Source organism: Pseudoalteromonas sp. M58 (genome assembly GCF_042604605.1).
In the GTDB taxonomy this organism is placed as follows: domain Bacteria; phylum Pseudomonadota; class Gammaproteobacteria; order Enterobacterales; family Alteromonadaceae; genus Pseudoalteromonas; species Pseudoalteromonas tetraodonis.
The window spans coordinates 2,997,911-3,080,000 of the sequence record NZ_CP152390.1 but is presented as its reverse complement, the minus strand read 5'-3'; the positions used below and the strand labels follow the sequence as shown (position 1 = coordinate 3,080,000).

The 82,090-nt window shown below is 41.6% G+C and carries 69 protein-coding genes, 3 tRNA genes and 8 rRNA genes (2 of these 80 cut by a window edge); 57 read left to right on the top strand and 23 right to left on the bottom strand.

What is annotated here, in order from left to right; translation table 11 throughout:
* Both AAGD16_RS14155 and rrf (AAGD16_RS14150) read left to right on the top strand, forming a co-directional pair.
* Positions 1-991: ribosomal RNA gene (locus AAGD16_RS14155) — 23S ribosomal RNA — on the top strand (it extends 1,900 nt beyond the left edge of the window).
* Between the two features lie 134 nt (positions 992-1,125).
* Positions 1,126-1,240 (top strand): 5S ribosomal RNA (rrf, locus tag AAGD16_RS14150).
* Positions 1,241-2,138: 898 nt separating this feature from the next.
* Here rrf (AAGD16_RS14150) and AAGD16_RS14145 read toward each other — a convergent pair.
* Complete coding sequence (locus AAGD16_RS14145) at positions 2,139-3,677, bottom strand: phosphoenolpyruvate carboxykinase (RefSeq protein WP_377112537.1); 1,539 nt, start codon at positions 3,675-3,677, stop codon at positions 2,139-2,141.
* A 138-nt stretch (positions 3,678-3,815) separates the two neighbouring features.
* On the opposite strand from AAGD16_RS14145, the gene AAGD16_RS14140 reads away from it, so the two are divergent.
* Positions 3,816-3,944: a hypothetical protein gene (locus AAGD16_RS14140; protein WP_013464244.1), complete on the top strand. Its 129-nt coding sequence runs from the start codon at positions 3,816-3,818 to the stop codon at positions 3,942-3,944.
* On the opposite strand, the gene hslO is transcribed toward AAGD16_RS14140, so the two are convergent.
* Together hslO and hslR are read right to left on the bottom strand one after the other, a co-directional pair.
* Positions 3,941-4,786, bottom strand: a complete 846-nt coding sequence (gene hslO / locus AAGD16_RS14135; RefSeq protein WP_013464245.1) for an Hsp33 family molecular chaperone HslO — start codon at positions 4,784-4,786, stop codon at positions 3,941-3,943. The genes AAGD16_RS14140 and hslO overlap by 4 nt on opposite strands.
* Positions 4,787-4,798: 12 nt before the next feature.
* Positions 4,799-5,221 carry a ribosome-associated heat shock protein Hsp15 gene (hslR, locus tag AAGD16_RS14130; RefSeq protein WP_013464246.1) on the bottom strand — a complete coding sequence of 141 codons (423 nt, stop codon included), beginning with the start codon at positions 5,219-5,221 and terminating at the stop codon, positions 4,799-4,801.
* Positions 5,222-5,422: 201 nt separating this feature from the next.
* Between hslR and gspC the strand changes: the two genes are divergently transcribed.
* From gspC to AAGD16_RS14065, 13 genes are all read left to right on the top strand, one after another.
* Positions 5,423-6,367 (top strand): type II secretion system protein GspC, encoded by a 945-nt coding sequence (gspC, locus tag AAGD16_RS14125; RefSeq protein ID WP_013464247.1) that lies wholly within the window; start codon positions 5,423-5,425, stop codon positions 6,365-6,367.
* A 23-nt stretch (positions 6,368-6,390) separates the two neighbouring features.
* Positions 6,391-8,457, top strand: a complete 2,067-nt coding sequence (gene gspD, locus AAGD16_RS14120) for a type II secretion system secretin GspD (protein WP_377112531.1) — start codon at positions 6,391-6,393, stop codon at positions 8,455-8,457.
* Entirely contained in the window at positions 8,450-10,015 is a 1,566-nt protein-coding gene (gene gspE / locus AAGD16_RS14115; RefSeq protein ID WP_024601513.1) for a type II secretion system ATPase GspE, read from the top strand. The genes gspD and gspE overlap by 8 nt, the downstream gene beginning before the upstream one ends.
* 2 nt (positions 10,016-10,017) lie before the next feature.
* On the top strand, positions 10,018-11,253 hold the full coding sequence (gene gspF / locus AAGD16_RS14110) for a type II secretion system inner membrane protein GspF (protein ID WP_024601512.1): 1,236 nt from the start codon (positions 10,018-10,020) through the stop codon (positions 11,251-11,253).
* A 69-nt stretch (positions 11,254-11,322) separates the two neighbouring features.
* Entirely contained in the window at positions 11,323-11,745 is a 423-nt protein-coding gene (gene gspG / locus AAGD16_RS14105) for a type II secretion system major pseudopilin GspG (RefSeq protein WP_016900325.1), read from the top strand.
* Between the two features lie 49 nt (positions 11,746-11,794).
* Entirely contained in the window at positions 11,795-12,382 is a 588-nt protein-coding gene (locus AAGD16_RS14100; protein ID WP_377112526.1) for a prepilin-type N-terminal cleavage/methylation domain-containing protein, read from the top strand.
* The gene (gene gspI / locus AAGD16_RS14095) at positions 12,382-12,756 is read left to right on the top strand and encodes a type II secretion system minor pseudopilin GspI (RefSeq protein ID WP_013464253.1); all 375 of its coding nucleotides are present in this window, start codon (positions 12,382-12,384) and stop codon (positions 12,754-12,756) included. The genes AAGD16_RS14100 and gspI overlap by 1 nt, the downstream gene beginning before the upstream one ends.
* Positions 12,757-13,422 (top strand): type II secretion system minor pseudopilin GspJ, encoded by a 666-nt coding sequence (gene gspJ, locus AAGD16_RS14090; RefSeq protein WP_013464254.1) that lies wholly within the window; start codon positions 12,757-12,759, stop codon positions 13,420-13,422.
* Positions 13,422-14,408 (top strand): type II secretion system minor pseudopilin GspK, encoded by a 987-nt coding sequence (gene gspK / locus AAGD16_RS14085; protein ID WP_028834991.1) that lies wholly within the window; start codon positions 13,422-13,424, stop codon positions 14,406-14,408. The genes gspJ and gspK overlap by 1 nt, the downstream gene beginning before the upstream one ends.
* The gene (gene gspL, locus AAGD16_RS14080) at positions 14,405-15,613 is read left to right on the top strand and encodes a type II secretion system protein GspL (RefSeq protein ID WP_013464256.1); all 1,209 of its coding nucleotides are present in this window, start codon (positions 14,405-14,407) and stop codon (positions 15,611-15,613) included. Before gspK ends, gspL begins: the two co-directional genes overlap by 4 nt.
* Positions 15,610-16,083: a type II secretion system protein GspM gene (gene gspM / locus AAGD16_RS14075; protein ID WP_090495475.1), complete on the top strand. Its 474-nt coding sequence runs from the start codon at positions 15,610-15,612 to the stop codon at positions 16,081-16,083. Before gspL ends, gspM begins: the two co-directional genes overlap by 4 nt.
* Before the next feature lie 3 nt (positions 16,084-16,086).
* On the top strand, positions 16,087-16,845 hold the full coding sequence (locus tag AAGD16_RS14070; RefSeq protein WP_024601510.1) for a type II secretion system protein N: 759 nt from the start codon (positions 16,087-16,089) through the stop codon (positions 16,843-16,845).
* 22 nt (positions 16,846-16,867) lie between these two features.
* Positions 16,868-17,455, top strand: a complete 588-nt coding sequence (locus tag AAGD16_RS14065; protein ID WP_028834989.1) for a UPF0149 family protein — start codon at positions 16,868-16,870, stop codon at positions 17,453-17,455.
* Between the two features lie 12 nt (positions 17,456-17,467).
* On the opposite strand, the gene AAGD16_RS14060 is transcribed toward AAGD16_RS14065, so the two are convergent.
* Together AAGD16_RS14060 and AAGD16_RS14055 are read right to left on the bottom strand one after the other, a co-directional pair.
* Positions 17,468-17,674: a hypothetical protein gene (locus tag AAGD16_RS14060; RefSeq protein WP_377112518.1), complete on the bottom strand. Its 207-nt coding sequence runs from the start codon at positions 17,672-17,674 to the stop codon at positions 17,468-17,470.
* Positions 17,674-18,033 carry a hypothetical protein gene (locus AAGD16_RS14055; protein WP_377112515.1) on the bottom strand — a complete coding sequence of 120 codons (360 nt, stop codon included), beginning with the start codon at positions 18,031-18,033 and terminating at the stop codon, positions 17,674-17,676. The genes AAGD16_RS14060 and AAGD16_RS14055 overlap by 1 nt, the downstream gene beginning before the upstream one ends.
* Positions 18,034-18,315: 282 nt before the next feature.
* On the opposite strand from AAGD16_RS14055, the gene ccoG reads away from it, so the two are divergent.
* The 5 genes from ccoG to AAGD16_RS14030 all read left to right on the top strand — a co-directional run bounded on the left by ccoG (position 18,316) and on the right by AAGD16_RS14030 (position 22,633).
* Positions 18,316-19,746, top strand: a complete 1,431-nt coding sequence (gene ccoG / locus AAGD16_RS14050; protein WP_377112512.1) for a cytochrome c oxidase accessory protein CcoG — start codon at positions 18,316-18,318, stop codon at positions 19,744-19,746.
* An 80-nt stretch (positions 19,747-19,826) separates the two neighbouring features.
* A complete protein-coding gene (locus AAGD16_RS14045; RefSeq protein WP_013464263.1) occupies positions 19,827-20,801 on the top strand; it encodes a serine/threonine protein kinase in 975 nt (324 codons plus the stop codon).
* Positions 20,802-20,836: 35 nt separating this feature from the next.
* Positions 20,837-21,460: a thiol:disulfide interchange protein DsbA/DsbL gene (locus AAGD16_RS14040; protein ID WP_013464264.1), complete on the top strand. Its 624-nt coding sequence runs from the start codon at positions 20,837-20,839 to the stop codon at positions 21,458-21,460.
* 19 nt (positions 21,461-21,479) lie between these two features.
* Positions 21,480-22,118 (top strand): thiol:disulfide interchange protein DsbA/DsbL, encoded by a 639-nt coding sequence (locus AAGD16_RS14035; protein WP_008113400.1) that lies wholly within the window; start codon positions 21,480-21,482, stop codon positions 22,116-22,118.
* Positions 22,119-22,180: 62 nt separating this feature from the next.
* Positions 22,181-22,633 carry a DUF523 domain-containing protein gene (locus tag AAGD16_RS14030; protein ID WP_109875875.1) on the top strand — a complete coding sequence of 151 codons (453 nt, stop codon included), beginning with the start codon at positions 22,181-22,183 and terminating at the stop codon, positions 22,631-22,633.
* A gap of 9 nt (positions 22,634-22,642) precedes the next feature.
* Here AAGD16_RS14030 and trmA read toward each other — a convergent pair whose 3' ends face one another.
* Positions 22,643-23,740, bottom strand: a complete 1,098-nt coding sequence (trmA, locus tag AAGD16_RS14025) for a tRNA (uridine(54)-C5)-methyltransferase TrmA (RefSeq protein WP_377112506.1) — start codon at positions 23,738-23,740, stop codon at positions 22,643-22,645.
* A 164-nt stretch (positions 23,741-23,904) separates the two neighbouring features.
* On the opposite strand from trmA, the gene AAGD16_RS14020 reads away from it, so the two are divergent.
* Entirely contained in the window at positions 23,905-25,029 is a 1,125-nt protein-coding gene (locus AAGD16_RS14020; RefSeq protein WP_377112503.1) for a DUF5610 domain-containing protein, read from the top strand.
* A gap of 66 nt (positions 25,030-25,095) precedes the next feature.
* Positions 25,096-25,884 (top strand): glutamate racemase, encoded by a 789-nt coding sequence (gene murI, locus AAGD16_RS14015; protein ID WP_377112500.1) that lies wholly within the window; start codon positions 25,096-25,098, stop codon positions 25,882-25,884.
* Here murI and AAGD16_RS14010 read toward each other — a convergent pair.
* On the bottom strand, positions 25,847-26,326 hold the full coding sequence (locus AAGD16_RS14010; RefSeq protein ID WP_013464268.1) for an RNA-binding protein: 480 nt from the start codon (positions 26,324-26,326) through the stop codon (positions 25,847-25,849). The genes murI and AAGD16_RS14010 overlap by 38 nt on opposite strands.
* Positions 26,327-26,946: 620 nt before the next feature.
* On the opposite strand from AAGD16_RS14010, the gene AAGD16_RS14005 reads away from it, so the two are divergent.
* From AAGD16_RS14005 to rrf (AAGD16_RS13985), 5 genes are all read left to right on the top strand, one after another.
* Positions 26,947-28,487, top strand: a 16S ribosomal RNA gene (locus tag AAGD16_RS14005).
* A gap of 76 nt (positions 28,488-28,563) precedes the next feature.
* Positions 28,564-28,640: transfer RNA gene (locus AAGD16_RS14000), tRNA-Ile, on the top strand.
* 111 nt (positions 28,641-28,751) lie between these two features.
* Positions 28,752-28,827 (top strand) — tRNA-Ala (locus AAGD16_RS13995).
* A 302-nt stretch (positions 28,828-29,129) separates the two neighbouring features.
* A 23S ribosomal RNA gene (locus AAGD16_RS13990) occupies positions 29,130-32,023 on the top strand.
* 132 nt (positions 32,024-32,155) lie between these two features.
* A 5S ribosomal RNA gene (rrf, locus tag AAGD16_RS13985) occupies positions 32,156-32,270 on the top strand.
* Together the 16S, 23S and 5S rRNA genes with 2 tRNA genes alongside form the textbook arrangement of a ribosomal RNA operon.
* A gap of 247 nt (positions 32,271-32,517) precedes the next feature.
* Here rrf (AAGD16_RS13985) and recG read toward each other — a convergent pair.
* Genes recG through asnC form a run of 3 tightly spaced genes read right to left on the bottom strand, consistent with a single transcriptional unit; the run spans position 32,518 to position 35,843 of the window.
* A complete protein-coding gene (gene recG, locus AAGD16_RS13980) occupies positions 32,518-34,599 on the bottom strand; it encodes an ATP-dependent DNA helicase RecG (RefSeq protein WP_024601821.1) in 2,082 nt (693 codons plus the stop codon).
* Positions 34,600-34,656: 57 nt separating this feature from the next.
* Positions 34,657-35,343 carry a tRNA (guanosine(18)-2'-O)-methyltransferase TrmH gene (gene trmH / locus AAGD16_RS13975; protein ID WP_058155326.1) on the bottom strand — a complete coding sequence of 229 codons (687 nt, stop codon included), beginning with the start codon at positions 35,341-35,343 and terminating at the stop codon, positions 34,657-34,659.
* A gap of 41 nt (positions 35,344-35,384) precedes the next feature.
* Positions 35,385-35,843, bottom strand: coding sequence for a transcriptional regulator AsnC (asnC, locus tag AAGD16_RS13970; RefSeq protein ID WP_024601823.1), 459 nt, complete (start codon positions 35,841-35,843; stop codon positions 35,385-35,387).
* A gap of 185 nt (positions 35,844-36,028) precedes the next feature.
* Here asnC and asnA point away from each other — a divergent pair, with 185 nt between their 5' ends.
* A complete protein-coding gene (asnA, locus tag AAGD16_RS13965; RefSeq protein WP_013466066.1) occupies positions 36,029-37,024 on the top strand; it encodes an aspartate--ammonia ligase in 996 nt (331 codons plus the stop codon).
* A 34-nt stretch (positions 37,025-37,058) separates the two neighbouring features.
* On the opposite strand, the gene AAGD16_RS13960 is transcribed toward asnA, so the two are convergent.
* The 6 genes from AAGD16_RS13960 to AAGD16_RS13935 all read right to left on the bottom strand — a co-directional run bounded on the left by AAGD16_RS13960 (position 37,059) and on the right by AAGD16_RS13935 (position 43,447).
* Positions 37,059-38,663 carry a DUF342 domain-containing protein gene (locus tag AAGD16_RS13960; RefSeq protein WP_013466065.1) on the bottom strand — a complete coding sequence of 535 codons (1,605 nt, stop codon included), beginning with the start codon at positions 38,661-38,663 and terminating at the stop codon, positions 37,059-37,061.
* A gap of 147 nt (positions 38,664-38,810) precedes the next feature.
* Positions 38,811-39,203: a RidA family protein gene (locus AAGD16_RS13955; protein WP_013466064.1), complete on the bottom strand. Its 393-nt coding sequence runs from the start codon at positions 39,201-39,203 to the stop codon at positions 38,811-38,813.
* A 12-nt stretch (positions 39,204-39,215) separates the two neighbouring features.
* Positions 39,216-41,321, bottom strand: coding sequence for a bifunctional GTP diphosphokinase/guanosine-3',5'-bis pyrophosphate 3'-pyrophosphohydrolase (gene spoT / locus AAGD16_RS13950; RefSeq protein ID WP_013466063.1), 2,106 nt, complete (start codon positions 41,319-41,321; stop codon positions 39,216-39,218).
* A gap of 127 nt (positions 41,322-41,448) precedes the next feature.
* Positions 41,449-41,724, bottom strand: a complete 276-nt coding sequence (rpoZ, locus tag AAGD16_RS13945; protein ID WP_008108220.1) for a DNA-directed RNA polymerase subunit omega — start codon at positions 41,722-41,724, stop codon at positions 41,449-41,451.
* A 125-nt stretch (positions 41,725-41,849) separates the two neighbouring features.
* The gene (gene gmk, locus AAGD16_RS13940; protein ID WP_028834995.1) at positions 41,850-42,470 is read right to left on the bottom strand and encodes a guanylate kinase; all 621 of its coding nucleotides are present in this window, start codon (positions 42,468-42,470) and stop codon (positions 41,850-41,852) included.
* Between the two features lie 116 nt (positions 42,471-42,586).
* Positions 42,587-43,447 (bottom strand): YicC/YloC family endoribonuclease, encoded by an 861-nt coding sequence (locus AAGD16_RS13935; protein WP_013466042.1) that lies wholly within the window; start codon positions 43,445-43,447, stop codon positions 42,587-42,589.
* A 179-nt stretch (positions 43,448-43,626) separates the two neighbouring features.
* Between AAGD16_RS13935 and rph the strand changes: the two genes are divergently transcribed.
* The 8 genes from rph (at position 43,627) to AAGD16_RS13895 (ending at position 55,156) form a co-directional block, all read left to right on the top strand.
* Positions 43,627-44,340: a ribonuclease PH gene (gene rph, locus AAGD16_RS13930; RefSeq protein ID WP_008111261.1), complete on the top strand. Its 714-nt coding sequence runs from the start codon at positions 43,627-43,629 to the stop codon at positions 44,338-44,340.
* A 14-nt stretch (positions 44,341-44,354) separates the two neighbouring features.
* Positions 44,355-44,999, top strand: a complete 645-nt coding sequence (pyrE, locus tag AAGD16_RS13925; RefSeq protein ID WP_377112489.1) for an orotate phosphoribosyltransferase — start codon at positions 44,355-44,357, stop codon at positions 44,997-44,999.
* Between the two features lie 106 nt (positions 45,000-45,105).
* Positions 45,106-45,309: a diacylglycerol kinase gene (locus AAGD16_RS13920; RefSeq protein ID WP_377114828.1), complete on the top strand. Its 204-nt coding sequence runs from the start codon at positions 45,106-45,108 to the stop codon at positions 45,307-45,309.
* Positions 45,310-45,797: 488 nt separating this feature from the next.
* Positions 45,798-47,334, top strand: a 16S ribosomal RNA gene (locus tag AAGD16_RS13915).
* A gap of 294 nt (positions 47,335-47,628) precedes the next feature.
* Positions 47,629-50,527: ribosomal RNA gene (locus AAGD16_RS13910) — 23S ribosomal RNA — on the top strand.
* A 131-nt stretch (positions 50,528-50,658) separates the two neighbouring features.
* Positions 50,659-50,773: ribosomal RNA gene (gene rrf / locus AAGD16_RS13905) — 5S ribosomal RNA — on the top strand.
* Between the two features lie 816 nt (positions 50,774-51,589).
* Positions 51,590-53,092, top strand: coding sequence for an NAD(P)H-hydrate dehydratase (locus tag AAGD16_RS13900; RefSeq protein WP_377112487.1), 1,503 nt, complete (start codon positions 51,590-51,592; stop codon positions 53,090-53,092).
* A gap of 96 nt (positions 53,093-53,188) precedes the next feature.
* Positions 53,189-55,156: a methyl-accepting chemotaxis protein gene (locus AAGD16_RS13895; RefSeq protein ID WP_377112485.1), complete on the top strand. Its 1,968-nt coding sequence runs from the start codon at positions 53,189-53,191 to the stop codon at positions 55,154-55,156.
* Positions 55,157-55,236: 80 nt separating this feature from the next.
* On the opposite strand, the gene rnk is transcribed toward AAGD16_RS13895, so the two are convergent.
* From rnk to AAGD16_RS13875, 4 genes are all read right to left on the bottom strand, one after another.
* Complete coding sequence (rnk, locus tag AAGD16_RS13890) at positions 55,237-55,650, bottom strand: nucleoside diphosphate kinase regulator (protein ID WP_024601929.1); 414 nt, start codon at positions 55,648-55,650, stop codon at positions 55,237-55,239.
* A gap of 178 nt (positions 55,651-55,828) precedes the next feature.
* Positions 55,829-57,475: a chaperonin GroEL gene (gene groL / locus AAGD16_RS13885; protein ID WP_013466037.1), complete on the bottom strand. Its 1,647-nt coding sequence runs from the start codon at positions 57,473-57,475 to the stop codon at positions 55,829-55,831.
* A gap of 49 nt (positions 57,476-57,524) precedes the next feature.
* Entirely contained in the window at positions 57,525-57,812 is a 288-nt protein-coding gene (locus AAGD16_RS13880) for a co-chaperone GroES (RefSeq protein ID WP_008113511.1), read from the bottom strand.
* Between the two features lie 109 nt (positions 57,813-57,921).
* Complete coding sequence (locus AAGD16_RS13875) at positions 57,922-58,401, bottom strand: FxsA family protein (protein WP_013466036.1); 480 nt, start codon at positions 58,399-58,401, stop codon at positions 57,922-57,924.
* 240 nt (positions 58,402-58,641) lie between these two features.
* Here AAGD16_RS13875 and cutA point away from each other — a divergent pair, with 240 nt between their 5' ends.
* The 15 genes from cutA (at position 58,642) to AAGD16_RS13800 (ending at position 74,152) form a co-directional block, all read left to right on the top strand.
* Positions 58,642-58,962 (top strand): divalent-cation tolerance protein CutA, encoded by a 321-nt coding sequence (gene cutA, locus AAGD16_RS13870; protein WP_013466035.1) that lies wholly within the window; start codon positions 58,642-58,644, stop codon positions 58,960-58,962.
* Entirely contained in the window at positions 58,962-60,767 is a 1,806-nt protein-coding gene (locus AAGD16_RS13865; RefSeq protein ID WP_377112482.1) for a protein-disulfide reductase DsbD, read from the top strand. The genes cutA and AAGD16_RS13865 overlap by 1 nt, the downstream gene beginning before the upstream one ends.
* 229 nt (positions 60,768-60,996) lie before the next feature.
* The gene (gene aroQ, locus AAGD16_RS13860; RefSeq protein WP_013466033.1) at positions 60,997-61,449 is read left to right on the top strand and encodes a type II 3-dehydroquinate dehydratase; all 453 of its coding nucleotides are present in this window, start codon (positions 60,997-60,999) and stop codon (positions 61,447-61,449) included.
* 33 nt (positions 61,450-61,482) lie between these two features.
* Positions 61,483-61,944: an acetyl-CoA carboxylase biotin carboxyl carrier protein gene (gene accB, locus AAGD16_RS13855; protein WP_024601932.1), complete on the top strand. Its 462-nt coding sequence runs from the start codon at positions 61,483-61,485 to the stop codon at positions 61,942-61,944.
* Positions 61,945-61,970: 26 nt separating this feature from the next.
* Entirely contained in the window at positions 61,971-63,311 is a 1,341-nt protein-coding gene (gene accC / locus AAGD16_RS13850) for an acetyl-CoA carboxylase biotin carboxylase subunit (protein WP_013466031.1), read from the top strand.
* A gap of 126 nt (positions 63,312-63,437) precedes the next feature.
* Positions 63,438-63,905 carry a tRNA (adenosine(37)-N6)-threonylcarbamoyltransferase complex ATPase subunit type 1 TsaE gene (gene tsaE, locus AAGD16_RS13845; protein ID WP_013466030.1) on the top strand — a complete coding sequence of 156 codons (468 nt, stop codon included), beginning with the start codon at positions 63,438-63,440 and terminating at the stop codon, positions 63,903-63,905.
* Between the two features lie 28 nt (positions 63,906-63,933).
* Positions 63,934-65,277 (top strand): N-acetylmuramoyl-L-alanine amidase, encoded by a 1,344-nt coding sequence (locus AAGD16_RS13840; RefSeq protein WP_024601933.1) that lies wholly within the window; start codon positions 63,934-63,936, stop codon positions 65,275-65,277.
* Positions 65,278-65,306: 29 nt separating this feature from the next.
* On the top strand, positions 65,307-67,133 hold the full coding sequence (mutL, locus tag AAGD16_RS13835; protein WP_368485108.1) for a DNA mismatch repair endonuclease MutL: 1,827 nt from the start codon (positions 65,307-65,309) through the stop codon (positions 67,131-67,133).
* A 10-nt stretch (positions 67,134-67,143) separates the two neighbouring features.
* The gene (miaA, locus tag AAGD16_RS13830) at positions 67,144-68,061 is read left to right on the top strand and encodes a tRNA (adenosine(37)-N6)-dimethylallyltransferase MiaA (protein WP_028835550.1); all 918 of its coding nucleotides are present in this window, start codon (positions 67,144-67,146) and stop codon (positions 68,059-68,061) included.
* 81 nt (positions 68,062-68,142) lie between these two features.
* The gene (gene hfq, locus AAGD16_RS13825; protein ID WP_013466026.1) at positions 68,143-68,406 is read left to right on the top strand and encodes an RNA chaperone Hfq; all 264 of its coding nucleotides are present in this window, start codon (positions 68,143-68,145) and stop codon (positions 68,404-68,406) included.
* A gap of 16 nt (positions 68,407-68,422) precedes the next feature.
* Complete coding sequence (gene hflX, locus AAGD16_RS13820; protein WP_013466025.1) at positions 68,423-69,712, top strand: ribosome rescue GTPase HflX; 1,290 nt, start codon at positions 68,423-68,425, stop codon at positions 69,710-69,712.
* 100 nt (positions 69,713-69,812) lie between these two features.
* The gene (gene hflK, locus AAGD16_RS13815; RefSeq protein ID WP_013466024.1) at positions 69,813-70,982 is read left to right on the top strand and encodes an FtsH protease activity modulator HflK; all 1,170 of its coding nucleotides are present in this window, start codon (positions 69,813-69,815) and stop codon (positions 70,980-70,982) included.
* Between the two features lie 5 nt (positions 70,983-70,987).
* Complete coding sequence (gene hflC, locus AAGD16_RS13810) at positions 70,988-71,866, top strand: protease modulator HflC (protein ID WP_013466023.1); 879 nt, start codon at positions 70,988-70,990, stop codon at positions 71,864-71,866.
* Between the two features lie 209 nt (positions 71,867-72,075).
* On the top strand, positions 72,076-73,389 hold the full coding sequence (locus AAGD16_RS13805) for an adenylosuccinate synthase (RefSeq protein ID WP_013466022.1): 1,314 nt from the start codon (positions 72,076-72,078) through the stop codon (positions 73,387-73,389).
* A gap of 124 nt (positions 73,390-73,513) precedes the next feature.
* A complete protein-coding gene (locus AAGD16_RS13800; protein ID WP_013466021.1) occupies positions 73,514-74,152 on the top strand; it encodes a tetratricopeptide repeat protein in 639 nt (212 codons plus the stop codon).
* Between the two features lie 133 nt (positions 74,153-74,285).
* Here AAGD16_RS13800 and AAGD16_RS13795 read toward each other — a convergent pair whose 3' ends face one another.
* Complete coding sequence (locus AAGD16_RS13795) at positions 74,286-76,145, bottom strand: sodium:proton antiporter (protein WP_013466020.1); 1,860 nt, start codon at positions 76,143-76,145, stop codon at positions 74,286-74,288.
* A gap of 862 nt (positions 76,146-77,007) precedes the next feature.
* On the opposite strand from AAGD16_RS13795, the gene proB reads away from it, so the two are divergent.
* Positions 77,008-78,114 (top strand): glutamate 5-kinase, encoded by a 1,107-nt coding sequence (gene proB, locus AAGD16_RS13790; protein WP_013466019.1) that lies wholly within the window; start codon positions 77,008-77,010, stop codon positions 78,112-78,114.
* Positions 78,111-79,358 carry a glutamate-5-semialdehyde dehydrogenase gene (locus AAGD16_RS13785; RefSeq protein ID WP_024601938.1) on the top strand — a complete coding sequence of 416 codons (1,248 nt, stop codon included), beginning with the start codon at positions 78,111-78,113 and terminating at the stop codon, positions 79,356-79,358. Before proB ends, AAGD16_RS13785 begins: the two co-directional genes overlap by 4 nt.
* A 179-nt stretch (positions 79,359-79,537) precedes the next feature.
* Here the strand turns inward: AAGD16_RS13785 and AAGD16_RS13780 are convergent.
* Positions 79,538-79,613, bottom strand: a tRNA-Ala gene (locus tag AAGD16_RS13780).
* 165 nt (positions 79,614-79,778) lie between these two features.
* Between AAGD16_RS13780 and AAGD16_RS13775 the strand changes: the two genes are divergently transcribed.
* Both AAGD16_RS13775 and AAGD16_RS13770 read left to right on the top strand, forming a co-directional pair.
* Positions 79,779-80,165, top strand: coding sequence for a hypothetical protein (locus tag AAGD16_RS13775; protein WP_013466017.1), 387 nt, complete (start codon positions 79,779-79,781; stop codon positions 80,163-80,165).
* Between the two features lies 1 nt (position 80,166).
* The gene (locus AAGD16_RS13770; RefSeq protein ID WP_377112469.1) at positions 80,167-80,667 is read left to right on the top strand and encodes a prolyl-tRNA synthetase associated domain-containing protein; all 501 of its coding nucleotides are present in this window, start codon (positions 80,167-80,169) and stop codon (positions 80,665-80,667) included.
* Here the strand turns inward: AAGD16_RS13770 and AAGD16_RS13765 are convergent.
* Positions 80,634-81,782 (bottom strand): MFS transporter, encoded by a 1,149-nt coding sequence (locus AAGD16_RS13765; protein WP_013466015.1) that lies wholly within the window; start codon positions 81,780-81,782, stop codon positions 80,634-80,636. The genes AAGD16_RS13770 and AAGD16_RS13765 overlap by 34 nt on opposite strands.
* 194 nt (positions 81,783-81,976) lie before the next feature.
* Between AAGD16_RS13765 and AAGD16_RS13760 the strand changes: the two genes are divergently transcribed.
* On the top strand, positions 81,977-82,090 hold the start of the coding sequence (locus AAGD16_RS13760; protein WP_010391699.1) for a DUF2058 domain-containing protein. Its footprint extends 426 nt past the window's final position; the window shows 114 of its 540 coding nt (coding positions 1-114); it begins with the start codon at positions 81,977-81,979; its stop codon lies beyond the right edge, outside the window.

Genomic DNA, 82,090 nt, shown 5'->3' with positions numbered 1-82,090 from the left:
TAACGGTCCTAAGGTAGCGAAATTCCTTGTCGGGTAAGTTCCGACCTGCACGAATGGTGTAACCATGGCCACGCTGTCTCCACCCGAGACTCAGTGAAATTGAAATCGCAGTGAAGATGCTGTGTACCCGCGGCTAGACGGAAAGACCCCGTGAACCTTTACTACAGCTTGGCACTGAACATTGAACCTACATGTGTAGGATAGGTGGGAGACTTAGAAGCAGAGACGCTAGTTTTTTGTGAGTCGTCCTTGAAATACCACCCTTGTAGTTTTGATGTTCTAACGTTGGCCCCTGAATCGGGGTTACGGACAGTGCCTGGTGGGTAGTTTGACTGGGGCGGTCTCCTCCCAAAGAGTAACGGAGGAGCACGAAGGTTGGCTAAGTACGGTCGGACATCGTACGGTTAGTGTAATGGTAGAAGCCAGCTTAACTGCGAGACAGACACGTCGAGCAGGTACGAAAGTAGGTCATAGTGATCCGGTGGTTCTGAATGGAAGGGCCATCGCTCAACGGATAAAAGGTACTCCGGGGATAACAGGCTGATACCGCCCAAGAGTTCATATCGACGGCGGTGTTTGGCACCTCGATGTCGGCTCATCACATCCTGGGGCTGAAGTCGGTCCCAAGGGTATGGCTGTTCGCCATTTAAAGTGGTACGCGAGCTGGGTTTAGAACGTCGTGAGACAGTTCGGTCCCCCTATCTGCCGTGGGCGTTTGAGAATTGAGAGGGGTTGCTCCTAGTACGAGAGGACCGGAGTGAACGAACCGCTGGTGTTCGGGTTGTCATGCCAATGGCATTGCCCGGTAGCTACGTTCGGAACTGATAAGCGCTGAAAGCATCTAAGCGCGAAGCAGGCCTCGAGATGAGTTCTCACTAGACTTTTAAAGTCTCTGAAGGGCCGTTGAAGACTACAACGTTGATAGGCAAGATGTGGAAGTGGTGTGAGCCATTAAGCTAACTTGTACTAATTACCCGTGAGGCTTAACCATACAACGCCAAACGCGTTTTATGTGATAGTTTAAGCGCAGAAGTTAATATAACTAAAGTAGATACTTGAAGACTTTTATTATCAGAAATTCCAAATTTTAGTAAGCTCGATTAAATCGACCTTACACCAAATTTGCTTGGTGACAATAGCGTTTTGGACCCACCTGACCCCATGCCGAACTCAGTAGTGAAACGAAACAGCGCCGATGATAGTGTAGCATTTGCTATGTGAAAGTAGGACATTACCAGGCTCCAAATAAGAGAAACCCGTTACAGCGATGTGACGGGTTTTTTGTTGTCTGCAGGAAAGTAAAAATATTAGCTATCAGCCGTCAGCCGTCAGCCGTCAGCCGTCAGCTATCAGCTATCAGTTGCACAGTGTCAACCTGTACTTTGTAGCGTGGGTTGAGTATCTCGAAAGCTATGGGTAAAAGAATGCGACGAGCACCTTAGAGCCTAATACATACTCTACCGCTGTGGGCACTACGACATTACCAGGCTCCAAATTGAGAAAGCCCGTCTAGCAATCGTCGGGCTTTTTTACGTCTGTAGGAAAGTGAAAATGCAGGTCAAGGTAAAAGGTAATAGGCTAAAGGAAGAGAGTTGATCAGAGCTGACACCACGATATTCTATTGTGTTGTTGCTACGAAGTAGCGCACCATGGCTCCAAATTTAGAAAGCCCGATTAGCAATCGTCGGGCTTTTTACGTACGCAGGAATGACACACTAAAGGCCTGTGGTGAGTAAAATGCTAAGGGAGTTCAGCGATTAAGCCCAACGTGATTACTTAGGACTGTGTACAATACTAATCTACTTTGTTGGTGAAGTCATAGTCGTGTGTGACCTTGAATATAGAAGGGGAAGCGTGTACTTCACATCGCTATCAAGTCTAATGTACGCATATATTGCTAGCCTAAATATATAATGTTTAAACGAATCAGCTACAGCTTTTTTAAGGCCTTATAAGATCGCTGTATGCATATAGAAAAACTCATTTAAGTTGGGCTGAAAAGTGACTATGGTCTTTATTTTAGCTATTAGATGATTTTGCAGAATATATTAAAGAAATGATATTTGTGGAATAAACCAAGTAGGATCAAAAACGCCAACTCAAGGTTGGCGTTTCAATTATGAGGTTAAAGGTAATTATTAAACCTTAGGGCCTGCATTTTTAATTTCTTCAGATACGTCGTATTTTGCGAAGTTTTCTGTGAAATCAGCGGCTAGTTTAGCTGCATATTCAGCATACTTTGCTTTGTCTTCCCATGTGTTAATTGGGTTAAGCAGCTTGCTATCAACGCCTGGTACTGCAACTGGTACGTCTAGATTTAGCACGTCAATGTGTTGAGTTTCAACACCAGCTAATTTTCCAGATACGATTGCGTCAACAACAGCACGTGTTGTTGGAATATCGAAACGCTTACCAATACCGTACGGACCCCCTGTCCAGCCTGTATTAACTAGGTAAACTTTAGCGCCAAACTCGCGTACACGCTTCATTAGAAGTTCTGCGTAGACACCTGCAGGACGTGGGAAGAAAGGTGCGCCAAAACAGGTTGAAAATGTAGATTCGATATCACTGGTAGAGCCAATTTCTGTAGAGCCTACTTTTGCAGTGTAACCACTTAAGAAGTGGAATGCTGCAGCTTCTTCGGTTAGTACAGATACTGGAGGAAGGACACCACTTACATCACATGTTAAGAATACAACCGCTTTAGGCTCGCCTGCACGGTTTTCAACTTTGCGTTTTTCAACATGCTCCAGTGGATAAGCTGCACGGCTATTTTGAGTTAGGCTGGTATCATTAAAATCAGGAACGCGATTTTCATCAAGTACGACATTTTCTAAAATTGTACCGAATCGAATAGCGTCCCAGATAACAGGTTCGTTTTTCTGAGAAAGGTCGATACATTTAGCGTAACAACCACCTTCGATATTAAATACACTACCTTGTGCCCAGCCGTGCTCGTCATCACCGATTAAGAAGCGAGTTGGATCGGCTGATAACGTTGTTTTACCTGTACCAGATAAACCAAAGAATAACGCAGTATCGCCTGCTTCGCCTACGTTAGCAGAACAGTGCATTGGTAATACACCTTTCGCTGGTAGTAGGAAGTTTTGCACAGAGAACATCGATTTTTTCATTTCACCCGCGTAGCGCATGCCAGCAAGTAACACCTTACGTTGTGCAAAGTTAATAATAACTGTGCCATCGCTATTGGTACCATCGCGTTCTGGATCACATACAAACGAAGGTACATTCATTACTTGCCACTGAGGGAAGTCTGCTTTGTTGTATGATTCTGGTTGGATGAACATGTTTTTAGCGAAGATATGGTGCCAAGCAGTTTCTGTTGTTACAACCACTGGAAGATAGTGCTCTGGATCAGCGCCAACTTCAAGGTGAGAGATAAAGTGGTCATTGCTTTGCACATGTGCTTCTACACGTGCCCATAACGCGTCAAACTTATCTGCATCGAATGGGCGATTTACATTACCCCATTGGATTTCATTTTCAGTACTTGATTCTTGAACAATAAAACGATCTTTTGGAGAACGACCGGTACGACGACCAGTGTTAGCTACAAAAGCACCATTGGCGGCTAAAGTCCCTTCGCCACGGCTGATAGCGTGTTCGACAAGTTCAGCTGCAGTTAGATCGACAAAACGGGTAGCGCTTGAAGTCATGTTTATACCTAAATTGTGTGAGATTGAACGGGATAGCTCTGGGTCTTAGTAACCTTTAAGCTGCAATTATAGTAACAGATGGATTAAGGATATTCGAGCTTATAAACGCCGTAAAAACATATAAATTAAGGAAAAAACATGAATAATTTCAATGATACCGGTGTCATGAAAAATGCTCAGCTTGTGATACCGGTGTCATTTTTTAGGCACAAAAAAGCCATAAAAAATTATGGCTATTTTGTGCTGTGTTTTATAAAAGTAGATTAGTTAAATATACTTTTTATATCTTGCTCGTTAAACACATAATCTTTTAAACAGTAATGGCAGCTAATTTTAATCTCACCATTTTTTTCAACATCGTCCAAAAGCGCTTGTTGGCCAACATTAACTAAAGCCGTCATCGTTTTTTCGCGGTTACAGCCACATTTAAATTGAATTGGTTGAGGATCAAATACTCGCGGATTATCTTCATGATAAAGACGCGTTAAAATAGTATTGGCATCGAGCTCTAATAGCTCTTCATCTTTAATGGTATTGCTGAGTGCTTCTAAGTGAGCAAAATCTTCAATCGACTTTTGTTTATCAACAGGTAGCACTTGTAAAAATAGCCCACATGCTTTGGCGCTTCCCTCTGTGGTGTCGGTTGCAAACCAAAGGCGCGTTTTTAATTGTTCAGATTGCTCAAAATAGCTTTCTATACATTCACTTAAGGTATCATGCTCTAAAGGCACTATACCTTGGTAACGCTCCCCTTGCGTCGGAGTAATAGTGATAACCATGTAACCTTGGCCTATAAGCTCTCTAACTGTTGACCCTGTCACTTCACTTTGAAGTCGTGCTATGCCACGCATATTTTGTTGGTCGTCACCGTTAATAACGGCATATTTTACCGGCCCATCACCTTGTAGTTGAACGGCAATTTCGCCTTCAAACTTTAATGTTGCTGTTAATAAACAGGTTGCAACAAGCAGCTCACCTAGTAATGCTTTAACGGGCTCTGGGTAATTGTGTTTAGCAATCATTTCATTGTAAGCGTTGTCTATTTGTACGAGTTCGCCACGAACATCGAGATTGTCGAATAAATAGCGATGAAGTAAATCTTGTTGCATGAGCGGCTATACCTAACTTGATTTCATTTTTAAAAGTTCGCGTCTTTGCTTTTTATCAGGCTTTTTAACCGGATGAGGTGCAAAGAAGCTGTTATTTTTGCGTGCGATAGTATTTTCTTCACGCTTAGCAATACTTGCATCAGATTCTTGATACAAGGTCTGTGCAATGGGGGCGCTTTGGCGCTTTTCAAGTATATTTAATACTGTGACAGTTTTTTCATCAACGCCTTGGGCTAGCTTTATAACTGCGCCAATTTCTACAATTTTGCTGGCCTTACTACGTTGACCATTATAATGTACTTTGCCGCCTTGTACCATTTCGCGTGCTATTGCTCGCGTCTTATAAAATCGAGCAGCCCATAACCATTTATCTAACCTGACTTTAAGTTCGCTCGAGTTTTCTGAGTTGTCGTTGAGTTTAGCTTTCTTTGTCATGGAACATCTCTAGTAAATTCGGTTATTAGCTAAATTACCATGAAATAGGTATGCCATGAAGTTATAGCTTGATTCTGTAACTAATGAGGAAGATAAATTAATCTGTTTACAAAGTTTAATATTAGCGTGCTTGTTGAATGAAAAATGAAAAGGTACTATGGCTGGGTGATTTCGCTATAAATTAAAATAAGAACACTACTTATGGAACAGCACGTTCAACAATTTAAACTGCTATTAAACCGTTTGCCACACGCTAAATTAAGCGTGTTAGTTATGGTTTTAGTTATTGTTTATATTGCATTTTTGTCATCAAAGCTCGTTTGGCTTTTATGGCCGCACCCAGTAACAACTCCTCTTGCTCCCAGTAGCTACTCTAGTCAAGTCACGGGCGGCAATAACCAGTCTGTCGATTCGATTATTGGGCAATTTTTATTTGGTAAAGTAAATGTAACAAAAAACACCAATACTGCCCCCCAAGCCAAAGTTATTAATAATGCCCCTGAAACGCGCTTAAGTATAAATTTAACCGGTATTGTTGCTGTGAGTAATGATGATAAAGCGGGGATGGCCATTATTGAATCGCAAGGTCGCCAGGCGAGTTACTTAGTTGAAGATGTTATTCAAGGTACACGTGCAAAGGTATCGCAAATACTCCCAGACCGTGTCATTTTAGATGTAAGCGGCCGCTTTGAAACCTTAATGCTTGATGGGCTCGACTTTACCAAAACGGTGTCTATGCCGGTACTAGCCGCGCGAGATGAGCCTGAGATGGGGCCGTTAGCACCTTCATCGCAAAGTGAAGAGCAGATAGATGCGACTGCCAACCTTGAAGTAAAAGAAGCATTAATAGAAACCCGCGAAGAGCTTTTAGAAGAGCCTGGTAAATTATTTGATTACATACGTGTTGCCCAAGCTATGAATGATGGGGAACTTATAGGTTACCGTTTGAGTCCAGGTAAAGAGCCTGAATTATTTAAACAAATGGGATTACAAAATAACGATTTGGCCGTGGCAATTAACGGCTATCAATTAACTGATTTAAAACAGGCTATGGCAGCAATGAATGAGCTGCGAAATAGTACCGATGCAACTATCACCATAGAGCGTGATGGTGAGCAAATCGATGTGCTTTTTAGTCTGCAATAACTTAGCTTTGGAGTTTTAACATAATGGTTCAGGTGCTACACCTCAAAAAAATTAAAAAAGGGTTAGCTAAGTATGCGGCACTTTTTTTAGCGGCAAGTCTTTCTATGTCGGTTGCTGCTGTTGAATATGCTGCTAACTTTAAGGGCACAGATATTAATGAGTTTATTAATATTGTGGGCAAAAACCTTAATAAAACCATCATTATTGATCCTAACGTGCGTGGCAAAGTTAATGTGCGCAGTTATGAGTTAATGGATGAGGCACTTTATTATCAATTCTTTTTAAATGTATTAGAAGTTTACGGCTATTCAGCTGTTGAAATGGATAACAACATTATAAAAATAGAAAAAAGTTCAGATGCTAAAAAATCCAATGTACCGTTAATTACAACGGACAGCGATGCAGCTGGCGATATGATGATCACTCGGGTTGTACGAGTTAAAAATGTCAGCGTACAAGAGTTAGGCCCTTTGGTTCGCCAGTTTAGTGACCAAAAAGATGGCGGTCATGTTGCTAACTTTAATGCCGCTAACGTGATGATGCTAACAGGACACGCAGCCTCTGTTAATCGTTTGGTAGAAATTATTCGCTCTGTTGACCAAGCGGGTGATAAGCGCGTTGATATTGTAAAACTTAAATATGCAACAGCTGATGATGTGGTATCGGTAGTTGATAATATTTATAAAGACAGTGGCAAGGGCAGCGTTCCTGAGTTTTTAATTCCTAAAGTTGTGGCTGATGGCCGAACTAATAGCGTGATTGTGAGTGGTGAAGGTCAAGCTCGTACCCGCGCCATTGAGCTTATTAAACGTCTCGACGGCGAACTTGAAAGCCAAGGTAATACCAAAGTATTTTACCTAAACTACGCAAAGGCAGAAGATTTAGTCAAAGTACTTCAAGGTGTGAGTAAATCGCTGGCAGAGGATTCAAAAGGCGGAGCAACCAACAATGCGCGTAGTAGTAATAGAAACGACACGAGTATTGAAGCACATCCTGATTCTAACTCACTCGTCATTACCGCTCAGCCAGATACGATGCGTTCACTTGAATCGGTTATTGAGCGTTTAGATATTCGCCGCGCACAAGTATTAGTAGAAGCCATTATTATTGAAGTCATGGAAGGTGATGGCGTTAACTTTGGCCTGCAATGGATTTCAGAGCAAGGTGGGATGCTACAATTTAATAATGGTACAACAGTACCTGTTGGTTCGTTAGCCGTAGCGGCAGAACAAGCCCGTGATAAAACGGTAACTAAAAATATCATTGGTACTGAATCAGGTACTGTCACCAAATATGATGAAACAACTGAAGGTGACTACGGCCCACTAGCATCATTACTCGGTGGTATTAATGGCTTAGCCATGGGGGTAATTAAAAATGACTGGGGCGCAATTGTTCAAGCTGTTTCAACCGACACTAATTCGAATATTCTAGCGACTCCATCTATTACTACAATGGATAACGAAGAAGCATCTATTTTAGTTGGTCAAGAAGTGCCAATCATTACTGGTTCGCAAACAGGTAGTAACAACGAAAATCCATTTCAAACGGTTGAGCGTCAAGAGGTGGGTATTAAACTTAAAGTAACCCCTCAAATTAATGATGGTTCAGCGGTGCAGTTGACCATAGAGCAAGAAGTTTCAAGTGTTAGTGGCGCAACAGCAGTCGATATTTCGGTGAACAAGCGCGCAATTAAAACTACTGTAATGGCCGATGATGGCGGTATGGTGGTATTGGGTGGCTTGATTGATGAAGATGTACAAGAGAGCGTTTCAAAAGTGCCACTATTAGGCGACATTCCTATTTTAGGCCACTTGTTTAAGTCAACTAATACAACAAAGCGAAAACGTAATCTAATCGTGTTTATTAGACCGACCATTATTCGCGATGGCATTAGTATGAATAAGCTCAGCTTTAGTAAATATAACTTTATTCGCGGTGAGCAATTTAAAAAGCGTGAAGATGGCATTAACTTAATGCCAATGTCTGATACGCCTATTTTACCTGAGTGGAATGACGAATTAGTGTTACCACCTACGTACGAAGAGCATTTACGCAAACAAAATGCACAAGAGCGTAACAATGACTAATGCGATAGAAGATATTAATCAAGACGTTGTTCATCCAGCTGCACATAACAACGATGAAATGCTTGAACAAGAGGATTTAATTGAGCTGCCTGCAAAGCGTTTGCCGTTTTCATATGCAAGGCGGGTGGGTGCGTTACTTAGTAAACATAAGGATAACCGAGTTGTTTACTACCGTGGCGAGTTGGATATTGATGTATTGCTAGAAGTGCGCCGCATTGCAGGACATGGCTTCACACTAGAGCAACTAGAAGATGATAAATTTGAGTTATTACTAGAAGCATCGTATCAACGTGACAGCTCAGAAACTCAGCAAATGATGGAAGACATTGGTAACGAGGTTGATTTATTCTCGCTGGCTGATGAGCTTCCTCAAACTGAAGATTTACTTGCTGGTGATGACGACGCGCCTATTATCAAACTCATTAATGCCATGTTGAGTGAGGCGATTAAGGAAGGCGCATCTGATATCCACATTGAAACGTTTGAACAAGAACTGGTTATTCGTTTTCGAGTGGATGGTGTACTCAAAGAAGTTTTAAAACCTAATCGTAAATTAGCCTCTTTGCTGGTATCGCGTATTAAAGTAATGGCCAAACTCGATATTGCAGAAAAACGTATACCGCAAGATGGCCGTATTAGTTTACGTATTGCAGGGCGTGCAGTAGATGTGCGTGTATCGACTATGCCATCGAGCTTTGGTGAGCGAGTCGTATTGCGTTTGCTTGATAAAAACAATGCGCGTTTAAACCTTGAAGATTTAGGCATGACCGCGAAAAACCGAGAGCTATTTGCTGATTTAATTAGTAAGCCTCACGGTATAATCTTAGTTACAGGCCCTACAGGCTCTGGTAAAAGTACCACGCTTTATGCAGGTATGAGCCAAATTAACTCGCGGGATCGCAATATTTTAACGGTTGAAGATCCAATCGAGTACGAAATTCCTGGCATTGGCCAAACACAGGTTAATACCAAGGTTGATATGACTTTTGCCCGTGGCCTACGCGCTATTTTACGTCAAGATCCTGATGTAGTTATGGTCGGTGAAATACGAGATTTAGAAACAGCCCAAATTGGTGTGCAAGCATCGCTGACTGGTCACTTAGTTATGTCTACATTGCATACTAATACCGCCTCAGGTGCAATTACCCGTATGGAAGATATGGGTGTTGAGCCATTCTTATTATCGTCATCATTACTCGGCGTATTGTCACAGCGCTTAGTACGTACCTTATGCAATAGCTGTAAAGAAGGGCATATTGCAGATGAGCGTGAATGTGAATTACTCGGCGTACCGTTTGATAATGCTCCGACGATTTACCGCGCGGTAGGGTGTGAAGAGTGTAACTTTAACGGTTATCGTGGTCGTACAGGTATTCACGAATTATTAGTCGTTGATGAAACTATTCGTGAAATGATCCACAGCGGTAAAGGTGAGCAAAGCGTAGAGAAATATATTCGTAAACGCAGCCCAAGTATTCGTCAAGATGGCTGCAGCCGCGTACTTGCGGGTAAAACAACGCTTGAAGAAGTATTACGCGTAACCCGTGAGGAAGGCTAACAATGGCGGCGTTTGAATACCGTGCATTAGATGGCCGGGGAAAAGAAAAAAAAGGAATTTTAGAAGCGGATACAGCAAAGCAAGTTCGCCAACTTTTACGCGATCAAAAGCTAACCCCCCTCGAGGTCGTGCCAGCTGCTCAAGATGATAAACAAGTTCGAGGTCAAAAAGCGCCATTATTAGGCTCTTTATTTAAGCCGACAATATCAACGTCAGATCTTGCTTTGATTACACGTCAACTTGCGACCCTAATTCAGTCAGCCTTACCCGTTGAGGGTGCCGTGATGGCGGTTGCTGAGCAGTGTGAAAAACCACGGCTAAAACGTATGTTAATGTCTGTGCGCTCTAAAGTGGTGGAAGGGTATACGCTTGCTGATGGGATGAGTGAATTTCCGCATGTATTTGACGATTTATACCGTGCAATGGTGGCCGCAGGTGAAAAGTCAGGTCACTTAGATCAAGTACTTAACAGATTGGCTGATTACACCGAGCAACGCCAACATATGCGTAGCCAAATTACGCAAGCGATGGTGTATCCCATTATTTTGGTCGTGTTCGCTATTGGTATTGTTTCAGTATTATTAGGTACTGTGGTGCCTAAAATACTAAAAACGTTTGAAAAAACCAAACAAGTATTACCTTGGACAACCGAATGGGTCATGGCGGGTAGTCATTTTGTACAAAATTATTGGTTTGTTAGTTTATTAGCGATCACGGCGATTGCTATTGGAATTAAATACGCACTTAAAAAACCTAAAGTACGGTTTTGGTGGGATGCAAAAGTATTAAATATGCCAGGCATAGGTAAGGTTGCCAGAGGGATTAACACGGCGCGCTTTGCCCGTACATTAAGTATTTTATCGTCAAGCTCAGTGCCGCTACTTGAAGGAATGCGTATTTCAGGCGGGGTGTTGGTTAACGAAAAAATAAAGCAAGCAGTGGCTGATGCCGCAGAAAGAGTCAGTGAAGGGGCGAGTCTTCGTGCTTCACTACAGCAAACTAAGTTGTTTCCACCAATGATGCTACATATGATAGCCAGTGGTGAAAAGTCCGGTGAACTTGAGCAAATGTTAGAGCGTGCTGCTAACAATCAAGATCGCGAGTTTGAAAGTATGGTTAATGTGTCATTAAAATTATTGGAACCGGCAATGATTGCCTCTATGGCAGTGATTGTGCTTTTCATAGTAATGGCAATTTTGCAGCCAATTATGGCAATGAACAAGGCCGTAGGTCTTTAAGTATTTTTTATATTAATGATTTAAACAAATCATTTTTGCTTAGTGTTTTTAGAATAACGAGGTAATAACGTGAATAAACAATCAGGTTTTTCTTTATTAGAAGTCATGGTGGTACTGGTTATCATCGGGATGATCATGTCGATTGTGGCACCTAATATTATGGGCCAGCAAGAAGAAGCGGCTATTGATAAAGCGCATTTAGATATTCAGCAGTTAGAAGATGCTATGAGTTTGTACAAGCTTAAAAATAAAAGCTACCCAAGTACAGAGCAAGGTTTAGAGGCGTTGGTAACTAAAACCAGTATTGAGCCCATTCCAAAGCGTTTTCCTGATGGTGGTTTTATTAGCAAGTTACCAGAAGATCCATGGGGTAATAATTACCAATTAATCAGCCCTGGAGAAATAGGTAAATTTGATATCTTTTCGATGGGTCCAGATGGCGAACCAGCCACCGAAGATGACATTGGTAATTGGGATGAAGATAAGCAGTAATGACCAATAACTTTACCATGCACTTAAACATAATACATTGGGGCTTGCCATGCAGGTAAGCCCTAAGCACCTGAGTGCAAAGCATTATGGTTTTAGTTTAATAGAAATTTTAGTGGTATTGGTGATCATCGCCTTTGCCACCAAAATGGTGGTATACAGCTTAGATGGCGGCGCTGAAGAAGCGTTAGACAAGCAAGCAAATAGGCTGCATACCACCATTAATGCCGCATCGGAATTTGCGGTGCTTAATCAAATAGAATTAGGCCTTTTAGTTGAGCAAAATACGCTTGAATTTTTAGTTTTTGATGGCGAAAAATGGATTAGCTTTGATCGTGAAGCTTTATTTAAGCCAATTGAGATCGAACCTCAATTTAAATTAACACTTAATCTTGAAGACCTACCTTGGGCACAAGATAACTTACTAGAGCAGTCAAATTGGCGTGAGCTAATGAGTGGTAATAATGAAGACAGTTTATTAGAGCTTAAAAAGTTAAAAGTACCGCAAGTACTTATTTTATCCTCTGCCGATGTAAGTGTGTTTCAGCTCATGCTTGAATTAAAAGATCAGCCAGAGCCGGTGTACTTTATTGAAGGTAAATTTGCAGCCCCAGTCGATTTTCGTCGAGAGCCCCAATAATGAAAAAATACCACGGGTTTACATTATTAGAAGTCTTAGTTGCACTGAGTATTTGTGCCATGGCGGGTATTGCGGCAATGCAAGCAACCGGTGAGCATATTCATCACTTATCAAGTATTGAAGAACAAACGTATGGCTCATGGGTCGCTGAGAATGTATTGGTAGAACAACGAACGAAAGGCGAAAAATGGCAAGGTAAAAATGGTACCCGCGGCAGTGAGATGATGGCGGGTATTGAATGGTTTTGGCGCCAAGATGTTGTGCCCACTGCCGACAAGAGCTTTGTAAAAGTCACTATTAATGTGTTTACGGATGATAAGTACGAAAATTCAATTTATGAGTTAAGCACTTACTTAAATAAAGGTAAGCTTTAAGTGAAGCAGCGCGGTTTTACATTATTAGAAGTGATGGTGGCACTAGGTGTGTTGGCGTTTGTGATTATGGCCACCCACCAAATACTTGATACCACAACGCGAGCTAAACAAGCATCAGATGAAAAAATTGCTGAACTAAATGGGTTACAAACAGCCTTCAGGCTAATGGATCAAGACTTTAGCCAAATGACTAAACGCCAAGTGCGTAATGAAGCTGGAGATTTTCAAGAGGGATACTTACTTGCTGGACGCTACATTTTAGAAAGCCAGCTTGATGGTATTGCCTTTGTACGTGATGGTTGGATGAATCCCATTAACTTACTCCCTCGCTCAGAGTTACAAGCTGTTGGTTATCGCGTCATTGATGACAAGTTAGAACGCGTATATCGCATTTATGTCGATCAACTCGATAATATGGAGCCTCGTAGCCAAGTTATTTTAGCCGCAGTCGAAGAGCTTAAATTTGAGTTTTTAGATGGTAGCGGTAAGTGGCAAGAAGACTGGCAAATTAAGGCATTACCTAAAGCCGTTGCGGTAACTATAAAGCAAATGGATGCGGAGCCTATCAGGCGTGTGTTTTTAGTGCCAGGACTCGGTAAAGAGCTACCTAAACCAGTAACTGAGGGGACTAACCCGTCGCAACCTAATGGCCGGGGTACGCCTTGATGAACCAACAATCTTCGCGCGGCGCGGCTTTGGTTATTGTGTTATTTATTGTAGCGCTTGCAGCTATTTTAGCCGTTGAAATGAGTGCTAATTTAATGGTGCAAGTACAAAGAAGTACCAATTTACAAAGTCAGCAACAAGCGAAATGGTATGCCTATGGTGCTGAAGAGCTAGCAATTAAAGGTTTAATTCAAAGTAAAAAAGACGATCCTGAAAAAACCACATTAGCGCAGCCCTGGGCAAAGCAAGGCGATGTAAAGTACCCTGTTGAGAACGGCACTTTAAGCGGCCAGTTGACTGATTTACAAGCGTGTTTAAATTTAAACGCGCTTGGGGTTGAGCCAGACCCAAATAGCGGTAATAAAACTAACCCAGCACATAAAGCGTTGTTTGCTATTTTAGAAAATATAGATGATTTACCCAGTGATGAATCAGAAGAAGGGATGGCCGACAGTGTGTTTGATTGGCTTGATGAGAACAGTATAACCTATCGCTCTGGTGCCGAAGAGGGGGAGTATTTATCTCGTCAGTTTCCATATATGACGGCTAATAGCTTATTTGCATCGGTGTCTGAACTGCGTTTAATTAAAGGGTTTAATCCTTTGGTTATGGAAAAAGTGTTGCCTTTTGTCTGTGTGATCCCAGGCAGCACATTACTTTCAATCAATGTTAATACAATCACTGAAGAGCAAGCATTATTACTCAGTGGCTTAATAGATGAACTTAGTGTTTCAGGCGCTCAAGCGGTAATTGCAGCGCGTCCTGAAAATGGTTTTGATAATATTGAAGAGTTTTTTGAATCTGTATTACAACAAGGTGGTAAAAACATCAAAGCAGTAGAAAAACTTTTTAGTGTGAAAAGTGAATATTTTAAATTACAAACGCAGGCAAAATTTGTTGATTTGCGTTTTTCGATGACCACATTACTGTATGCCAGCAATGGCGAGGTAACGATACTGGCGCGAAAATTTGGAGGCGTACAGTGACAGAGATACTGTTGATCCGCACGGGTCAAACCGAACAAGACTTACTTAACTGGCTAATATACTCACCACAAGAACAAGAAATAATAGCCAGTGGCGAGTTACAAAATGCCAGCCAGTTAAGTGAGTTAACTGAAAAAGCATCAACCCGAGAGCTCGTGGTACTTTTACCATGCGACCAAGTGCAATTAAAAACGGTGATACTGCCAACTAAATGGAACCGTAAGCTAGAGCAAGCACTGCCTTATATGCTCGAAGAGGATATTGCCTGTGATATAGACGATATCTATATAGCGCTAGGGGAGCCGACAATGGTTGAAGCGCAGCATGCAATTAGGGTTGCGCTAATGAATCGCGATTGGTTTGAGCACTGGTTAGAGGTGTTTGAGCAACACCAGCTCACTGCTCATAAAATAGTGCCGGATGGCTTGTTATTGCCCAGTGCAGAAGAGCCTTGTGTAGCGGCAATTGAGCTCAACAAGCAATGGCTATTTAAAAAAGGTGACTGGCATATCGGTGCGGTTGAAAGCAGCTGGTTAAAGGAATATCTAACGGCTTTAGGTAACCCTGATATAAAACATTACAGCCCTGCAGAGCAATTTCCCGAAACGCTTACCTTGCATCCGCAAACCAGTGACTATGAGCTGCCGTTAGCATTATTTGCTAAGCAGTTAGATCAGCTTAAATTTAATTTGCGTCAAGGGCCTTACACCATTAAAAAGAAAACGGCTTTATGGTGGGGTTACTGGAAAAGTGCCACCATAATTAGTGTTATTGCTTTGCTATCGAGTGTGGCTATTAAAGCGGTTGAATTACATCAGCTTAATTCGCAGCTTGAGGTAGCTAAATCACAAGTAGTAGAGCGATTTCAAAAAGCCTTTCCAGGCACGCGGGTGCGCCCTCACTTAATTAAAAATCAAATACAGGGAGCACTGGATAAAGTACAAGGTACGAGCGATGCTGGCTTTTTAGATTTAACCAGCAAGCTGGTGAGTGTATTTTCACAAGTGAGCGAATTTACACCGCAAACCTTACGTTTTGATAAGCGCCGTAATGAATTACGTATTCGTGCTCGTGCAAAAGACTTTCAAACCTTTGGTAAGGTTAAAGCCATTCTTGAGCAGCAAGGTGTAACTGTTGAGCAGGGGTCGTTAAATAATGATGGTGATTATATCGTCGGCGAAATTAGACTGCGAGGTGCACAATGAAACAGCAGTTCATGAAATATTGGGGTTCATTAAAAGAACAAGAGCAGCACTTAATAATGGTTGCGGGTGGTGTATTTATTATTTTTGTTTTGGTAATGGGTATATTTAGACCCTTAAATACGGCAATAGAAAATGCGCAACAATCACAAATAAAACAACAAGAATTGCTAGCATGGGTAGACGACAGTATCGTTAAACTTAAAGCAGCAGGTAAAGCGCAAACGGTGAGCAATCAAAATCTCAGCCAAATAGTGAATAATACGCGCGGTCGTTACAGCATTAATATTAGTAAAATGCAGCCAAATGATAATTCACTTCGTTTAACACTCGACTCAGTGGAGTTTAATCAATTAATCCAATGGATTGACGAGCTGGTTAATCAGCATGGTTTAAGCGTAGAAAATTTAGATTTAAGCCAAGATGATAAATCCGGTTATGTACGCGTTAGTCGTTTAGTATTAGAGAAGTAGTTAATGAAAAAAATAATAATTTTATCCATCGTTTTTGTAATTAGCTTTCTTGTTTTTAGCGTTATTAAATTGCCCGCTGCAGTGGCTTTAAATTTTGCTAAACCTTACTTACCTGCGCAGTTAGAGGTAGGGCAAACCTTTGGTACGCTATGGCAAGGTCAAATAATGCAGCTTCGCTTTCAAGGTGAACAGTTGAACAATGTACGTTGGGATATCTCAGGCTGGTCAATCTTTAAAGCTCAAGTAAATACTAACTTACGTTTTGGTAATCCTCGCGAACGTGATGACATTTCTGGGTATGCAGATATTAGCTATTCTCTCACAAATGACGAACTTAAAATAACCGACACAGTAGTCCGATCAACGGTTGAGCGTGCTATGCAGCGCATTGATTTACCGTTACCGGTTACTGCTAAAGGGCGCGTTATTTTAGAGCTCGATGAGTACGTTTCAGGCGCTCCTTATTGCCAATCATTACAAGGTGAAATAGCCAGCCCTGATATTGATGTGCAAGGGCTAACTGGCTGGTTTAATATAGGCGATTTAAGCGGTAAGTTAAGTTGTAAGTCGGGCGATGTAGCCATACTTATCGAGCCAAATAATAGATTAGGGTTAGAGGCTGATGCTACACTAAAAGCCAATTTTGATTTTAAAGTAGCGGGATATGTTAAACCTGATCTCACTTTACCGAAAGAAGTTCATGACGCGGTGAAGTTTTTAGGTAGACCAGATAACCAAGGTCGGTATCCACTTAAATTTTAATATTTTATAAAAAAGAGTTTTAATGCAAATACCTCAGTTTACTGAGCAGCACGCCAAACTGCTCAGCGAGTTTTTAACTACCCAGCCCGGCGCTATGAGCCTTATTCAAAGCCAAGGTTATTTATTTGGCACTATTTGTTCACCTGAGCCATTAGAAGTACATCAATGGTTAGAGCAAATTCTACCTAATACCGCGAATGACCTTGATGAAGACATGTTGTTTTTGTTTATGGCATTACATCATCAAGTAAGTGAACAAGTATTTGAACTTGGTTATAAGTTACCCGCTGAGTTTGACCGTGAGTTTTGTCAGCAGTGGTCTGCAGGTTTTTTAACTGCAAGCCAAACGTATACTCATAAGTTACTCCAGAGTGAGCAACTAGATATTCAATACAAGCAAGCGCTTGAAAGTGCACAGGCGACTCTTAGCTTTTTTGCATTAGATAAACCAACGATTGCACAGATTGCACAGCAAAATAATATCGATGAATTACATTTGTGTGCGCAGCAGTATGAATTAATGGGCGACTTTGCGTTAGGTTTTGCTGAACTTATAGAAATTGTCGCGCTTAATAGTGGTTTGTATACCGATGAAGGGTGGGATGAATAAGTAGGTAAAGCCTTAAGCGCCAATCTCTAATTCAATATCAGTGCAACCTTGTTTGCACTGTATTACTCCCTTACCAGCTTCGCTGGTGGCTAAATTTAACGTTAATACACCCTGGCAATGCTCACATTTAAGTGTTTTACCTTGTGCCAACTGCTTAAGCATAGTGCGGTGTTTGTGAAATGAGTTACTTGCTTTTTTATTTAATCCAGAAAAATCCATTATTTCACTCTCGCTTGCGCTAATGACTCTTTGATAATGTGACATACCGTTGTTAAACGTTCTGAATAAAAGTAGAGGTTTAGATCGCCTTGACGACAATAACGTAGTTCAAACAACTTTACTGACTCATCATTGGTAAACGTTTTATCAATATAGTCTTCTTCGGATCTTGAAAGTGCTAACTGTTTATTGATTTTGTTTCTTGTCATGGTTGCGACAGGAAAACGATCGACTTTAGTTGTGCTGCTTAACAAGCCTATACCATCACCGAGTAAGCGCTCACGAGGCTCTTTTACCAAGGGGTGATCAATGGTAAAAAATGCTAGGATCACAACCACTAGTATAAAAAATTTCTTCATAAATACACAAACCTTGATCCAAACAACACGTTAGTAGCCGGCAAGTGTAATAAAATACACCTTAAAAGCAAGTCACAAGTTGAATAAATTATTAGCAATCTAGTCAGTAATTTTAGCCAATATGCGTATAATAAGAGGAGTAATTAGATATTTCTGAAATATCTGAAAGTATACAAGTGCGACCTAAAGCGTATTATGTTTAGCATGTAAGTTGCTACACTTAGGCGAAAAGTACAAAAAGATTGCTGAATTTTTATTTCCTAGCGGCGTTGAGGAACTTCAATGGATAAGCAAATTAAAGTAAAAAACATACCAACAGAGGTTAAGATCCAAAAACCCGATCTGAGCCGTCAAGAAGATAGATTTAACCCACGCAACCGTATTTATGTGCGTGCTGTTTCAGGACTCCATCAATTACTAAGACAACGTATTGGCTTTTTAGGCATGCTGGCGTTTATGTTATTGCCATGGATCAACTTTAACGGTCAACAAGCTGTTTTATTTGAGCTAATGGAGCAAAAATTTAATATTTTTGGCTTAACCCTGTGGCCACAAGATTTCACCATTCTTGCATTTATATTTATGCTAGCAGCGTTTGCCTTATTTCTGGTTACCACTTTTTATGGTCGAGTGTGGTGTGGCTATACATGTCCGCAAACAGTATGGACCTTCATTTTTATTTGGTTTGAAGAAAAGTTTGAGGGCAGCGCTAACCAACGTAAAAAGTTAGATCAACGGCCGATGGATTTTGACAAGTTCTGGCGTAAAACAGCTAAGCACACTAGTTGGGTATTATTTTCTTTATATACTGCGTTAACGTTTGTTGGTTACTTCACGCCTATTCGCGAACTACTGCCTGAATTTATTACCTTTAATGTGGGCGGTTATGCCTTAGTTAGTATCATTGTATTTACTATTTGTACTTATGGTAACGCTGGGTGGATGCGAGAAATTATGTGTTTACATATATGTCCGTATTCACGTTTTCAGTCAGCAATGTTTGATAAAGACACTTTTACTGTAAGCTATGATGAAACTCGTGGTGAAAACCGAGGGCCACGTTCTCGTAAACAAGACCCTAAAGAGTTAGGTTTAGGTGACTGTATTGACTGTAACTTGTGTGTGCAGGTTTGCCCAACCGGGATCGATATTCGTAATGGTTTGCAATATGAGTGCATAAACTGTGGCGCTTGTATTGATGCCTGTGACGGCGTAATGGATAAAATGAATTACCCTCGGGGCCTTATCTCTTACACCACCGAGCGTAATTTAGAAACACCGGAGAATAAAACCCATCCGCTGCGCCCAAAGCTGATTGGTTACAGTGTTATTTTAATCTTACTTACCGGTGCGCTAGTTGCTAATATCGCCATGCGTAAAACCATGGACTTTGATATTATTCGCGACCGCAATCAGTTGTACCGTGTCGATTTTAATGGTTTAGTTGAAAACACCTATACCTTAAAAGTAATTAACAAAGCACAATACGAGCAAACATTCTCTATTGATGTAACAGGGTTAGATAATTATAAATACTTAGGTGATACTACCTTTACAGTAAACGCTGGTGAATCGCATAATGTACCGCTATCACTGGTAATGGATCCTTATGATTTAAAAGCGCCAATGACCGAGTTTAACTTTGTGTTGTCGCCAATAAACGAGCCCGATAATAAAATATCGCAGCCAAGCAACTTTTTTAAGGCACGATAAGTCGCTTTATTAAAGGCAAACGAGCACTGTTATTAACAAAAAAGCGGGATATTCCCGCTTTTCTTTTATATAAGAAGTATATGAGTAAATTTAGCTTTATTGACTTAACTCCAGATCTTATTTTGGATGCCATAGAAAGCGTGGATATTTATGCTGAGTCAGGGTTGTTAGCGCTAAATAGCTACGAGAATCGGGTATATCAATTTGTAGCCGAGGGTGCAAAGCGTTACGTCGTTAAGTTTTATCGCCCTGAGCGCTGGAGCAAAGCGCAAATTCAAGAAGAGCATGACTTTGCTTTTGAACTAGCCGCCGCTGAAGTACCGGTGGTGGCGCCAATAAAACACAATGGGCAAAGCTTGTTTGAACATCAAGGGTATTTGTTTACTTTGTTCCCAAGTGTAGGCGGGCGTTTATTTGAGGTGGACAATTTAGATCAACTCGATGTGCTCGGGCGTTTAATCGGTCGTATGCATCAAGTAGCCAAAACGAAACCCTTTACCCAAAGACCGACCGTTACCTGTGATGAATATTTAGATACAGCTAAAGTTCATTTACAAAAAAGTAAGTTAGTCCCTATGGGATTAGAGACTTCCTTTTACACTATTTTAGATTTAGTCATTGCTCAAACTCAACAGCAATATAAAAATGTAGAAGGCATTCGCTTACATGGTGACTGCCATGCTGGTAATATCCTATGGGCAGGAGATGCATTAATGTTTGTTGATTTAGACGATAGCCGTCAAGGTCCTGCAATTCAAGATTTATGGATGATGCTCAGTGGCGATCGACAAACACAGCTGTTACAGTTAGACACTTTAGTGAATGCATATGAAGAGTTTTGCGATTTTGATCACTCACAACTTAAGCTGATCGAACCGCTTCGGGCTATGCGTATGATTCATTACATGGGGTGGGTTGCAAAACGTTGGAGTGATCCTGCTTTTGTACGGAACTTTTCATGGTTTGCAGATGACAAATACTGGGAGCAACAAATTTTAGCGCTTAAAGAGCAGTTTGCAGCTTTGCAAGAAGCCCCGTTAAAATTATTGCCATAATATTTTTATTTAAAAAGAAGTATAACGAGATATTCATGCTTAAAAAATTAAAACTAAGTTTACTGATCCTATGTTTACCTTTTGCAGCATTAGCTGCTAACTTTGAAGCGGGTAATCAATACACTGTAATTGATGTTGAAAAAAGTAAAACCCCGAATGTAACCGAGTTTTTCTCTTTCTATTGCCCACATTGTTTTAAATTTGAGCCGGTAGCCAAAGGGATTGCAGAAAACTTACCTGAAGGGGCTGAATTTGTAAAAAATCATGTCAACTTTTTGGGAGGCGTTTCACCACAAGCTCAAAGTAATTTAAGCTTTGCTTACTTAATCGCAAAGAAACACGGTCAAGCTGAAGCGGTAACAGCGCAAATTTTTAAAAGCATTCATATACAACGTGCGCCATTAACTGAAATTAAAGACGTTAAAAAGTTATTAGAGCTTAATGCAATTGATAACACGACATTTGATAACGACATCGCCAGTTTGCCTATCATAGCAGCTGAACGTGCCATGCAAGATAAACAGAATAAATATTCTGAACTTGGTGCATTAACTGGCGTGCCTACATTTATCGTAAATGACAAATACAAAATCAATATTAATACAATCAAGAGCCAACAAGAACTTGATGAGTTAATTAGCTTTTTACTAAAACTATAATTTTTGGAGCACCACAATAATGATCAAATTAGTTAAAGCAGGGTTACTTGCTGTATTACTCCCTTTAGCTGCAACCAGTTTTGCTGCCACTTACGAAGAGGGCGTGCATTACGATGTCGTCTCTGATCGTGCAACCAGAAAACCAGAAGTAAAAGAGTTTTTCTCTTTTTACTGTCCTGCATGTAATAACATGGAACCACTGCTGGCCGAGATCAAACCTAAGCTAGACAAAAACGTAAAGTTTAAGAAAAGCCATGTGGATTTCGTGGGCGTTCGTGACCCAGAACATCAAACCATGATCAGCCAAGCACTAGCTACTGCTGAAGTACTACCGCAAAAAGATAAAATTATTTCAGCGATGTTTGACCACATTCACGCAAAGCGTGCTCGTTTTAATGAGCTTGCAGATGTAAAAGATGTATTTTTAGCGCAAGGTGTAGATGGCGACAAATTTGATAAATTATTTGAAAGCTTCTCGGTACGTACACTTAGCTCTAAAATGAAACGTGACCAAGATTACTTTAAAGGCAAAGGGGCACTTCGTGGCGTTCCTACGTTTATCGTTAATGGTAAATACAAGCTTAACTTAGGTGGTGAGTCAGGCATTTCATCGCCAGAAGATGTAAGCGCACTCATTAATTACTTAGCAAATAAATAAGTAGTTTGGTTAAATAAAAAAGCTCCGAAAGGAGCTTTTTTATTTGGAGAAGAAAATTCATTATGGAAAAAATTTTAATCTCAAGTTGTTTGTTAGGTTTGCCAGTTCGTTATGATGGTAAAGGCCAAACAATATTGCACCCTCAACTTAATTTGTGGCAAAAGCAAAATAGATTAATCGTATTTTGTCCTGAGATTGCTGGTGGCTTACTCGTGCCTAGAGCGCCCGCTGAGATAAAGCAAAATCGAGTTATTACAAATACTGCCGAGGATGTAACAAGTGCATTTGAAGCTGGCGCTAATAAAGCATTAGCCCTTTGTAATAAGCATAATATTCGCTTTGCTTTACTAAAAGAGTCTAGTCCTTCGTGTGGCCGTAATACAATTTATGATGGAAGCCATAGTGGGGTGAAAGTAAAAGGCATGGGGCTGACCGCTAAGTTATTGGTAAAGCATCAAGTTAAAGTATTTAGTGAAGAGCAAATACCAGCACTTATCAAGGCGCTGGCATTATAGTATTGGATTTTATTTTTTCTGTAAAAATACACCAGATTCAATATGGTGTGTGTATGGGAATTGATCAAATATTGCAAAGCGCTTAACCTCATGGGTTTGGCATAAGTGATCAAGGTCACGCTCTAACGTATCTGGGTTACATGAGATATAAATAATATTCTCATAGTTAGCCACTAAATCACACGTTAGGGTATCCATGCCGGCACGAGGTGGGTCGACTAGAATGGTTTGGCAGTTGTAACTACTAAGGTCAATACCATCTAAGCGAGAGAAAGTACGCTCGCCTTTCATTGCCTGAGTAAACTCTTCGCTCGACATGCGAATAATATCTAAGTTAGTTACTTTGTTTTGAGCAATATTATATTGCGCTGAATGCACAGACGATTTTGATATTTCTGTTGCCAGCACTTTATTAAATGAGCCCGCAAGTGCAATTGAAAAGTTTCCGTTACCACAATACAGCTCTAGTAAATCATTGTTTAGTGGTTTACATAACTCTTGTGCCCACTCTAACATCTTAATATTTACCTTCGCATTAGGCTGAGTAAAGCTATTTTCTACCTGCTGATAGATTAGCTCTTGGCCATTCACCATTAAGCGCTCAGTAACAAAGTCATCGCCCAATTTTTCTTTTTGCTTACGTGCACGGCCAATAAAGTCAATTTTGTATTGGCTGCTTAGCTTTTCCTTTAAGGCATTGATCTCAGTTAACCAGTGTTCATCAAGTGGCTTGTGATAAAGCAAGCTCACTAAAATTTCACCACTGAGGGTTGATAAATAATCTATTTGAAATAGCTTACGACGTAGTACTTCGCAGTCTTTTAAATTATCAATCATCACCTGCATAATTTCACCTACTAAAGGAGCTGCAGGGTCAAAGGTATCAACACGTATTTTATCTTTTGTTTGTTGATCAAACATAATATGAAACAGATCGTCACCATCGTGCCATACTCTAAATTCTGCACGTTGGCGGTAGTTAATGGGCTCAGAGCTAAATACTTCTAACTGTTTTACACCAAAACGTTGAAATTGCTCTGTAATACGCTGCTCTTTTTCATTTAATTGTGCATCGTACTGCGTGGTATCTATATTTATAACTGCCATTAACGGTATAACCTTATCGTTGAGATCTGTTTATCGGCGCTATTGTAGGGAGCGAAGCGTATTTGTCTAGTTTTGATCAAATATAGTGAGCTTTTTTTGAGCATTTTACTACAGTATAGGCTTACTTGGCCGATATTAGGGTAAGTCTAAATAGGAGTCTTCTCATGAAAATAGGTAACTTTAGTTTTGTTCCAAACAGTAATGCTAATAAATACAATACTAAACAAGCAATGCCACAGCCTAAAATAGACTCGCCACCAACCAGTTATCAGCAACGAGGAAAAGAGCTGGCTGCTGCCGTATTAGGTGACAAAATGGCAAAAGAATTAGGTTTGCCGGTCGCTGAAACCAAAAAAGACAAACCACTGTTTGATTTTAATGAAGTCGTAAAAAATGTTTTAGACTTTGTTACAAGCTCGGTAAAAAAAGCCAAAGCCAATGGTGCCGATAACGACAAACTACAAGATATGCTAAATCAGGCACGTAAAGGAGTGCAGACGGGTGTTGATGAGGCTGTGGATGAATTAAAAGGCATGGGCGTATTTAATCAAGAACTTGAAGAGGGTATTGATAAATCTAAAGAGGGTATCTTTAGTGGTCTCGACAAATTTGAGCAGAACTTATTTAACCCACAACCTGCAAGCGTAACTGTTAGTCAGGCGCAATATGTAAGTTTAAGCAATAGTGCTGATTACACATTCACCACAGCAGAAGGTGATGAGGTGAGTATTAGCTTTGCAGATGCTTATCAATCGCAATCATCTAGTCGCTATCAAAAAACAGATGATTCACAATCATTTAGTTCGCAATTTTCTGAATCCCGTGAGCTCTCTTTCTCGATGTCAGTAAACGGTGAGCTTAATGAAGACGAGCAGCAAGCCATAAATGATTTAATGGCAGAGTTACAAGATGTCAGTAAAACCTTTTTCAGTGGCGATTTAGACAAAGCATTTGAACAAGCCCAAGAACTCAGTTTAGGGAATGAACAGCTGGTGGCATTCTCAATGGACTTACGTCAAAGCAAAACCGTTGCTGCCATTAAAGAGTATGAACAAATTAAGCCAACATCAGAAAAAGCCATTGCCGAAACTGTTGCCCCTTTTAATGATGATCTAAAATCGGCTTACTCTAAAGCGCAAGCCCTAGGATTAGAAAGTCAGCTATCAGGTATCATTCAATGGCTAAATCAAGATCAACAAGAAATAGATAAACTGGTTGATTACACTAACACCATGTTTGAAAACTTAGATAAACTAAACGCCGATACTGCGATGCTAGGCACTGAGTAAAACTACTTTCTTTTATAAAAGCCACATGGCAAACTGCCGTTCTTAGTAAAGAGTAGGAATGGTAGTTTGTCAGCGCACATCATGGTATTTGATTCAGGTATAGGTGGAACCACCGTGCTTGAGCATATTCAGCAAAGCATTCCTCATGCTCAATACAGCTACTTTATGGATAACGCATTATTGCCATATGGTGCGCAATCGCAACAAACCATCATTCATCGCCTATGTGGATTGATTCAATTTATTAAAGATGAGTCACTAAATGTCGACTTAATTGTTATAGCCTGCAATACCGCCTCAACATCAGCGTTAAGTTCGGTACGTCAAATTACCGATATTCCTATTGTTGGGGTAGTACCTGCAATTAAACCTGCAGCGCAATTAACGCAATCAAAGCATATAGGTTTATTGGCAACTCCCGCAACGGTATCAAGCCCGTATACTGATGCACTTATAAAAGAACATGCCTCATCGATAACCACAAGTTTATATAGTAGTGTTGAACTGGTTACTTTGGCAGAGACTCTCTTTTTTACCCAGCACTTAGATATCGATAAGTTGCACACTGAGTTAGACCGATTAAATATTAATAAAGATATCGATGTACTGGTATTAGGCTGTACTCACTTTCCTATTTTAGCTAAACCAATTAGTGATTACTTTAATACGCAAGTACAGTTATTAGACTCTGGTGCGGCCATTGCTAAGCGAGTTAGTTCTTTACTCAAATTAAGTGATAATCAAGCAGGCATAAAAAAGCCGCTGCACTATTATGCAACGGCTGATGTATGTAGTGATAAACTAGCGGTTAAGCAAGTTACACTGTTTGATCCGACTCTGAACGATAAGAGTTAGAATCATCTTCTTGTTTTTGTTTTGCTTCACGTACTTTCAAAGTACGTTGTTGGAACTCACTATCGTTTAGCTTAGCAATTGCATTATCAGCATCTGCTTGTGCCATTTCAACAAAGCCAAAACCGCGACGCTTGCCAGTATTCTTATCTTTTAACAAACGAACGTTAAATACTTTGCCTTGCTCTTCAAATAAAGTACGAACTACACCTTCATTTGCACGATAAGGAAGATTGCCAACATAAAGTGTTTTTGTTTTTACTTCGGCTTCTTCTGTACTTACTGATGACATTGCAGCAATAACAAGTCCACCAATTAATAAACCGGCACCGAATAGAAGTGCAGGGTCTAATGCTAGGCTTGCAAGCGCAAACTTAACGATAACAAAACCAACAACAGCAAGAATAACTGCGAAGATAAAAGATTTTTGATCGGGTAATTTCATTTTTGATCTACCAATAAACAGGAAATAAACATTAATTTAACATTGTGAACTTGCTATCTTAACGTCTTAATTGAACATAGCAATGAAATTTATAGCAAATAGTTAATAAGAGTGTAAAAAACAACCGATAGTAAGGCGTTTCTTTACTATTTTAGCCTCGTTTGTTTGAAACTTGAGCAAACGGTAAAAAGATCTAAAAAAAAGGTTGATCTGTTTTCGGATCTCCCTATAATGCGACCCCACTGAGACGGGGAACGCCAACGCATAGCGAGGCATGAGCTACTCAGAGAGTTAAGTAAAACTTAAGTTTAAATCATCGCAAGAAAGTTTAAAATTAAGTGTTGACTCGAAAAATAAAGGATGTATTATACGCATCCCTAGCGACAACGTCGCAACGTTCTTTAACAATATAAAGCAATCATCTGTGTGGGCACTCGTACAGATTGAGTTCTAACAGCCAAGCTACTTAGGTAGTGAGGCAAACAAATTTAGAGTCTCAATTGAAACTGAGTGACCAACAGAATAGTTACTTCGGTAATTATTCAGCACAGTCAATTCAATATCGAAAGATATTAAATAAATTCAGAATTCATTGAGCTGTCGAAAGACAAAAAACTTTTTAATTGAAGAGTTTGATCATGGCTCAGATTGAACGCTGGCGGCAGGCCTAACACATGCAAGTCGAGCGGTAACAGAAAGTAGCTTGCTACTTTGCTGACGAGCGGCGGACGGGTGAGTAATGCTTGGGAACATGCCTTGAGGTGGGGGACAACAGTTGGAAACGACTGCTAATACCGCATAATGTCTACGGACCAAAGGGGCTTCGGCTCTCGCCTTTAGATTGGCCCAAGTGGGATTAGCTAGTTGGTGAGGTAATGGCTCACCAAGGCGACGATCCCTAGCTGGTTTGAGAGGATGATCAGCCACACTGGGACTGAGACACGGCCCAGACTCCTACGGGAGGCAGCAGTGGGGAATATTGCACAATGGGCGCAAGCCTGATGCAGCCATGCCGCGTGTGTGAAGAAGGCCTTCGGGTTGTAAAGCACTTTCAGTCAGGAGGAAAGGTTAGTAGTTAATACCTGCTAGCTGTGACGTTACTGACAGAAGAAGCACCGGCTAACTCCGTGCCAGCAGCCGCGGTAATACGGAGGGTGCGAGCGTTAATCGGAATTACTGGGCGTAAAGCGTACGCAGGCGGTTTGTTAAGCGAGATGTGAAAGCCCCGGGCTCAACCTGGGAACTGCATTTCGAACTGGCAAACTAGAGTGTGATAGAGGGTGGTAGAATTTCAGGTGTAGCGGTGAAATGCGTAGAGATCTGAAGGAATACCGATGGCGAAGGCAGCCACCTGGGTCAACACTGACGCTCATGTACGAAAGCGTGGGGAGCAAACAGGATTAGATACCCTGGTAGTCCACGCCGTAAACGATGTCTACTAGAAGCTCGGAACCTCGGTTCTGTTTTTCAAAGCTAACGCATTAAGTAGACCGCCTGGGGAGTACGGCCGCAAGGTTAAAACTCAAATGAATTGACGGGGGCCCGCACAAGCGGTGGAGCATGTGGTTTAATTCGATGCAACGCGAAGAACCTTACCTACACTTGACATACAGAGAACTTACTAGAGATAGTTTGGTGCCTTCGGGAACTCTGATACAGGTGCTGCATGGCTGTCGTCAGCTCGTGTTGTGAGATGTTGGGTTAAGTCCCGCAACGAGCGCAACCCCTATCCTTAGTTGCTAGCAGGTAATGCTGAGAACTCTAAGGAGACTGCCGGTGATAAACCGGAGGAAGGTGGGGACGACGTCAAGTCATCATCATCCCTTACGTTACGTGTAGGGCTACACACGTGCTACAATGGCGCATACAGAGTGCTGCGAACTCGCGAGAGTAAGCGAATCACTTAAAGTGCGTCGTAGTCCGGATTGGAGTCTGCAACTCGACTCCATGAAGTCGGAATCGCTAGTAATCGCGTATCAGAATGACGCGGTGAATACGTTCCCGGGCCTTGTACACACCGCCCGTCACACCATGGGAGTGGGTTGCTCCAGAAGTAGATAGTCTAACCTTCGGGAGGACGTTTACCACGGAGTGATTCATGACTGGGGTGAAGTCGTAACAAGGTAGCCCTAGGGGAACCTGGGGCTGGATCACCTCCTTATACGATTTAGAACTTATTTGTTCGTAGTGTCCACACAGATGATTGTTAATTGTAAAGAGAACAACACTTATTGTTTGGGTCTGTAGCTCAGCTGGTTAGAGCGCACCCCTGATAAGGGTGAGGTCGGTAGTTCAAATCTACTCAGACCCACCACTTCTTCTTAATGCTTCGTTGTAAGCTTCGTTGTTTAGTAAACTAAACGGCCTCAACTTACGCCTTGTCTTAAAAAGAAGTCGGTATACAAACAGTAAGACCAGCATATGTGGGGCTATAGCTCAGCTGGGAGAGCGCCTGCCTTGCACGCAGGAGGTCAGCAGTTCGATCCTGCTTAGCTCCACCACTTTACTTCTTAAAAATAAATATTCTTTTATCGGGTAGCACAATCACCTGAGAATAGAGTGTGTTTAATTTTGAGAAGTTTTTGATTCTCTGCTCTTTAAAAATTTGGAAAAGCTGATAATAAAATTCGTATAAATACATTGTATTTGTACAGAGTTTTCAAAAGTAAAAAAGAATGATAGCAGTATCATTCAGTGCCATTTAATAAACGTTTCGTTTGTTGATTGGTATCTACTTTAGTATTCAATATTAACTTCTGGCGAAGTTAAACTGTCACAAAACAAAGACCCGTTTGGGTTGTATGGTTAAGTGACTAAGCGTACACGGTGGATGCCTTGGCAGTTGGAGGCGATGAAGGACGTATTAACTTGCGATAAGCCTAGTCAAGCTAGTAAAAAGCACTTGAGACTAGGATTTCCGAATGGGGAAACCCACCTGCTTGCAGGTATCGTTAACTGAATACATAGGTTAACGAGGCGAACGCGGAGAACTGAAACATCTAAGTACCCGTAGGAAAAGAAATCAACCGAGATTCCGATAGTAGCGGCGAGCGAAATCGGAACAGCCCTTAAGCTTATTATGTGTTAATGGAAGGCTCTGGAAAGTGCCACGATACAGGGTGATAGTCCCGTACATGAAAACGCATTTTAAGTGAAATCGAGTAGGTCGGAGCACGTGAAACTTTGACTGAATATAGGTGGACCATCATCTAAGGCTAAATACTCCCAACTGACCGATAGTGAACCAGTACCGTGAGGGAAAGGCGAAAAGAACCCCTGTGAGGGGAGTGAAATAGAACCTGAAACCGTGTACGTACAAGCAGTAGGAGCCCACTTGTTGGGTGACTGCGTACCTTTTGTATAATGGGTCAGCGACTTATATTTTGTAGCGAGGTTAACCGATTAGGGTAGCCGTAGGGAAACCGAGTCTTAACTGGGCGAATAGTTGCAAGGTATAGACCCGAAACCCGGTGATCTAGCCATGGGCAGGTTGAAGGTTGAGTAACATCAACTGGAGGACCGAACCCACTAACGTTGAAAAGTTAGGGGATGACCTGTGGTTAGGAGTGAAAGGCTAATCAAACCGGGAGATAGCTGGTTCTCCCCGAAATCTATTTAGGTAGAGCCTCGGACGAATACTTACGGGGGTAGAGCACTGTTAAGGCTAGGGGGTCATCCCGACTTACCAACCCTTTGCAAACTCCGAATACCGTAAAGTAATATCCGGGAGACACACGGCGGGTGCTAACGTCCGTCGTGAAGAGGGAAACAACCCAGACCGCCAGCTAAGGTCCCAAAGTCATAGTTAAGTGGGAAACGATGTGGAAAGGCCCAGACAGCCAGGAGGTTGGCTTAGAAGCAGCCATCCTTTAAAGAAAGCGTAATAGCTCACTGGTCGAGTCGGTCTGCGCGGAAGATGTAACGGGGCTAAACTATGCACCGAAGCTGCGGATTCAAAATTTATTTTGAGTGGTAGGGGAGCGTTCTGTAAGCGGTTGAAGGTGTACCGGGAGGTATGCTGGACGTATCAGAAGTGCGAATGCTGACATGAGTAACGATAATGCGGGTGAAAAACCCGCACGCCGGAAGACCAAGGGTTCCTATCCCATGTTAATCAGGGTAGGGTAAGTCGACCCCTAAGGCGAGGCCGAAAGGCGTAGTCGATGGGAAACGGATTAATATTTCCGTACTTGGTATAATTGCGATGGGGGGACGGAGCAGGCTAAGCAAGCATGGCGATGGTAGTCCATGTGAAAGTGTGTAGGCTAGTGACTTAGGTAAATCCGGGTTGCTGTTAGGCTGAGACACGAGACGAGTCACCAAGGTGATGAAGTTGCTGATGCCATACTTCCAGGAAAAGCCTCTAAGCTTCAGATTATACCGAATCGTACCCCAAACCGACACAGGTGGTCAGGTAGAGAATACTAAGGCGCTTGAGAGAACTCGGGTGAAGGAACTAGGCAAAATCGTACCGTAACTTCGGGAGAAGGTACGCTCCGATTGGTGATGAGACTTGCTCTCTAAGCTGATTGGAGCCGCAGTGACCAGGTGGCTGGGACTGTTTATTAAAAACACAGCACTGTGCAAAATCGCAAGATGACGTATACGGTGTGACACCTGCCCGGTGCCGGAAGGTTAATTGATGGGGTTATCTTCGGAGAAGCTCTTGATCGAAGCCCCGGTAAACGGCGGCCGTAACTATAACGGTCCTAAGGTAGCGAAATTCCTTGTCGGGTAAGTTCCGACCTGCACGAATGGTGTAACCATGGCCACGCTGTCTCCACCCGAGACTCAGTGAAATTGAAATCGCAGTGAAGATGATGCTGTGTACCCGCGGCTAGACGGAAAGACCCCGTGAACCTTTACTACAGCTTGGCACTGAACATTGAACCTACATGTGTAGGATAGGTGGGAGACTTAGAAGCAGAGACGCTAGTTTTTGTGGAGTCGTCCTTGAAATACCACCCTTGTAGTTTTGATGTTCTAACGTTGGCCCCTGAATCGGGGTTACGGACAGTGCCTGGTGGGTAGTTTGACTGGGGCGGTCTCCTCCCAAAGAGTAACGGAGGAGCACGAAGGTTGGCTAAGTACGGTCGGACATCGTACGGTTAGTGTAATGGTAGAAGCCAGCTTAACTGCGAGACAGACACGTCGAGCAGGTACGAAAGTAGGTCATAGTGATCCGGTGGTTCTGAATGGAAGGGCCATCGCTCAACGGATAAAAGGTACTCCGGGGATAACAGGCTGATACCGCCCAAGAGTTCATATCGACGGCGGTGTTTGGCACCTCGATGTCGGCTCATCACATCACTGGGGGGGAAGTCGTCGGTCCCAAGGGTATGGCTGTTCGCCATTTAAAGTGGTACGCGAGCTGGGTTTAGAACGTCGTGAGACAGTTCGGTCCCTATCTGCCGTGGGCGTTTGAGAATTGAGAGGGGTTGCTCCTAGTACGAGAGGACCGGAGTGAACGAACCGCTGGTGTTCGGGTTGTCATGCCAATGGCATTGCCCGGTAGCTACGTTCGGAACTGATAAGCGCTGAAAGCATCTAAGCGCGAAGCAGGCCTCGAGATGAGTTCTCACTAGACTTTTAAAGTCTCTGAAGGGCCGTTGAAGACTACAACGTTGATAGGCAAGATGTGGAAGTGGTGTGAGCCATTAAGCTAACTTGTACTAATTACCCGTGAGGCTTAACCATACAACGCCAAACGCGTTTTATGTGATAGTTTAAGCGAAGAAGTTAATATAACTAAAGTAGATACTTGAAGACTTTATTATCAGAATTCCAAATTTTAGTAAGCTCGATTAAATCGACCTTACACCAAATTTGCTTGGTGACAATAGCGTTTTGGACCCACCTGACCCCATGCCGAACTCAGTAGTGAAACGAAACAGCGCCGATGATAGTGTAGCATTTGCTATGTGAAAGTAGGACATTACCAGGCTCCAAATAAGAGAAAGCCCGACTAGAAATAGTCGGGCTTTTTTACGTCTGCAGGAAAGTAAAAACGTAGGTGAAAGGTAAAAGGCATCAGGTAAAAGTAAAAGAATAAGCGCCTAAAGACTACTCTAACGCTGTGGACGACACCACGACATCTTGCAATAGAAGGCCTGAGAATAAAGGCATTATGAAAATATATCCGTTTGGAGTAAGCCTGGATGATGAAGTGAAAAGTAAAGTTTAAAAACCGACTATGCTTGTGCGTAGTTTGATTTATTACCTAACCAGCGGTGAATAAGAGGGTCTATATGCTGAGGGTATTGCTTAAGCATTTGTTGTGCGATGGGCCTTACTTGATTGAGTGTTTGTTTATCGCGTGTTAAATCAGCGATTTTGAATTCGGCTAAACCGGTTTGTTTAGTTCCAAGTACTTCACCTGGGCCGCGTATTTCTAAATCACGCTCTGCTATAACAAAGCCATCGTTACTGTCGCGCAGTACTCCTAATCGCTTCTGTGCAGTATGAGAAAGTGGTGCATGGTATAAAAGAACGCAATGCGATGCGGTTGCCCCACGTCCTACACGGCCTCGTAATTGGTGAAGCTGTGCTAAACCTAAGCGCTCTGGGTTTTCAATAATAATTAGGCTCGCATTGGGGACATCAACACCGACCTCGATCACGGTTGTTGCGACCAGTACATGAATGTTCCCCGTTTTAAACTCACTCATAATGGCTTGCTTTTCAGTGGCTTTCATTCTCCCATGGACTAAACCAATATTAAGTTCAGGTAAGGCTTCTTTTAATTGTAAAGCACTGTCTTCAGCTGCTTGGCATTGTAATACTTCAGACTCGTCTATAAGAGTACATACCCAGTAAACTTGTCGACCTTGTTCATTACAGGCAAGTTTCACCCGACTAATGATGTCATCTCTGCGGGTATCAGGGATGGCAACAGTGGTAATTGGTGTTCTTCCTGGTGGTAATTCGTCGATCACTGAGGTTTCTAAATCGGCATAAGCAGTCATCGCAAGCGTACGTGGTATAGGTGTTGCTGTCATTACTAGTTGATGTGGATAACAATCACCAAAGCGCCCTTTTTCACGCAGTGATAAACGTTGATGAACCCCAAAGCGATGTTGCTCATCAATAATGATAAGTACGAGATTGTTAAATTTTACTTCATCTTGAAATAAAGCATGGGTACCCACAATCATCTGCGCTTCACCAGAGGCGATCATTGCAAGGGTATTAACTCGCTCTTTTCCTTTTGTTTTACCGCCTAGCCAAGCAACCGATATTCCAAGGTTTTCAAACCAGCTGGAAAAGTTAATTCCGTGTTGCTCTGATAATATCTCTGTTGGCGCCATTAATGCGACCTGATAGCCTTGTGCTATCGCAGTTAAGGCGCTCAGGGCTGCGACTAATGTTTTACCAGAGCCTACATCCCCTTGGACAAGTCGCATCATAGGGTAAGCGTGTTGCATGTCTGTTTTAATTTCTGATACTACACGGCTTTGTGCATTGGTTGGCGCAAAGGGTAATTGTGCTAGAAATTGCGCTTCTAATGGATTAGTGGGCTCAAGGGCAATAGCTTTAACTTGTTGTCCTTGCTCTCTTACTTTTAAGAGGCTGAGATTTTGAGCCAACAACTCTTCAAAAACGAGCCGTTGTTGTGCTGGGTGAGTCCCTTGTTCAAGCGCAATTATATCAACATCATTAGGGGGGCGATGCAGTAGCAATAACGCATCACTTAACGGTAGTTGCGATGGTTGCCATTGTTGAGGTAGTAGCTCTTCTACTGCGTATTTTTGAAGCAATTCTATTGCCTGTTCACTCAACGCCCTGATAGAGAGTTGCTTTAACCCCTCGGTTGTTGAATAGACTGGCGTAAGTGTTGATGATGTTGGTTGCTGTTCAAAAGTGTCGCTAATACTGTATTCAGGATGACTCATTTCAAAGCCAACACGTCCGCGACGTATTTCGCCAAAACAGCGAATTATTTTACCCGCGCTAAATGCGTTTTTTTGTGCTGCGGTAAAATTAAAAAATCGTAGAGTTAACCTACCTGTCCCATCATTTATTTGGCAAACCAGCATACGCCTTTTACCAAAGGTAATTTGGCTTGTTTCAATGGTTGCTTGAACCGTTACATGGCTATGTGCCGTAAGCTCACTAATAGCATAAATACGCGTTCTGTCTTCATACCTTAGCGGTAAATGAAAAAGCATATCTTGCACTGTGGTGATGCCTAGCTTTAAAAGTCGTTCAGCCATTTTAGGGCCTACGCCTTTAAGTTCTGTGATTGGGTATTGGCTTAAGCTAGGTTTAGACAAAGTAGGCTCAATTATTGTTATTTAGTGAGTTAAGTGTACTTATACACTGTATATGCATCAAGTATGTTTTAATGCCTGCCAAAACTGTTCATCCGCAACGATTTCGCCATGCTCATCAAGTGCGGGATAAGGTAAGTTCTTTTGCTTACACTGCCTTGCAATAATTGGGTGGCAGCCTTCAAAATACATTGGGTGTTTTATTTCTTCACTCAGCATATTTCTATCATATAACCCAGCTAACTCACGTTGACGTTGTGCTTCGAATAAGATTAATGCTGCTGCAACGGATACATTTAACGATTGCACCATGCCTTGCATTGGAATAATAATGTTTTGATCTGCATATTCGAGCGCTTTTTCTGAGATCCCCGTTTTTTCTTGGCCGACAATAATTGCAGTAGGTTTAGTGTAATCAATTTCTCTAAAATCGACGGCATCTTCACTTAAATGAGTTGCCAAAATTTGTACATCGGGGTTATGAGCACGGATACTGGCTGCGGCATCATCTATATTTCTGTGAAGGTGTGTGTCTAACCAGTTCTTACTGCCACCTGAGGTATTATTGGTTAGCCACTTTTGCTTTTCTGGCCAGACTGCATGCACATGATGGCAACCAACAGCATCGGCCGTTCTGACTATGGCAGATAAGTTATGGTGTTTATGTACGTCTTCTAAACACACGGTAAGATCGGTTTGACGACGTGAAAGTACACTTTCAATTCTTTGATAACGAGTTTGCTGCATGGGAGTCCTCTTTTTCGGCAAATTATACGAGATTTTTCACCTTAAGGCACCACTGTTCGGCTAATCGGGTTTTGTAATGAGATCAGGGTTTCGGTTGACTGAATAGCTTCTATTGCTTGTATTTTATTGATCAACACATCTTGTAGATGATCGATTGAGCGAGTCATTACTTTAATAAAAATACTGTAATTACCCGTGGTGTAATATGCTTCAACAACCTCTTCTAATGATTCAAGCTTAATCAGAGTTTGTGGGTAGTCTCTGGCATTATTTAAATTAATGCCGATAAAACAACATACATCGTAGCCAAGCTGTTTGGTACTAATAGTTAATTGGGTACCTGTAATGATCCCCGCTTGTTTCATTTTTTCAATCCGCACATGAATTGTTCCTGCACTGACACCGAAACGCTTTGCTAATTCAGCGTAGGGTGTACGTGCATTATCCATTAATGCATGCAGAATCTGTTTGTCTAGATTATCGATTTGATAATTTTCCATAGGTTTAGTTGCTTTGTATTGTTGTATTTAATGTTTTTATACCATTTTTTTAATGATTTTAATATCGTAAAGCTATTTTTGTTATGGGTTATTGAATTAAAACGTTTAATTGTTACGATAACCATATTGAAGCGCTACTAAGCGCTGAGTCGCCAATACAATAACTGGGAATGAGGCCAATTATTATGAGTTCACACTATGTGCAGCAGCAGCAGCAAATAAGTAAAGTTAAACAGTTTTTTTCACAGCAATTAGAGCAAAAGTTAGGCTTAATTGAAGTACAGGCACCTATTTTAGCTAAAGTAGGTGACGGTACTCAGGATAACTTAAGTGGACACGAGAACGCTGTTGCGGTGAATGTTAAAGCCATTACAGATAGCCGTTATGAAGTCGTGCATTCGTTAGCAAAGTGGAAACGTAAAACTTTGGGCGAGTATGGTTTCTCTAAAGGTGAAGGAATTTACACGCAAATGAAAGCGTTGCGACCTGATGAAGATTCATTAAGTCCAATCCATTCTGTGTATGTTGATCAGTGGGATTGGGAACAAGTTATTTGTGAAAGTACGCAGCGTTCTTTATCTACTTTGAAGCAAACGGTTGAAACTATTTACCAAGGTATTAAAGCTACTGAGAAATATGTTAGTGACAGCTTTGGTTTAACACCATTTTTACCCACAGAGATTACTTTTGTACATAGTGAAGCATTACGTAAAATGTACCCAGATTTTACAGCCAAGCAGCGTGAAAAGGCGATTACTCAAGAATATGGCGCTGTATTTTTAATTGGTATTGGGGGAGCATTGAGTGATGGCAAAATTCATGATGTGAGAGCGCCAGATTACGACGATTGGTCAACCCCGACATGCGAGCAGTACATGGGATTAAATGGTGATATTTTAGTATGGAACCCAGTGCTTGAAGACGCTTTCGAAATCTCATCGATGGGAATTCGTGTAAGCCCTGAAGTATTGCAAACTCAATTAAGTATTACGGGAGACGAAGACCGTTTAGAGTTTGACTGGCATAAGGCATTGCTAGAAAGTAAGCTTCCACAGACAATTGGCGGTGGTATTGGTCAATCTCGTTTAGCGATGCTGTTATTACAAAAACAACATATAGGGCAAGTGCAGGTAGGTGTGTGGCCAGCGCAAACCTATACAAGTGTAGATGGTTTACTATAAAAAAGTTGGGGCTGTTACTAACAGCCCCTTATTATTAAGTTTTAAATTCAATTTCTATTTTATTATTTTCTAACTTAACACTACTCGGTGGGAAGTTACGGGTCGTTTTAAGCAGTTTATTGAAGATATGGATCTCTACACCCGAATGTAAAACGCTATTCACAGTCAACATGGCTTCATCGAGTAACGTATTCAGTTTTTGCTCTAAACCTGCTACCTGCTTTTCTAATTGTTCTGCTTGCTGACTATGGTGTAGCTGCGTGGTGCCAATTTTATTTATGAGTTCATTTTTTTTATCTGCATCTTTAATTAAATCCGCTTTTTCTAAAGCCGCTTGTAAACTATCAACTTGTTCATTTGTTGCTGTTAGTTCACTAAAAGATTTATCAATCTCTTTGGTCATTTCAGTGGCTGAAGCCGCTAAATTAATTACCATTTTAGCACCAGATTCATTACCTATCTCGCCGGCAATCAGTTTAGTGGCATCTAGAATTTCACCCCCAAATAGCTTTCCTTTAGGTAACTCTGATTGACCAATTTGTATTGTACTCTTTGCTTTCATTGAGCTGTGGCTAGCTTGACGTTCAAGCAGAATGTTATTAGCTTCAATGTAACAATATTGAGAGTGTGAGGCATGGACATCGCCTGCGCATATTATTCTACAAGACAGTGATTTATCTTCAGGCTTTTGATGGCCAATTACCCCTTGTTTTACAGTTATATCGCCTCCTGCGGTTAATTCGCCAGATTCAACCGTACCAAAAACGGTAATGTCGCCCGTTGCATTAATACGCATTCCTGGCTCTACATTTTTACTCACTATCACACTGCCTTCAAAGTCGATATGCCCTGTTTTTACCGACACATCGTTGACAGTAAAAATATCGTCAACACGCATGCCATTATTTATTTCAACCGGCACGCCAGCAATCGTAGAGAGTAATTCCATCGGATTATTTTTTGAGATTTCAGTGCCCTCACCTGCAATTAGAGTATGAACCTCTCCGGGTTTTGCAGGTAATACATCGCCTAACACGGTAAACCCTTCTTGGCCTGGTGTAGCGGGTTGTTGCTGTACTAGTAACTCACCTGGTTTTACACTTGCTAACTTACCAAAGTCACGCATATCTACACTGCCATCTTCTTTTAATTTAGGGGCTTTGAGACGATCTTTAAGTGTTTGAACCATTGCGTTAAATTTAGTTGGTTTACCGTCTATAGGTAAGCGCCCTTTGGCGAGTGGACCACTGACTACGGAGCCAGGTGGGAGTTCAGATTGCTTTTGTAAAAGTTGCTCTAAAAATGCTTGTTTATAACCTCTTGCGACGTGCGCTTTAACTAATTCTTTTTTAGCTTCATCAAAACTCAGTGTTGCTCCCCCTTTAGCAAGAGTGAGCGTGCCCGTGGCTAGCATTTTATCATCACTTATCTCCACGCTTAAGGTGGCATCATGACGTGTTGCAACAACTAAGATACGTTCAGGTGTTGCACTGCTGAAATAGTTATTTATGGCGTCATGATTGATTTCACACTCGCTGTAAGGCGATTGTTCAATTGCTTCAATGATAAAAGCAGCACTGGCGGGTGCAGATTTACTCGTATCGAGCAATACATTGCCATTATGAGCAAGCTTAAACACAAGTTATCCTTTTCTACTACTAAAGTAAGGTTTAATTAAATAACGTGATTACAGAGTGCTAGAATTTTAGTTTTGAGTCAAGAATTCATCAAAGTGTAGTTACAGATTGGAATAAAAGCTATGAGCGGCGCTCATAGCTTATAGAGGTTAGTTTGTTGAAGGAAGTTCCATGATGCCGTCTATTTCTACTTGTACACCTTTAGGTAGTGCACGAACGCCAATAGCAGCGCGAGCAGGATAAGGCTGTTTAAAATATTGGCTCATTACTTCGTTAACAATGGCAAAATTTGAAAGATCAGTAAGGTAAATATTTACTTTTACTAAATCTTGAATGGTGCCGCCAGCTTCTTCACAAACCGCACAAATATTTTTAAATACTTGGTGTGTTTGTTCGCTAAAGTCTTCAGATATAACGTCCATTGTTTCAGGGACAAGTGGAATTTGCCCAGATAAATAAACCGCTGTGCCCACTTTTACTGCTTGGCTGTATGTGCCAATCGCTGCAGGTGCTTTATCCGTTGATATAAATGCTTTATTCATGATGTTCCTATTTTATTTTTTACGATAGACTTTTTGTACATCCGGCATCACACGTATACGACGCATGATATTAGCGACATGGATACGGTTTTTAACTGTGATCCCTAAGTCTATCACGTATAAATTACTTTCTTTTTCATCGGTAGCTATTTCTACAATATTGGCCTGTGTAGTGGCGACCACATTGGTTAATTTAGCCAGCGCACCTTGGTGGTTAATAATTTCTACTCGTAAAGCCGCAATGTATTCTTTTTCTGGATTATCATCCCATTTTACGACTAGGTATTTTGAACGATCATTTTCCCAGCCACGAATGTTCTTACACTCTTGGCGATGAACCGTTAAACCTTTACCCTGGCTTACGTGAGCTGTAATAGCGTCTCCAGGCACTGGACGACAACATTTTGAATAATTAACTAACATACCTTCAGTACCAATAATGGTCGCTTTTGCACGTTTAGCAATATCGTTTAAATCATCGTTATCGTTTTGTAATAAGCGTTTGGCAATCAGCATGCTCATTAAATTACCTGAGCCAATTTCTACCAGTAGCTCTAAGGTTGAAGAGAGTTCATGCTCCTCAAGCACTCGCGTAATATTTTCAGCTGGCAGGTTATCAAACTTGTTTTCACCTAGGGCTGAATCAAGTAAGCGACGACCTAATAATAATGCTTCTTCATGCTGTTGGCTTTTAAGGTAGTTACGTACGCCCAGTCGCGCTTTACCAGTAACAATAAAGTTAAGCCATGTTGCGTTAGGATGAGCGCCTGAGCTAGTAATAATTTCTATTGTTTGCCCAGTATCAATGGCTTTACTTAAAGGATAAGGTTTACGATTAACGCGTGCGCCTACACAAGTATTACCAACATCAGTATGAACGGCATAAGCAAAATCGACCGCAGTCGCGCCCATTGGCAGTTCAACGATGCGACCATCTGGGGTAAAGACATAAATTTCTTCAGGGAAGAGTTCGGTTTTAACGTTTTCAACAAACTCAAATGATGATCCCGCACTTTGCTGTAACTCTAGTAAGCTTTGCATCCATTGGCGAGCACGCTGCTGCGCAGTGTGACCCGCATTGTCACCAGACTTTTTATACATCCAGTGAGCCGCGACTCCTTTGTCTGCCATGTGATCCATATCGTGAGTACGGATTTGAATTTCAACAGGAATACCATGCGGGCCAACCAAAGAAGTATGAAGTGATTGATAGCCATTAGTTTTTGGCACGGCAATATAGTCTTTAAAGCGGGTTTCAATTGGCTTATATAAGTTATGAGCAACGCCGAGTACGCGATAACAGGTGTCCATAGAATCTACCGCAATACGAAAAGCGTAAATATCCATGACTTCGTTAAATAGTAACTCTTTGTTGAGCATTTTTTTATAAATACTGTATAGATGCTTTTCACGGCCTGATACGGTGGCCTTTATGCCAGACTCCTCAAGGCGTGCTTCAATTTCTGTTTGAATATTTGAAATAACTTCTTTGCGATTTCCACGCGCTTTAGCCACTTCAGATTTAAGTGCACGATGACGCATTGGATACAGCGCTTGAAAACCTAAGTCTTCTAGCTCATTTTTTATATCGTGAATACCTAAACGATTAGCAATCGGCGCATAAATTTCTAGAGTTTCGCGAGCAATACGGCGGCGTTTATCAGGACGAAGTGCGCCTAATGTTCGCATGTTATGCGTTCTATCAGCCAACTTGATTAAAATAACCCGAATATCTTGGGTCATTGCCATAATCATTTTTCGATAGTTTTCAGCTTGAAACTCTTTTTTATCTTTAAAGCTTAACTTATCAAGCTTGCTCACACCTTCAACGAGTTCAGCCACCGTTTCACCAAATATTTCAGCTAAATCTTGTTGGCTAAAATCGGTATCTTCAATCACATCGTGCATTAGTGCTGCCATGAGCGTTTCATGGTCAAGGTGCATGCTAGCTAATATTTGAGTGACTTCAACGGGGTGAGTAATGTAAGGCTCGCCACTTGAGCGAGTTTGACCTTCATGGGCCTCTCGGGCTACCACATAGGCTTTTTGAACTAGCTCAACATCGTCTGCTGGCAAGTATTTTGAGATTTTCTTTTTAAGACCTTCAAAAAGATACATTCACACTCCAATGTTCTCGTGAAGCAAATAAGTTAGGATAAGTTACGAATATACGATGAAAACAAAGGATTGCCAACGGCTATAGTTGAAATACTATGCCGTTAGCTAAATCAAACCGGGCGGTTGATTATTGGTTGCCACCAACAATGGCAGCAACAGCAGCTAGTTCTGCCGCTTCTTGGTGTTGTTGTTCTTCACGGTCAATAACATCCATTGAAGAATTATCAACTAAACCAAGTTCGATTTCACGTAAAGCAACAACTGTTGGCTTATCGTTCTCAGGATCTACTAGTGGGTCTTTACCACCAACAGCAATTTGGCGGGCACGACGGGCCGCAACTAAAATTAAGTCAAAACGATTACCAATTGCATCTACTGCATCTTCAACTGTTACGCGAGCCATCTTAGCACTCCAAAATAATTTAAAAGCAAAGGCGTAGTTTACTGCACGCAGCAGGTTTCGCCAATAGCCAGTGGTTAATTTTTATCTGTTTTAGGGCATGAACACCTAATTAATCTTAATTTAGATTATTTGAGTAGCTCATTAATTAAAGTTTGATGACGCGTTGTTTGCGCTTTTAGCGTTAATCGCTGTGCAATAACAACACTTTCTATCTCACTTAAAGCAGTATCAAAATCATCATTCACAACAACAAAGTCATACTCATCGTAATGAGAGGTTTCTGATTGAGCTTGTGCCATACGCCCGGCAATAATTTCAGCTGAGTCTTGGCCACGGTTATTTAAACGTTGCTCTAACTCTTGCTTTGACGGCGGTAAAATAAAGATAGTTTTTACGTCTTTCATTATTTCTCGAACTTGGCGAGCGCCTTGCCAATCAATATCTAAAAACACATCAATGCCAGCGGCGAGTTGCTCTTCAATAGCTTGCTTAGAAGTACCGTAATAATTGTCAAATACTTGTGCCCATTCAAAAAAGTCATCTTTGGCAATTAGTGCCTTAAACTCATCAACCGATACAAAATGGTAGTGTTCCGCATCGTTTTCACCAGGGCGCGGTGCGCGGGTAGTGTGCGATACCGATACTTTCATATCAGCATGCTTTTTTAGTAATGCATTTATTAAGCTCGATTTACCCGCCCCAGAAGGCGCAGATAAAATAAATAAGTTTCCGCGAGAGTGTGCCATTATTTTCTCTATCTAAAAATAAACAGGCTCGAACTATAAACAGCTCAAGCCTTCAATTATTATATTGTACTTTATTTAGCTAATTATGCTCAAGTGAGTGGTAAAGCCAAAAAAAGTTACTCAATATTCTGGATCTGCTCACGCATTTGCTCAATCAGGACTTTTAGCTCTACAGCTGCGTTGGTGATGTCACTATTGATAGATTTAGATGCTAACGTGTTTGCTTCACGATTAAACTCTTGCATCATAAAATCTAAACGACGACCACAAGCACCACCTTTACTCAGGATTTTGCGAGTTTCTTTAACGTGCGACTTTAAACGGTCTAGCTCTTCGGCAACATCTTGCTTTTGTGCAAGATAAATCAGTTCTTGCTCAAGGCGTGACTCATCAATATTTGTTGTTAAATCTTCAAGCTTTTGTACTAACTTTTCACGTTGCCACTTAGTAATTTCTGGCATATGTGCTTCAACAATATCAACTTGCTCTAAAATGGCGGTTAATCGTGTAGTTATCATTTCTTCAAGGTTTGCACCTTCATCGCCACGCGCAGATTTAAAGTCTTCAATTACTTGGTCAAGACCACTAATAAGAGCTGTATTTACACTATCCATATCAATTTCTTGTGCTTCCATAACACCAGGCCAACGTAAAATATCCACAGGGTTAATGTCACCACTGCTTTGTTGCTGAACCCACTTAGCACTATTAATTAACTGCTCCGCCAGCGACTGATTAATTGATAATTCACCAACATGTGCGGGATTTGCGACAAATTTTAAGAAGACTTCTACCTTACCACGCTGTAAGTGCTTACGCAGACGCTCGCGAATAACGGGCTCCATGCCACGAAATTGCTCTGGTGCACGAATAAATGTTTCAAGGTAACGTTGGTTCACTGAACGAACTTCCCACGTGCCAGTGCCCCATTCGCCTTTAATTTCGCGACGCGCATAAGCTGTCATACTGTGGATCATGGATGATTTCCTACATTTTTAAATACAATAGTGTAATGATTATACCGTAACACTGCTTAAGCTCTAAAGAAAATTTAGCCTACTGAGTGTTTTTTAAACACACTTTAATCTAAATCAACATGGCATCTGTATTCACATCCACATATAATGTGGCAAATTCAGAATTAAGGGGATCGTCAATGCGTCCAAGCGAAAGAACACCTAATCAAATTAGACCGGTTACGTTTACACGTAACTATACTTTGCATGCTGAAGGCTCAGTATTAGTAGAGTTTGGTAACACTAAGGTACTTTGTACCGCGACAGTTGAAGCTGGCGTGCCACGCTTTATGAAAGGCCAAGGTAAAGGTTGGGTAAACGCAGAATATGGCATGTTACCGCGCGCAACACACACACGTAATAGTCGTGAGGCGACGCGAGGTAAACAAGGCGGTCGTACAATGGAAATACAGCGTCTGATTGCTCGCTCTTTACGTGCAGCAATAGATCTAAAAGCACTCGGTGAAAACACAATAACTATTGATTGTGATGTAATTCAAGCTGATGGTGGTACACGTACTGCATCAATTAGTGGTGCATGTGTCGCACTCGTTGATGCACTTACTTACATGCGTGCAAAAGGGATGATTAATTCAAATCCACTTAAGCATATGATCGCGGCTATTTCAGTTGGTATATATAAAGGCCAAGCGATTAGCGATTTAGAATACCTTGAAGACTCTGACGCTGAAACCGACATGAATGTAATTTTAACTGAAACAGGTAAAATTATTGAAGTACAAGGGACTGCTGAAGGCGAGCCTTTCTCGTTTGACGAACTTGATGAGCTACTTACACTCGCTAAGCACTCAATTCGTGAAATTATTGATGTACAAAAACAAGCACTAGCATAAATAGGTAATCAGCGATGAAAGAATATCAAAAAGAGTTTATTGAATTTGCTTTAGAAAAGCAGGTATTAAAGTTTGGTGAATTTACCTTAAAATCTGGCCGTACAAGTCCATACTTTTTTAATGCAGGTTTGTTTAATACCGGTCGTGATCTTGCTCGCTTAGGTCGCTTTTATGCAGCGGCACTTGAAGATGCAGCAATTGAATTTGATGTACTATTTGGTCCCGCTTATAAAGGTATTCCAATTGCAACAACTACCGCAGTTGCGTTAGCTGATCATTACAACAAAGATGTGCCTTACTGCTTTAACCGGAAAGAGAAAAAAGCACACGGTGAAGGTGGCAGCTTAGTAGGTTCGTATCTTAAAGGTAAGATAATGCTAGTTGATGATGTGATCACTGCAGGTACTGCAATTCGCGAATCTATGGAAATTATTGCTGAAAATGGCGCAGATTTAAGTGGTGTTTTAATCGCACTTGATCGCCAAGAAAAAGGTAAAGCTGAGCTTTCAGCTATACAAGAAGTAGAGCGTGACTTTAATACTCAAGTAACTTCTATTGTTAAATTGGCTGATCTAATCAGTTACCTTGAAAATCAAGGAACCATGGATGAGCATTTAGCGGCAGTAAAAGCATACCGAGATCAATACGGTGTAGCATAAGTAAGAGCCTCGCAAAAGCGGGGCTTTATTTTGTTTAAAATTTAGCAGAACTCGCACGAATAGTTAAAGCGAGTTAATTCTCATAGTCGAGTGATTAAATCCAACTATAGCCATAAAAGCATTAGCAGATCGTATAAGTACAGAGATTAATGTTCCATCGGATCAAGCTAAAGATATAAAATCTGCAGCGGTTACTCTCCTATTGGTGATCATGATGATCATTCTTTACACATTTAAGGGCTACCTCACAGTTAAACGCTTAAATACCGCGTTTATTGTTAATAAATTGATAGTTATGTTGTGTTTTTAGTATCTATCGTTCAAATATCCAGCGAACAGTCATTTATTTCAAGTTTTCTTCAAAAAAGGGTTGATCTGTTTTCGGATCTCCCTATAATGCGACCCCACTGAGACGGCAGAGCGCAACGCATAGCGAGGCACGAGCTACTCAGTGAGTCGAGTAAAACTTAGTTTCGAAAACTTTCAAGTTTAACAAAATTAAGTGTTGACAAAAAAATAGGAAAGCGTAATATGCGCAGCCCTAGCGAGATAAAGTTAAGCGCTTTAATCGCAACGTTCTTTAACAATATAAAGCAATCATCTGTGTGGGCACTCGTACAGATTGAGTTCTAACAGCCAAGCTACTTAGGTAGTGAGGCAAGCAAATTTAGAGTCTCAATTGAACTGAGTGACCAACAGAATAGTTACTTAGGTAATTATTCAGCACAGTCAATTCAATATCGAAAGATATTAAATAAATTCAGAATTCATTGAGCTGTCGAAAGACAAAAAACTTTTTAATTGAAGAGTTTGATCATGGCTCAGATTGAACGCTGGCGGCAGGCCTAACACATGCAAGTCGAGCGGTAACAGAAAGTAGCTTGCTACTTTGCTGACGAGCGGCGGACGGGTGAGTAATGCTTGGGAACATGCCTTGAGGTGGGGGACAACAGTTGGAAACGACTGCTAATACCGCATAATGTCTACGGACCAAAGGGGGCTTCGGCTCTCGCCTTTAGATTGGCCCAAGTGGGATTAGCTAGTTGGTGAGGTAATGGCTCACCAAGGCGACGATCCCTAGCTGGTTTGAGAGGATGATCAGCCACACTGGGACTGAGACACGGCCCAGACTCCTACGGGAGGCAGCAGTGGGGAATATTGCACAATGGGCGCAAGCCTGATGCAGCCATGCCGCGTGTGTGAAGAAGGCCTTCGGGTTGTAAAGCACTTTCAGTCAGGAGGAAAGGTTAGTAGTTAATACCTGCTAGCTGTGACGTTACTGACAGAAGAAGCACCGGCTAACTCCGTGCCAGCAGCCGCGGTAATACGGAGGGTGCGAGCGTTAATCGGAATTACTGGGCGTAAAGCGTACGCAGGCGGTTTGTTAAGCGAGATGTGAAAGCCCCGGGCTCAACCTGGGAACTGCATTTCGAACTGGCAAACTAGAGTGTGATAGAGGGTGGTAGAATTTCAGGTGTAGCGGTGAAATGCGTAGAGATCTGAAGGAATACCGATGGCGAAGGCAGCCACCTGGGTCAACACTGACGCTCATGTACGAAAGCGTGGGGAGCAAACAGGATTAGATACCCTGGTAGTCCACGCCGTAAACGATGTCTACTAGAAGCTCGGAACCTCGGTTCTGTTTTTCAAAGCTAACGCATTAAGTAGACCGCCTGGGGAGTACGGCCGCAAGGTTAAAACTCAAATGAATTGACGGGGGCCCGCACAAGCGGTGGAGCATGTGGTTTAATTCGATGCAACGCGAAGAACCTTACCTACACTTGACATACAGAGAACTTACTAGAGATAGTTTGGTGCCTTCGGGAACTCTGATACAGGTGCTGCATGGCTGTCGTCAGCTCGTGTTGTGAGATGTTGGGTTAAGTCCCGCAACGAGCGCAACCCCTATCCTTAGTTGCTAGCAGGTAATGCTGAGAACTCTAAGGAGACTGCCGGTGATAAACCGGAGGAAGGTGGGGACGACGTCAAGTCATCATGGCCCTTACGTGTAGGGCTACACACGTGCTACAATGGCGCATACAGAGTGCTGCGAACTCGCGAGAGTAAGCGAATCACTTAAAGTGCGTCGTAGTCCGGATTGGAGTCTGCAACTCGACTCCATGAAGTCGGGAATCGCTAGTAATCGCGTATCAGAATGACGCGGTGAATACGTTCCCGGGCCTTGTACACACCGCCCGTCACACCATGGGAGTGGGTTGCTCCAGAAGTAGATAGTCTAACCCTCGGGAGGACGTTTACCACGGAGTGATTCATGACTGGGGTGAAGTCGTAACAAGGTAGCCCTAGGGGAACCTGGGGCTGGATCACCTCCTTATACGATTTAGAACTTATTTGTTCGTAGTGTCCACACAGATGATTGTTAGTTAGTTTGCTCTTTGAGTTTGCTAATTAATATGCTCTTTAAAAATTTGGAAAAGCTGATAATAAAATTCGTATGAATACAGTGTATTTGTACAGAGTTTTCAAAAGTAAAAAAGAATGATAGCAGTATCATTCAGTGCCATTTAATGAACGTTTAACGTTTGTTGATTGGTATCTACTTTAGTATTCAATATTAACTTCTGGCGAAGTTAAACTGTCACAAAACAAAGACCCGTTTGGGTTGTATGGTTAAGTGACTAAGCGTACACGGTGGATGCCTTGGCAGTTGGAGGCGATGAAGGACGTATTAACTTGCGATAAGCCTAGTCAAGCTAGTAAAAAGCACTTGAGACTAGGATTTCCGAATGGGGAAACCCACCTGCTTGCAGGTATCGTTAACTGAATACATAGGTTAACGAGGCGAACGCGGAGAACTGAAACATCTAAGTACCCGTAGGAAAAGAAATCAACCGAGATTCCGATAGTAGCGGCGAGCGAAATCGGAACAGCCCTTAAGCTTATTATGTGTTAATGGAAGGCTCTGGAAAGTGCCACGATACAGGGTGATAGTCCCGTACATGAAAACGCATTTTAAGTGAAATCGAGTAGGTCGGAGCACGTGAAACTTTGACTGAATATAGGTGGACCATCATCTAAGGCTAAATACTCCCAACTGACCGATAGTGAACCAGTACCGTGAGGGAAAGGCGAAAAGAACCCCTGTGAGGGGAGTGAAATAGAACCTGAAACGTGTACGTACAAGCAGTAGGAGCCCACTTGTTGGGTGACTGCGTACCTTTTGTATAATGGGTCAGCGACTTATATTTTGTAGCGAGGTTAACCGATTAGGGTAGCCGTAGGGAAACCGAGTCTTAACTGGGCGAATAGTTGCAAGGTATAGACCCGAAACCCGGTGATCTAGCCATGGGCAGGTTGAAGGTTGAGTAACATCAACTGGAGGACCGAACCCACTAACGTTGAAAAGTTAGGGGATGACCTGTGGTTAGGAGTGAAAGGCTAATCAAACCGGGAGATAGCTGGTTCTCCCCGAAATCTATTTAGGTAGAGCCTCGGACGAATACTTACGGGGGTAGAGCACTGTTAAGGCTAGGGGGTCATCCCGACTTACCAACCCTTTGCAAACTCCGAATACCGTAAAGTAATATCCGGGAGACACACGGCGGGTGCTAACGTCCGTCGTGAAGAGGGAAACAACCCAGACCGCCAGCTAAGGTCCCAAAGTCATAGTTAAGTGGGAAACGATGTGGAAAGGCCCAGACAGCCAGGAGGTTGGCTTAGAAGCAGCCATCCTTTAAAGAAAGCGTAATAGCTCACTGGTCGAGTCGGTCTGCGCGGAAGATGTAACGGGGCTAAACTATGCACCGAAGCTGCGGATTCAAAATTTATTTTGAGTGGTAGGGGAGCGTTCTGTAAGCGGTTGAAGGTGTACCGGGAGGTATGCTGGACGTATCAGAAGTGCGAATGCTGACATGAGTAACGATAATGCGGGTGAAAAACCCGCACGCCGGAAGACCAAGGGTTCCTATCCCATGTTAATCAGGGTAGGGTAAGTCGACCCCTAAGGCGAGGCCGAAAGGCGTAGTCGATGGGAAACGGATTAATATTTCCGTACTTGGTATAATTGCGATGGGGGGACGGAGCAGGCTAAGCAAGCATGGCGATGGTAGTCCATGTGAAAGTGTGTAGGCTAGTGACTTAGGTAAATCCGGGTTGCTGTTAGGCTGTTAGGCTGAGACACGAGACGAGTCACCAAGGTGATGAAGTTGCTGATGCCATACTTCCAGGAAAAGCCTCTAAGCTTCAGATTATACCGAATCGTACCCCAAACCGACACAGGTGGTCAGGTAGAGAATACTAAGGCGCTTGAGAGAACTCGGGTGAAGGAACTAGGCAAAATCGTACCGTAACTTCGGGAGAAGGTACGCTCCGATTGGTGATGAGACTTGCTCTCTAAGCTGATTGGAGCCGCAGTGACCAGGTGGCTGGGACTGTTTATTAAAAACACAGCACTGTGCAAAATCGCAAGATGACGTATACGGTGTGACACCTGCCCGGTGCCGGAAGGTTAATTGATGGGGTTATCTTCGGAGAAGCTCTTGATCGAAGCCCCGGTAAACGGCGGCCGTAACTATAACGGTCCTAAGGTAGCGAAATTCCTTGTCGGGTAAGTTCCGACCTGCACGAATGGTGTAACCATGGCCACGCTGTCTCCACCCGAGACTCAGTGTGAAATTGAAATCGCAGTGAAGATGCTGTGTACCCGCGGCTAGACGGAAAGACCCCGTGAACCTTTACTACAGCTTGGCACTGAACATTGAACCTACATGTGTAGGATAGGTGGGAGACTTAGAAGCAGAGACGCTAGTTTTTGTGGAGTCGTCCTTGAAATACCACCCTTGTAGTTTTGATGTTCTAACGTTGGCCCCTGAATCGGGGTTACGGACAGTGCCTGGTGGGTAGTTTGACTGGGGCGGTCTCCTCCCAAAGAGTAACGGAGGAGCACGAAGGTTGGCTAAGTACGGTCGGACATCGTACGGTTAGTGTAATGGTAGAAGCCAGCTTAACTGCGAGACAGACACGTCGAGCAGGTACGAAAGTAGGTCATAGTGATCCGGTGGTTCTGAATGGAAGGGCCATCGCTCAACGGATAAAAGGTACTCCGGGGATAACAGGCTGATACCGCCCAAGAGTTCATATCGACGGCGGTGTTTGGCACCTCGATGTCGGCGGCTCATCACATCCTGGGGCTGAAGTCGGTCCCAAGGGTATGGCTGTTCGCCATTTAAAGTGGTACGCGAGCTGGGTTTAGAACGTCGTGAGACAGTTCGGTCCCTATCTGCCGTGGGCGTTTGAGAATTGAGAGGGGTTGCTCCTAGTACGAGAGGACCGGAGTGAACGAACCGCTGGTGTTCGGGTTGTCATGCCAATGGCATTGCCCGGTAGCTACGTTCGGAACTGATAAGCGCTGAAAGCATCTAAGCGCGAAGCAGGCCTCGAGATGAGTTCTCACTAGACTTTTAAAGTCTCTGAAGGGCCGTTGAAGACTACAACGTTGATAGGCAAGATGTGGAAGTGGTGTGAGCCATTAAGCTAACTTGTACTAATTACCCGTGAGGCTTAACCATACAACGCCAAACGCGTTTTATGTGATAGTTTAAGCGAAGAAGTTAATATAACTAAAGTAGATACTTGAAGACTTTATTATCAGAATTCCAAATTTTAGTAAGCTCGATTAAACGACCTTACACCAAATTTGCTTGGTGACAATAGCGTTTTGGACCCACCTGACCCCATGCCGAACTCAGTAGTGAAACGAAACAGCGCCGATGATAGTGTAGCATTTGCTATGTGAAAGTAGGACATTACCAGGCTCCAAATAAGAGAAACCCGTTACAGCAATGTAGCGGGTTTTTTGCTGTTTGGGATTTAATAAAAAAACCAAGAGCCCATGCCGAACTCATTAGTGGCCGCTCTCGTACATCCTGTACTTCACGGCATTCGTATTCCTATACATCAAACAAAACAGCGCGAAGGCAAGCCTCACACAAGGCCGCATCGGCACAAAGATAGTGTCGCATTTGCTATGTGGCTCTCTACCGCTGTGGGCACTACGACATCACCAGGCTCCAAATTAAAGAAAGCCGGACTAGCAATAGTCGAGCTTTTTTACGTCTGTAGGAAAGTGAAAATATTAGTTATAAGCCGTCAGCTATCAGCTGCACAGCGTTAACTTGACCACTGTATCATGGGTTGAGTATCTCGAAACCTATGGGTAAAAGAACGCGACGACCACCACCTTAGAGCCTAATACATACTCTACCGCTGTAGGTACCACAACATGCTACTGCGTTGTCGCTAAGAATAACGTATCGGTATCAGGTAGCAAATCCATATAATACCAATCCGCAATAATACTCAATAATTTTGCGGGGCTAAACGTGCCGCTACCTGTGTTAAAAAATTCTCATTTAGAACAACTAAATAGCGAATTTTTTGCCTAGCTATCACCCCGTTTTTCCTGCCTCAAAATAGACCGCTTAATTAAGCGAATTGGTATAAATTGGTAATAAATACTCAAATAAGGGGGTTGCGCCCTTATTCTGATTGATACATTTCTGATCTTACTTGAAAAAAAACCAATGAGCCCAAAGTCTACTTAATCAACACTTATTTTTATAGAGCCTATCATGTCGTTATTACCTTCATCTTCCAGCGTTAAGCAATTCGTATATTTAGCACAGCAAATAAGAGAGCATGAGTGTAATGCTGCAAAAGCCAGTGGTTGTGATCTGTTTACCCTAATGGAACGAGCGGGGCATGCCGCATTTTTAAATTGGAAATCATTCAATGCACAGCAGACTCTAGTACTCGTAGGGAGTGGCAATAACGCAGGAGATGGATATATTGCGGCTAGCCTTATTAAGCAAGCCGATAGACATGTAGTGGTGTGTGCCGTAGATGAAAATAAAGAATTAACCGGCGATGCTGCAATAGCACAAAAGCGCTGGATTGATGCCGGTGGTGAAATTTGTAACTTTAGCGCTGATGCACTCGATGAGTGTGATGTAATCATTGATGCATTACTGGGCACTGGTCTTGAAAATACGGTACGCGATAATGTTGCCACTATAATTAAAGCGGCGAATGAAAGCACTAAACCAATACTCAGTATTGATGTGCCATCAGGTATAAATGCTGATACAGGCCAACCTTTAGGCATTGCAATTAAAGCCACTAAAACAATTACTTTTGTAGGGGTAAAACAAGGGTTAACAACGGCTGCAGGTAAAGAGTATGTTGGTGAGCTTATCTTTGATGACTTGGCTATTGGTGAGCTATTCGTAGAATTAGCGAGCCCATCGGGTAAGCTTATTAATATCAATAGTTTTAAAGGCTTAGGCCCACGTGCTCTGAATAGTCATAAAGGTAGTTATGGAAAATTACTGTGTATTGGTGGGAATCAAGGAACGGCAGGTGCTATCAGATTAACAAGCGAGGCAGCGCTTAGAGCTGGTGCTGGAATGGTCAGAGTGTATACCCATGAAAGCTCAATTATGCCAGTCAGTTTTGGCCGACCAGAGCTTATGGTAAGTAGTAATAACTTGCAACACGCATTGGAGTGGGCAAGCTGTGCTGTTATTGGCCCAGGCCTTGGACAAGACGAATGGGCGCAAAATACCTTTAATCAAGTCATTGAGTATTGTACACATAATAATATGCCTTTAGTTATTGATGCTGATGCACTTAATTTACTCGCTAAACAAGCTTCACCGAAAATGCCCACGCGGTGTGTACTTACCCCGCATCCGGGCGAAGCCTCTCGATTATTAAAGGTGTCGACTGGGGAGATAGAGTCTGATCGGTTCAGCTATGTTCAACAATGTGCTAAACGTTACTCAGCAGTTTGTGTTTTAAAAGGCGCAGGAACTTTAATAGCCGATGGTAAGCATACTTGGGTTTGTGAAGAAGGAAGCCCTGCGCTTGCTGTTGGCGGTAGCGGTGATGTTCTTACTGGTATTGTAGGGGCATTACTTGCTCAAGGGTTAGATTGTGCTGAGGCGACTTGCTATGGTGTTACACTGCATGCTAAAGCGGGTGATATTGCTGGGCAAAAAAATGGAGAGCGAGGTATGCTACCTAGCGATCTGTTTTGTATAGTGAGGCGGTTAATTAATAATATAAAACCATAAGATAAAAGCATTCATATTAATTTTGTTCTTTTTTTGATAAATCCATTAACCTTCTTATACTTAGTTAACGCTGTTTGGTTGTAACTGAGGTTAAAAATGTTAATACAGAAAAAAATGTATGCGGGAAGCTTATTACTTATCGTTTTCTCTTTGCTCGTTTTAACCGTAATTATGCAATGGGTGATAACGCCAATTATAAAAAATGAAGCTATTTCTGCAGCTAAGTTACAGGCTAAAGTAATCGGAGAATCATTTGCTAAGGATTTAGGAAAAAGTGCAGCATTAACTAAAAGCTTATCTGTTGTTGCTCAAACACTTCCCCTTGATAAAGATCAATTTATTAAAAATTTGGCACCGTTAATTGCTAGTGGTACAGGTATTGCCGGTGGTGGAATATGGCCAGAGCCAAATATGTTAGATGCATCAGCACAAAGGGCATCTTTGTTTTGGGCTAAGGGCGATAATGGTCAATACACTTTATTAGATGACTACAACCAAGCTGATAGCAGTCCATATCAACAAGAAAGCTGGTATACAAGTGCTGCTAACGCTCAACCAGGCGTATGTGTTTGGTCTGAGGCTTATGTTGATGCAGTCTCGAATGTGCCTATGGTAACTTGTTCCGTTAAAATTGAGCGTAATAATCAGTTTTGGGGAGTCGCTACTTTAGATATAGAGCTTTCTCATATTGAAAAGTCACTACTTGCTGAAAACCAAGCAACCGGTACCTACAGTTTTATTATTGATAGTGCGCAGCAGTTTGTTTCTATTCCTGCATTTAGAGATACGAATTTAGCCATGCTAAATTTTTCACAAGCTGTAAGTAAAGATAGCTCTTTACAGCCTTTAGTTAACGCCTTGAAAAATGAAGATAGACTCGTAGCAGAGTTTAGTTCTGGTGTCATAAAGGGGGATAGCTCAATTCTAGTGACATTCTCACTGCCGGAGCAAAAGTGGCGCTCTGGCGTGATAATCCCAACAGCGATTGCAAAAAAAGCAGCTAATACGCTGACATATTATTTGTATGGTTCATTCATTGTACTCATTGTTATATTTATATCGGCATTATTAGTCTTTGGTAAGCGATTAGTTGAGCAAATAGAGCAGACTTCGGCGCAAGTTAGGTCATTAATGCAAGGGCAAACAGATTCTAAATTACCAATATCGGGGGATGATGAAATGAGTCATCTTTGCGAAGCAATTAATGATTACGGTGATCATCTTATTAAAATTCTTGGGCTGATTAAAGAAGAGGCGGCCTCAGTAAAAAACAATGCTGAATCTATTGATAACTTGAGTAGTAATAGTCAGCAACGCGCACATGAACTAATGCAAGAAAATGAACTGTTAGCCACGGCTATCAATGAAATGTCGATAGCGGCTTCATCGGCATCAGAAGATATTGGTGGCGTTGCAGATATTACCGCTAAGTCATCAGATCTTGTAAACTCTGGATTTAATGTTATTGAACAAAACGCAGAATCTATCCAGCTGTTGTTCAATAAACTAACTGAGTCGTCCAATGCAATATCACAAATCTCTGAAGATTCACAGCAGGTTGGTTCGGTATTAGATGTGATTATGAATATCTCTGAGCAAACTAATTTGCTTGCGCTTAATGCTGCTATTGAGGCTGCTCGTGCTGGTGATTCTGGAAGGGGGTTTGCGGTCGTTGCTGATGAAGTTAGAACACTGGCACAAAGAACGCAACAATCAGCTGGTGAAATTGAAACCATGATAAGTCAGTTACAACAAGCGGCTGCAAAAGGAGTCAGTGTTATTCAAGAATGCCGAGAGTTCTCAGAAGTGGTCAATGATCGTTCAAATACAACACGCACGCAATATGAAAATATAGTCGATGCATTTAACGACATTAAAGGGCGCTCAGCAAGTATTGCCGTAGCCACTGAAGAACAGGCTCAAGTAACCGTCAATGTTAAAAAACTAGCGGAACGGATCCGAGAAATATCAGGGCAAAATGCCGCCGATGCCGAAGACTTTAGAGAAGTAAGTAAAGCCTCTAATAGTCAAGCACAAAGGCTATACGATATTAGTCAGCAGTAACTCAATAAAAAAATCCAAGCCTTGCTTGGATTTTTTATATAAATTTGTTTATTAATTTAAAATTGTGAGGATTTAAAAGTCTATCTATGAAGCTCGCCAGCTCTTTCTGGTTGATAAGTTACCTCTTTAATAGTTACTGTTATTAACCCTCCGCCTGGCTTTGGCCATTCAATTTGATCTCCTTGTGAAAGGCCAAGTAATGCACTACCAACAGGGGCTAAGATTGATATTTTGTTGCCACTTGAGTCAATATTCTTCGGGTAAACAAGCGTTAAAGTAAACTCCTCACCTGTAGATTCAACAACAAAGTTCACTGTTGAATTCATGGTTACCACGGTTGAGGGAACTTCGTGTGGCTCCACTATGTTAGCTCTACCAAGTTCTGCTTCAAGTTCTTTTTCACCCGCAAAACTGTTCGCAGGTAACGATTCCATTAGCGCATACAATCGATCTGCATCCAGTGATGAGATGATTATTTCAGGTTTAGTATTCAACTTAATATCCTTAATCATGTTAAATAAAATTTACTCTGGGTATAGCTTGCAGGAACTCAGTTGCATTGGAATACACTGAGATAATTTTATTGTTGTCTTAGTGAATTTATTTTATCTCTATTGCTAAAAACCCAGCCGAAGCTGGGTTTTTATTTGAGCTAGGTGTGTGAGGGGATGATTACATCATGCCGCCCATACCACCCATTCCGCCCATGCCACCCATATCAGGAGCGCCCGCTTCTTCTTTAGGAATTTCAGCGACCATTGCTTCTGTGGTGATCATTAGACCGGCAATCGATCCAGCAAACTGTAATGCAGAACGGGTTACTTTCGTTGGATCTAGGATACCCATTTCAATCATGTCGTTGTATTCGCCAGTGGCTGCGTTGTAACCGTAGTTACCTTCACCGCCTTTCACTGCGTTAATCACAACAGATGCTTCGTCGCCTGCGTTTGTAACGATTTGACGAAGTGGTGCTTCCATCGCGCGAAGTGCCACTTTAATACCGTGGTTTTGGTCTTCGTTATCGCCTAGTAAGTCTGCTAATTTGCTAGCAGCACGCACTAATGCAACACCACCACCTGGTACTACGCCTTCTTCAACCGCTGCGCGAGTTGCATGTAATGCATCTTCAACACGATCTTTTTTCTCTTTCATTTCAATTTCAGTAGCGGCACCTACTTTGATTACTGCAACACCGCCAGCTAATTTAGCCATGCGCTCTTGTAGCTTTTCTTTATCGTAGTCTGAAGTCGCTTCTTCAATTTGTGCTTTGATTTGTGCAACACGGCCGTTAATACCGTCTTCTTCACCAGCACCATCAATGATTGTTGTATCGTCTTTAGTGATTACTACACGTTTAGCTGTACCTAAGTCTTCAACCGTTGCTTTTTCAAGCTCAAGGCCGATTTCTTCAGAAATCACAGTACCGCCAGTTAAAACCGCGATATCTTGTAGCATTGCTTTACGACGATCGCCAAAGCCAGGTGCTTTAACCGCTGATACTTTTACAATACCACGCATGTTATTAACTACCAGTGTCGCTAACGCTTCACCTTCAAGGTCTTCTGCGATAATCAGTAGAGGTTTACTTGCTTTAGCAACCGCTTCTAATGTTGGTAATAATTCACGGATGTTAGATATTTTTTTATCTACAAGTAAGATAAATGGGTTATCTAGTTCAACCGCGCCTTTTTCAGCGTTGTTGATAAAGTATGGAGATAAGTAACCACGGTCAAACTGCATGCCTTCTACAACATCTAGTTCGTTTTCAAGTGATTGACCTTCTTCAACGGTGATAACACCAGTGTTACGGCCTACTTTCTCCATTGCATCAGCAATGATTTCACCAATTTCTTTATCAGAGTTAGCTGAAATAGTACCTACTTGTGCAATCGCTTTAGTATCAGCACATGGAACAGAAAGCGCTTTAAGTTCTGCAACTGCAGCAATGATTGCTTTATCAATACCGCGCTTGAGATCCATTGGGTTCATACCCGCAGCAACTGCTTTAAGACCTTCGTTTACAATAGACTGAGCAAGCACAGTTGCGGTAGTGGTACCGTCACCAGCAGCATCATTTGCTTTAGACGCTACTTCTTTAACCATTTGTGCGCCCATATTTTCAAACTTGTCTTCAAGTTCGATTTCTTTTGCTACAGATACACCATCTTTGGTGATCACTGGAGAGCCAAATGATTTGTCTAATACAACGTTACGACCTTTAGGGCCTAATGTTACTTTTACTGCATTTGCTAGAATATTTACGCCAGTTAGCATTTTTGCACGTGCGTCGCCTGCAAACAGTACTTCTTTTGCTGCCATGTTTAATTTCCTCTAAATTCTTAAAATGTGTGTTAAACGAAAAGTAGGTTTAGCCTACAATGCCTAAAATATTGTCTTCACGCATGATCAGGTACTCTTGACCTTCGATCTTTTCTGTTTTTTCAACATATGAGCCAAATAACACAGTGTCACCGGCTTTCACTTCTAATGCTCGAACGTCACCGTTTTCTAAAACGCGACCATTACCTACGGCAACAACTTCTCCGCGAGTTGATTTTTCAGCTGCAGAGCCAGTTAATACAATACCGCCAGCAGACTTGGTTTCTTCTTCTAGACGCTTGATGATTACGCGATCTTGTAAAGGACGAATGTTCATGTTTTTAGTTCTCCTAACAGTTTCTGAACAGTACAGAAAAAAGTGTATCTAATTTGCTTTCATTAATGGGGGTGGAGTGAAAAATTCCAAGAGAAAAAATGATAAATTTTTAATCTTTTCGCTCGTATTCACCATCTATGGTCTTAGGGCGGTTTTCATCTTGCTCGTGATGCATTGATTGATGAGTTTGCGAAAACCCTGAAGTGCCAGTTTGATGCATGCTGGCGCTCATTCTTACAGTTGCTTGACTAGCAAGTCCTGCAGCTAATTTGTTACGAATAGCAGGGGTAAGAAGCAGTAAGCCAAATACATCCGTCATAATGCCCGGGGTTAATAAAAGTACCCCTGCAATAATTACGCAAATACCGGTAAACAATTCTTTAGCAGGCATTTGCCCTTGAGCCATTTGCATTTGTACGTTTTGTAGTGCGCCCATTCCTTGCTGTTTCACCATTTTTGCACCCACAATGGCGGTTAGTACCACTAAAGCGATTGTTGCAAAGCCACCTATCACGTCACTAACCTGAATTAGTAAGGCAATTTCAATAATAGGGATGATGATAAACAGCAAAAATAAAATTCTAAACATAAGACTCTCTAAAAAAATGACACTTATTAAGGTGCTAATGAAATATAAGTGAGGGTTGTCGGGTCTATTTTCAAGCTAATAAGAGTAAGTAATAAACGTTAATGTTAGTAAAGTTATAGGTAGCGGGTCTAAATCAATTTACTGCAAAGACCCAAAATGCAGACAGAGTTCGTGTCTACACATTATACCCGCTATCAGCTACTATGGGGCTAGACCCCCGTAAACAAGTAAAGGTTCACTATGACAACGCAATTTAAACTTATTTTTACCACTTGCAAAGATAACGATGAAGCCCGTTTATTGGCTATGGCGCTAATTGAAAAGAAATTAGCCGCTTGTGTAAATATTTTACCGGCCATGACTTCTATTTACATATGGGAAGGTGAAGTAGCTGAAGCAACTGAAGTAAAGCTGCTAATTAAAACTAAGGCTGACAAAATGAACGATGTATTTTTAACCTTAAAAGATCTTCACAGCTACGAAGTACCAGAAATACAAGTTGTTGATGTAGCAACGGGTAACTTGGCTTACTTTAATTGGATGGATGAGGTGCTTCATTAATGCGCTTTATTTTATTTTTTTTATTAAGCGTATTAATGGCGCCTGCTTGGGCAGCACAAAATACCCTTGATGATTTTCTTAAACCGACTCAGCACACATTTTTACCGGTAAATGAAGCGTTTGTATTTGATTTTGACCAGCAAGGAAGTACGTTATTTGTTGGTTGGGATATCGCTGATGACTATTACCTATATAAAGATAAAATAGAAATTATTGCCAAAGGTGCCAGCATTGATGTGCCTGAGTTGGGCGCTGGTGAAATAATTGAAGATGAATTTTTTGGCAAAACTGAGGTGTTTTTTAATTCTCTTAGCGTTATCAGCAAACTAAGTAATGTGAGTGAAGATGGCGTTGTTAAGGTGCGTTATCAAGGCTGTGCAAAAGCAGGGCTGTGTTATCCACCTGAAATCATCAGCATTCCATTAAGTGTACTGGCAAGTGAAACTAATACTAATGACAATACCGCAGCAAGCAGTGAATTTGCAGCACTTAGCCAATCTGCAGAAAAACCAGCAACTGCATCAACACCTGATAAAGAGCTCACATTTACAGAGCAGTTAGCTAGCCAAAGCTTAATGGTTAACTTAGCTATTTTCTTTGCCGTGGGTGTGGGTTTGGCATTTACACCGTGTGTATTTCCGATGTTCCCTATTTTATCTAGCTTAATTGCGGGTCAAAAGAACCTGTCTACTAAAAAAGCATTTGCCCTATCATTTGTTTATATTCAAGGCATGGCGGTTACCTATGCAGCATTAGGGCTTGTGGTTGCTGCGTTAGGCGGGCAAGTGCAAGGCTATTTACAGCATCCATATGTATTAATTAGCTTTAGCTTATTGTTTGTACTGCTGGCTATGTCGATGTTTGGTTGGTACGAAATAAAGTTACCCAGCGGCATGATGAACAAGCTAACCCAAGTGAGCAACAACCAAAAAGGCGGTAACTATATTGGGGTGTTCTTGATGGGGGTTTTATCAGGGCTTATTGCATCTCCTTGCACTACAGCGCCTTTATCAGCCGCATTATTATTTGTGGCACAAAGCGGCGATTACCTAGTCGGCGGGCTAACACTTTACGTACTGAGTTTAGGTATGGGGCTACCGCTGTTATTATTAGGTACATCGGGAGGTAAGCTATTACCGAAAGCTGGCAGCTGGATGGAACAAGTTAAAACCTTATTTGGTTTTATTATGTTAGTTGTGCCACTTATTTTGCTAGAGCGCATTATAGATATTGAAATTATTATGCTTATGGCAGGCTTATTAGCTATCGCCACAGCGCTTTATTTCCACTATTGGCAAAGCGCCCAAACTCAAGGCAAATTAAAAACCTTATTGTGGTTTATGGCTGTTTTATTGATGCTTACTGGCTTTAATTTAACCCAAAACTATTTTTGGCCAACACAAGCCGTGAGTTTACAAACAACCTCGCAAAGCAATGAGTTTAAACACGTTGCCAATTTAGCCGAGCTTAAACAAGCCGTATCACAAGCAAATAGCGAAGGGCGCATGGTTATGGTGGACTTATACGCTGACTGGTGTGTAGCGTGTAAAGAGTTTGAGCATTACACCTTTCCCGACCCGCAAGTACAAAGTGAGTTTAGCCATTACCAACTGATTCAAATTGACTTAACTCAAAGCGATAATGAAACAATTGAGCTAATGGAAGCATATTCAGTGTTTGGTTTACCGAGTATTTTATTCTTTAATACTCAAGGTGAAGAGCTAAGTGCACAACGTGTCACTGGCTTTTTAAATGCGGATGATTTCGCTAAGCACCTTGCTGCAGTGCGTGCCAGCGCTGAATAACCATTCTATATGGCACAACATGATTGTTAATGTTGTGCCATTATTCCCCCTTAAGATACGTCCCCAAAATAGAGATTAGACCAGTATTTTGCTGCTATTTACTTCGAAATCACTATAATAGTTGGTTAACGTGAGAAATTGTTGCTATCTTACTTTTTTCAGCTTACTTTTTAGTGAAAAATTAGTTAGTAACCGCTTAACTCATTACTTATAGGATATATCGCGTATTATGGCTGCAAAATTAAAGATTTTAGTTATAAATGGCCCAAATTTAAACATGCTAGGAAAGCGTGAGCCCGATAAGTACGGTTCGCACTCTTTAGAGCATATTATGAGCGAGTTAAACAGCGCTGCTAATAGTTTAGATGTGGCGTTAACGCATTTTCAAAGTAATAGTGAGCAAGCGCTCATTGAACGCATTCATGATGCTTGGCAAGCGGTTGATTACATCATTATTAACCCTGCAGCATTTACGCACACAAGCGTCGCATTACGTGATGCATTGCTAAGCGTTGATATTCCGTTTTTTGAAGTGCATTTAAGTAATGTGCATGCACGTGAAACGTTTCGCCATCATTCTTATTTTTCTGATGTGGCGCAAGGCGTTATTTGTGGATTAGGTGCAATGGGCTATCACGCTGCTTTACATGCAGCGGTGAGCCGATTGCAAAACTCAAACTAAATTTAAACTAACAAACTAATAGGCGGGTCGTTTATGGATATTCGCAAGATCAAAAAACTAATTGAATTAGTAGAAGAATCAGGTATTGCAGAACTAGAAATCACTGAAGGTGAAGAATCAGTACGTATTAACCGTAACAACATGAGTGCCGGCCCTGCATACGCGCAATTTGCTCCACAGCAATATGCTCCAGCACCCGCTCCTGCGGCTGCACCAGCAGCACCTGTAGCAGAGTCTGAAGCACCAGCGGCAGGTCCTACAGGACACCAAGTTAAATCACCTATGGTAGGTTCTTTTTACGCAGCAGCTTCTCCAGAAGCGCCAGCATATGTTGAAGTCGGTTCACAGGTTAAAGTTGGCGACACATTATGTATCGTTGAAGCAATGAAAATGATGAACCAAATTGAGTCAGATAAAGCCGGTACAGTAAAAGCTATTTTAGTAGAAAACGGCGAGCCAGTAGAATTTGATCAACCTTTATTCATCATTGAATAATAGCGCAACGTAAAAGGCCAACTCTCATGTTAGATAAAGTAGTCATTGCAAACCGAGGTGAAATTGCACTTCGTATATTGCGCGCCTGCAAAGAGCTTGGGATCAAAACGGTTGCTGTGCATTCAACGGCGGATCGCGATCTTAAGCACGTATTACTAGCAGATGAAACCATCTGTATTGGTAAACCAGCAGCAACTGAAAGTTACTTAGACATTCCACGCATTATTGCCGCAGCTGAAATAACTGATGCGGTCGCTATTCACCCAGGTTATGGTTTTCTTGCTGAAAATGCCGACTTTGCCGACCAAGTTGAGCAAAGTGGCTTTGTATTTATTGGTCCTCGTGGCGACACTATTCGCCTAATGGGCGACAAAGTATCAGCTATCGAAGCGATGCGTAAAGCCGGTGTTCCATGTGTGCCAGGTTCTGATGGTCCGGTATCGGATGATAAAGAACGCAACATGCAAATTGCTAAGCGTATTGGTTACCCGGTAATTATTAAAGCAGCTGGCGGCGGCGGTGGTCGTGGTATGCGTGTTGTACGCAACGAGGCTGAGTTAATCAACTCGATTGCGCTTACGCAGCAAGAAGCTAAGCAGTTCTTTGGCAACAGCATGGTTTACATGGAAAAATTCCTTGAAAACCCACGCCACATTGAAGTGCAAGTATTGGCCGATGGTCAAGGTAACGCGGTTCATCTAGGTGAGCGTGATTGTTCAATGCAACGTCGCCACCAAAAAGTAGTGGAAGAGGCGCCAGCACCAGGGATTACTGCAGAAGTACGTAAGTTCATTGGTGAGCGTTGTACACGTGCGTGTATCGAAATTGGTTATCGTGGTGCAGGTACGTTTGAGTTTTTATACGAAAACGGCGAGTTTTACTTCATTGAAATGAATACCCGTATTCAGGTTGAACACCCAGTGACTGAAATGGTTACCGGTGTGGATTTAATCAAAGAGCAGCTAAAAATTGCCGCTGGTCAGCCATTATCATTCACTCAAGACGACGTTGTTATTCGTGGCCACGCTATTGAGTGTCGTATTAATGCTGAAGACCCTGAAACCTTTATTCCATCACCAGGTAAAATCACTCGCTTTCATCCAGCTGGTGGTTTAGGTATTCGTTGGGACAGCCATATTTATGCTGATTACACGGTACCGCCACATTACGATTCTATGATTGGTAAGCTGATCACTTACGGTGAAAACCGTGATGTTGCTATTGCTCGCGCTCGTAATGCATTGAATGAGTTGGTAATCGACGGTATTAAAACGAATACGCCATTGCATAAACGCATTCTTGCAGATGAAAACTTCAAAAACGGTGGTACAAATATCCACTACCTTGAGAAGAAATTAGGGCTGTAAAGTCTATGCTAATTAAAAACCGGCTCAGGCCGGTTTTTTTATCTTTAAAAAAGAGGCAGTATCACCTTAAATAAATAATCTGGTATGATTAACAAATATGCGCTTTTCGTAAATTTTGAGGTAATCATGTCGTGTAGTTTTGATTTTCATTTAGTCGATGAAAATGCCACTGTTGCTATGGGTAATAAATTAGCTGCCATAATAGAACAGGGCGCAGTTATTTATTTGCATGGTGATTTGGGGGCCGGTAAAACGACATTTACTCGCGGTATAGTGCAAGGTTTTGGTCATACAGGTAAGGTTAAAAGTCCCACTTATACACTTGTTGAACCTTACGAGCTTGTGCGTGGCAATGTCTATCATTTTGACTTATACCGATTAGGTGACCCAGAAGAGCTTGAATTTATGGGAATTCGTGATTATTTTTCAGAAACGGCAACTTGTATTGTTGAGTGGCCGGAAAAAGGCGGAGAATTTATTCCTGTTCCCGATCTAAATGCTACGCTAAGTTATGTAGGTGATGAGCGTAAAATTGTTATTAACAGTGCTAGTGAGCGTGGTGTAGCAATTGTCGAAAAACTAAATAATAGATAATAAAATAGTTAAGGCAGTGATTATCAAAATGAGTCGTGGTTTAGTTAAACTTTTTATTTACCTCATGGTTTTTACAGTGAGCTTGCCATTGTGGGCGCAAAACACTATTAATAGTGTGCGTGTCTGGCCATCCCCTGATAGCACCCGGGTGGTGTTTGATCTCGACGATAAACCCGATTTCAGCTACTTTATGCTAAAAAATCCAAGCCGTTTAGTGGTTGATTTAGAAAACACTGATGAGTTGAAAACATTGCCAGGTGTGCCACCAAAACACCAAATTGTTAGTAAGTTACGTTACTCGAAACCTAAAAATAAACACAGCGTGCGTTTAGTGTTTGAATTAAATGGGCCAGTTAAACCAGTTATATTTGCACTAGCCCCCACAGGCCCTTATAAAAATAGATTGGTGGTCGATTTATACGATAAAAGCCAAGCTAAAGGTGCAATTACCCCTGCGCAAACGGCGGCTAAAAAACGCCAATTAAGCCAAGAGCGCGATATTGTAATTGCTATTGATGCAGGGCATGGCGGTGAAGACCCTGGATCCATTGGCCCGTCAGGCACTTACGAAAAAGACATTACACTGCAAATTGCCAAGCGTTTAGAGCGGATGATTGATGCTGAGCGAGGCATGATTTCGCGTATGGTTCGCAGTGGCGATTACTTTGTAAAACTCAATACACGTACCAACCGCGCACGTCAGAAAAAAGCAGACTTTTTTGTTTCTATTCATGCAGATGCGTTTACCAGCCCTGGGCCAAATGGTGCTTCTGTTTGGGTGTTGTCGCTGCGACGTGCCAATTCAGAAATTGGTAAATGGATTGAGGATAAAGAAAAACACTCTGAGTTACTTGGCGGTGCTGCCGATGTAATTAAAGATGCTGCAAATGAAAAGTACTTAGCGCAAGCCTTGCTTGATATGTCGATGGATCACTCCATGAAAACCGGCTTAAACGTGGCTGAGGAAGTAGTTAAAGAGCTACGAAAGGTGGCTAAACTTCATAAAAAAGAGCCGCAACATGCCAGCCTTGCAGTATTAAAGTCGCCAGATATTCCGTCTATTTTGGTTGAAACTGGGTTTATCTCTAATCCACGTGAAGAGCGACTGCTTAAAAGTGCCAATCATCAAGAGCGCTTAGCTAAAGCCATGTTTACCTCAATTAAAAATTACTATTTACGTAACCCGCCTGACGACTCACTGTTTGCGTCATTAAAGTCTCAGTATCCAACAAAACATAAAGTACGTCCTGGTGAGTCACTGAGCATGTTGGCAGGTCGATATGGCGTGAGTATCAGTAAAATAAAACAAGTTAATAAGCTCAGTTCAAATACGCTATTTATTGGTCAGGAACTTGATATTCCTCAGAGTTAATTTTAAAAGCGCACACATTTAAGGTTGTTATGAGTATTGAAATATTACCTGCGCGCTTAGCAAACCAAATTGCGGCGGGTGAAGTTGTTGAGCGTCCCGCATCGGTGGTTAAAGAGTTAGTAGAAAACAGCCTTGATGCAGGCGCGACACGTATTCAAATAGATATTGAACGCGGGGGCCACAAGTTAATTCGTATTCGCGACAATGGAGCGGGTATTGCAAAGGATGAGCTCACATTAGCGCTCTCTCGCCATGCAACCAGTAAACTAAAGTCCCTAGACGACCTAGAAAATATTTGTTCTCTTGGTTTTAGGGGGGAAGCCTTAGCATCTATTAGTTCGGTATCTCGCTTAACCTTAAGCTCTAAACCCGAAAATCAAGAAGCTGCGTGGCAAGCCTTTGCACAAGGCCGAGATATGGCCGTAGAGGTAAAGCCGGTTGCTCACCCTAGCGGTACCACAATTGAAGTTAAAGATTTATTTTTTAACACCCCAGCGAGACGTAAGTTTTTACGCACTGAAAAAACCGAATTTAGTCATATTGATGAGCTTATTAAGCGTATTGCGCTGAGCCGTTTTGATGTATCAATTACATTAACCCATAATGAAAAAGTGGTGCGCCAGTATCGCGCTAAAACTGATCCCGCTCAAGCGATTACGCGAGTCGCACAAGTGGCGGGTAAAGCGTTTGCTGAGCAAGGGTTGCATATTCAATCGGGTGAGGCTGGGTTGCAACTACACGGTTGGGTATTGCCAGTTGGATCGGCTAATACTACTCAGTATACCTATGTCAATAATCGTATGATGCGCGACAAACTTATTCTGCATGCTATTCGTCAAGCATTTGAAGAGGTCAGTGGCGAGCAAGAACTTCCCGGATTTGTGATTTACATTGATATAGACCCACGCCAAGTGGATGTTAACGTGCACCCGGCAAAGCATGAGGTACGTTTTCATCAAGGTCGTTTGGTACATGACTTTATTTTACAAGCTATCAAACAAGTTGTGGTGCCACTTCAAGCTGAGTTTGTTAATTCGCCAGCCGCTCACACGCATCAATCACCGGTTACATCGTTTAACCAAGAACACACGACCAATAGTGAACTTTTTGATTATCCTAAGTCGTCATTACAACCAAGTCATTCGCCATCTACAAGTAATGCCTCTTATAGTGGCAGTCGTCAAGGTGCGGGTAGACAGGTGCGTATTGAAAGCCAAAATTACCATGATGTGAATGCGTTTTATCAGGGCGTGAATGAGCAACAAGCGCAGCACTTTGATACTGCGTCAGCATTTCTACAATCTAATGAGACGCAAGTATCAGATACAGCACTGCGCACTGTCGATATAATAAGCATTGAAAAGGGCGTTTGCGTGTTCAATAATGAAAATCAACTTTATTGTTCACACTTTAAATACGCATTAGCGGATGATTGGCATACACAAATAAAAGAGCACGGCAGCCTTGAAGGTAAAGCACTCCTATTGCCTGTGCGTGTCAACGTATCAAAACAAGACACGGCGCTTCTTGCTGCTCAGCAGTCTTGGTTTACCTTACTAGGTTTTGAGTTATTAATAGAAAAGCAGTTTGTTATGGTAAAGAAGTTGCCTACAAGTCTGTACTTATTAGATGTAAGTGCTGCAATAGATGCATTGCTTGAGGGATGTAAGGCTCAGTTAGCAAGTATTGATGAATGGCTACAATGGCAGGTAAATATAATTCCCGCACGGTTCTATGCGAGCAATGCCTTTTTAGAGCAGCAAGCGCGCTTACAAAATAATCCGCAAACAATTGAACGCTTGCGAGAAAAAGCAGTTAAAATAGATCTAAACTCTTATCTAACGCAATTTAATTAAGGTATTCGTGTTGAGTAATTTACCGGTCATATTTTTAATGGGCCCAACCGCTGCTGGTAAAACAGCATTGGCAATTTCACTGTGTGAGTATTTAAATACTGAGATTATTAGCGTTGATTCTGCGCTTGTTTATAAAGGTATGGATATTGGTACGGCTAAGCCTGATGCCGACGAATTAGCTCGTGCCCCACATCATTTAATTGACTTACTTGATCCGAGTGAAACGTATTCGGTTGCTGATTTTAGACGTGATGCTATAGAAAAAATTGATAAATTTCATCAACAAGGTAAAGTGCCTGTATTGGTTGGAGGTACAATGATGTACTTCAAAGCGCTAATTGATGGGTTGTCGCCATTACCTGAGGCCGATGCAAACGTTAGAGCCGAACTAGAAACACAAGCTAAAGAGCATGGCTGGCCTTATTTATACAAAGAGCTGGTTAAAGTTGATCCGCAAGCCGCACAAAAGATGAGTGAAAATGATTCGCAGCGAATTAATCGTGCTTTGGAAGTTTACCGTATAACAGGTAAAACGATGACTGAATTGCAAAAGCAAAAGCAGCCAGCATTACCCTATACTTTTCATCAATTTGCAATTGCACCCGATGATCGCAGTGAATTACATCATCGAATTGAAGAAAGGTTTAAAATAATGATTGAACAGGGGTTTGAAAAAGAAGTTTCGACCCTATATCTACGTGAGGATTTACATCCCAATATGCCTTCTATTCGTTGTGTAGGTTATAGACAGATGTGGGATTACCTTGCGGGTGAAATTGATCATGATGAAATGATTTTTCGCGGCATTGCAGCCACACGTCAATTGGCTAAACGTCAATTAACGTGGTTAAGAAGCTGGCCTGATGTTACATGGTTAACAACAGGTGATGAAGAAAACTTGCATCGTGTAGTAAGTTCGCTAAGCTAGTAGTAGTTGGACAAAATTTATCTTTGTTAAATCAGTTCAGCCACTTAATTATAATAACACCTAGAACGAAGGAATAATAACATGGCAAAAGGCCAATCGTTACAAGACCCATTTTTAAATGCACTACGCCGTGAGCGCATTCCAGTATCAATTTTTTTGGTAAATGGCATAAAATTACAAGGTAAAATTCAGTCATTTGACCAATTTGTAATTTTGCTGGAAAACACTGTTAACCAAATGGTGTATAAACATGCAATTTCTACAGTTGTACCTGCACGCGCAGTCAACTTCCAAGGTGTTCAGGGAAATGAAGACACTGAAGAACCTGAAGCTGGAAACTTTTAAATTAGGAGCGTAATGCTTGTTTGACCGCTATGAATCTGGCGAACAGGCAATTTTAGTCCATATCGACTTACCTAAAGAGGGGGATCGTGAAGATCTCCACGAATTAGAAATGTTGGTATCTTCTGCTGGTGTTAGTAGTTTGGCGGTTGTGCAAGGCAGCCGTCAAGCACCACATCCGAAGCTATTTGTCGGTACCGGCAAAGCAGAAGAAATAGCTGAAATTGTCAAAATCCACAATGCCGATGTTGTCATTTTTAACCATCAGTTAAGTCCGTCTCAAGAACGTAATTTAGAGCGTGTTTGCCAATGTCGGGTGCTTGATAGAACCACACTTATCCTCGATATTTTTGCTCAGCGCGCACGTACTCACGAAGGTAAACTTCAAGTTGAGTTAGCGCAGCTTCGTCATATGTCGACTCGTTTAATCCGAGGTTGGACCCACCTTGAACGCCAAAAAGGCGGTATTGGTTTACGTGGTCCTGGTGAAACGCAGTTAGAAACCGATCGACGTTTATTACGTGCACGTATTAAAAATATACGCGCCCGTTTGGCTAAAGTTGGCGTACAACGTGAGCAAGGTAGACGAGCACGTACTCGTAATGAGATCCCAACGGTTTCTTTAGTGGGCTATACTAATGCGGGTAAATCAACCTTATTTAACCGTATTACAAATTCTGATGTGTATGCCGCTGATCAGTTGTTTGCAACACTAGACCCAACCTTACGCAAATTAGATATTGGCGATGTTGGTTCGGTTATTTTAGCGGATACTGTAGGGTTTATTCGCCACTTACCGCATGACTTAGTGGCTGCATTTAAAGCAACGCTGACAGAAACGCGAGAGGCTGATTTACAATTACACGTGATAGATGTAGCCGACCCTCGTCGAAAAGAAAATATTGAACAGGTACAAGAAGTACTCAAAGAAATTGAAGCTGATGATGTACCGCAATTACTTGTATACAACAAAATTGATGCGCTGGATGATGTAACCCCACGTATTGATCGCGATGACGAAGGCCAACCTATAAGGGTATGGTTATCAGCAAAAACAGGTGAAGGTTGCGAGCTGCTAAGTGAGGCTATTAGTGACCTACTAGCTAAAAAGATGTTGAGTGAAACTTTAATACTGGCTCCTCAGTATGGACGTTTAAGAGCATCTTTATTTAACTTAAGTGCAGTACATAACGAACGTTTTGATGAGCAAGGTAATTGGTTGCTAGATGTGCGATTACCTATGATTGAGTGGAATCGTTTGATTAAAGATTTTGGCCCAGAGATTGAAAGTTTTATTAGCTGCGACTAAAAACTGAAAGATTAATGTCGGTTTTAGTATAAGAAATGCATAAGATTTGTTAGATTTAACACAATTTCCGAATTTATTTAGATAACAATGGAGTATAGCTATGGCCTGGAATGAACCGGGTAATAATGGCAATGACAAAGATCCGTGGAATAACAAAGGCGGACGTGATCAAGGCCCACCTGATTTAGACGAGGTGTTCCGTAAATTCAGTAACAAGTTTAACGGCTTATTTGGCGGTAAAAAATCCGGCAATGGTAGCGGCGGTGGACTTGGCGGAGCCGGTATTTCATTTGTACTTATTATCGCTGCCATTGTGTGGGCGTTAAGCGGTATTTATACGGTGAAAGAAGCTGAACGCGGTGTCGTTCTTCAATTTGGTAAGTTTGACCGAATTGCAGATCCAGGCTTGCGTTGGAAAATGACCTTTGTTGAGACGGTTATTCCAGTCGATATCGAAGCTGTTCGTTCGTTATCAGCATCAGGCTTTATGCTAACTGAAGATGAAAACGTAGTAAGCGTTGAGTTTGAAGTACAGTATCGAGTAATCGACCCATACTTATACAAGTTTAGTGTCACTAACGCTGACAGCAGCCTTGAAGAAGCATTAGATAGTGCACTGCGTTATGTTGTTGGCCATTCAAAAATGGACCAAGTACTGACTAACGGCCGTGAAGTTGTGCGTCAAAATACCTGGGATGAGCTAAATCAAATCATCGAACCTTATAACTTAGGTTTAATCGTAACTGACGTTAACTTCAAGGATTCACGTCCGCCAATGGAAGTTAAAGATGCGTTTGATGATGCAATTGCAGCCCAAGAGGATGAACAACGCTTTATTCGTGAAGCCGAAGCGTATGCCCGTGAAATTGAACCGCGTGCGCGTGGTCAAGTAACGCGTATGACGCAAGAGGCTGAAGGTTACCAAGAGCGTATTACTTTAGAAGCGCAAGGTGAAGTGGCTCGTTTTGAGAAATTACTTCCAGAATACCAAGCAGCTAAAGAAGTAACACGCGAGCGTTTATACATAGACGCAATGCAAGAAGTATTAGGTAATAGCTCTAAAATATTGGTTGACGTTAAGGGCGGTAACAACATGATGTATTTACCACTTGATAAAATCATGGAAAAACAGGGTTCATCAACACGCGTTGCTTTACCTAGCTCAAGCGATATTAACGATTTACGTAACAAGGTAAATACGTCACGTAACAGCACTGTTAATAGTGGTAATGATCGCTTTAACAATGATCGCTTCAACGACGGGAGATAAGCATAATGAAAAACTTTAGTTTAGTAATCCTATTAGCTGCCATTGTAATGTGTTTCTCGTCAGTATTTGTGGTTTCTGAAGGCCAAAAGGCGATTGTACTTTTATTTAGTAAAGTACAAAAAGACAGCGATGATCAAGCGGTAGTTTATGGTCCAGGTCTACATCTAAAAGTGCCATTTTTTAGCCAAGTGCGCCGCATTGATGCGCGTATTCAAACGCTAGATGGCACACCGGATCGCTTTGTAACTAGCGAGAAAAAAGACTTAATTGTTGATTCGTTTGTAAAATGGCGTGTTAACGACTTTAGCTCTTTTTACCTGCGTGCACGTGGTGATAAGCAATACGCTGAAACACTGCTTAAGCAAAAAGTAAATAATGGCCTACGTACTAACTTTGGTACTCGTACTATTCGTGAAATTGTATCGGGTGAACGTAGCGAGCTGATGGAAGAAGCGTTAGTACAAGCCTCTGAAAGTGCTAGTGAGCTGGGTATTGAAGTACTTGATGTACGTGTTAAGCAAATTAACTTACCTCAAGAGGTGAGTAGCTCTATTTACCAACGTATGCGTGCTGAGCGTACTGCCGTTGCTAAAGAGCACCGTTCTGAAGGTCAGGAAAAAGCAGAGACGATTCGTGCAGGTGTTGACCGCCGAGTAACAGTAATGCTTGCTGATGCAGAACGTAATGCGCGTTCTGTTCGTGGTCAAGGCGATGCTGATGCTGCTGCGATTTACGCTAGTGCTTATAATAAAGACCCTGAGTTCTTTAGCTTTGTTCGCTCTTTAGAAGCTTACAAGCAAACTTTCAAAGGAAAGCAAGACGTGATGGTGTTATCACCGGATAGCGACTTCTTCCAATACATGAAAGGCGCGAAAGCTCAGTAATCACAGCTTTAGTTAAATTTAAAAAGCCCTGCAATTGCAGGGCTTTTTGTTATCTGAATTTTAATCTTATAAATCACTGTTATTTATGTGATTATTAGCTAAACACTGATGTTTACTAAGGGCACGAGGAAAAAATAAGCTAAACGGGGTGAACTTTGCTTTAGTTTTCTGGTAAAATCTCGTCCTAATTTTCTCTAAGTGAATTTGCAATGGGTAAAAACGTTGTTGTACTAGGCACCCAATGGGGTGACGAAGGTAAGGGTAAGGTAGTTGACCTCCTTACAGATAAAGCATCTTTAGTAGTTCGTTATCAAGGTGGTCATAACGCTGGCCATACCTTAGTGATCGACGGTGAAAAGACAGTTCTACACCTTATTCCATCGGGTGTATTACGTGACAATGTTAAATGTGTGATTGGTAATGGTGTTGTTTTATCACCAGAAGCGCTAATGAAAGAAATTGGCATGCTTGAAGAGCGTGGCGTACCAGTACGCGAACGTCTTTTAATCAGTGAAGCATGTCCGCTAATATTGCCTTTCCATGTTGCATTAGATGTAGCTCGCGAAACAGCGCGTGGCGATAAACCAATCGGTACAACGGGTCGTGGTATCGGTCCAGCGTATGAAGATAAAGTAGCACGTCGTGGTTTACGTGTTGGCGATTTATTCAATCCTGAATTATTTGCTACTAAGTTAAAAGAAGTATTGGAATACCACAACTTCACATTAGTGAACTACTACAAAGTAGATGCAGTAGATTTTCAAAAAACGTTTGATGACGCAATGGCTGTTGCTGACATCTTAAAAGCAATGGTAGTTGATGTAACTGAGCTTTTAGATCAAACGCGTAACGCCGGTGACAACATCTTATTTGAAGGTGCACAAGGTACATTACTTGATATCGATCACGGTACTTACCCTTATGTTACATCTTCAAACACTACTGCTGGTGGCGTTGCTACAGGTGCGGGTTTTGGCCCATTACACCTTGATTATGTACTAGGTATCATTAAAGCGTACACAACACGTGTAGGTTCAGGTCCTTTTCCTACAGAGCTTTACGATGGCCTTGAAAAACAAGACCCAGTAGGTAAGCATTTAGGTGACAAAGGTCATGAGTTTGGTGCTACTACTGGTCGTTTACGTCGTACTGGCTGGTTAGATGCAGTGGCTATGCGCCGTGCAGTTCAAATTAACAGCATTTCAGGATTTTGTTTAACTAAACTTGACGTTTTAGACGGTTTAGAAACACTTAAAATCTGTACTGGTTATAAGCTTGAAGATGGTACTGTGACTAACGTTACGCCATTAGCGGCTGAAGGTTACGATAAAGTAACACCAGTATACGAAGAAATGCCTGGTTGGTCTGAAAATACCGTGGGTGTAACATCGATTGAAGGTTTACCTAAAGCAGCAATTGATTACATTAAACGTATTGAAGAAATCACGGGCGTCCCTGTTGATATTATCTCTACAGGTCCAGATCGTGTTGAAACCATGATACTTCGTAGCCCATTTGCATAATTGGGTTTATGTTGAAAAGAAGCTGCCATGTGCAGCTTTTTTTATGTCTATAAAAAAGCATACCTATTAATAGTGGAACGATCTTTGTATATTATTTGGTAAGTTTATTTTTAAAGTGGTTAATATGCGTTTATCTTCTCGTTGCTCAGTGTGGTCATTATCACTACTTACACTTTCTTTATTTAATATAAGCAATAGCTTAGCTGAAGAAAGCCCTGCAGCTGTGCCGCTGTATACTGAATCTGAGTTAATAGCTTTAATTAATGAGAACACTCATCTAGCCCGCGTGAAGGCAGATAATTGCCAGTTAGTGCAAGATATAGAAGCGCGAGCCAATAAAATGGCATTGCCGTCGTATCAATTTTTATACGGTGATATGCTCGCCTACAAGGTGTGTGTTGAGCGTGATGTAGCTTTAGGTGTGTATTACATGAAAAAAGCGGCTGAGCAGGGCTTAGCGGCAGCATTAGAGCAGCTAGGTCGCTATTACGATGTTGGGCAGTTAGTCCAAAAAGACAAAGCCATGGCAATAACCTACCTCCGTGAGGCCTCAGCGCAAGGTAACTTAAAAGCGCAATTACGATTAGTGGGCTTGTTTAATCAAGGCTATGGTAGTCCAAGAGACTTTGAAGATGCTTATCGTTGGCTGTTTAACACCACGGTAGCCGATAAAGCGACACATAAAAAAATAGAGCGAGCATTAACTAAACTTGCTGAAAAAATGCCAGCTAGTGTCGTTACCCGCGCGCGCTTACCTATGTAACCTAAACTCTAGCTAGAGAAAATAAACCTAATTATGACTATGATTTAATATGTTAGTAAATCTCTTAATCAGAGTTTAGGTTTGTAAATAAAAAAGTGAGAGTGCTTTTTTTAGCACTCTCGCTTTTTAGTTATTACTCATCTTTTTTATTGTCTTTGGCTTTGTTATTGGCCGGATCTTTTAATAGCGATATTTTAGGCGGTTGCAATGCAACTACTCGTTCACCCTCTTGTGGTGGCTTTTCCATATCACTGGTAAAAGGCCTCATTTTCACTGGTGCGTCTTCATCACTGTCTTTATCCCCTTTGAGAATAAACAGTGGGATCGCTTCAGGATTCATTTCTAAATACTGCTGCCAGCTAAACTCTTCAGATATACGTGTTGCACTCACTTTACCGCCTTTGGCAATAACACTGCTTAAGCGTGCATATGCGCCGTTTTCACCAAACAGAATTTGTCGTGATAAAAACGTCGCACTGTCTTTATTTGCTTTAGCATGTGATGAAGAGGAACGTAGTGAAAATACATTTTTTTCATTTAATAAATGAGAGAAGTACTGCACCCCTAATGCGTTGTGGTGGCGATTAGGTGAAAGCGCTAAAACACTGCGAATCGTGGTTAAAGGTAAATAACGTTCAGCATGCTCCGATTGCGGGTTACCGTAATAACAAGGAAGGCCATCCATGCGCGCCATTCTACAGTTCTCCCAAGCAGGATCTGATAGATGAACAGGAATATTTTGCTCTTTTAAGCCACGTGCAATTGCACGCGATACATGGTTTGCACCAATGATTAAAATAGTATTAGGGGATGGTTGACGCACTCCAAGTAGTTTCGCAACAGGGATAGCCGTTAAGCTTTGCAGTACCACAGTAACAATAATAACAGTAAATATGAGTGGCACCATTTTTTCGGCATCGGCCACTCCCGCTTCCATCATACTCAGCGCAAATACTGAACCAACGGCTGCTGCAACAATACCGCGAGGTGCAATCCAAGCAAGTACTAGGCGTGATTTCATCGGTAAGTCTGTACCAAAGGTTGAAATAGCAATACACAATGGGCGCGCAATAAATAGCACAATAGCTAAAAATATAAATACGTCGCTGTCGAGCATCATTAAATCAGAGAGTTGTAGTCTTGCGGCCAATAAAATAAATAAAGTCGAGATTAAAATCATCGACAAATCTTCTTTAAACTCGAGTACCGAATCTATTTCCAAGTCATCTTGATTAGCTAACCAAATGCCAAACACCGTCACAGCCAGTAAGCCTGACTCATGGCTTATGTGGTTTGAAATAGAAAAGCTAATTAACACTAACGCTAAAATACCAAACTTATGTAGCTCAAATGGCAGCCATTCTCGGCGCATTAGTTGCGTCGTGATCCAACCCGAAACCACACCAATGCTTAAACCAACGCCAACGGTTTTAACCAGTGCAACGATAGTATGGCTAAGTACTTCACCCTGACCAACCAGCATTACGGCTTCAAACACTAGTACTGCAAATAAAGCGCCAATGGGGTCTATTACTATGCCTTCCCAGCGTAAAATACGATCGATATCCTGGGTAGGTCGCATCGAGTTAAGTAATGGAGCAATAACGGTTGGCCCCGTAACAACAAGCACTGCGCCAAGTACTGCAGCAACTCGCCAATTTAACTCGAGTAACCAATAGGCGCTAAAACTAATAACAATACAAGTTGTAAGCATACCAATAGAGCAGAGGTTTCTGACGACTTTACTGATCCCTTTAAGTTCTCGAAAATGTAAAGTTAAGGACCCTTCAAATAAAATCACAGCGACACTCAAAGAGACCACAGGAAAAAGTAAATCACCTAATAATGCATCAGGGTCTAATACGCCACTAAATGGCCCTAATAAAAGCCCTGTAAGCAATAAAAACAGAATAGCGGGTACTCTAAACGCCCAAGCGACCCATTGGGCTAACACTGAACACAGTGCAATACCGGCTATATAAATTGCTGACATAGAGTAAAAACTCCTTAATTTTAATAATGTTTAAAAGTATAACGGTTACCAACCAGTAATACAGTGGGTATACACGTGTAAATTAAATTTAGCTAATAAATAATGTTTATTTATTTAGTGTTAACGTCTTTTGTGAGAGTGTTATCAAAGTTATAGTCTCTATAATTACTATTTATAGTAGTCTAACTTTATGATATCTATTGCAAAATGTGCATGCCTTGTCTGTTATGACCTATTTAGCTTTAATTTTAGCCTTGATCTAAGCGGCTATTTTAACGTATTATACTTCGTGTTCGAATAATTAGTTATCTAATAAAGTTTGTTGTTTAAGTAAGTAAACGTGTTAGATATAAACACCTTAACTCTCTTAGTGATTGTTCCAGCGATGTTTTATAATGTTCGAACATAAAATATCATTTACCGAACTCTTTGGTATAGTTTTGCTCAAGGTGTTTATTTGCTTAACGCATATAAATTAAAGTTTGAGTTGAATTATTACCTTTCAATATTTAATCCCCATCGTGGCGGTTAAATCTCGGTCCTTAAGTCATCACCCTATCTGTTGGTGTACCAGACTTAAGAGGCTCTATGTATGTTGTTAATAAAAAAGCCGCACACAGCTTTTTACAGCGATACATAAACAACACTTTATATTTTTTTAGTTAGTACAATCCAATTTTATTGGGTTAATACTATTTATTTTTTGCATCTCAATTTAAAACAATGGTTTTAGAGACGGTGTACGCGTGTGTAAAAAAAGTGTGGGCAATGATAAACAAATTCGACGTTATGTTTTAAACATAGCGACCTGGTTTCATTCATCAGTGTGATGAATACAAATAAAATGGAAAGTTGAGCATTTATGCAAAAGTTAAATTGGCGACGTATCGTACTTAAAGTGGGCAGTGCCTTAATTGCACCCGATCAAGATGGCTGTCGTTCACGCTACTTGTTAACCATCGCACAGTTTATCGTTCACTGTCGCGCACGTGGTATAGAGGTTATTTTAGTGTCATCAGGCTCTGTAGCGGCAGGCTCGCATTTATTTCCATCAGAGAAGCCGCGCTCAGTTGTTATGAAAAAAGCCATGGCAGCAGCAGGGCAAACAGAAATGATGGCCATGTGGGATCGTTTCTTTGATTTTCCTTCGGCGCAGCTACTATTAACTCATGGTGACCTTCGTGACCGAGAGCGCTATCAAAGTATTCGTGAAACTGTATTTACCTTGTTAGAACACGGCGTGCTACCTATCATTAATGAAAATGATGCGGTGACAACAGATGATTTAAAAGTGGGTGATAACGATAACTTATCAGCTATGGTGGCAGCTGCCGCTGACGCTGACGCATTAATGATTTTTTCAGATGTAGATGGGCTGTACGACAAAAACCCAAATTTGCATGACGATGCCGTATTATTGCCTGAAATAAAATCAATTGATGATTCTATTTATGCTATGGCAGGATGTGCTACCAGTGCAGTAGGCACCGGTGGTATGAAAACCAAGATTGAAGCGGCAGAAAAAGCCACATCACATGGTATTGCAACGTATATTATTAACGGCTTTAAAGAAGAAACCTTTACTCGTTTATTAGCGGGCGAAAATCCAGGTAGTGTGTTCTTGCCTTATGAAAAACCAATGCAAGACTCTATTCACTGGATGACACATACCGCAAATGAACAAGGTGAAGTGGTTGTCGATGGGTCATTTGATGATTCACTAGAAGGCGAAGACGGCTGTTTACGAGGCGATGAGATCAAGGAAGTACATGGCGAGTTTGCTGTGGGCGATACTATCTTAGTTCGCAGTGAAGATGGTACGCGTTTAGCTAAAGCCACAGCAAATTACAGTAGCTGCTTGTTAAACTTTATTGCAGACAACGAGCAGAGTGAATTCAGCGAAAAAATGCAGGATTCAATTGGACCAATTATTTCAGAAAAAGATATCGCATTATTGGAGAAGTCATGAGTTTAATTACGGATATATCACGCCAAGCAGCAAAAGCTGCACATACACTTGCTTTACTCGATACCGAGACTAAAAACAACGTGTTAACCGATATGGCAGCGGCATTAAGAGATCAAAAAGAATTTATAATCAAAGAAAACGAAAGTGACCTAAGCGCTGCGCGTGACAATAATTTAGCAGCGTCAATGATAGACCGTTTAACATTGAATGATGAGCGCATTGAAGCGATGGCTGAAGGTATCGAAGTGATTGTTTCACTTGATGATCCGGTTGGCCAGTTACGTGATATCACTGAACGTCCAAATGGCATTAAAATTCGAAAAATGCGTGTACCACTGGGCGTGGTATGTATGATTTACGAAGCACGACCTAATGTAACGGCTGACGCGGGTGCATTGTGCTTTAAGTCGGGTAATGGTGTTATTTTGCGCGGTGGTAAAGAAGCGCTTAAAAGCTCACAAGCCATTGCTAGTGTAATGCACAGCGTGCTTACTAAACATGGTTTGCCAACGGCGCTAATTTCAGTTATTCCAGATCCTGACCGTGCTTTACTAATGGAATTAATGCAGCAACGCGACAGTATTGATTTAATTATCCCACGGGGCGGTGAAGGGCTTATTAACTATGTAACAGAAAACAGTACAATTCCTGTTATTCAGCACTTTAAAGGCGTGTGTCATTTATACGTAGATAAAGATGCAGACTTAGAAGTGGCACTTAATCTACTACTTAACGGTAAAACTCAACGTACTGGCGTATGTAATGCCTTAGAAGGGTTAGTAGTACACCAAGATGTTGCTGATGAGTTTTTAAACCTGTGCGCGGTAGTGCTTCGCCAAGAAGGCGTAAAAATAAATGCCGATGCCAAAGCGGCTGAGTATTTTGATAATGCCACTGTGCTTGCAGATAACGAATTTGGTGAAGAATATTTAGATTTAGAAATTGCTATTCGTATAGTGCCAAGCTTTGATGCAGCCGTTGAGCACATTGCTCAATTTGGCTCAAATCATACCGAAGTTATCTGTACTAAAAACGATGCTGCGGCAGAGTTATTCCAACGTAGTGTGGATGCATCGGTTGTTATGGTTAATGCGTCATCACGTTTCTCTGATGGCTCACAACTAGGTTTAGGCGCCGAGATTGGTATTGCAACGACTAAGTTGCATGCTTATGGTCCAATGGGGCTTGAGTCACTAACAACTGAGAAATATTTAGTTAATGGTGTTGGTCAAGTTCGCGAATAACTTACCCAACCTAATAAACGATAAAAATGCCGGGCTTTTGCTCGGCATTTTTGATCTCGATTTAGCAAAATCAAACAACTAAGCAAACATAAAGATTAAAACAGGGCAAAAATTATCAACAGAGAAATTTATTTAGAATATAAAAATAAGGATATTACTTAGGGGAGAGAGTAGGAAAGTGGTGGAGCTAAGCAGGATCGAACTGCTGACCTCCTGCGTGCAAGGCAGGCGCTCTCCCAGCTGAGCTATAGCCCCACATTCCTAATTTACATACAATGTAAATGCTTAAGTGCTGAGTCTCAAGCGGGGTGAACTTTAAATATTTTTACGTTTTTGGTCAAGTATTTTTTCACAAATTTTTCCGTTTTAACTAATTTTTGTTAAACTCGAGCTAAATATTTACTAAAACGACAATACATAATGAAAAAATACGCGTTAGTTTTCATGATTTTCCTTTTTGGTTGTGCCAGTTCAGTAGATGAACCGCCCTACGAAATTAATAATAAACAATTTTATGACACCCTTGATGAGCAAGGTAACAAGCTTTTTGCTTATGTGGTTTCTGTAAAGGCTAAAAGTCGTGAGCAAATTAATATTAATAAAAAACTAACCCGCAGTGATGTTCAGCGTTTTGCTGAGCAAGAGCATTTTGAAGAGTCGAGTGTTTTAAAATTACAATTAGAAGATCAAGCGGTAGAGTTTCTTAATAAAGAACTAGCACAGCGTAACTATTGTGCAGATAAGCATGAAATAAACGAAGTACTATGGCGTGATTTAAGTGTGCAATTAAGAGGGCGTTGTTTGTAATATGTTAGCGGATAAACAAAAACTAGCGGCAGTGTTAACCCAACTAAATATAGAATATGACCTAATAGAACATCCAGCGCTACATGGCAGTTTAGATGCCGATGAACTGATGGTAAATCGCCCAGGAACACGTTTAAAAAACCTATTTTTGCGAGACAACGAAGGTAAGCGTCATTTTTTAGTGATCACCGCGCATGATAAACAGTTGGATTTAAAGTCACTTGCCAAACAGCAAGGGCTATCGCGCTTAGGCTTTGCCTCTAATGAGCGCTTGGCTAAGTACTTAAAGGTTGCACCGGGTTGCGTGTCAATGCTCAGCTTAATGAACGACAAACAGCGTGATGTAACGCTTTGGCTTGATCAAGATATTTGGTTTGGCGATTTATTTCATTGCCACCCGTTTGAAAATACCCAAACATGGTTATTAACTAAGCCTGATTTACTGCGTTTTTTTGACTTTACTGAGCATCAGCCGCGGGTGATGTTTTTGCCATCGCGTTGAGCCCACAAAATAAGCCCCAGTCCACACAAACATACAGCGAGTAATGTTGCCATAAACGCCGTTTGTCCATGAGTTTGATAAACCACCCCTGGTAATAACGAGCCCAGTGCGCCGCCGCTGTAATAAAATGATACATAGCACCCGTTGGTAACGCTTGGCGGTGCGTGACTGATTTTATTAACCAGTGGTGCCGCTGTGGAATGAATCACAAACATAGCGCCGCAAAAGAGTGTGAATGCAATTAAAAACAACAACAGTGAATGACTCATTAATAACATAATACTGAGGTTATAAAACACGAATACCGCGGCCAACAATCGCCAGGCTGAAGTCATTTTTTTTAATAGCCAAGGAGTGAAAATAGAAGCCAAAGCACCCACCAAATAGCCACTATAAACAAAGCCAATGTCGCGCGTGTTATTAATTAAAAAGGTATTTTTTAAAATAAAAGGCAAGTAGTTTAATAATGCTGCAAAGCAAAAAAACATACAAAAAATGGCACCATAGAGCTTAAGTGCAGAGCCCTCTTTAAGTTGTTTTATATAATCTAATGGTGATAAAACCTCGGTTGATTTAACGAGATTAAAACGTTTATGGGGAATACTTAACGCTAGAATAATCAGCATGGCTGCTATTAGGTAATAAAAACTCTGCCACGACCAAACATCGCTAAAGAGCGCAGCCAATACACGACCAAAATAACCACCGACAATCGTACTACCTATATATAGCGTCATATTTTTTTGTAATGTATCGGCTTGATAGCTCATACCAATAAAGCTGGTCATGGCAGTCAATGCGGCAGGTAAAGTCAGTCCTTGTAAAAACCTTACCAGTAGAAGTAATTCAAAACTCGGGGCATAAATAAATAAGATACAACCCACACCCAGTAACAACATAGCGAAGCGTAATATCAATAAAGGGTTTCGCTTAGCTAAAAACAGTCCATACACCAGAGGGGCAATAGCTAAAGGCAACATAGTGGCCGTCATTAAGCTGCCTGCAACAGCAGGAGCAACATTAAATTCAGTAGCAAATAAACTTAATAATGGCTGTGGTGCGTATAAAACAAAAAAAATGAAAACTGAACAGATGAGTAGGTGAGGTAAGCGCATTAACTGCCATATACATTGCTTATTAGTTGAGCTGCATTATATACAAAACTGCTAGGGTTTTCATAAATTAACCTTTATTGCGCTAAATCATGCTTTGTTTTCAGTAGTTTGTTAGATTAATACCAATAGCGCTGTTATTTACGCTCGTTGGTGATTAAAATAGCATTAATATTCGTTTTTAGTGGGAACACGCCATGGGGTCACTACAAGAGCAATTGCTCCAAGCTGGTTTAACAACATCACATAAAGCTAAAGTTGCTAAATCAGAAAAGCGCAAGCAACAGAAAAAGCAAAAGAAGGGAGCGACG

Bases quoted from the DNA above. Each gene is read 5' to 3' on its own strand.
- hflK (WP_013466024.1), top strand. From the start codon at position 69,813: ATGGCCTGGAATGAACCGGGTAATAATGGCAATGACAAAGATCCGTGG.
- AAGD16_RS13775 (WP_013466017.1), top strand. From the start codon at position 79,779: ATGAAAAAATACGCGTTAGTTTTCATGATTTTCCTTTTTGGTTGTGCC.
- ccoG (WP_377112512.1), top strand. From the start codon at position 18,316: ATGGATAAGCAAATTAAAGTAAAAAACATACCAACAGAGGTTAAGATC.
- asnC (WP_024601823.1), bottom strand. From the start codon at position 35,843: ATGGAAAATTATCAAATCGATAATCTAGACAAACAGATTCTGCATGCA.
- AAGD16_RS14040 (WP_013464264.1), top strand. From the start codon at position 20,837: ATGCTTAAAAAATTAAAACTAAGTTTACTGATCCTATGTTTACCTTTT.
- AAGD16_RS13865 (WP_377112482.1), top strand. From the start codon at position 58,962: ATGCGCTTTATTTTATTTTTTTTATTAAGCGTATTAATGGCGCCTGCT.
- AAGD16_RS13955 (WP_013466064.1), bottom strand. From the start codon at position 39,203: ATGAATAAAGCATTTATATCAACGGATAAAGCACCTGCAGCGATTGGC.
- AAGD16_RS14060 (WP_377112518.1), bottom strand. From the start codon at position 17,674: ATGGATTTTTCTGGATTAAATAAAAAAGCAAGTAACTCATTTCACAAA.
- AAGD16_RS13785 (WP_024601938.1), top strand. From the start codon at position 78,111: ATGAGTTTAATTACGGATATATCACGCCAAGCAGCAAAAGCTGCACAT.
- gspC (WP_013464247.1), top strand. From the start codon at position 5,423: ATGGAACAGCACGTTCAACAATTTAAACTGCTATTAAACCGTTTGCCA.
- AAGD16_RS13875 (WP_013466036.1), bottom strand. From the start codon at position 58,401: ATGTTTAGAATTTTATTTTTGCTGTTTATCATCATCCCTATTATTGAA.
- AAGD16_RS14010 (WP_013464268.1), bottom strand. From the start codon at position 26,326: ATGAAATTACCCGATCAAAAATCTTTTATCTTCGCAGTTATTCTTGCT.
- AAGD16_RS13880 (WP_008113511.1), bottom strand. From the start codon at position 57,812: ATGAACATTCGTCCTTTACAAGATCGCGTAATCATCAAGCGTCTAGAA.
- gspK (WP_028834991.1), top strand. From the start codon at position 13,422: ATGAACCAACAATCTTCGCGCGGCGCGGCTTTGGTTATTGTGTTATTT.
- hflC (WP_013466023.1), top strand. From the start codon at position 70,988: ATGAAAAACTTTAGTTTAGTAATCCTATTAGCTGCCATTGTAATGTGT.
- AAGD16_RS14030 (WP_109875875.1), top strand. From the start codon at position 22,181: ATGGAAAAAATTTTAATCTCAAGTTGTTTGTTAGGTTTGCCAGTTCGT.
- AAGD16_RS14045 (WP_013464263.1), top strand. From the start codon at position 19,827: ATGAGTAAATTTAGCTTTATTGACTTAACTCCAGATCTTATTTTGGAT.
- AAGD16_RS14055 (WP_377112515.1), bottom strand. From the start codon at position 18,033: ATGAAGAAATTTTTTATACTAGTGGTTGTGATCCTAGCATTTTTTACC.
- AAGD16_RS13935 (WP_013466042.1), bottom strand. From the start codon at position 43,447: ATGATCCACAGTATGACAGCTTATGCGCGTCGCGAAATTAAAGGCGAA.
- AAGD16_RS14035 (WP_008113400.1), top strand. From the start codon at position 21,480: ATGATCAAATTAGTTAAAGCAGGGTTACTTGCTGTATTACTCCCTTTA.
- AAGD16_RS13770 (WP_377112469.1), top strand. From the start codon at position 80,167: ATGTTAGCGGATAAACAAAAACTAGCGGCAGTGTTAACCCAACTAAAT.
- hslR (WP_013464246.1), bottom strand. From the start codon at position 5,221: ATGACAAAGAAAGCTAAACTCAACGACAACTCAGAAAACTCGAGCGAA.
- AAGD16_RS13840 (WP_024601933.1), top strand. From the start codon at position 63,934: ATGAGTCGTGGTTTAGTTAAACTTTTTATTTACCTCATGGTTTTTACA.
- gspM (WP_090495475.1), top strand. From the start codon at position 15,610: ATGAAACAGCAGTTCATGAAATATTGGGGTTCATTAAAAGAACAAGAG.
- aroQ (WP_013466033.1), top strand. From the start codon at position 60,997: ATGGCTGCAAAATTAAAGATTTTAGTTATAAATGGCCCAAATTTAAAC.
- asnA (WP_013466066.1), top strand. From the start codon at position 36,029: ATGAGTTCACACTATGTGCAGCAGCAGCAGCAAATAAGTAAAGTTAAA.
- groL (WP_013466037.1), bottom strand. From the start codon at position 57,475: ATGGCAGCAAAAGAAGTACTGTTTGCAGGCGACGCACGTGCAAAAATG.
- AAGD16_RS13765 (WP_013466015.1), bottom strand. From the start codon at position 81,782: ATGCGCTTACCTCACCTACTCATCTGTTCAGTTTTCATTTTTTTTGTT.
- AAGD16_RS13900 (WP_377112487.1), top strand. From the start codon at position 51,590: ATGTCGTTATTACCTTCATCTTCCAGCGTTAAGCAATTCGTATATTTA.
- mutL (WP_368485108.1), top strand. From the start codon at position 65,307: ATGAGTATTGAAATATTACCTGCGCGCTTAGCAAACCAAATTGCGGCG.
- AAGD16_RS14145 (WP_377112537.1), bottom strand. From the start codon at position 3,677: ATGACTTCAAGCGCTACCCGTTTTGTCGATCTAACTGCAGCTGAACTT.
- spoT (WP_013466063.1), bottom strand. From the start codon at position 41,321: ATGTATCTTTTTGAAGGTCTTAAAAAGAAAATCTCAAAATACTTGCCA.
- rpoZ (WP_008108220.1), bottom strand. From the start codon at position 41,724: ATGGCTCGCGTAACAGTTGAAGATGCAGTAGATGCAATTGGTAATCGT.
- proB (WP_013466019.1), top strand. From the start codon at position 77,008: ATGCAAAAGTTAAATTGGCGACGTATCGTACTTAAAGTGGGCAGTGCC.
- AAGD16_RS13800 (WP_013466021.1), top strand. From the start codon at position 73,514: ATGCGTTTATCTTCTCGTTGCTCAGTGTGGTCATTATCACTACTTACA.
- AAGD16_RS14100 (WP_377112526.1), top strand. From the start codon at position 11,795: ATGCAGGTAAGCCCTAAGCACCTGAGTGCAAAGCATTATGGTTTTAGT.
- hslO (WP_013464245.1), bottom strand. From the start codon at position 4,786: ATGCAACAAGATTTACTTCATCGCTATTTATTCGACAATCTCGATGTT.
- AAGD16_RS13795 (WP_013466020.1), bottom strand. From the start codon at position 76,145: ATGTCAGCAATTTATATAGCCGGTATTGCACTGTGTTCAGTGTTAGCC.
- AAGD16_RS14140 (WP_013464244.1), top strand. From the start codon at position 3,816: ATGAATAATTTCAATGATACCGGTGTCATGAAAAATGCTCAGCTTGTG.
- cutA (WP_013466035.1), top strand. From the start codon at position 58,642: ATGACAACGCAATTTAAACTTATTTTTACCACTTGCAAAGATAACGAT.
- AAGD16_RS13895 (WP_377112485.1), top strand. From the start codon at position 53,189: ATGTTAATACAGAAAAAAATGTATGCGGGAAGCTTATTACTTATCGTT.
- gspI (WP_013464253.1), top strand. From the start codon at position 12,382: ATGAAAAAATACCACGGGTTTACATTATTAGAAGTCTTAGTTGCACTG.
- accC (WP_013466031.1), top strand. From the start codon at position 61,971: ATGTTAGATAAAGTAGTCATTGCAAACCGAGGTGAAATTGCACTTCGT.
- AAGD16_RS13805 (WP_013466022.1), top strand. From the start codon at position 72,076: ATGGGTAAAAACGTTGTTGTACTAGGCACCCAATGGGGTGACGAAGGT.
- trmA (WP_377112506.1), bottom strand. From the start codon at position 23,740: ATGGCAGTTATAAATATAGATACCACGCAGTACGATGCACAATTAAAT.
- AAGD16_RS14070 (WP_024601510.1), top strand. From the start codon at position 16,087: ATGAAAAAAATAATAATTTTATCCATCGTTTTTGTAATTAGCTTTCTT.
- rph (WP_008111261.1), top strand. From the start codon at position 43,627: ATGCGTCCAAGCGAAAGAACACCTAATCAAATTAGACCGGTTACGTTT.
- AAGD16_RS14065 (WP_028834989.1), top strand. From the start codon at position 16,868: ATGCAAATACCTCAGTTTACTGAGCAGCACGCCAAACTGCTCAGCGAG.
- gspD (WP_377112531.1), top strand. From the start codon at position 6,391: ATGGTTCAGGTGCTACACCTCAAAAAAATTAAAAAAGGGTTAGCTAAG.
- gmk (WP_028834995.1), bottom strand. From the start codon at position 42,470: ATGGCACACTCTCGCGGAAACTTATTTATTTTATCTGCGCCTTCTGGG.
- hfq (WP_013466026.1), top strand. From the start codon at position 68,143: ATGGCAAAAGGCCAATCGTTACAAGACCCATTTTTAAATGCACTACGC.
- pyrE (WP_377112489.1), top strand. From the start codon at position 44,355: ATGAAAGAATATCAAAAAGAGTTTATTGAATTTGCTTTAGAAAAGCAG.
- accB (WP_024601932.1), top strand. From the start codon at position 61,483: ATGGATATTCGCAAGATCAAAAAACTAATTGAATTAGTAGAAGAATCA.
- AAGD16_RS14020 (WP_377112503.1), top strand. From the start codon at position 23,905: ATGAAAATAGGTAACTTTAGTTTTGTTCCAAACAGTAATGCTAATAAA.
- gspE (WP_024601513.1), top strand. From the start codon at position 8,450: ATGACTAATGCGATAGAAGATATTAATCAAGACGTTGTTCATCCAGCT.
- gspF (WP_024601512.1), top strand. From the start codon at position 10,018: ATGGCGGCGTTTGAATACCGTGCATTAGATGGCCGGGGAAAAGAAAAA.
- trmH (WP_058155326.1), bottom strand. From the start codon at position 35,343: ATGCAGCAAACTCGTTATCAAAGAATTGAAAGTGTACTTTCACGTCGT.
- tsaE (WP_013466030.1), top strand. From the start codon at position 63,438: ATGTCGTGTAGTTTTGATTTTCATTTAGTCGATGAAAATGCCACTGTT.